We start from the raw sequence: 115,098 nt of genomic DNA, 5'->3' as shown, positions 1-115,098 counted from the left end.
GGAGGTCAAGCTCAAGCCCGGCGAGCAGATTCACCTGCGCACCAACATGAACAGCGGTTATGCCGTGTGTGGCAAGGGCTTCAACTTCACGCCCGAGGCCAATGCCGAATACGAGGTGACGTTCAAGTCCGAGAAGAACTTCTGCCTGACTCAGTTGCAACGCTTGCAACGGGTCGACGGCAAGGACGTGCGCACACCGATCCCGATCCTGAAAAAGGACTTTCCCGCCTGCGCCGGGCGCAATGCGCTGTTTCCCAAGACCTACCCGGACACGCCCCATCGCTTGGAGCTGATGAATCGAGTCATCGATAAAAGCCTGGTCGTCACGGTGAAGACGGATCCGGCCAAGGAAAAAGTCGAAAGTTATTCGCCAGAGAAGCTGGACACCCTGATCAGCGAACGCAAGGCCAAGCTCGGCTTCGACCTGCCGGCTGACTACTGGACGCTGTACCGGGAAAACCTGAAGACGTTTGGCGATGACATGGCGCAGAACAAGGCGCACTCGATGGAACGCTTCAAGGAGGAATACCAGGCGCGCCTGCGCCAACTGAAGGACGATCAGTTGGAACAATGGGCGTTGCCAAAAACCGCCAATGCCAAGCCGGAGAAAGCCGAGGTCGACCTGGACGTCGCGATGATGGTGGAGTATTTCCGGATCGGGAATGTGGTCACGGTCGAAGCGGTGGGTCACCACCTGGACAGGATGGCGCTGATGGATGAGCGTTACGGGGTGTGCGCGCGGTACGCGGAATGCTGGAAACGCAACTAGCCGGAACGCTTTGCCCGAGATATCTCCATGGCTGTACCGCCGTCATCGCGAGCAAGCTCGCTCCCACAGGGGTCTGTGGTGGAAGTTATTGCGCCGTCAGTTCCACCACACCCCGAACCCGTTGCTGCATATTGATCAAATGCAACCGCATCGAAGCCCGCGCCGCCTCGGCATCGCGGCGCGCCAGTGCTGCGTAGACCTGCTCCCGCTCACGCACCACCAACGCCCGGTTCTCACCCGTCGCCACCGGCCCGGCCTGTTGCACAACCGCGAGCAGTGTATGGCCGACATGGGCCATGGCATCGATGAAGAAACTGTTGCCGGTGCATTGGGCGATCTGCAGATGAAATTCGAAATCGGCCCGGGCGCTGTCGTCATCCGTTGGGGCAAGCGCATTCGCTACGTCGAGCGCTTCACGCATCGCCAGCAATTGCTCCGGCGTAGCCCGTTGCGCGGCGATGCCGGCGGCGTCCACTTCCAGGCTCAGGCGCAGCTCGATGACGGCCAATGCGTCGTAGGCGCCGCCCTTGACGTGCTTGCTGCCCTGGAAGTCCCCCGGGCGGGCGGTGTCGACGACGAAGGTGCCGATGCCGTGGCGCGTCTCGACCAAACCTTCGGCCTGCAGCCGGGACATGGCTTCACGGACCACGGTCCGACTGACGCCGCGTTCCTTGATGATGACCTGTTCGGTCGGCAGTTTGCTGCCCGCGGGCAACTCCCCGGCGAGTATCTGCTGCGTCAGGTCCACCACCAGTTGCTGAGTCATGCTCAGGCGTCGATCGGTTGTGACACGCTCCATTGCACCTATCCATCAAGCCAGACGATCGCGGCATTATAGCCGCGACCTTGCGCCAAAACTCACTATAATGCCCGCTGATCACACTAGAGCACGCCGATGACGGACCAAGCGTTATCTCCATTGAACAAGCCGCGCCGCCTCGCCGAGACACTGGTCGACCGTTTTGCCCAGCGCATGCGCGACGGCATTCTGAAATGCGGCGAAAAGCTCCCCACCGAAGTGCATATCATGGAAGCCGAAGGCGTCAGCCGTTCGGTGGTGCGCGAGGCATTGTCGCGCTTGCAGGCGGCGGGGTTGGTGGAGACGCGCCATGGCGTCGGCACCTTTGTGCTGGACATGCCGGCGCCGGAAGGTTTTACCCTCGGGCCGGCAACGATTGCCACGTTGTCCGACGTGCTCAATTTGTTGGAGTTTCGCCTGAGCCTGGAAGTACAGGCCGCCGGCATGGCCGCCGCACGCGCCACGCCCGAAGCCCTGGCCGAACTGGCCCAGGCGCTGGACGCGTTGTTGCAAGGGCCTGAGAAATCCGGCACCACGATCAATGCCGATTTCCAGTTCCACCTGAAGATCGCCAAGGCGGCCGGCAATTACTACCTGATCGACATCATGAAGCACCTGGGCACGAAGCTGATCCCGCGTACCCGGATGAACTCCGCCTACTCGGGGCAAAGTGATCGCAGCGCCTACCTGCAGGGGATCAATGCCGAACACCAGCAGATCTTCGATGCCATCGCCAGCCGCAATGTCGACGCGGCGCGGGCGGCCATGTACCTGCACTTGAGCAACAGCCGCATGCGCCTGTGTGAAACCCAGCAGCGCCAGGCCTTTTACAACGAATAACCCCCGCAGTTTTGTGGCTGCAGTGACCACAGCATTTGTATCCTCCACCGCCCCCTGTGGGAGCGAGCTTGCTCGCGAAGGCGGCGGAACATCCAATATCACCGGCACAGGCAGGCCGTTATCGCGAGCAAGCTCGCTCCCACAGTTTTATTCAGTGTTGACCACGTCTCCCACAACTCAGAAAAAGTTGTACTGGATCCCCACCCGCAAGCGCAGTTGCCGATCACTGTCCACCGAGTTGACTTTGATATCACCCACTTCAAAGAACGGTGCCCAGCGCTTATCCCATTTGTACTTGACCACGGCATTCTGCTCATAGTCATCGGTGCCGCCGTTATAGCGGATGTAATCGGCATCGAAATACGTCAGTTGATACTCATACGCCCACGGCCCTTGATCCGCATAGTTGATGTAGACGTCGTAGCGATGAATCGTCTGGTCGTCCTGGGCATTGTCCGGCACGTCGCGATCGACCTTGTCACGGTCCAGCTTGCTGACGTCGTAGCGATAGCGACCGGCGATGCTCAGCTCCTTGGTGATCTTGTAGCCCAGGCGCATACCCGTCTTGTAGGTGGTGGATTCCTCGTCGCTTTCCATGGCGAACGAAGGCGTCAGCGTCCAGCGATCATCGATCTTGTGCTGATAGTTGACGGTAAATTCATGGCCGCTGCCGACGGTGTTGTCGAAAGCGACGTCTTCCCGGTCACCAGCAGTCTTGTATTTGAGTTCACCTTCCAGGCCCACACCGTTATCCAGCCTGATGCCGAACTTGGCGCGGTCGGCGTGCATGCGGGTCTTTTCAGCGTATTGATGGCGGACGTTGATATAACCGGTATCCGCCTGAGCGACAACCGAAGTGAACAGCGAAGCGATCGACAAAACTACCAGGGTCTTTTTCATGTTTTTTATTCTTGTAAGTTGAAATCAATAGTTGGGTTGAACGCCAAATCGCAGGCGAGCGCGTGCGCGCATTGAAACGTGCGGTTCAACGTGTTCTGCGGTTTAAAACAGGTACAGCGGGTTAGTTACTTCAAACGGCGATAGGGACTCGTTGTATGTCGCGGCTGGCTTGTACCAGCAGGCGCGTATATTCATGGGCGGCGCCATCGTTCGCCAGCCGATGACTGTCGAGCGTCTCCACTACCCTGCCCTGCTGCATCACCGCCAGCCGATCGCACAAATGCGCAACGACGGCCAGGTCGTGGGTGACCATCAAATACGTCAGCCCTTCCTGGCGACGCAGTTCGGCCAACAGGTTGAGGATTTCCGCCTGCACCGAGACGTCCAGCGCCGAGGTCGGCTCGTCCAACAGCAACACCCGTGGGCGCAGGATCAGCGCCCGGGCAATCGCCACGCGTTGGCGCTGGCCGCCAGACAATTGATGCGGATAACGAAAGCGAAAGCTGTCGTTCAAGCCGACCTTGCGCAGGATTTCGCTGACCTTTTGCCCACGCCCGTCGATGCCATGGATGCGCAGCGGTTCCTGCAAAGCGGCGTCAATGGTGTAGCGCGGATGCAGCGAGGCGTACGGGTCCTGGAAGACCATTTGCACGGTGCGGTAGTGGTCCAGCGGCAGCTTGCGCGCCACCGCCCGGCCGGCGACTTGCAATTGTCCGGTCCAGTGCTGGTACTGTCCGGCCAGGCAACGCAGCACGGTGGTCTTACCCGAACCGGACTCCCCCACCAGGCCAAACGCCTCGCCCTCGCCAACGCTCAGATCGACGTCATGCAGTACTGCGTTCAAAGCCGCGCCGGTGCCAAAACTGAGGTTCAGGCCGGCGATTTCGATCATGCTCATGACAGGCTCCTCAAGGGTTCAACCAGTGTGGGTCGCGCTGCAACACCGGCAGCGTGGCGCGCGGATGGTCCAGGCTGGGCAACGCAGCCAACAGGCCTTGGGTGTAGGGATGGGTGGCGTTGTCCAGGTCGGCGGCGGCAATCGACTCGACCACGCGCCCGGCGTACATCACCAGCACGCGGTCGCAGAAATGCCGCACCAGGTTCAAGTCGTGGCTGATGAAGATCAGCCCCAGGTCACGCTCGCTGACCAACTCCTCCAGTACGTTGAGCACCTGCCGGCGCACCGACACGTCCAGCGCCGATGTGGGCTCGTCGGCGATGATCACCTGGGGATCGGTGATCACCATCATGGCGATCATGATCCGCTGGCCCATGCCGCCCGAGACCTCATGCGGATACAGGTCATAGACCCGCCGAGGATCACGGATGTGCACCTTGGCGAGCATCTCCAGGGCCCGCTCCCGGGCTTGGCGATGGGGCACCTTGTGGTGGGCGAGATAGGCTTCGGCGATTTGTTCGCCAACGCGCACCACCGGGTTCAGCGAGTATTTCGGGTCTTGCATGATCATCGACATGCGCGCCCCGCGAATCGCCTGGATCTGCTTTTCGCTGGCGGTCAGCAAGTCGACATCGGCAAAGCGCAGGGTCTTGGCGGTGACCCGCGCCGTCGGTGGATGCAGGCGCAAAAGGCTGCGGCCGACAGTGGATTTGCCCGAGCCGGATTCACCGACGATGGCGAGTTTTTCCCGGCCCAGGGTGAACGACACATCGCGCACCGCCAGGGAGGTTTTGCCCGCATTGCGAAACTCCACGCATAAATCCTGTACGGCCAGTTTTATCTCAGTCATGGGACTTTCCTCAGGATTGGCTGCGAGGGTCGAGGACGTCGCGCAAGCCGTCGCCCAACAGGTTGAAGGCCAGGCTGACCAGCATGATCGCCGCACCGGGCGCCGCCACCAGCCACCAGCTTTCGAGCATGTAGCGCCGCCCGGTGGAGATCATCGCGCCCCACTCCGGCAGCGGCGCCTGGGCGCCGAGGCCAAGAAAGCCCAGGGCGGCGGCAGTGAGGATGATGCTCGCCATGTTCATCGTCAGGCGGATGATCACCGACGACAGGCACATCGGGATGATGTGGCGCAGGATGATCCGGGTGCTCGACGCGCCTTGGAGTTGTACCGCGACGACGAAGTCAGCGTTGCGCAGCGGCAGCGTTTCGGCGCGAGCGAGCCGGGCAATCGGCGGCCAGGCCGTCAGCGCAATGGCGATCACCGCATGCTCCAGGCCCGGGCCGAGGGCGGCAATGAAAGCCAGCGCCAACACCAGGCTGGGGAATGAGATGAAAATATCGGTGATGCGCATGAACAGGCTGTCGACCCAACCGCCGAAGTAACCGGAAACCGTGCCGACCAGCAGGCCGATGGGACCGACGATCACCGTCACCAGCAAGACGATGTACAGCGTGATGCGCGAGCCATACACCAGCCGGGCGAACACATCGCGACCGTATTCATCGGTGCCGAACCAATGCGCGCTGCCCGGCGCTTGCAACGCGCCGCCAAGGTTCTGCAACAAGGGGTCGTGACCGGCGATCCAGGGCGCGAAGATTGCGACCAGGATCAGGGTCGAAACAACGACCAGGCCGGCGAACGTCATCGGGTTGCGCAGCAGGAAACGCAGCAGTCGAGTGGCGCTGGCCACCAGCGCAGCCGTACTCGAAGCGGGCAGCGCGGCGCTGCCGGCTGCGCTGGAAGCAAGGGGCAGGTTCATGAGCGAGTCCTCGGGTCGAAGATCTTGTAGAGCGCATCGCTGATCAGGTTCAGCGTCACGAAGATGAGGCCGATCAACAGCACGCACGCCATCACTGCGTTCATGTCGCCGAGCAACAAACTGCTCGTGAGGTACTGGCCGAAGCCCGGCCAGGCGAAGACGGTTTCGATCAGCACCGCACCTTCGAGCAACCCGCCGTAGGCCAGCGCAACGATGGTCAACAGCTGCACGCGGATGTTACCGAAGGCGTGGCCCCAGACAATCTTGCGCTGGGACAGACCCTTGACCCGAGCGGTGATGATGTACTCCTGGGACAACTGTTCGAGCATGAAGCTGCGGGTCATGCGGCTGATGTAGGCGACCGAGTTGAAACTGAGGATCACCGCCGGCAGCAGGATGTGCCGCAGTGCGCTGCGAAAGGCTTCCCAGTCGCCGGACCAGGCAGTGTCGATCAACAACAGCCCGGTATGTGTCGGAATCAACCCGTCATAGGCCAGGCCGATCCGCCCGACACCGCCGGCCCAACCCAACCAGGCGTAGAACACCAGGAAAGCCATCATGCCGATCCAGAAAATCGGCGTGGAGTAGCCGAACAGCGTGATCAGCCGAGCGACATGGTCACCGGCACGACCCTGATGGGTCGCTGCGTAGACACCCAGCGGCAGCCCCGCCAACACGCCGAACAGAATGGCCAGGGTCGCCAGTTCCAACGTCGCCGGAAACACCCGGGCGATGTCGGTGATGACCGGGTTGCCGGTCAGCAAGGCCATGCCGAAGTCACCGTGGATCAAGTCGCCGAGGTAGATCGCGAATTGGCTCCACAACGGCTTGTCCAGGCCCAGCTCCTGGTACACCTGGGCGTAGGCCGAGGCGTCGGCGTCCGGGCCGACGATGGCCAGCACCGGGTCCAGGGGCATCACCCGTCCGATAAAGAAAGTCAGCAGCAGCAACCCCAGCAGCGTCACCGCCACCGAGCCGCCGCGCCGGGTCGCCGAAGCGGCCCGGGTGGTCCAGATTGAAAAGGATGCAGTCGACATATTCATTCCTGCCTTGGCCGCATGGCCGTCGATTTCAGCGCTGCTTATAGACGTCGCGAAGGCGCGTGGTGGCGGCGGTGTGGCCGATGTAGTTGCGCACGTCGGCGTGGATCACCACCTCGTCGACCATCTGCGAGACCGGCATGATGGCCCCGGCCTGCTGGTCGTAGAGGGTCTGGACCTGGGCGTACATCTGCCGCTGGCGCTCGGGGTCGCGCTCGCGCTCGGCCTGCTCGATCAACTGGTTGAGCTGCGGATCGAAGAACGAGGTACGCCAGCCCTGGAAGTTGCTCAACTTGGCTTCGGTGCGGTTGTCCGGGTTGTACACCAGGGCGCGCAGGCTCGAATGCGGATGGCGCTCGGCCCCGCCGCCGCCACGCCCGACGAGGATGTCGAACTGACGGTCGCGCATCGCCCCGTAGATCTGGTTTCCGGTGCCGGTGATGATCGTCGCCTGGATGCCCGCCTGGGCCAGCGTCGCTTGCAGGCTGGTGGCGATGTTGATGAACGGCGGATCGGTCAGCGAACGGATGCTCACCTTGAAGCCTTCGGCATGTCCGGCCTCCGCCAGCAGGCGCTTGGCCTTGGCCACGTCCAGGCGATAACCCGGATCGTCCAGGCGCGCCGGCAAGCCCAGTTGCATCGGCCGTTGGTTGATCACGCCGTAGTGCGGCATCACCACGTCGTTGATGCCCTGGTAGTCGATCAGCAGGCGGATGGCCTGGCGCACGCGGATGTCCTGGAACAGCGGCTGCTGCATGCTCAACGCCACGTAGTACAGCGTGCCCCGGGCGATGCTCTGGATGTGCACTTCATCGACCGTGCCCAGGGCCTTGATGTCGGTGGCGGCCATGCCGCGGGCGACGTCCAGGTCACCGCGCTCGACCATCAGGCGCAAGGCCTGGGATTCGGTCATGTTGCGCATGATCACCCGGCGCAACTTCGGCGCGCCGCGCCAGTAGTCATCGTTGCGGCTCATCAGGATCACGTCGTTGGCGCGCCAGATATCCAGCTTGAACGCGCCGGATCCGGCCGTATGCGTGGCCAGCCATGCCGCGCCCTGATCGTCGCCGACCTGATGCTGCAAGGCTACCGAACGGTCAACGATGAAAGCACTGGGCGAGGTCGCCAACGTGTTGAGCACCAGCAGCGGATCGGTGCTGCGCGGCAGCTCCATGACAAAGGTGTGCGGCCCTTCGGCGCGCATCAGCTTGACGACGTTTTCGGCGGTGAAGCCGTAGGCTTTCCAAGTCGAGGCCAGGGCGCGATTGAGCGTGACCACGCGCTGCAACGACCAGGCGACGTCTTGCGCAGTGAGTGGCGCACCGGAGTGAAAGCGCACGTCGTCGCGCAATTGAAAGGTCAGGCGCATCCGGTCCGGGCTGATTTCCCAGCGTGTGGCCAGGGCGGGAATCAGCGTGTCCGGCTTCGCCGCGTCTTGCTCCAGGAGCATGTCGTAGACGTTGGCGTTGACCTCGGCAACCTCCAGGCCCGTCGCGGCAGCCGGGTCGAGGGACAGCAGGTTGATCATGCTCATGCCCACCACCAATTGGTCGATGGGCGTTTCGCCTTGGGCCAGGCTGACGGGCACCTGCACTGTGCACAGGGCCACGACGACACACAGCAGCCTGGTCAGGCGCTTGGGCCAGAGTTTCATGGTTCAGTCCTTTCTTATATTTATAAAGACTTTGTCGTCCGGGCCGTTCAGCCTCGGACGCAGTGCGCCATCAGTGCCGGGATAATGTATTGGCTTCGATATACGCGAAGTTGATGTCCTCGCCCAACCCCGGCCGATCCGACAGATGCACATAACCGTCGGCGTCCATCGGATCGACGATGCTGTTGAGGTGCGCCGGCACTTCCTCGTAGTCAAGGAACGGGTGCAGCAGGCCGCGCTCGTACCAACGGCAATTGCTGATTGCCCCGACCACGGCGAGGTTCGCCGCGCCGTTGCCGTGGACTTCGCAATCCATGCCGAACGACTCCGCCAGGTGCGCCACTTTCAGGCACGGCCCGATGCCGCCGACGCCAGCCACGCCAGCGCGCAGGATGTCACAGGATTTGTGCGTGACCCAACTGGCGCGGCTGTGGAATTTGCCGGCGATGCTTTCCGGGCCCAACACCGGTATGTCCAGGTTGGCCGCCAGCCAGGCGTAGGACTCGGCGGAATCTTCCATCATCGGCTCTTCGAACCAGGCGAAATTCAGCTTCTCCAAGGCCTTGCCGATGGTCAGCGCATCCATGCGGCTGTACCAATGGTAGCCATCGAGCATCAGGGCGATGTCCGGGCCAACCGCCTCGCGGACGGCGGCGCAGGCCTGGATGTCCATTTGTGGATTTGGCGCGAAGGCAATCGGCGGCATCCAGGTGTGCAGCTTGATTGCCTTGTAGCCGCGCTTGACCAGCTTCTCGGCAAACTGGCCGTACTCATCCGGCGTCGACAAACCGCCGGGCAAATCATCGCCGCACATCGTCGAGCCATAGGCCAGGACCTTGTCGCGGTAACCGCCGATGAGCTTGTGCACCGGCAACTTCAGCTTGCGCCCGGCCAGATCCCACAAGGCCTGCTCCACCAGTGCCAGGGCCCGATCGGTGAATTGCCCGGCGCTACCGCGCTGCCAGTGCGCCAGATCCTGCCAGATGCTCTCGCGGTCCATCGGATCGCGACCGATCAGCACCTTGCGCACGAAGGATTCGATGATGTGCGGGCGAATCAATTCAGGCGTACCGAAGGCATAACCCTCCGATCCGTCGTCGCAGCTGATTCGCAGCAGGGCCATCTTGATCATGACTTCGTCGCCGGGATGGGCGTGGCCGGCACTGTCCTGGGCGCGACGCGACGGGGTGGAAAAGATTTCGACGTTAACGCCTGTGATTCTCATGGGAGGGCCACCGTGTTGTTATTTTTTATTTGTATGTCGTCATACAACGTGGCGGATTATTCGAATGTTTCCGCCGGCGTGTCAACCCACAAAACCAAACAAACAGGAGATTTTTTCATCAAGCCATCTTTCCAAGAAAGATGACGACCTTAAAAGTCGTCATACCACGCGACTTTGTCATCGCAGTGAATCAGCTCGCTCCCTCTGCGGGAATTGTTGGGCTAAAGTGACTGGGTCATTGGCGCGACACCCCTCGCGGAGGCCGGTATGAAGGACTTCACCCTCGAACGCATCGACCACATTGTCCTGCGCGTAACCGACATTGAGCGCAGTCTCGCCTTCTACACCTCGGTGTTCGGCTGCGAGCTCAGGAAGCGTCGGGATGACCTGGGCCTGATCCACCTCGGAGCCGGTGCATCGATGATCGATCTGGTGGCTGTCGACGGCCCGCTTGGCCGCCAGGGTGGCGTGGCGGCCGGCAAGCAGGGCCATAACGTCGATCACTTCTGCCTGCGCATCGAACCGTTTGACGAGCAGGCCTTGATCGCTCATTTGCGCACAGCCGGCCTGGACGTCGAGAAAGCGCAGATGCGTTATGGCGCGGAAGGGAAAGGCTTATCGGTCTACTGCTTCGATCCGGATGGCAACCAGATCGAGTTGAAGGGGCCAACACTGGAGCCTTGAGCTCGCGCCGGCCTGCTGTTGCCGGGAAGACTGGTCGGAGAGGCCAAGACGGCCAGGCACCCAGCGTCTCCAAACGACTCTACAACATCCCGGCAGTCGGCGTTTTTTCTCCTAGACTTGCCATGTTTGCAGTTCGCCGGGGCCGGGATGAGCCCGAACGATAAACATAATTCCAAGAGAATCGCCATGCTCAAACCCTTATGGAACGCGCTCGCCTTCACGCTGGCTTTCACCACGTTGGGCACCGCTGTTGCGGACCCCATCGTCATCAAGTTCTCCCACGTGGTGGGCGAGCAGACGCCCAAGGGCCAAGGCGCCTTGATGTTCAAGAAGTTGGTGGAGGAACGCTTGCCGGGCAAGGTCAAGGTGGAGGTTTACCCCAATTCCACGCTTTATGGCGATGACAAGGAAATGGAAGCGTTACTGCTGGGGGACGTGCAGATCATTGCGCGTTCGCTGGCCAAGTTCGAGCAGTACACCCGCAAGGTGCAGCTGTTCGACTTGCCGTTCCTGTTCGACGACATTGCCGCGGTAGACCGTTTCCAACAGAGCCCCCAGGGCCAGCAATTACTCAAGTCCATGGAAAGCAAGAACATCACGGGCCTGGCCTATTGGCATAACGGCATGAAACAGTTGTCGGCGACCAGGCCACTTCGCCTGCCCGAAGATGCGCGCGGCCTGGTCTTTCGCGTGCAGACGTCTGCCGTACTGGAGGAGCAGTTCAAGGCAGTGGGCGCCAAAGGGCAACCGATGATTTTTTCGGTGGTGTATCAGGGCTTGCGTACGGGACTGGTCAACGGTACGGAAAACACCTATTCGAATTTCTACAACCAGAAACTGCATGAGGTGCAGAAATACGTTACCGAGTCCAACCACGGGATTCTTGATTACATGTTGATTACCACGTCGGACTTCTGGAACGGCCTGCCGCCGGATATCCGCACGGAACTGGAGAAGATCGTGGTCGAATCCACCGCCCATGCCAACAAGGAAGCGGAGCGATTCAATCAGTTGGACAAACAGCACGTACTGGACGCCAAGACCACCGAGATCATCACGCTCACCCCGCAAGAGCGAAGTGCCTGGCGCGACCAGATGAAACCGGTGTGGGCGAAGTTTGAAAAGGACATCGGCCCGGACCTGATCCAGGCTGCCGAAGCGTCCAACCCGGCGAAGTAATACGCGGCACTTGATGTCTCAATGCCCCGGCACGCTATTTTCTGCCTAGACTTGCAACTGTCCCACCGTGCGTTTTGTTTTGAATGAGCCCGCACGGGCAAAACTAAAAATAAAAGGAAACCCCAATGTTCAAACCTATGTGGAAAGCACTCGTCTGCACGCTGGCCCTCAGCGCGCTGGGCTCGGCCATGGCGGCCGATCCGGTGGTCATCAAGTTCTCGCACGTGGTGGCCGAACAAACCCCTAAGGGCCAGGGCGCGCTGCTGTTCAAGAAGTTGGTGGAAGAGCGTTTGCCGGGCAAAGTCAAAGTCGAGGTGTACCCCAACTCCTCGCTGTTCGGCGACGGCAAGGAAATGGAAGCCCTGCTCCTGGGCGACGTACAAATGATCGCGCCGTCCCTGGCCAAGTTCGAGCAGTACACCAAGACGGTACAGTTGTTCGACTTGCCGTTCCTGTTTGACGACATCTCCGCCGTGGACCGTTTCCAACTGAGCCCTGAAGGTCAGAAACTGCTCAAGTCCATGGAAAGCAAGAACATCACCGGCCTCGCCTATTGGCACAACGGCATGAAGCAATTGTCCGCCAACAAACCGCTGCGCGAACCCAAGGATGCCCGCGGCTTGAAGTTCCGCGTGCAGGCGTCCGCGGTGCTCGAAGAGCAGTTCAAGGCCGTCAACGCCAACCCGCGCAAGATGAGTTTCGCCGAGGTCTACCAAGGCCTCCAGACCGGTGTGGTCAACGGTGCGGAAAACCCCTACTCGAACATCTACAGCCAGAAAATGCATGAAGTGCAGAAGTACATCACCGAATCCAACCACGGTGTACTCGACTACATGCTGATCACCAACACCAAGTTCTGGAACGGCCTGCCGCCGGACATCCGCACTGAACTGGACAAGATCCTAGTGGAAGTCACCGCGCAAGTGAACAAAGAAGCGGCACAGCTCAACGAGCATGACAAACAGCGCATCCTCGATGCCAAGACCACCGAAATCATCACCCTCACGCCTGAACAGCGCGACGAATGGCGCGAGAAGATGAAACCGGTATGGAAGAAGTTCGAAGGTGACATCGGCGCCGACCTGATCAAGGCCGCCGAAGCCTCCAACAAGGCTCAGTAATGGGTCGGCCGGCGTTGCCGCCCTGGCAATGCCGGCCTGTCGTCCTCTTCGCAGGAGATGTCATCCATGAACGCCCTTCGGCGCACCTGGGAACACTTCGAGGAAGGCTTCATCGCTTTCCTCCTGGCCGCCATGACGCTCGTCACGTTCGTCTATGTGGTCCTCAACAACCTCTACGCGATTTTCTATAGCCTCGGCGATCATTGGCCCGCCGCCAGCGAATCGATGTTCGCCATTGGTGATAGCGTCATGGGCATGGCCCAGGCGATGACCTGGAGCAGCTCCCTGACCAAGGCCCTGTTTGGCTGGCTGATTTTCTTTGGTTTGTCCTATGGCGTGCGCACCGCCGGGCACATCGGCGTCGATGCGCTGGTGAAACTGGCGAGCAAACCGGTACAGCGTCTCATCGGCGTGATCGCCTGCCTGTGCTGCCTGGCGTATGCCGGACTGCTGGCAGTGGCGAGTTTCGAGTGGATCAACACCTTGATGATTGCCGAAATCGGCGCCGAAGACCTCGGTCATTTCGGCGTCATGCAATGGCATGTCGGGTTGATCGTGCCGGTGGGGTTCGCCCTGGTGTTCATCCGCTTCGTGGAAATTCTCGTACGCATCCTGATGAATCGTCAGACGGGCCTGGGCCTGGCGGATGAAGCAGCGGAAGCGATCAAACTCACCGAGATCGAGGAAGACAAGCCATGACCATTGCCTTCCTGTTCATCGCGCTGTTCGTGCTGATGTTCATCGGCGTACCCATCGCCATTTCCCTGGGCCTGGCCGGATCGCTGACGATCATTTTCTTCAGCCCCGATTCGGTACGTTCCCTGGCGATCAAGCTGTTCGAAACCAGCGAACACTACACGCTGCTGGCGATTCCGTTCTTCCTGCTGGCCGGTGCGTTCATGACCACGGGCGGTGTGGCGCGGCGGCTGATCGACTTTGCCAACGCCTGCGTCGGACACATTCGCGGCGGCCTGGCGATTGCGGCCGTGCTGGCTTGCATGTTGTTTGCGGCGCTGTCCGGCTCCAGCCCCGCGACGGTGGCGGCGGTGGGTTCCATCGCGATTGCCGGCATGGTGCGCTCGGGTTATCCACAAGCGTTTGGCGCCGGCATCGTCTGCAACGCCGGCACGTTGGGCATCCTGATTCCGCCGTCGATCGTGATGGTGGTGTACGCGGCCGCGACCGAAACCTCCGTGGGCAAGTTGTTCATGGCCGGTGTGGTTCCGGGGTTACTGCTGGGTTTCTTCTTGATGGTGGCGATCTACATCGTCGCGGTGAAGAAAAATCTCCCGGCTTTGCCCCGAGCCTCCTTGCGTGAATGGCTGAGCACGGCACGCCAGGCCATCTGGGGCTTGCTGCTGATGGTCATCATCCTCGGCGGGATCTATTCGGGAATGTTCACACCGACCGAAGCCGCGGCGGTGGCGGCGGTCTACTCGGCGTTCATCGCCCTGTTCGTCTACAAGGACCTGTCGTTCCGCGAGACGCCGAAGGTGCTGTTGGAGTCGGCCAAGCTGAGCATCATGCTGATGTTCATCATTGCCAACGCCATGCTTTTTGCCCACGTGTTGACTACTGAGCAGCTACCGCAGCAAATCACCGCATGGGTGATCGATGCCGGGCTGACGCCGGTGACCTTCCTGCTGGTGGTGAACATTGTGCTGCTGATTGCCGGTGCGTTCATGGAGCCGTCGGCGATCATCCTGATCCTGGCGCCAATCCTGTTCCCCATCGCGATGAAACTGGGCATCGATCCGATTCACCTGGGCATCATCATGGTGGTGAACCTGGAAATCGGCCTGATCACGCCGCCGGTGGGCTTGAACCTGTTCGTCACCTCGGCGGTGACCGGCATGTCGCTGACGGCCACCATCCGCGCGGCCATGCCGTGGCTGATGATCTTGCTGGCGTTCCTGGTGTTGATCACCTATGTGCCGTGGATTTCGCTGGTTCTGCCGAACTGGTTGGGAATGAGCTGACCCTGTGGCGAGGGCGCCTGCTCCTGCCGAGCCTTCGTAGGAGCTGGCGAAGGCTCGGGCCGCGTTCGGACGATCTTTTGATCTTCTGATCTTTCGCTTGAAACTCAAGTGACCTTGGAAAGATCGCAGCCTCGCTTCGCTCGGCAGCTCCTACGAGCTTTTGTAGGAGCTGGCGAAGCCTGCGATCTTACGATCTTTCGCTTGAAACTCAAGTGACCTTGGAAAGATCGCAGCCTCGCTTCGCTCGGCAGCTCCTACGAGCTTTTGTAGGAGCTGGCGAAGCCTGCGATCTTTTGATCTTTCGCTTGAAACTCAAGTGACCTTGGAAAAGATCGCAGCCGCCACAGCCCTTGGGCGCATTGCGTTATGATCCCTGCTTCCTTCTGAAGCAGAGCTTTTCCTACGAATGTTGCCGCCCCCTTCCGACACACCCACCGCCCTTCCCTGCGTCCTCGTCGGTCCGCTGCTGCGGCGATTGGAACCCCGGCGGCTGGTGATGTGGCTGGTGGGTTCACGACCCTTGACGTTGACTTTGCGCCTCGACGGAGCAGGCGATCTCGCACTCGACGCCACGCGCTGCACGGTGGTGCCCGTGGGGCGGCAGGCATTCGTGCATTTGATCGACGTGCATCTCGAGACCGCCCTGCCGCTGGATGTGACGATTGATTACGACCTGCTGGTAGACGGCACGCCCATCGTCGAATGGGCGCCGCACCTGCTGTACGGCGATGCGAAGTGCCCGAATTTCGTGCTGCATTCGCGCATCGGGCAACTGGTCCATGGCTCCTGCCGCAAACCCCACTACCCGGCCAACGACGGTTTGCTCTGTGTCGACCGGCTGTTGGCGCAATCTCCCGAGCAAAGGCCGGCGTTGTTGATGATGAGCGGCGACCAGGTGTATGCCGACGATGTCGCCGGGCCAATGTTGCGGGCGATCCATGCCTTGATCGAGCGCCTGGGGCTGTTCGAAGAATGCCTCGAAGGTGCGGTGGTTGAAGACAGCGCCAAGCTTTACCAACACCCCGCCAGTTATTACCACCGTGCAGACTTGCTGCCAGCGCTCGAAAGCAACGAAACCCTGCGTGAGCGATTTTTTGGCGGGGCACGCAAGCCAATCTTCACCAGCAGCAGCGCCGACAATCATCTGGTGACCTTCGCCGAAGTCATGGCGATGTATTTGCTGGTGTGGTCGCCCGTGCCGTGGACGTTGATCGACCCGCAACCACCCGAATTGACCGCCGAACGACGCCAGCGCTATGACGTGGAACAACAGCGTATCGAGGCCTTCAAGGTCGGGCTTGGCGGCGTGGCCCGGGTGTTCGCGCACCTGTCGTGCCTGATGATCTTCGACGACCACGACATCACCGACGATTGGAATTTATCCGCGCAGTGGGAGGAAACGGCCTACGGGCATCCGTTCTCCAAGCGCATCATTGGCAACGCATTGGTCGCGTATATGCTTTGCCAGGGCTGGGGCAATAACCCGGACGTGTTTGGCGAGGTGATCCAGCAAACCGTGGCGTTATGCGCCACCGCCGAGGACCGCTACCTCGACAGCGCGCCGCAGGACACGCTGATCGACACGCTGCTCGGTTTCCAGCAATGGCACTACGTGCTGCCGAGCACGCCGGCGCTGGTGGTGCTCGACACCCGTACGCGCCGCTGGCGCAGCGAAAACAACCTCAAGCAGCCGTCGGGCCTGCTGGACTGGGAAGCGCTGAGCGAGCTGCAACAGGAATTGCTGGACCATCCCTCGGCGATCATCGTGTCACCGGCGCCGATCTTCGGCGTGAAACTGATCGAGACCATGCAGCGGGTGTTCAGTTGGTGCGGTTATCCATTGCTGGTGGATGCGGAAAACTGGATGGCCCATCGCGGCGCGGCCCAGGTGATCCTGAATATTTTCCGACATTCACGTACGCCCGGCAGCTACGTGGTGCTCTCGGGTGACGTGCATTATTCCTTCGTCTATGAAGTATTGATCCCACATCGCAAGGGTGGCCCGCGCATCTGGCAGATCACCAGCAGCGGCATCAAGAATGAATTTCCACCGGCGCTGCTGGAGTGGTTCGATCGACTGAACCGCTGGCTCTATTCCCCCCGATCACCCTTGAACTGGTTCACCAAGCGCCGCAGCATGCGCATCGTTCCCCACGTCCCGGAACACGCCGAGGCCGGGGAACGCTTGTGGAATTCGGCGGGAATCGGCCAGGTGTTTTTCAATGAACAGGGGCAACCGGCGGACATCTACCAGCACAACGCCAACGGCCAGCCGCCGACACGCATGCTGGCGCCGAAGTCGCCCCCAGGCTGATCACTTGCTGGCCGAGGCCATCAGCACGCCGAAGGAAAAAAACGTCAGGCCGGACAACTTGCCGACAACGCGTGTGCCTTGGCGCGTGGATAGCCAGCCCCTGGCACGGCTCGCCATCAGCGCATAGCCACTGTGGATGCCGATGACGAGCAGGCCGTAGGACGCCACCAGCAGGAGAAACTGCGTGTAATAGTTGCCTGCCGGCTCAATGAACTGCGGGAACACCGCCAGGAAAAAGAACCCGGCCTTGGGGTTGAGCAACTGGATCGACAACGCCTCGACAAATCGCCGCCAAGGACGTGAAGGCGTGTCATTGAGGGTCGGAATGAAGGTCTTGGTGTTCCACATCTTCACGCCCAGATACAGCAGGTAAGCCGCGCCGATGTACTTCAGCACGGTGAAGGCCGTCGCCGACGTCGCCAGGATCAAGCCCACGCTGCTGGCCGAGATCCCCGCCACCAGGAAACCGCCCAGGGCGATGCCGAGGATACCGGGCAAGGCGCCGCTCCAGCCGTGACGCACCGAGTTGGACAGGGTCAGGACCACGCCCGGACCGGGGCTGAGGATGGTCAGGGTTGCGAGCAGCAGGAACAATCCATAGCTGGCCATAGTGGCTCCGTTGGCGATTTATGTTTGCAGGCGACAGACACTGTAGACGGATTCCGGATCCTGCATTGAATTTTCATCTGGCACAAAATTCATTGTGGGAGCGAGCCTGCTCGCGAAGACGGCAGCAAGTCCAACCGCTGTGTCACTGGACTACAGCTTTCGCGAGCAGCCTCGCTCCCACAGGGGATTGGGGTTGGGCTCAGAATGCAAGCTGCAGGCTCTGCTGGCCTTCGAGGCTGAGCAAAAACTGCTTGACGGCGAGGCCGCCCGCGAAACCGGTGAGGCTGCCGGACGTGCCGATGACGCGATGGCAGGGCGCGATGATGGAGATCGGGTTGCGTCCGTTGGCTGCCCCGACGGCGCGGGTCGCGGTCGGCTGGCCAATCTGGATGGCAATGTCGCGGTAGCTGCGGGTCTCGCCGAACGGGATCGTCAGCAAAGCCTGCCAGACCCGCACCTGGAAATCAGTGCCGGCGAAGTCCAGGTCCAATTCGAAACGGCGGCGCTGGCCGGCGAAATATTCCAGCAGTTGACGCTCGGTTTCCTTGAGCGTCGGGTGCCCGTCGTCTGGCTCCAGCGGCCCGAGGCGCACACGATTGAGCCGTTCGTTTTCCCACAAGATAGCCGCCAGCTTCGTGCCGCGGGCGACGAGGATCAGCTCGCCGACAGGGGATGGGATGGTTTTGTACAACGGCAACATCGAATGGATCCCTTGACTCACGCGTAATGGCTTTTGTGGCGAGGGCGCTTGCTCCCGCTGGCTGCCCTGTAGGAGCTGCGTAGGAGCTGCCGAGCGAAGCGAGGCTGCGATCTCTTCTCCAGCCACCTGAATCCCAAGATCAAGATCAAGAGATCGCAGGCTTCGCCAGCTCCTACAGGGCAACCCAGCGGGAGCAAGCTCCCTCGCCACAGTTTTGTCACAGCAACCTCATCCCAACAACCCCAACGCCTTCGCCCGCGCCACGGCCTGGGTGCGGCGTTCCACGCCGAGTTTACTGTTGATATGGCTGGCGTGGGTTTTCACCGTGTGCAACGAGATGAACAACTGCTCGCTGATTTCCTGGTTGGAACAGCCTTGGGCGATCAGTTGCAACACCGCACGCTCACGGCTGCTGAGGGTTTCGACCGGCGTCGTGGATTCGGTGGCTGGCGTCGCCGCCGACGGCAGAGACTCGAGCAGTTGTTGGCGCAAATCGCTGGGCGGTGCCTGCAACAATTGCTCGCGCAGCCACTCGGGATGTTCTTTCAACAACCACTCGAAAGGTTGCAGCACCCCGCCGATGGCGGCCTCGAAGGCTTGGGCCAGGGCGTTTCGTGCTTGCGGCTCACGCTCCACAGCGAGCAGCAACGCGACCTTCTGATTGAGCACCATGACGCTGAGCATTTGCCGCCCGGTTTGCTGCGCGTGCTCCAACAACGCATCGAGGCGCCCTTCGGCCTGCATCGGCTGCCCGCGGATGGATTCCAGCAACGCTTGTTGCAGTTCGACGTGCAGTGGCAGTTGCGGATGGAATTCCGGAGGCGCGGCAGCCCGTTCGCCGGTGTAGGTCTGTCCCAGTCGCGCCAACCAGGCTTCGGCCAGCTCGGTGCGGCCCTGGGCAAGCCAGAGTTCGCATTTGACCAGGGTGACCATCGCCAGGTAATACACCGGCGGAACGTCCCAGATATGCATCAGGCGCTCAGCCTCGGCCAGTTCGGCAAAGGCCCGGGCGAACTCGCCGTTATAGCCTTCGACGCGTGCAATCACGCAATGGCCGATCAACACACTGATGTCACGGCAGGCCCTGGCTTCGGTCAGGCCGGCTTGCAACCGGGCCAATCCAGCCTGGGATTGCATGCGCAGGGTCAGCAGAAATCCCTCGTACAGGACCAAGCGCGCCCGCACCGCGTACAACCGTTGTGGCGACAATCCATGTAGACGTTGCAGCCCTTGTCTCACCTCTTCGAGCGCTCGCAGGATCTCTCCCCGGGCTTGCAGCACCCGGGCCCGATCGTAATGGGCCAGGGCCTCGAAAAGCGGATTGCCGACCCGTTGCGCCAGCTCCAGGGAATCCCGGTTCAAGGCACGAGCCCGCCACAAGTCGCCATCGGCAATCGCCAGGTTCGACAGGGTGGACAAGCACATCAGGCGTTGGCCATAGCGTTTTTGCGGCAGGCTTTCCAGGGCTTCGGTGCAATAGCGCAACGTGGCCGCGCGGTCGCCACGGCCCCGGGCGACGATACCGCTCAAGGCGAGCCATTGCGCGAGCATGGACTTTTGCGCGGTGGCCGATGGGGCGGGCAGGAAGCGGCTCAAGTGTGCGGCCAGTTCCTCGGCAGCATCCAGTTGGCAGGCCAGGCCCAGCGCCCAACTGTAGAGCACGATCAACCTCGGGGTGCTGATGAGCAGGCTGTCGGGCAAGTCCATTTTCCAGCGCAGCAACATGCCGACGTTCTGCTCGGCCAGCAGTTGCTCTTCCGACAGGTTCTGCACCAGGTTCGCGGCCACGTCCAGGTGCCCGGCCCGCAACGCCTGCTCCACGGCTTCGTCGATCAAGCCCTGGGCGTTGAACCAGCGGCAGGCCCGAAGGTGCAGGGTCGCGGCCGGCACCATGGCCGGCGCACTGGGACGGCTGCGCAACAGGTCGGAAAACAGATGATGGAAACGGTACCAGTGGCCATGTTCGTCCAACGGCACCAGGAACACTTGGTGCGCGGCCAGGTATTGAAGGATTTCCTGACTGTCATGGGCATCGCGCACCGCATCGCACAGTTCGCTGCAAAAGCGCTCTTGCGGGGCGATGTCATAGAGAAACGCCTGCACCTCGGCGGGCAGGCAATCGATCACTTCCTCCAGCAGGTAATCGCGGATCAGCCCTTCGCCACCGTGCAGGGCCTGGGGCAGCCGCCCGTTATTGCCGGCCTCGGAAGCGGCGAGCAACCAGAAACGCAGCCCGGCCACCCAGCCTTCACTGCGCAGGATGAGGCTTTCCAGCGCCTCCCCGCGCAGTGAACTGCTGTGATGCTGGAGCAAGGTCAGTGCTTCGTCGTGGGTCAGGCGCAGGTCCTGCTCATTGAGTTCGAGCAATTGCCGCGACAGGCGCAAGCGCGCCAGGTGCCAATCCGGCCGCTGGCGACTGGTGACCAGCACCAGCAACCCGTCAGGCAGGTGATTGAGAAAGAACTGCAGGCAGCGATCCAGCACCGGGCTCTGGGCGAGATGGTAGTCGTCGAGCACCAATAACAAGGGATCGCGGGGGGATAGGTGCGCCGACAGCTCATCGAGCAGACCGTCGAGCCATTCTTCGAACGCGAAGGGCTGATGGCGCTGGCGCATTTTCAGCAGGCCCAACGCCCGACCGCCCAATTGCGGGAAAAATGCCTGGAGCCCTTCGAGCAGCCGTTCCAGGAAACGCCCCGGGTCGTTGTCCCTGGCGCTGAGCCCCAACCAGAGGCTGTGCCAGTGGGCCGGCAGGCCCTGGCAGAACTCCACGGCCAGCGAGCTTTTGCCGAACCCCGCCGGCGCACTCACCAACAGCAACCGGCCACCAAGCCCGGCACCCAGGCGCTCGCACAACCGCGGCCGCACGACATGGCCGTCGGGCAAGGGTGGGCGGTAGAAGCGCCCTTCCTGTACCGCAATGGCTGCGCGGGAAGAATCCGGAAGTGAAGACAAATCAGTCATGGCCGGCTCTTGTTGAAATGCGGGTGGCGGCGTTGCAGATGTCCGCAGACTAGCCGTAAACGGAGAGGTATTGAAGGGAGTGCTACAAATGGCTACAAAAAGGTACAAATGGTTGGTCGCTGTCGTGGCGAGGAAGCTTGCCGCCGGTCAGCCTTTGTAGGAGCTGGCGAAGCCTGCGATCTTTTGATCTTTTGCCTTGGGATTCAAGTGTCTTGGAAAAGATCGCAGCCTCGTTGCACTCGGCAGCTCCTACACAGCTCCTACACAGTTCCTAAAGCTCTTAAGGGGATTTGTGTTGGCAAAAAAAACGCCCCGAACCAGTCGGGGCGTTTTTTCGAGGATGCGGCCTCGGGTGGAGCGATTTAGCGAACGCCTTCCTGGCGCAGGGCCGCCGGGGTGAAGTCGCTGGTGGACGCGGTGAAGCCGAAGTCGTAGGCCGATTTCTCTTCGTTCTTCATGCCCAGGGCCAGGTAGCGACCGGACTGCAGGTCGTAGATGACTTCCATGGCGTACCACGGCACTTGCTTGTCGTAGTAGTTCTCGGCATGGGCTTCGGCCACGCGCCACAGCTGGCCACGACCGTCGTAGTGATCGATGACCGCGGCTTGCCAGGTGTCTTCGTCGATGTAGAAGTCACGCTTGGCGTAGATGTGGCGCTGGCCTTCCTTCAAGGTCGCGGTCACGTGCCAGACGCGACGCAGTTCATAGCGCGCCAGGTCCTGGTTGATGTGGCCGGCCTTGAGGATGTCGGCGTACTTGAGCTGCGGCGAATCGATCTTGTGGCTGTTGGAGGCGATGTACAGCTCTTTCTTGCCTTCCAGCTTCCAGTCGTAACGGTCCGGCGCGCCGTTGTACATGTCCAGGTTATCGGAGGTGCGCAGGCCGTCGGCGGCGGTACCCGGGCCGTCGTAGGCGACTTGCGGGGCCTGGCGCACGCGGCGTTGGCCGGCGTTGTAGATCCAGGCCTTGCGCGGCTCCTTCACCTGGTCGAGGGTTTCGTGCACCAGCAGCACGGTACCGGCCAGGCGCGCCGGTGCCGTCACTTGCTGCTTGAAGTAGAACAGCACGTTGCCCGGATTGGCCGGATCGAAGCCCTTGATCTTGTCGCGGAACACGAACTGATCCTGGAAGTACACGAGGTTGTACGAACCGTTGGGCTGCGGCGTGGCCTGGGTCACCAGACGGGTCACGCTGCCGCCGCGATAACGGGTGATGTGGTTCCAGATCACTTCCAGGCCGCTCTGGGGAATCGGGAACGGCACCGCCGTCTCGAAGTTCTCCAGGCCGTTGCCAGCGCCCACCAGCTTGGTGTTCACGGCGTTTTTCTTGATGGAGGCCAACACGTCATCCGGCACGGTGGCGCCGCGATGGGTCGGGTAGACCGGCATCTTGAAGGTTTCCGGGTAGCGCTTGAACATCGCGTACTGGCCCGGGGCGAGCTTGTCCTTGTACTGGTCGACGTTCTGCGCGGTGATGGTGAAGACCGGTTTTTCACTGGCGTACGGGTCGGAGAGGAAGCCCTTGCCGTCCACGCTGCCGGCGTTCTTGGCCATGGGTTTCCAGGCTGTAATCGAACCATCGGCGTTGCCGGCCATCTCGGCGCCCATCGGCGTCAGGCTCTTGCCCAGCTTATCGGCCTCGGCGGCAGGCACGGCGGCCATGACACTGGCCGCCAACAGGGATAGCCCCAGCGCACCGACTTGCAACAGATTCTTTGTTATTTTCATAGTGTGTCGTCCTGAAATACGGTGCTTAGAAGTTCACGCCGACGCTGAGCGCCAGGAAGTCGCGATCATCCACGGTACTGAAATCCCCGCCAAAGAAGTTGGTGTAGGCCAGGCTCGCGTTGTAGGTGTTCTGGTACTCGGCATCCAGCCCGAGGCTGACGGCCTTGCGACCTTCCTCGAAGTTGGCGCCAGGACCTGGCGAGTAGCCTTTCACGTCATGGGACCAGGCCACGTTGGGCTTGAGGTTCACACCGGCGAAGACGTCCGGGTAGTCCCAGATGGCGCGAGCGCGGTAGCCCCAGGAAGTGGCGGTGGTGAAGCCGTCGTTGTTGCAGTTGCTGTTGACGCCGCTGAGGGTCTGGCCGCCGCCTGCGGCGGTCGATGTGTTGAGTGTGTTGCAGAAGCCATTTGGCAGTTCACCCGGCCCGAATACCGGATCACGACCGTAGCGAACGTCGGATTTGCTTTCCAGACCGCCCACATGTGTCACACCGATCTCGCCCACCAGGGTCAGACGACTGGCGCCCATGACCTGATCGAGGAAGTGGGTGAATGTGGTCTGGAACTGGGTGATTTCCTTGCGACGGTAGCCGTGCAGATCCTGGCCTGGTACGCCTGTCAGCAGCGAAGCATTGTCGAATGGACGACCTCCCGGGCCGAAATTGATCGGGCGAACACCCGCGAACAAGATATCGGTGGTGCTTAGTTGAACCGGTGCATTCGGCCGATAACTCAGTTCGCCGCTCCATGCCGTACCGGTAGGCAAGGTGGTAGAGAAGCTCAGGCCGTAGAGACGAATATCTTCTGGATATTCGACGAAGTATTCCGAGTTGCCCGCTACGAGCACCGGCGCCGCTTGACCAAGGCCCGGTGCGATGTTGTAGATGGACTGCGGAGCACCAGTGGCACTGAAAATTGGTGCTCGACTGTGATAGTTGATGAAGTAAGCGCCGAATTCGGTGTCCAATGGCTCGAACATGTATTTCAGGGAAGCACCCCATTGGCCACTGTCTCGGGCATCGCGGTCCGCGCCACGACGCACGAGTACGCCTTCACCGTTTATGTCGACGCCCAATGCATCCAATCCGGCTAATTGGCCCGCTGTAAAGTTGGAGCTTGGACTCAAAACCCGCAAATTATCCGAGCACCCATCCGCAATCACATCCGGCTGCGAGAAGAACGTCCCGCAGTTATCCACAACCGTCTGGTCCCACTCGATCTGGTAGAACGCTTCAGCCGACAAGTTGTCGGTCAAACTCTGGGACACATAGAACATGTTGACCGGGATCAGACCTTCCTTGACCTCGGCGCCTGGGCGACGGAACGCGGACACGTCGACCGGGTTGATGGCGTTGATACCGCCCTGGATGAAGGTGCTTTCACCCCAGCTGACAACCTGCTTGCCCAGGCGGACCGAGCCCGGTTGATCGGCAATCGCGTAGTTGTGATAGACGAACGCATCGAGGATCTGGCCGCCAGAGGACTTGGCGCCTTCCTTGCGGTTGCTGTCGCTGATGTCTTTGAAAAGACGATTTTCGTCCTTGAGTTCAAAGTCGTACCAGTATTTGCCACGCACAAACACACCGGTGTCGCCGTACTTCAGTTCCAGGTCATGGATGCCCTTGAAGATCTTCGAGAAGGTTTCCCCTCGCTTGAAGTTCAGGTGGCCGTCATCGGAGGTCTGGGACAGGCCCTTGCCGCCGTTGTTCACACCGATCAGATCGCGGTTGGCCTTGGCCGTGGACCAGCTCGCGCCGACCGACAGGGACGAATCGAACTGGCCTTCGATTTCACCGATGTTGAAGCTGACGCCGAATGCAGGGCCGGCGAGCGAGGAGGCAAGACTGACGGCCAGCGGCAATTTTGCCCGGCGCCAGAAAGTGTTTGCTGAGGTCATCGACGCAACTCCATGTGTTTTATTGTTATGGCAGTGGGTATTTCCGGAAACCCTTCGCCGTGCTGGCACGTGCGTCCCATTCCGAAAATCCTTGAGCGGACTATAGCCAGCAGGTAGTACGGCTTGATCCCTCTAAAGTGTGATTTGTAGCCCGCGACCACTCTGGAACAGTCCTTCGCCAGGCCGACACCTGTCGGCACGGCAAGGATGGCTGAATTTTCGACTTTGACAAGACAAGCGCTTGCTTGGTGGGGCTGCCGTGCCCTTTTCGGGCACGGCAGGGACGCTCAGAGCGTCGAGAGGAAGGTGCTGTTGTTGCTTTGCCATTCGGTGATGTCGACGCGGATACGCTTCTTGTCGAGCTTGCCGACGCTGGTCTTGGGAATTTCCGTAACAAGGGCGATCTGGCTCGGGATTGCCCACTTGCTCAAGTGGCCCAATTCCACGAATGGCTTGAGGTGTTCCTTGAGCTCGCGAGCGCCGATCTGATGCCCTTCGCGAATCACCAGCAAGGCAAATGGCCGCTCGCCCCACTGCGGATCGGGAATACCGACCACTGCTACTTCGCGTACCGCCGCGTGCCGGCTGATGAGGTCTTCAAGGTCCAGGGACGAGATCCATTCGCCGCCAGTCTTGATCACATCCTTGATGCGGTCGCGAATGTCGATGAAGCCCATGCCGTCGAGCGTGGCGACATCGCCGGTGTGCAACCAGCCGCCGCTCCAGAGCTCGGCGCCCTTCTGCGGTTCGTTGAAATATCCTTCGGTGAGCCATGGCGCGCGCAACACCAACTCGCCCTGGGTCTCGCCGTCGGCCGGCAGGAAGCGGCCCTCGCCGTCGACAATCGCCGCCTCCACCAGCGGCCCCGGCACGCCAGCCTTGATCCGGTAGGTGATGCGTTCATCTTCGCTGCCGGCCATGAGTTCGTCGTTGAGGTGGGCGCAGGACACCAGTGGGCCGGTCTCGGACATGCCGTAGGCGGCGGTGAGCTGGATGCCCTTGGCCTTCGCCGCCTCGTACAGGCTGCGGTTGAGGGCGCTGCCGCCGATGACGATTTTCCAGCCGCCGAAATCGGTGTCCTGGGCGCCCTTGGCGTTGAGCACCATCTGCAGGATGGTCGGCACGCAGTGGGAAAAGGTGACCTTTTCCTTGCGCCACAGCGCCACCAGGAACTCCGGGTCGTAACGACCGGGGTAGACCTGCTTGAGCCCCAGCATGGTCGCCACGTACGGCAGGCCCCAGGCGTGGACATGGAACATTGGCGTGATGGGCATGTACACGTCGTTGGTGCCCAACAAGCGCACGCTGTCGATGGCGCCCATGATGGTCGACACGCCCAGGGTGTGCAGCACCAGTTGCCGATGGGTGAAGTACACGCCCTTGGGGTTGCCCGTGGTGCCGGTGGTATAGAACGTGGTGGCGACGGAATTCTCGTCGAAATCCTGGAAGTCGTAGACCGGGCTGGCGCCGGCCAGCAGTTGCTCGTATTCGCCAACCAGATTTGGCAGGTCGGCGGTTTTTTCCGGCAGGTCAGTCAACAGCAGGGTCTTGTCCACTGTGGTCAGGTGCCCGGCAATCGCCTGGTACAACCCGACGAACTCGCTGTTGACCAGCACGAAGCGGTCCTCGGCGTGGTTCATGGTGTAGAGGATCTGCTCTGGCGACAGGCGCACGTTGATGGTGTGGATCACCGCGCCGATCATCGGGATCGCGAACATGCATTCCAGGTAGCGATGGCTGTCCCAGTCCATCACCGCCACGGTATCGCCGGCCTTCACCCCCGCCTCGGTCAGCACATTGGCCAGCCGCGCGACGCGCTCGATCAGCGTCGGGTAGCTGTAGCGCAACTGGTCGCGGTAGATGATCTCGCGGGTTTTCTCGTAACGCGCGCCGGACATCAGCAGCCGCTTGATCAGCAGCGGGTATTGATAGGCGCCTTCGGCTGGAGGAATTACGCGAGTCTGCAACATAAGTGTCCCTTTTCTGACTGCACGGTCTTGGCTGGAAAGTAAGCACTCTAAAGCGCTTCTTCACGGACCAAATCAGCCGAAGGAATGATTTGATCCGCTCGCAAATACCAGCCTTGAGCCATCATCGGGACGGGTTCAGCCCGCTCAGTGGGCCTCGGTAAACGCCAGCTTCACCCCGATGGCAACCAGCACGGCGCCCATCGTCCGGTCGAACCAGTGGCCCATGCGGGCAAAAGCGGCACGCACCCGCGCCTGGCTGAACAGCATCGCCACCATGCAGAACCAGGCCGCCGTGGCGACCGCGAGGTATACGCCGTAGCCGGCCTGGATCGCCATCGGGGTGTGGGGGTTGATGACCACGGTGAACAGGGACAGGAAGAACAGCGTCGCCTTGGGGTTCAGGCCGTTGGTCACGAAGCCGGCGGTAAATGCGCCGCGAGCGGTGCGTTCGCCGACTTCCTTGTGCAGGTTTTCCTCGCTGGCCTTGGCCGGCTGCGCACGCAATGCCTTGAAGCCGATGTACAGCAGGTAGGCGGCGGCGGCCCACTTCAACGCGTTGAACAGCACGATCGATTGGGAGACGATCAGACCGATGCCCAGCAGCGAATACCCCACGTGCAGGAAGATCGCGGTGCCGACGCCCAACGCTGTCCACGTCCCGGCGCGACGACCGTGGGTCACGCTTTCACGCACCACCACGGCGAAATCCGGGCCGGGGCTGGCCACGGCCAGCAAATGGATCAGGGCAACGGTGAGGAATTCGGCGAGGTACATGGTGCGGCTCCTTGCGACAATCTCTGTTGAATGAATCCCGTGGCGAAGGCGCTTGCTCCCGCTCGGCTGCATCATAAGCCGCCGTGCAGAAGCTGTGTAGGCGCTGCGTAGGCGCAGGCGCTGCGTAGGAGCTGCGTAGGAGCTGCGTAGGAGCTGCGTAGGAGCTGCCGAGTGCAACGAGGCTGCGATCTTTCCAAAGACACTTTGATCTCAAGCGAAAGATCAAGATCAAGATCAAGATCAAGATCAAGATCAAGATCAAGATCAAGATCAAGATCAAGATCAAGATCAAGATCAAGATCAAGATCAAGATCAAGATCAAAAGATCGCAGGCTTCGCCAGCGCCTACAGAGGCCAGCGGGAGCAAGCTCCCTCGCCACGGCAAATGTTCTGATAGGCTCGCCACATTACGCCTTCAGTCCTTTCCATGACAGGTACAGCTGATGACCAATACCGCCCGCGCAGTTTTTCTCGATCACCCTTCCCTGGACCTCGGCGACCTCGACCTCGGCCCGTTGCGCGAATGCTTCAGCGAACTGCAACTGTTCGCCGGGACTCGCCAGGATGAGGTGGCAGCGCGGCTCAGGGGCGCCACGGTGGCGATCACCAACAAGGTCGTGATCGATGCAGCCGCGATGGCCGCCAACCCTGGGCTGAAACTGATCCTGATCAGCGCCACCGGCACCAACAACGTCGACCTGGTCGCGGCCCGCCGCCATGGCATTACCGTCAGCAACTGCCAAGGCTATGGCACGCCGTCGGTCGCCCAACACACGATCATGTTGTTGCTGAACCTGGCGACGCGCCTGGCCGATTATCAAAAAGCCGTGGGCGAAGGCCGCTGGCAACAGGCTTCGCAGTTCTGCCTGCTGGATTATCCGATTGTCGAGCTGCAAGGCAAGACCCTCGGGCTGCTCGGCCATGGCGAATTGGGCGGCGCCGTCGCGCGGCTGGCCGAAGCCTTTGGCATGCACGTGTTGCTGGGACAGATTCCCGGACGCCCCGCTCGCCCCGACCGCCTGCCATTGGACCAACTGTTGCCGCAAGTGGACGCCCTGACGCTGCACTGTCCGCTCAACGAGCACACCCGTCATTTCATCGGCACTCGCGAACTGGCTTTGCTCAAACCCGGTACGTTCGTGGTCAACACCGCACGCGGTGGCCTGATCGACGAGCAGGCCTTGGCCGACGCCCTGCGCAGCGGTCATCTCGGTGGCGCGGCCACCGACGTGTTGAGCGTGGAGCCGCCCACCGAGGGCAATCCGCTGTTGGCAGGCGATATCCCACGGTTGATCGTCACGCCCCACAACGCCTGGGGCAGCCGCGAGGCACGGCAGCGGATCGTCGGCCAACTGAGCGAAAACGCCCAGGGATTTTTCAGCGGTACAGCGCGACGAGTCGTCAGTTGATAAACTGCCGCACTTTTTTTCAAGGAGCAGACCATGGACCCGCGCAGTGAAGTACTGCTTCGTCAGCCTGAGTTATTCCAGGGTTCGGTCCTGCTGGCCGGCCTGCCCGCCGACGATCTGCTCGGCCGCCTGCCCGAGGGCCATGGCTGGTGCTGGCACGCCGGCGATCAAGCGGCCCTGGAGGCGCGTTTCCCGGCGCGCAGCCATTTTGGCGTGAACGTACCCGAGCGCGGGTTCGACACCGCCGTGGTGTTCCTGCCCAAGGCCAAGGACCTCACCGACTACATCCTCAACGCCGTGGCCGCGCGCCTGGCCGGTCGCGAGGTGTATCTGGTGGGGGAAAAACGCAGCGGCATCGAGGGTGCTTCCAAGCAGCTCAACCCATTCGGCAAGCCGCGCAAGCTCGACAGCGCGCGGCACTGCCAGCTCTGGCAAGTCACCGTCGCCAACGCGCCCGAGGCCAAGCCGTTGGAAAGCCTGGCGCAGACCTATGAGCTGCCGTTGGCCGAAGGTCCGCTGAAGGTCATCAGCTTGCCGGGGGTATTCAGTCACGGGCGCCTGGATCGCGGCAGTGCGCTGTTGCTGGAGCACTTGGACAAACTGCCCAGCGGCCACCTGCTGGACTTCGGCTGCGGTGCCGGCGTGCTGGGTGCCGCGGTGAAGCGTCGCTACCCGCACAACACCGTGACATTGCTGGATGTGGATGCCTTCGCTGCCGCCAGCAGTCGCTTGACCTTAGCCGCCAACGGCCTGGAAGCCGACGTGCTGACCGGTGACGGGATCGACGCCGCGCCCATGGGACTGAACGCGATCTTGAGTAATCCACCGTTCCATGTCGGCGTGCACACCGATTATCACGCGACGGAAAACCTGCTGCGAAAAGCCGCCAAACATCTGAAAAATGGCGGCGAACTGCGGCTGGTCGCCAACAGCTTCCTCAAATATCAGCCGCTGATCGAAGAGCACCTCGGCACATGCACCATCAAGGCCGAAGGCCAGGGTTTTCGCATCTACCGGGCCAAGCGCGGCTGAAGCATTCTTGAAAAACAGCGCTTGCCCAATCGGATTTGCCTAGGCAGAATCCGCACCGTCCTAGGGGAGTAGTCTCCCGCGAGCGCCCTGCTCGCCCGGCATACGTCAACATACTTGGTCAGCAGACCATGGCGTATGCGGCCCAAGCGTCCACGCAGATGGTCGCTGGGTTTGACAAGACCTATGACACGCACACCTTACCCGGGGCGGGGAGGCTGTACGTGTCATAGCCGTGTCGACCCGCCCCTCTTAGGAATTTCCTGATGCTGGACTCTCTACTCGTACCTACCGCCATCGTTGCGCTGGCCGAAATCGGCGACAAGACGCAACTGCTCGCGCTGATCCTTGCCGCTCGCTTCCGCAAACCCTGGCCGATCATCGCCGGCATCGTCGCCGCGACCCTGGCCAACCACGCGGCAGCGGGCGCGGTAGGTGCCTGGGTCAGTGGGTTCTTCTCCGACTCGGTGTTGCACTGGATATTGGCGGCAAGCTTCGCGGCCACGGCATTGTGGACCCTGGTCCCGGACAAGCTGGACGATGAAGAGGCCAACACGGCTCGCAGGTTCGGGCCGTTCCTGACCACGCTGATCGCGTTCTTCCTGGCGGAAATCGGCGACAAGACCCAGATCGCCACGGTGATGCTCGCCGCGCAATACCCGGAACTGTGGCTGGTGATCATTGGCACCACCGTGGGCATGTTGATTGCCAACGTGCCGGTGGTATTGGCTGGCAATTTCGCTGCCGAGAAACTGCCCCTGGCCCTCATTCGCCGCCTGGCCGCCTCGGCGTTTTTCATCCTGGCAATCGTGGCGGTGTACAAGGCTTTGTAGGAGCTGCGAGTTGCAAGCCTCAAGCTGCAAGCGAAGGCGGTCTGCTTCGCTTGTAGCTTGTAGCTTGTAGCTTGTAGCTTGTAGCTTGTAGCTTGTAGCTTATTTTTTGGCCTGCTGGTAAAGCGGCATCACCTTCGGAATCGCCGCTTGCAACGAGGCGATCCGGCTGCTCGACGATGGGTGGGTGCTCATGAATTCCGGCGGAGCGCCTTCCGATGCCTTGGCCATCTTGTTCCACAGGGTGATCGCGGCGTTCGGGTCGTAGCCGGCGCGGGCGGCCAATTCGAGGCCGATCAGGTCGGCTTCGTTCTCGTTGCCGCGGCTGTTGGGCAAGGTCATGCCGTAGTTGGCCACGGTGTCGGCCAGTGCCAGGCTGTCCTGGCCCAGGCCGAATATGGCGCCGGCGCCCTGCTTGGCCATTTCGATGCCATAGGCCTTGGACATCGCTTCGCGACCGTGTTCGCGCAAGGCGTGGGCGATTTCATGGCCCATGATCGCGGCGATTTCGGCGTCGGTCAGTTTCAGTTGGTCGATCAAACCGGAGTAGAACATGATCTTGCCGCCAGGCCCGCAGTTGGCATTGAGCTCGTCACTCTTGATCAGGTTGACTTCCCAGTTCCATTGCGCCGAATCCGGGCGGAACACAGGCGCCTGGGCAATCAGGCGGTCGGCAATCACCTGGAGACGCTTGGCATCGCTGCTGGTCTTGTCCAAAGCGCCCTGGGCTTTCGCCTCGCCCATGGTTTTCTGATAGGACTGGGCATACATCTGGTTGACCTCAGCGGTCGACAGCATGCTGAACATGTACTGCTTGCGCTCCACCCCCACGGCTCCGCCGCTGGTGGTGTTGACCGATTGGCAACCGGCAAGCAGCAGACCCGCACTCAGCGCACTTACCATCAAAATCTTGTTCATCTATGAAGCTCCCTGGAAACGTGCGCGTATCCTAGGCGTTGATTTGTATCGGCGCCAGATACACAGCGCGAGGATTACAGATTTTTCTGAAAGGCCCGACTCCCGGTGGGAGCGAGCCTGCTCGCGAAGGGGTTGGGACTGTCGCCACAAGATTCAAGCCGGCGTCAGGCACTCCGGCCCATTGAGTTTCGGGTCGTTGACCATGTTCGCCAACACCCGCTCGCGCAATTGTCCCGGCTCGCTCGCCAGCAGCCCTTGCAAGGCATGCAACGGTGTCTCGGGATCAAGCCAGAGTCGTTGGCCTTCTTCGTCCAGAATCAATGGCCGACGCTGGCCAGCCGCCGGCTGGGTGATGACTGCCGTGCTCAACCACACCTGTTCCTGCACCGGATACGCTTCCCAGATCGCCGCGAAAAACAGCGACGAACCCTCTCCCGGCGTCAGCCAGTACGGACGCTTACGCGAACCCCCGCGCCATTCGTAGAATCCGTTGGCCGGCAGCAGGCACCGGCGCAAACGCAGGGCCTCGCGGAACATCGGTTGCTCGGCGACGGTTTCGGCCCGGGCGTGGGCGGGAGTGCGGGAAAGATCGGTCAGCCACGGCGGCGTCAGCCCCCAGCGCGCCCGGGCCAATTCGCGCTGGCCGTCGGCGCCAACCCGCAGCATCAACACCGAATCGTTGGGCGAAATGTTCCATTGAGCCTTCTGGTCGGCGGGGAAGCCGGGCAAGGCCGCAAAGGCAGGGTTCCAGCGAAACAGGGCATAACGTCCACACATGGGGAAACACGGCTCTCATATCAAACGGCGGCCAGCCTAACAGACCAGCGTTCCGGGGTAACTGTCCGGTTCGTCGCCGGGCACCGGCAGCGCGGCATTGTAGGCGGCGATCAATTCCCGGGCGTATTGCGCCTGTTCATCGTCCACCGCCAGCCCCAACAGCCCGTGCATCGGCAACTCCCCCGCGCCACCCACCAGGTCACGGCCCACCAGATGTGCCGTGATGCCTTCGCTGGCGAGCATGCCTTGGAGCAATTCGCCTTCCATCAGGTTTTCCAACTCGTAGATGCGCTGCATGGCCACCCCATCATTCGTTTTCGCTGAAGACCTCGAGGTGCCACTCCTCACCGTGGACTTGCAGTACGAAGGTAATCGGTCGACAGCAAACCTGACAGTCTTCGAATATAGGTCTGGTCGCCACCGGAAAGATCCAATGAAGTCTCTACCTCTTCTCCACAATACGGACATTCATACTCAGCGGCTTCCAGCATCGCGGTCTCCCAAGTGACTTGTGCGTATAATCGCCGGTCTATTTGCAGGGCTATTCTCGTCTGGCTTATTTTCCAGGCCGTGCCCTGTCGTATTTTCGATCGAACCTTTACTTACCCTAGCCGTTTCCAACAAGAGAGCATGATGGGCGAATTCGATGCCATCCGACCTTACGACGACAGTGAAGTCCCAGCAGTGCTGGCACGGCTGCTCAGCGACAAGGCGTTTCTAGATATCCTCACCCACTTCCGCTTCCCGCGCCTGGCCGGCGCGTTCGGCTGGATGCTCAAACCCCTTATAGCGCAGAAGTTGCGTCGAGAGTTCGCCGGTGTGACATCGGTCGCCACCTTGCAGGACAAAGTGGAGTTCTATGTCGACCACACCATCGAGCGCGCCACCGATGGCGTGACGTATACCGGGGTGGAGCAATTCAAGTCCGGCAACGCTTACCTGTTCATCGCCAACCACCGCGACATCGTGATGGACCCGGCGTTCGTCAACTACGCCGTGTACCACGCCGGCCTGCCAACTCCGCGCATCGCCATTGGCGACAACCTGCTGCAGAAGCCGTTTGTCAGCGACCTGATGCGCCTGAACAAAAGTTTTATCGTGCACCGCTCGATCACCGGCCGCCGGGAAAAAATGGCGGCGTACCAGTTGCTGTCGGCGTACATCAATCACTCGATCCGCAACGATTGCGCCTCGATCTGGATCGCCCAGGCTGAAGGCCGGGCCAAGGACGGTGACGATCGCACCGAATCAGCGATCCTCAAGATGTTCCACATGAGCCGCAAGGACGAACCGTTCGGCGAAGTGATCCGGTCACTGAACCTGACGCCGGTGTCGATCAGCTACGAATACGATCCGTGCGACCAGGCCAAGGCCCGCGAGTTGTACATCCGCGCCACCACCGGGACCTACACCAAGGCACCGGGCGAGGATGACGTCAGCATCGCCAAGGGCATCACTGGCTATAAAGGCCGGGTCCATGTGAATTTTGCCGCGCCGATCACCGAGCTGTTCGAGGACACCAAGCAACTGGCGGCGGAGATGGACCGGCAGATCCTCGGCGGTTATCGCCTGTTCCCGGTGCATTACCTGGCCTATGCCCAATGGGCCGATGCCGACCCGCAGCTACAGGTCCCAACGGCCGCCGAAGTGTTCGGTGCCGAAGAACTGGCGAAGGCCCAAGAGGAATGGCAGCGTCGACTGGATGAGTGCCCGGTGGAACAGCGACCGTTCCTGGTGCTGCAATATGCAACGCCGGTGCGTAACCAATATCGGGTCAAGGCGGGGTTGGCGCTTTAAACCTGGCGAGTGTTTTTCGTGGCGAGGGCGCTGGCTCCTCGCCACGAAAGCCTTTGTGATCAGAGTTTCGTGCTGAACCACGACATCAGCAGCGCCACGCCCAGGCAGGCAAAACCGAAGCGGTAGAAAAACCGGTTCATGCGTTGCGTCGCCAGGTCCAGCAGCGCTTCGAATCGTTCATGGCTTTCGCCGCCACGCGCTTCGAGACAGGCCCGCGCTCGCTGTTCGCGGCGGCGCGTTGCGTGCAATACCCAGCCACCCGGGCAGGCAAACAGCAGCGCGAGCAGGTTGATCAGTTTGGCGGGGTGGGCAGCGAATAACGAAAACAGTTGCAACGACATCACGAACCTCAAGCGAAAAACGGACGCCTTGCGCCCAAGACCTACAAATCAGGGCGCGGATTCTACCGAAAGCCCGGCGCGCTGCGCGGCTTTTTCCGACCGGTAACGATTCCCTACGGAGTTGGATGCTTTTGTGGCGAGGGAGCTTGCTCCCGCTGGTCGCGAAGTGGCCCAAAAACCTGACGGTCGCTGCGCAACCGAGCGGGAGCAAGCTCCCTCGCCACAAGTCAGCGTGTTTGCGGATTAATTCCATCCGTCACGGTTTCGTCATATGGATAGGCCACCCTGTCGCCCTCCAAACCTGCACGGAACCCGTCATGCTGCACGCCGAAAACCAGGATCGCCTGTACCTCATCAGCCCGAGCGACGAACAACAGAACCTCGTCGACAGCCTGTCCTTTAACGTGCAGGACCGGCACTGGCTGGTGTATTGCGCCCTCGGCGGCCATCAACATGCTGACCTTCCGGAGACAGACCTGCTGACCGGGATCAGCGTCCTGGAGCTTTATTCCCAGGCCGCCTGAATTTCTCATCCATAAAAAACCCTGTGGGAGCGAGCTTGCTCGCGATGGCGGTGATCAGCCAACATCAAAGTGGCTGACATTCCGCTATCGCGAGCAAGCTCGCTCCCACAGGGATAGGGGGCTTGTTACTTACTCTGCCAACACCTGACCAATGGTCGGGTCCTTGAACAGTCGGGTCAGGGCATCGCTCAACACGTCGCTGACCAGTTTGGTATTGGTCTCCTGGTTGGGCGCCATGCCGAAGCGCTGGTCCAGGGACGCACCGTAACGACCGCTGTAGCGGCGGCTGGCGTTCTGCACGTCGGAGCGGAAGGTCGCGCCGATCGTCGCTTCGGTCACGTACATGCCTTCCTTGGGCGACTGGTATTTCAGTTCCGCCAGGGTCACGGTCAGTTGCGGCGCGTTCATTGCGTTCGCGGTCGGGGTGAAGCCCAGCAAGCGCACGGCCGCCTCGGCCTGGGCCTGCAACTTCGGCAGGATCTGCGCGCCCTGCACCGTGATCACGCTGGTTTCAGGGTACAACCCACCGCGAGTGCCGAGGGTCGGCGACGGACGACCGTCCACGACACGCACCACGACCGGCTGGCCACGACCCACCGGCGCCAATTGGGCGTTGAGCTTGGGTTCCGGGTTAAGTTGCTGCGGGCTGTGGGCACAGCCGACAAGGGTCAGGCTGGTCACGGCGATCAAACCGAACAACAGGCGTTGCAACATGCTCTTCTCTCCAGAATCGGGCACAAACAGGCCGGCAGTATAGCGGTGCGCCATCGCGGCGAACCAGCGTCGCAGCATGAATACCGAAATGTCTGACAAGGGCCACCGTGGGCGGTTCCTGTCACCCCGTTGTCACCCTCCTTAAACCCGCATGTCATGGTCGGCTGTCAGGCTGTCCACAAGTTCCCTCGACACGGTATCCGACCATGCGCTTTCTGATCGATCTGTTTACCCCTCGTCCCCATCATCGCTGCTTTGCCCTGCTGGACCGCGCCGGTCGCTGCCAGGCGTTCAAGCAATGCAGCTTGCAACCCATGGGCGAAGGCTGGGTGGAAATCGAAGAGATCCGCCTCAACTGGCTGCACCAGCCTCTGCCCGTCGAAGCGCGAGTGCAACCGCCCCGTGCACGCGCCCGTAGCCGGCAACTGTTGGCCGTCTGACCGGAAGGCTAATAAAAGTCATAAAACACGACCATTTCCACGCGTTTCTTCGTTACAATCTCCCCCCGATTATAAGGACGTCTCCTGATCGGGCCTCGCAACATCGCTGATGCGCTTGTATTGGCACTTCGCACTGCCCACAGAGAGCCGCCCACACAGATCGAGTGAAGCTGGCGCGCTTGCTGTTCCCGGGCAAAATCTCCGCTTTTCACGAATCTGCAGAGCTGTCATTACGCTCGGTCACTGAGCTGTCTGCCCGTTTTGCCTGTCATGTACTCCATGGGGGCAACCAAACCGGGCGCAGTGCCAGGCTGGGACAGCCCTTTTTGAGGTTCACGTCTTCAAAAGAGCGTGAAAAAACGGGTTTTCACAACTTCACAAGAGTGTGGCGAGCAAATGAAGAGTTTTGCGTCTGAACAAGCACCATTAGCGTCTGGAACAGCCCAACGACACAGGACCGGATATCGTTCAATAACCGGCGCCTGAAGCCTGTCCGCTACGGATTTGGTTGCACGAACGGATGTCTCGGCCATAAGTCGAATTGCCTGCCCGGCGCTTAAATGAGTTCATGTGACTCTTGAGGCCGTGCTGCATGCATCCGCAGTGTTGCGAAAAATTGCGAAGATTCGGACATGGCGATTCCTGGCCATGGATTCCTGGGGCGCAACTGACTTGCCCCGCTTCCTGGCCGCTATGCCGACAATTTGGTGCTGCAGATTTTTGGAGACGCGTTAAATGGCGCATAACGAAGCAGTCGATGTAGTTCTGGTAGGGGCCGGCATCATGAGTGCCACCCTGGCCGTGCTGCTCAAGGAGCTCGACCCCGCGATCTCGCTGGAAGTCGTCGAGCTGATGGATTCCGGTGCCGCGGAGAGTTCCAATCCCTGGAACAACGCCGGTACCGGCCACGCCGGGCTGTGTGAGCTGAACTACACACCCCAGGCCGCCGACGGCAGTGTCGACATCAAGAAAGCCGTGCACATCAACACCCAGTTCGAAGTGTCGAAGCAGTTCTGGACGTACCTGACCAGGAAGGGCACGTTTGGCTCGTCGAAATCCTTCATCGCCCCCGTGCCGCACTTGAGCTTCGTGCAGGGCGAGAAAGGCGTGGAGTTTTTGAAGAAGCGCTTCGAACTGATGCGCCAGCATCACGCCTTCGCCGACATGGAATACACCGAAGACAAGGGTCAGATGGCCGAATGGATGCCGCTGATGATGCCAGGCCGGCCGGCTGACGAAGTGGTCGCCGCCACCCGCGTCATGAACGGTACCGACGTCAATTTCGGCGCCCTGACCAATCAATTGCTCAAGCACCTGGGCAGCGCGCCAGACACCCAGATCAAATACTGCAAGCGTGTCACCGGCCTCAAGCGCAAGGGTGATGGCTGGACCGTGAGCATCAAGGACGTCAATTCCGGCAATACCCGGGAAGTCGACGCCAAGTTCGTCTTCCTTGGTGCCGGTGGCGCCGCGTTGCCGCTGCTGCAAGCTTCAGGCATCGAAGAGAGCAAGGGCTTCGGTGGCTTCCCGGTCAGCGGCCAGTGGCTGCGTTGCGACAACCCGGAAGTGGTCAAGCACCACCAGGCCAAGGTCTACAGCCAGGCCGCCGTGGGCTCGCCGCCAATGTCGGTGCCGCACCTGGACACCCGCGTGGTCGACGGCAAGAAGTCCCTGCTGTTCGGGCCATACGCCGGTTTCACCACCAAGTTCCTCAAGCACGGCTCGATCATGGACCTGCCGTTGTCGGTACGCGCCGGCAACATCGGCCCGATGCTGGCCGTGGCCCGGGACAACATGGACCTGACCAAGTACCTGATCAGCGAAGTGATGCAGTCCATGGAGCAGCGCCTGGAATCCTTGCGCCGCTTCTACCCCGAGGCGAAAGCCGAAGACTGGCGCCTGGAAGTGGCCGGCCAACGGGTGCAAATCATCAAGAAAGACCCGAAGAAAGGCGGCATCCTGCAATTCGGCACCGAACTGGTGGCGGCCAAGGACGGCAGCCTCGCCGCCTTGCTCGGCGCTTCGCCAGGTGCTTCGGTGACCGTGTCGATCATGCTGGAACTGATCGAGCGCTGCTTCCCGGAAAAAGCCAAGGGCGAATGGGCCACCAAGCTCGCGGAAATCTTCCCGGCCCGGGAAAAAGTGCTGGAAACCGACGCGGCGCTGTATCGCAAGATCAATGCGCAGAACAACATTGCGCTGGAATTGGTTGAAGAAAGCAGCGAGACCCAAAGCTACGCTTGATTCGATCGGCTAGAAAAACGCCCCGTTCTCCATGAGAGCGGGGCGTTTTTTTTAGGATCTTGTGGCGAGGGAGCTTGCTCCCGCTGGCCTGCGAAGCAGGTCTTCAGCCTGTCAGCCACGCGCCTTTTTAATCAACTCGATGTATTCCTCGGCATTGCGCTGATCCTGGACCAACGCAACGAAATCGTTGCCTTGCTCGTCCTTGCCATTGAGGTCGTAGCCCGCCTCGACGAAAAACACCAGGAAGCGCTCGAAGTCATCGACACGCAGCCCACGGTAGGCCTTGATCAGTTTGTGCAGCGACGGCGACGTGGCATCGATCGGTTCAAAATTGAGGAACAGCTTGATCTGTTCATCGCCAATCTCGTCACCAATCACTTGTTTCTTGTCTTTACGCATTGCCGGCTCCAGCTCGCACAGTTCACGGGGCGGGCAGTTTACCCCTGCCAGGCGTCGCGGCTCAACGCGGGCGTGCGGTGCCAGTGTGCAGGTCGGCCCAGATGTGACCGTTGGCGTAGCTGAGAAACTGCACGTAGACCGTGTCGTTGCGCAGCAGATCGATGACGACTCGGTACTGGGCCTGTGGATAAGACAGGGTCAGGGTCTTGCTTGCCTCGTCGAACACCGGTTTCTTCAGGCTTTTGCTTTCGCCATCGAAATTGAGGATGACCTGGCTGATGGTCGCGCCCTTGTTCAAGGGTTTGCCTTTGAGCCGCACCATCAAGGGCGAGGTGACCGGGATCGGTTGTTGATTGGACGGTCGCTGGTTGCCCAGCACCACCGAATACTCCGTGACTTGCAGCAACTGCTGCTGTTCGGGCTGTTCCTGGCGCGCCACCAGGTCATCGGGGGGCAGGAACTGGCTGTGCATCGGCGCGGCCATGGCTGTCATGGGCAGGCTGGCTATCAATAGCAGAGTGGCGCAGCGGTGGATCGATACACGCATGACAGGCTCCAGAGACTTGGCTGGGCACGCTAGCATCCGTGGAAAAAATAAGCGACCCGGGTCAATACATCCAGGTGTCTGGCACGGCATACTCGAAGGGCCATCAGCGTGACTTCACTTGTGGCGAGGGAGCTTGCTCCCGCTGGGACGGTCCGACGCTTCGGGCGCAGCCGCCCCAAATAGGCCAACGCAACCATCCAGACGGAACGCGTCTGCCGATTTTACGACGGCTTCGCCGCCGAGCGGGAGCAAGTTCCCTCGCCACAGGGAACGTCACTTGCAGTTCCAGGCGTTTCACTCCGTTCAATTTCGTGTGGAGTCTCCATGTCCTTCTCCGCCCCACCGCTGTTTGCCGCCTGGCGCCAAGCCTGGCGTGCCGGTTACACCCTTGAACGCCTGCGCGGCGATCTGGTGGCCGGGCTCACTGTGGGCATCATCGCCATCCCCCTGGCCATGGCGCTGGCCATCGCCGTTGGCGTCCCGCCCCAGCATGGCCTGTACACGGTGCTGGTGGCGGCGCCACTGATCGCCCTGACCGGCGGCTCGCGTTTCAATGTGAGCGGGCCGACGGCTGCCTTTGTCGTCATCCTGCTGCCCATCACCCAGCAATACGGATTGGGCGGCCTGCTGTTGTGCACGATGCTCGCCGGCCTGATCCTGATCGCCTTGGGATTGATGCGCGCCGGGCGGCTGATCCAATACATCCCCTATCCCGTGATCCTCGGTTTCACCGCCGGGATCGGCGTGGTGATCGCCACGCTGCAACTCAAGGACCTGTTGGGACTGACCACCGCAGGCCACGCCAAGCACTACATCGAACAGCTCGGCGAACTGGTCGTCGCGTTGCCCAGTGCCCATCTTGGCGATGGCATCATCGGCGCCGCGTGCCTGGCCGTGCTGGTTGCCTGGCCACGCTGGGTACCCAGGGTGCCGGGGCATCTGGTGGCCTTGCTGGTGGGCGCGCTGTTGGGGCTGGCGATGGAGCGCGGCGGATGGCCAATCGCGACGTTGGGCGAGCGCTTCAGCTATGTCGTCGATGGCATCGCCTATCCCGGCATCCCGCCTTTCCTGCCGAGCTTCGACTGGCCGTGGAACCTGCCGGACAGCCAAGGTCATGGGCTGGTGCTTTCCTATGACCTGTTCCGCCAATTGCTGGGGCCGGCGTTTGCCATCGCCATGCTCGGTGCCATCGAATCGTTGTTGTGCGCGGTAGTGGCGGACGGCATGACCGGCAGCAAGCATGACCCGAACGCCGAGCTGATGGGCCAGGGCCTGGGCAATCTGGTCGCGCCGCTGTTCGGCGGCATCACCGCCACCGCCGCCATCGCCCGTAGCGCCACCAACGTGCGCAGCGGCGCGACTTCACCGCTGGCGGCGATCATCCACAGCCTGGTGGTATTGGTGGCGATTGTGTTGCTGGCGCCGCTGTTCAGCTACTTGCCCATGGCCGCGCTGGCGGCGTTGCTGGTGATGGTGGCCTGGAACATGAGCGAGGCCGGGCATGTGCTGCACACGCTGCGTATCGCGCCGCGCAGCGATGTGCTGGTCCTGTTGACCTGCCTGAGCCTGACCGTGCTGTTCGACATGGTGATGGCCGTCGCCGTCGGCCTGTTGCTGGCGGCCGGACTGTTTATCAAGCGCATGAGCGAACTGACCGACAGCGCCGAGCTGCCGCGCCATGTCCATCAAGCGCTGCTGGACATGCCCGAGCATGTTCGCTGCTATGCCATTCGCGGGCCGCTGTTCTTTGGCGCAGCGGAAAAAGCCCTGGACGTGCTGCGCAAGTTCGACCCGGGTGTTCGGGTGGTGGTCGTGGAAATGAGCGCCGTACCGATGCTGGACATGACCGCCCTGGCCGCGTTTGAAAATATCCTGAGGGATTACCGCAAGCAGGGCATCGGCCTGATCCTGGTCGCGACCGCGCCGAGGGTACGCCTGAAACTGCGCCGCGCTGGCATACACCGTGAGCAGCGCCAATTGGCGTATGTGCAGACCTTGGAACAGGCGCGGGTCAAGAGCGAGAAATGGCTCGCTGCCGACAGCACGGCTCATTCAAGACTGGTTTGATCTGCACCAGAGATTGCTCCCGCTTGGCTCTGTAGATACCGTCTTAAGTCTCACCGGGCAAGCGCAAGTTTCGGGTCATATGGCAGTCCTGACTTGAGCACTCCGTAAACGAAGTGCAGCAGTTTGCGCATTGCCGCGCAGATGATTTGTTTGGGGGCCTTGCCGTTGGCCTCCAGGCGTTCTTTCATCGCCATGATCGCCTTATTGTGTTTCAGCGCCACCATGCCAGGCATGTAAAGGCCTGCACGAAGCCGTGCTGACCCGATTCTCGAAATTAGGGTATGACCTTTAAGCTTTCCTGATTCTTGCAGCTTGGGATTCAGCCCCGCAGCGGCGACCAATTGGCGAGGATCGCTGTATTTGCGCAAGTCGCCCAGTTCGGCTAGCAATCGCTCAAGCGTTTTTTGTCCGATACCGTCGATGGTTACGATCAGATCCCGCATCTGACGCATATCCGGGTCGTCATCGATGTGCTTTTTGATCGCCTTATGTGTTTCAACGATCTCTTTTTCGATATGGCGCAGAACGGAGTTGATCGAGTCTTTGACCTTTTCGTCAGACACGTCCAGACGATTAAGCTCCATTTGTTCCATTTCCTGAAGGTCATCCAGGCGGCGCACCATAGCTTTCAACTGGCGATACTTCAGTGGCTCAGGTGCCCATGGCTGAAGCTTCTGATCCTTTTCCCGGGCGAAGTCGGCGATGAGTTTGGCATCGCTTTTATCGGTCTTGATGCGGCGCAGCTCGCTGTCAGCGTACGCTTTGGTCGTAGCCGGGTTCACGACGCAGATTCGGAAGCCTTTGTTGTAAACGAACTCGGCGAGCTCCAAGTGGTAGACGCTGGTGGCTTCCATCACGATCAGGGCCGAACGCTCGACGTTTGTGTCTAGCCAAGCCTCAAACTCTTTAAAACCTTTTGGATTGTTGGCCAGCTTGGCCTTGGTTTTGTGCTTGCCGTTGGGCAGGTGTGTAGCGATATCAAAAGTGTTCTTTGCAACGTCGACGCCAACGAAACCAGACATGATCGTTTCTCCACTTGTTCCCTTTTGCGATCATCACGTCACTCGGTCCAACCTTGCGAATGCGGGCTCTAGCCGGAGGCGGGCCCAAGATACCGTGCGAACTGTACGAGTGAGTGTGGAGGGCTGGAGCACGATCTACATCACAGGCAAAAAGCCTAAGGAGCTGCGCGGCTTCCAAGTCCCTCCCTCGATGATCAGTCGAGAACTATCGCTCCTGACGGAGCGATAGTCGAGATACAAGGAGCTGCCGGAGGCTGCGATCTTTTGATTTTTCGCTTGAGGTTCGAGTGGCTGGGGGAGATCAAAAGATCGCAGCCTCGTTGCACTCGGCAGCTCCTACATAGCCCCTACACAGCACCTACAGGCTCAGCGGGAGCAGGGTGATCAGTCGAACTGAGCCCGCATCCAGGCGTGGTATTGCGCCACTGCTGGCTCGCCTTCGCGAGGTGCCCAATGGGCCAGTTCGCCCTCGCCCACTGGCCGGTAAGGGCCGGCCTTGCACTCGAACATCACGCTGTCGGCTTCGAGCACCACCAGGCCGTGGTAGACGCCAGCCGGCAGGTCGACACCGAGGCAATCGCCGCCGGCCTGCAGGATTCGCTTGTCGAGCACCGTACCGATTTCGTCGAAGATCAGCACACCGAGCCGGCCCTTGAGCACCAGCAGGGTCTCAGCCTTGTCGGCGCTCAGGTGGCGATGTGGCGGGATGTAGGTCGAGGGTTGCAAGCCCACCGCCATGCGATGGCAAGGCTCGTCCATCTGGTGGAAGTTGTGATGCTGCCGCCCGCGAGGACTGACCACGGCTTTCCCGGCCAGTTCATCGAACAGGGCTTGATCCAGGAACGCCGGCCCAGTCATCGATTACATTCCCTTGACCGCAAAGATGCCGTTGGCGTTGCGCCAGTAGCCTTTGTAGTCCATGCCATAACCGAAGATGTAGCGGTCGATGCACGGCAAACCGACGAAGTCGGCCTTCAGGTCCGGACGGGCCTTGCGGTCGTGGTCCTTGTCGATCAGTACGGCAGTGTGCACCGCACGGGCGCCCGCGTGTTTGCAGAAATCGATGATCGCGCCCAGGGTGTGACCTTCATCGAGGATGTCGTCGATGATCAGCACGTCGCGGTCGATGAACGAGACTTCCGGCTTGGCTTTCCAGAACAGGTCACCGCCGCTGGTTTCGTTGCGATAACGGGTGGCGTGCAGGTAGGACGCTTCCAGCGGGAAGTTCAGATAGGTCAGCAGTTTGCCGGAGAAAATCAGCCCGCCGTTCATCACGCAGAACACGACCGGATTGCTTTCGGCCAGCTGATCGTTGATTTGCGCACCGACACGGGCGATGGCCGCTTCGACTTCAGCTTCGGTGTACAGGCAGTCAGCCTCTCGCATGACTTGACGGATATGCTCGAGATCAGCGGACATGGCGCTCTCCAGGGGTGGCAGTTCGGAAAAGCGGGCAAAGGTACGCATCCCGCCCGGCCAGATCAAGCATTTGTGGACTAACGTTCTGTATTGTCTATAGGACAACACCCTCGGATAGATTAATCTAGGCCGGTTTTTTTGCCCGCCGCCGGAGCCTTCCCCATGCCCATCCTCGAGATCCGCCATCCGCTGATCAGACATAAACTCGGCCTGATGCGCCGCGCCGACATCAGCACGAAGAACTTTCGCGAACTCGCCCAGGAAGTCGGTGCCCTGCTCACCTACGAAGCCACCAAGGACCTGCCGCTGGAGTCCTATGAAATCGACGGTTGGGCCGGTACGGTCCAGGTCGAGAAAATCGCCGGCAAGAAAATCACCGTGGTGCCGATCCTGCGCGCCGGCATCGGCATGCTCGAAGGCGTACTGAGCCTGATCCCGGGGGCCAAGGTCAGCGCCGTGGGCGTGGCTCGCAACGAGCAGACCCTGCAGGCGCATACCTACCTGGAAAAACTGGTGCCGGAAATCGACGAGCGCCTGGCGATGATCATCGACCCGATGCTCGCCACCGGCAGCTCGATGGTCGCCACGATTGATTTGCTGAAGAAAGCCGGTTGCCGGGACATTCGCGCCATGGTGCTGGTCGCCGCCCCGGAAGGCATCAAGGCCGTGGAAGATGCCCACCCGGACGTGACCATCTACACCGCGTCCATCGACCAGAAACTCAACGAACATGGCTACATCATCCCCGGCCTGGGCGATGCCGGCGACAAGATCTTCGGCACCAAGCAGAAGGACGCCTGAGCATGCAGGACGAGTTCAACGATCCGCTCTGGCGCCAGGTGCTGTCCGGCGCCCAGATGCTGTTCGTCGCCTTCGGCGCGCTGGTATTGATGCCGCTGATCACCGGGCTGGACCCGAACGTGGCGCTGTTCACCGCCGGCCTGGGAACGATCCTGTTCCAGGTCGTCACCGGGCGCCAGGTGCCGGTGTTTCTCGCCTCGAGCTTTGCCTTCATCACGCCGATCATCCTTGCCAAGGGCCAGTTCGGCCTGGCGGCGACCATGGGCGGCGTGATGGCGGCCGGTTTCGTCTACACGTTCCTGGGCCTGGCAGTGAAGATCAAGGGCACCGGGTTCATTGATCGCCTGTTGCCGCCGGTGGTGATCGGCCCGGTGATCATTTCCATTGGCCTGGCGATGGCACCCATTGCCGCCAACATGGCGATGGGCAAGGCCGGCGATGGCACCGAGCTGATCCACTATCAGACCGCGATGATGATTTCGATGCCGGCCCTGCTCACCACCCTGATCGTCGCGGTGTTCGGCAAAGGCATTTTCCGCCTGGTGCCGATCATTTCCGGCGTGTTGGTGGGCTTTGCCATGGCGTTTTTCTTCGGTGTCGTGGACACCGCAAAAATCGCCGCCGCGCCATGGTTCGCCCTGCCGGCCTTCACCGCGCCGGCGTTCAACTGGCAGGCGATCCTGTTCATCGTGCCGGTCGCCCTGGCGCCGGCCATCGAACACATCGGCGGCGTGATTGCCGTGGGCAGCGTGACCGGTCGCGACTACCTGAAAAAACCCGGCCTGCATCGCACGCTGCTCGGCGACGGCATTGCCACCACCGCCGCAGGCCTGTTCGGCGGACCGCCCAATACCACCTACGCCGAAGTCACTGGCGCGGTGATGCTGACCAAGAACTACAACCCGAAGATCATGACCTGGGCGGCAATCTTTGCCATCAGCCTGGCGTTCATCGGCAAATTCGGCGCGCTGCTGCAAAGCATCCCGGTACCGGTGATGGGCGGGATCCTGTGCCTGCTGTTCGGCTCGATCGCGGCGGTCGGCATGAACACGCTGATCCGCCACAAGATCGACTTGGGCGAAGCACGCAACCTGGTGATCGTTTCGGTGACATTGGTGTTCGGCATCGGCGGCGTGCTGGTGGGCACCGGCACCGGCCCGGACGACTTTGGCCTCAAGGGCATCGCGCTGTGCGCCGTGGTGGCGATCGCGTTGAACCTGTTGCTGCCGGGTAACGACGGTTGGAAGGAGAAGAAGGCGGATGAGCCGTTGATCTGATTCAGGCTTGAAGGCTTTTTTGCCCCTTAAATAGCCATCGCGAGCAAGCTCGCTCCCACAGTGGATCTCGAGTGGTCACAAAATTTGTGTACACCGCAGCCCCATGTGGGAGCGAGCTTGCTCGCGATGAGGCCCTTGAACCTTACAAAGCAATCGGCGCGCGTTCGCAGAGTGTGCTCAACGCCTGCGCCCACTGCGGATCTCGAGTGGTCACAAAATTTGTGTACGCCGCAGGCCCATGTGGGAGCGAGCTTGCTCGCGATGAGGCCCTTGAACCTCACAAAGCAATCGGCGCCCGTTCGCAGAGTGTGCTCAACGCCTGCGCCCACTGCGGATCGTCATTGAGACACGGCACCAGCACCAACTCCTCCCCTCCCGCTTCGCGAAACTGTTCACGGCCACGGTCGCCGATTTCCTCCAGCGTCTCGATGCAATCGGCGACGAACGCCGGGCACATCACCAGCACCTTTTTCACGCCGCTCTTGGCCAGTTCCTCCAGGCGCGCTTCGGTATACGGTTCGATCCACTTGGCGCGGCCCAGTCGCGACTGGAACGACACCGACCATTTTCCATCCGCCAGGCCCATGCGATGGGCGAACAGTTCGGCGGTGCGGATGCACTGGGCGCGGTAACACGTCGCCATGACTTCCGGCGGTGCGTTCTTGCAGCAGTCGGCATCCTTGAAACAGTGGAAACCCGTGGGGTCGAGCTTGGTCAGGTGCCGTTCGGGCAGGCCATGGAAACTCAGCAGCAAGTGATCATGGTCCTGCATCAAGTACGGCTTGGCGCTGGCGACCAGCGCATCGAGGTATTCCGGCTGGTCGTAGAACGGCTGGAGAATCGAGAACTGCACATCGAGCTTCTTTTCGCGCACGACCCGCTTGGCCTCTTCAACCACTGTGGTCACGGTGCTTTCCGCGAACTGCGGATACAACGGCGCCAGCGTGATGTTCTTGTGGCCCTGGCTTGCCAGCCGTACCAGGGTGGATTCGAGGGAGGGCTCGCCATAACGCATCGCCAGTTCCACCGGGCCTTGAGTCCATTGACGGGTCATGGCTTGCTGCAAGCGCCGGCTGAGCACCACCAGCGGCGAACCCTCCTCCCACCAGATCGACGCATAAGCATGGGCCGACTGCTCGGGGCGCTTGATCAGGATCAGCGACACCAGCAACCGACGCACCGGCCAAGGCAAGTCGATAACGTACGGATCCATCAGGAATTGATTGAGGTAGCGGCGCACATCGGCCACCGAGGTGGAGGCAGGCGAACCCAGATTCACCAGAAGCAACGCGTGATCGGTCATGCAACATCCTATTTCAAAGGCGACCCGACAAATCTTCCAGGGCCGCAGGCAAATCAGTGAACCGGAATGAAAAACCCGCCGCCTGTAATCGGGCCGGCGTGGCGCGCTGGCCGCCCAGCAACAGTAATGACAACTCTCCCAACGTGACTTTCAGCGCCAGCTCTGGCATCGGCACCACTGCCGGCCGATGCAACACGTGCCCCAGGGCCTTGGCAAAATCGCGGTTGCGCACCGGGTTCGGCGCGCAGGCATTATAAGGACCGCTGGCATCATCGCGGTGCAGAAGAAAATCAATCAGGGCGATTTGATCCTCGATATGAATCCACGGCATCCACTGCCGACCATCGCCGATACGCCCGCCCAGCGCCAGCTTGAAGGGCAACAACAGCCGCGACAAAAAGCCGCCCTCTGCAGACAGGACCAAGCCGGTGCGCACCAGCACCACACGCAGGCCCATGGCCTCGGCCCGCTGCGCGGTTTCTTCCCAGGCAATGCACAGCTGGCTGGCGAAGTCCTCGCTGACCGGTCCCGATTCCTCGGTCAACTCTCGCTCGCCGCCATCGCCATACCAACCCACCGCGGAACCGGAAATCAGTACCTGCGGCTTCTGCTCGCAACGCTCCAGCCATGCGAGTAAAACCTCGGTCAGCGTGACGCGGCTGCTCCATAGCAACATCTTGCGCTTATGACTCCAGGGACGGTCGGCAATGGGCGCCCCCGCCAGGTTGACCACCGCGTCCACAGGCTCGCCGATCTCGTCGAGTTTGGCGACGCCTCGTACCTGCGCGCCGCAAATTCCAGCCACTTGTTCAGGTCGACGACTCCAGACCGTCAAGCGATGTCCTTGCTCCAACCAGTGCCGGCAGAGCTGCCGTCCGATCAAACCAGTACCGCCGGTCAGCAATATGTGCATGAGGTGTACCTCTCATCGCGTTTTACCCGGCCCATTAGTCTATTTTTATAGGTAGAGATTGTTCATATCGGACAGGGTGTGTTTCTAACAATAGGACAACCTGTCGAAACGCGAACGGTAAAACTTATACCAAAAATCAAAATTGTACAGGATTAAACGACGGCGTAGTCTGTACAGCAAAGTTAAACGAGGCCCTCATGACTGTACCTATCGCAATCATCGGCACCGGCATCGCCGGCTTATCAGCCGCCCAGGCCCTGACGGAGGCCGGGCACGTCATCCAACTCTTCGACAAAAGCCACGGCAGCGGCGGTCGCATGTCGAGCAAGCGCAGTGACGCTGGCGCGCTGGACATGGGCGCACAATATTTCACCGCCCGCGACCGGCGCTTCGTCACGGAAGTCCAGCGCTGGCAAGCCAACGGCTGGGCGGCGGAGTGGAACCCGCAGCTCTATCACTATCAGGACGGGCAAATGAGCCCCTCCCCCGACGAACAGACCCGCTGGGTCGGCACCCCACGCATGAGCGCCATTACCCGCGCCCTGCTCGGCGAACTGCAGGTGCAATTCGCCTGCCGCATCACCGAAGTATTTCGCGGCCAGGAGCATTGGCACCTGCAGGACGCGGAAGGGTTCACCCATGGCCCCTTCGGCCAGGTGATCATCGCCACGCCGGCGCCCCAGGCCACCGCATTGCTGGCGGCCGTGCCGAAGCTGGCCGGGGTGGCCGCCGGGGTGAAAATGGACCCTACCTGGGCCGTGGCGCTGGCCTTCGAACATCCCCTGGATACACCTATGGAAGGCTGCTTCGTACAAGACAGCCCCCTCGATTGGCTGGCTCGCAACCGCAGCAAACCGGGGCGCGACAGCAAGCTCGACACGTGGGTGCTGCACGCCACGAGTGACTGGAGCCGCCAGCACATCGACATGCCCAAGGAAGCGGTTATCGAACACTTGCACGGCGCCTTCGCCGAACTGTTGCACAGCGCGATGCCAGCGCCGAGCTTCAGCGTGGCCCATCGCTGGCTGTATGCGCGCCCTGCCAGCAGCCATGAATGGGGCGCACTGGCGGACGCGGACCTGGGCTTGTATGTGTGTGGCGACTGGTGCCTGTCCGGCCGGGTCGAAGGCGCCTGGCTCAGCGGCCAGGAGGCGGCTCGCCGCTTGCACGCCAGCCTTCAGTGAATCGCGTCATCCCGCACCGCTCGCTGCTGTCGCAACAGACAGCAGCCTATCCCGCGCCAACATGTCATGACCTCCGCTCGTGCAATTCGCGGTTGACTTGTGCCCGTTCGGACCTATGATGAAAATATTGTACAGAAAACAAAATCTGTACAAGATTAAGCCATCAGAGGTCGCCCATGCCCCGCGAAGCCCACGCCAAACCCAGAATTGCCATCAGCGCCTGCCTGATGGGCGCTGAAGTTCGTTTTAACGGCGGGCATAAACAGTCGCCACTGTGCAGCCGCACGCTCACCGAATACTTCGATTTCGTCCCGGTATGCCCCGAGGTCGCCATCGGCCTGGGCATTCCTCGCGAGCCGATTCGCCTGGTGGGCGACCCGGAGCGTCCTGACGCGGTCGGCACGGTGAATCGCAACCTCGACGTGACGGGACCGCTGGCCGAATACGGACGGCAGATGGCCGGGGAGTTGGAGGGCATCTGTGGCTATATCTTCATGCAGAAATCCCCTTCCTGCGGGCTGGAACGGGTCAAGGTCTACGATCACAACGGCGTGCCCCAGGACGGCGGTGGACGTGGCATCTATGCCCAGGCTTTTTGCGAGCGTCATCCGGACCTGCCGGTGGAGGAAGATGGCCGCCTGAATGACCCGGTGCTGCGGGAGAATTTCCTGACGCGCGTGTTCGCCTATGCCGCCTGGCAACCCCTGCGCCAGCGAGGCCTGACCCGACGCGACCTCATCGATTTTCACTCGCGCTACAAATACTTGCTGATGGCCCACAACCCGGTGCAGTACAAGGCGCTGGGCAACATGCTGGGCAACATGGGCAAGGGCGACCCCGACGAATTGGGCACACGTTACTTCAGCGCCTTGATGGCCGCGTTGAAAAAATGCGCCACCCGCCGTACCCACACCAACGTACTCCAGCACTTGAGCGGCTATCTCAAGCGCGCCATCGATGCCGATGACAAGCAGGAAGTGCAACACCTCATCGCGCAATATCGCCTCGGCATCGTGCCGCTGGTGGTGCCGCTGACACTGCTCAAGCACCACCTGCGCCAGCACCCCGACCCTTATCTGGCGCAGCAGGTGTACCTGCAACCTCACCCGGAAAATCTCAGCTTGCGAAACGCCATTTGATGAACACAAAACCTGATTCAAGCGCCAGCGAAGACCTCGGCGTCGATTTTGCCGAGGCACTGGCGCAGGGCTGGCTTCCCATACGCGAAGTGGCCCGGCAAACCGGCGTCAATGCCGTCACGCTGCGGGCCTGGGAGCGACGCTACGGCTTGATCGTGCCGCACCGCACCGCCAAGGGTCATCGCCTGTTCAATGCCGAACATGTGCAGCGGATCCAGAGCATCCTCACCTGGATCAATCGCGGCGTGGCGGTGAGCAAGATCAAGCCGTTGCTCGAAACGCCGCAACCACCCGAAGAGTCCGTGCAGGACGATTGGCAGCGCCAGCGCCACGCCTTGCTGCTGGCCGTGACGCAACTGGCCGAGCGTCAGGTCGACGACCTGATCAACCAGGCGATGGCGCTGTATCCGCCGCGGACGGTCTGCGAACAGTTGTTGCTGCCCTTGCTGGCCGAGTTGCAGACGCGCTGGCAAGGCCAGTTCGGCGCGCAACTGGAGCAGGTGTTTTTCCACACCTGGCTGCGCAGCAAATTCGGCAGCCGGATTTATCACAACAACCGCCAGTTGCGAGGCGCGCCGTTGCTGCTGGTCAATCAGTCGCAATCCCCTCAGGAACCCCACCTGTGGCTCACCGCCTGGCTCGCCAGCAGCGCCGACTGTCCCGTGGAAGTACTTGACGGGCCGCTGCCTGCCGGAGAGTTGGCCCTGGCGGTCGAACGCCTCAAGGTTCGCGCCGTGCTGGTGTATTCCAACCACGCCCTGGACCTGTCCCAACTGCCCAGGCTGCTGAACGCAATCGACTGTCCGATCATCATCGCCGGCCCAGCCGCGTCGATCCATCAAGCCAGGTTATCCACAGGCGTCTCGACGCTGGACGTGTCCTGGGCCGAAGACCCATTGGCCGCTCACCGCGAACTGAGCCGCAGGGAACTCCTGTAGATGAAAGACTGCATGCAACTGATCTGGCTGCGCAGCGACTTGCGCCTGCACGACAACACCGCCCTGGCGGCAGCCGCAGCCGCGGGACCCTGCGTGGCGGTGTACCTGATGAGCCCCGGGCAATGGCGCGCCCATGACGATGCACCGTGCAAGATCGATTTCTGGCTGCGCAACCTCGCCTCGTTGAGTACGGCGCTGAACGCATTGAACATCCCGCTGCTGATTCGCCACGCCTCGCATTGGGACCAGGCGCCCCAGGTACTGGCAACGCTGTGTCGCCAATTGAATGTCAGCGCCGTGCATGTCAATGAAGAGTACGGCGTGAACGAAACCCGGCGTGATGGCGAGGTTGCTCGAACCCTGAAGGATCAAGGCGTGGCGTTCCACGGTCACCTTGATCAACTGCTGTTCCAGCCCGGCAGCGTCCTGACCAAGGCCGGCAACTATTTCCAGGTATTCAGCCAGTTTCGCAAGGTGTGCTACCAGCGCTTGAACCTTTCGCTACCCCGCCTGGTTCCCGCGCCGACCGGACAAGCCCGCACGGCCATCGCCAGCGATCCGGTGCCCGCACATGCCGAAGGTCTCGTACCTCCCAGCGAGGCGCTCCGTGCCCACTGGCCCGCCGGCGAGAACGAGGCCCAACGGCGGCTGGACGCCTTTGTCGATCAACACATCGATGATTACCAGCGTGAGCGCGACTTCCCCGCTCACCCAGGCACCAGCCAGCTCTCGGCCTATCTGGTGGCCGGCGTTGTTTCACCACGCCAGTGCCTGCACGCTGCGCTGCAAGCCAACCAGGGCGAATTCGAGAGCGGAAGTGTCGGTACCGTGACCTGGATCAATGAATTGCTTTGGCGCGAGTTCTATAAACACATCCTTGTGGGTTATCCACGCGTGTCGCGCCATCGCGCGTTCCGCCCGGAAACCGAAGCGCTGGCCTGGCGCAAGGCTCCCGACGAATTGGAAGCCTGGCAGCAGGGCCGCACCGGCCTGCCCATTATCGACGCGGCCATGCGTCAATTATTGGAGACTGGCTGGATGCACAATCGCCTGCGGATGGTGGTCGCCATGTTCCTGACCAAGAATTTGCTGATCGACTGGCGCGAAGGCGAACGCTTTTTCATGCGCCACCTGATCGACGGCGACTTGGCCGCCAATAATGGCGGCTGGCAGTGGAGCGCCTCCACCGGCACGGATTCGGCGCCCTGGTTCCGAATCTTCAATCCCTTGAGCCAATCGGAAAAATTCGACCGCGAGGGACTGTTTATCAAGCGGTGGATACCTGAACTGAACGATCTCGACGGGCTACGGGTCCATAGCCCAAATGCACCAGGCAATCTGTTTGACGCAGTGCAATACCCTCCGCCAATGGTTGATCTGGCCCAGTCCCGAGTACGTGCGCTGACAGCCTTCAAGAATCTGCCAGCACGCCAGGACATGGGATGACACGATGGCCGATCATCGAACATGAAAGTATTGGACGGTCGGATGCAATCCGTTGTGAAGGCTATATAGTCTGACTAATCGCAGGAGCCATTAAAGGCAATGTGCAGGATGCACGGACCAAGCCTGGTTAATTTCAATCAAGGCTGTTCGCAAAATGGGGAGAACGATGGCGCGAAAATATTGGCTGACCGGTGCCAGTAACGGTTTGGGGGCTGCGTTGGCCGAAGCGATCCTTCAGGCCGGTGCGCAGTTGGCCGTCAGTTCTCGCGTCGCGCCCTCTTGCGAGGCCCTTTCGCAGCGATATCCCGGCCAGGTGCTGATGGTGCCGGGCAACTTGACCGACAGCCAGACCGTTCGAGCGATTGGCCAGCGGCTTGCCCAGGAATGGGGCGCACTGGATACAGTGATCATCAATGCCGGCACGGCTGAATACGTTGCAGGCCAACCCACGGATAATGCGCTGATCGAACACATCATTCGCAGTAATCTGCTCTCGGCGAGTTTCTGCATCGAGGCGGCGCGCCCCTTGTTACGCCGGGGAACCGAGCCACATCTGGTGGGCATCACCAGCCCGGTCACCTATTTGCGACCCTCGCAAGCCGAGGCCGACGGCAACGCGATGCGCCACGTATTCGAATCGGTGCGTACCGATCTGGCGTCCAACGGGATCGACCTTACGCTGGTCATCCCGGGTTTTGACAATCCGGCGACGGACCTCAATGAAGACTTTTCAGTAGGGGTCCGTTGGACTGCTGAAACGGCAGCGAGCCACATACTGGCGCAGCTGGCGGAACGTCCCCATGGAATGGCCTTGCCTGCCGCCGCCATGACGAAGCTCTGGCCGTTACCGTCATGCGAACCTGCTCAAGGCGACATCGTCGCCTGCCAGGGCACAGGACAATCTCCGATCAAGGGACAACCCTGAACGGCCCGGGTGCCTTACACTGCGGCCCATGAAAACCATCCCCCTCGTTGAACTCCCCGCGCCGGCCGTCACGTGCTCGACCTGCGCGGCGTGCTGCTGCCAGCTCGAAGTCATGCTCATCACCGACACCGGTGTTCCAGAGCGGTTTATCGACACCGACGATTGGGGCGGGGAAGTGATGCTGCGGCTTGATGACGGTTGGTGCGCGGCACTGGATCGCGACAGCATGATGTGCACGATCTACGAGAGGCGTCCGCTGATTTGCAGGGAGTTCGAAATGGGGGCGCCGGAATGCCTGGAAGAACGTCAGGGCATCGCGACGGCGTATCGGTAACGAAACATTCTGAGAACTGATTTTTGTGGGAGCGAGCTTGCTCGCGATAGCTGTAGATCAGGCAACATCGTATCGTCTGACCAACCGCTTCGCGAGCAAGCTCGCCCCCACAGTTCCCAAGCTGTCTCTTACAACGGCATCGTGTAGTGCAGCGCGTAGCTTTCCACACCGTCGTTGGTCGACTTGATGCCAGCGTTGGAGTAATGAGTGGCGCGGATGCCCACTTCATGCCCACCCTTGAAGCGCAGGCCGAAACCGATGCGATCCTCGAACTGGAACGCCGTGCCCAGCTTGTTGGTTTCCACTTCGGTGTTTTCAAACAACGCAACGCCCACGCCTGCCTCGATATAAGGCTTCACGTTCTGGCCGGCGAATTCGTACACAAAGACTGGCGAGAACGACAAGCTATGGTTGCTGGAAGTCTCATCACCCTCCCAGTACGTGTAGGCGCCGTTCCAGTATCCGGTCAGGCGGCCAACGTCGCTCTGCAACCAGCTCTTGTCCCAATCGAATTGCATGCCCAGGCGATAGGTCATGGTCGAGTCGCCAGTCTGGCCAACCCCGAACTCGACGCCCGCCGCCTGCGCGGTGTAACTGTGCCCCAGCAATGCAGCCGCAAACGCGGCAAAGCAGAATAAGCGCTTCATTAGAAACATCCTTTCCGACAGCCTAGTTAGTTTTTTCCTACAACGGACAGAGCTATAGAAATCGGCGCCAAAACAGAAGTTCAGCTCGATTTACACAATTTTCACGTTTTTTTTACAGTTCGAAGTTTCGCACAATGTCAGACGAATCCCATAGAGTCGGTAGGATTTTTCTTAAATGTAGCGGATCCGCACTGGTCCAGAATTGCGCTTCTCTGGCCGGCCCATGGGCCAGTAGATTCCGTTCGGCCAACAGGCGTTGAAGTTGCCGGGCCACGGCGGCGCCCGTGTCGATCAGGCTGATATGTTCGGGAACCATGTGCTTGAGCAACGGCTTGAGGAATGGATAGTGCGTGCAGCCGAGGATCAATGTGTCGCAACCGGCCGCCAGCAAGGGAGTGACGTAACCTTGCAGCAATTGAAGCAAGGCCGGGCTGTTCAGGTCGCCGGCCTCGATCAACTCCACCAGCCCTGGACAGGGCTGCGTGATGACCCGCACATCCGTGGCAAAACGATCGAGCAACGCAGCAAACTTGGCGCTCTGCAAGGTGCCCGTGGTTGCCAGCACACCCACGATGCCGCTTCGCGTGGCAGCGGCGGCAGGCTTGACCGCTGGCTCCATGCCGACAATGGGCCACTCGGGGTAATCGCGACGCAGATCGGCCACGCCGGCCACCGTCGCGGTGTTGCAAGCGACCACCAGCGCCTTCGCGCCTTCGCGCTGGAGAAAGCCGGCAATGATCGCGCATCGCTCGCGAATGAATTCCGGGCTCTTTTCGCCGTAAGGAATATGCCCGCAGTCAGCGACATATAGCAGAGACTCATTGGGCAGCAACCGACGGATCTCACCCAGCACCGACAACCCGCCGACCCCAGAATCGAACACACCGACCGGCGCTTCACTCATGTCGGCTTGCCACAGACGCTGCAACCCGGATCACGCTTGACCCGCAATTCGCGAAAACGCGTGCCCAAGGCATCGATCAACAGCAAGCGCCCCACCAGCGGCTCGCCGAAACCGGCCAGCAGCTTCAACGCTTCGAGCGCCTGGAGACTGCCCACCAACCCCACGAGCGGGCCAAGCACGCCGGCTTCGCTGCAGGTCAATTCAGCTTCGCTGCCGTGACCGTAGAGACAGTGGTAACACGGACTCTCGGCGCGACGTGGATCGAACACCGACAGTTGCCCTTCCAGACGAATCGCCGCGCCGCTGACCAATGGCTTGCCCGCCGCCACACAGGCAGCGTTCACCGCTTCGCGCGTGGAAAAATTGTCGGAGCAATCCAGCACCACGTCCACCGCCGCCACGGCATCTGCCAGGCTGTCTTCGTCCATCGCGGCCGAGTGAGGCACCAGCCGGACCTCGGGATTGATCGCGGTCAGGCGCCGCACCGCCGATTCGACTTTGCTCAGGCCCACGCTGTCGGTGTCGTGGATGATCTGCCGCTGGAGGTTGGTCAGGTCGACCGTGTCGAAGTCCGCCAGGTGCATCTCGCCCACGCCAGCGGCGGCGAGGTACAACGCCACCGGAGCACCGAGGCCGCCCAGGCCGATGATCAATACACGGCCCTGCTTGAGGCGCAACTGCCCGTCGATGTCAACGTGTTGCAGCAGAATCTGTCGGCTGTAGCGCAGCAATTCCTGATCGTTCAGCACGGCAGGCGTCCCAGGCTGATGCGTTCATGGTTGCCCAGGTCCTTGCGACTGTGAACTTCGGCAAATCCTCGGCCACTCAACAGGTCGCGCACCGCTTCAGCCTGGTCGTAACCGTGTTCGAGCATCAACCAGCCGCCCGCCTCGAGATGATGGGGTGCCTGGTCGACAATGGTGCGCAGGTCATCAAGCCCGTCCGGCCCGGCGACCAGGGCACTGGCCGGTTCGAAACGCACATCGCCCTCGGCCAGATGCGGATCGCTGGTGGCGATATAGGGCGGGTTGCTGATGATCAATTGGAAACGCTCGCCCTCCAGGGCGCTGAACCAGTGGCTGCTCAGCACCGTCACGTTGCGCAGGTCCAGGCGCTGGCGATTGCGCTCGGCCAGGGCCACCGCTTCGAGCACCCGATCGACCGCCGTGACTGTCCAGGCCGGGCGCTCGCTGGCCAACGCCAGGGCAATCGCGCCGCTGCCGGTGCCCAGGTCCAGGACCCGGGCCGGTGCGGCCGGCAGCAAGGCCAACGCGGTCTCCACCAACAGCTCGGTGTCGGGACGCGGGATCAACGTATGGGGCGCCACCTCCAGGTCGAGCTTCCAGAAACCCTGCTGCCCGAGGATGTAGGCCACCGGCTCGCCGGAGCGACGTCGGCGCAGGTATTCGGAAAACAACAGCGCCGCCTCGCTGGGTACGATCCGCTCGGGCCAGGTGTGCAGGAAGCTGCGGGACTTGCCCAGCGCAGCGGCCAGCAACAACTCGGCGTCCAGCCGTGGCGTAGGCGAATCCGGCAGCTCGGCGGCGCGTAACAGACTGGCGATGATGGTCATTTATTCACCTGTGCTTATTCGCCAATCGCGGCCAACTGGTCGGCCTGGTATTCGGCCAGCAAGGGCTCGATCACCGCGTCGACACCACCTGCAAGGATTTCATCCAGGGAATACAGGGTCAGGTTGACGCGATGGTCGGTGACCCGGCCCTGGGCAAAGTTGTAGGTACGGATTCGCTCGGAACGATCACCCGAGCCCACCAGCAATTTGCGCTCGCTGGCGATGGCGTTGGCGGCGGCGCTGGTCTGCTGGTCGTTGAGCTTGGCCGACAACCAGGCCATCGCCCGCGCGCGGTTCTTGTGCTGGGAGCGTTCCTCCTGGCACTCGACCACGATGCCCGAGGGCAAGTGCGTGATGCGGATCGCCGAATCGGTCTTGTTGACGTGCTGGCCGCCCGCGCCGGAGGAACGGTAGGTGTCGACCCGCAGGTCCGCCGGGTTGATCTCGATGGCTTCCTGTTCGTCCGGCTCGGGCAAGACCGCCACGGTGCAGGCGGATGTGTGGATGCGGCCCTGGGATTCGGTGGCTGGCACACGCTGTACGCGGTGGGCGCCGGATTCGAACTTCAACTTGCCATAGACGTTGTCACCCTCGACCCGGGCGATGACCTCTTTATAGCCGCCGTGTTCGCCTTCGTTCTCCGAGAGGATTTCCACACGCCAGCCACGACGCTCGGCGTAGCGCGAATACATGCGGAACAGGTCGCCGGAAAAGATCGCCGCCTCGTCACCGCCAGTACCGGCACGAATCTCGAGGAACACGTTGCGCCCGTCGTTCGGATCCTTGGGCAACAGCATGCGCTGCAGGTTGCTTTCCAACTCGACCAATTGCTCCTTGGCCTCGCGCACCTCTTCCACCGCCATTTCGCGCATGTCCGGGTCGCTGTCCTTGAGCAGCGCCTGGGCACCCTCGAGGTCGCCTTGCACCTTGAGCAACTGTTTATAGGTCGCGACAATCGGCTCGACTTCCGCGTACTCCTTGGAGTAGGTCCGGAACTTGTTCTGGTCGGAAATGACCTCGCCGTCGCCCAGCAAGGCGGTCAGTTCCTCGAAACGGTCCTGGAGAATGTCCAGCTTATTGAGCAGTGACGCTTTCATTGCGATTTTTTATCCGAAAAGCTATCCGGTGAAGCCTCACCGAGGGCGAAAAGTTCCTGGGCCATGGCCAACGCATCGAGGCGGCCTTCGGCGGTCAGTTTCTTGAGCTGGACGCTGGGCGCGTGGAGCAATTTGTTGGTCAGGCCACGGGCCAGTTGCACCAGCACCTCTTCGGCACTGCCACCGTTGGCCAGCAGGCGCTGGGCCTTTTGCAATTCTTCGTCACGCAGCCGTTCACTTTGCTGACGATACGCCTTGAGCACGTCCACCGCCGCCAGCTCGCGCAGGCGCACCATGAAATCCTCGGCGCCGACGGTAATCATCTCTTCCGCCGCCTGGGCCGCGCCTTGCCGGCTCTTCAGGTTTTCGGCAACCACTTCGTGCAGGTCATCGACACTGTAGAGATAAACGTCGTCGAGTTCGCCGACTTCCGGCTCGATGTCTCGGGGAACGGCGATGTCGACCATGAAGATCGGCTTGTGCTTGCGCAGCTTCAGGGCGCTTTCCACCGCACCCTTGCCAAGGATCGGCAACTGGCTGGCGGTGGAACTGATGACGATGTCGCTGTGTACCAGCTCGGCGGGAATGTCGGACAGCAGCACCGCGTGGGCGCCGAACTGTTCGGCCAGGGTACTGGCGCGCTCCAGCGTGCGGTTGGCGACCACGATGCGTTTCACGCCCAGGTCATGCAGGTGGCGGGCAACCAGGGTGATGGTCTCGCCGGCACCGATCAGCAACGCCTGGCTGCGCTGCAGATCACTGAATATCTGCTTCGCCAGGCTAACCGCCGCAAACGCCACGGACACCGGGTTCTCGCCGATGGCGGTGTCGGTGCGCACTTGCTTGGCGGCATTGAACGTGGCCTGGAACAGCCGCCCCAGCAGTGGGCCGACGGTGCCGGCCTCGCGCGCCACGGCGTACGCCGATTTCATCTGGCCGAGGATCTGCGGCTCGCCCAACACCAGCGAATCAAGCCCCGAGGCCACGCGCATCATGTGACGAACGGCCGCATCATCTTCGTGCACATAGGCACTGGCGCGCAGCTCTTCAAGGCTCAAATCATGGTATTCGGCCAGCCAGCGCAGCACTGAATCGGCAGAAACGTGATCCTGTTCTATATAGAGCTCGCTGCGATTGCAGGTGGAGAGGATCGCAGCTTCGCGGCTGTCGGTGAGTCGGCAGAGCTGCTGCAGGGCCTCAACCAGCTGCTCAGGCGTAAAGGCCACGCGCTCGCGGACGTCTACTGAAGCAGTCTTGTGGTTAATACCAAGTGCAAGGAAGGCCATTCAAGGTCGCTGATGGTGACGTGAAGCCGGCAATTGTCCTACTTCGCCAGATCCAGAACAACCACCCCCGACTATTGTCACAATTACCTGTGCCTATAAAGCATCCGCCGAGACTCGGTTATGTTTGACCGATGGCTTGTGTCATGATGATCCGACCGCAGGTTAGTCGTCCTCTTCCTATATGAATAGATCCTTTGCGTTGCTCCTCGCTTTTGCCTTCCTCGGCGGCTGCCAGTCCATGGCCCCCGTTTCGACGGACGGTACGCCACCGGTCGAAGACAGTTCCCCGACCCCCGAAAAGCCCAAGGTCTACGGCTCGTTCAGCGAGGAGACCATCTTCAGCCTGCTGAGCGCCGAGCTGGCGGGCCAGCGCAATCGCTTCGATATTGCGTTGGACAACTATGTGACACAGGCCATCAATACCCAGGACCCGGGGATTTCCGAGCGCGCGTTTCGCATCGCCGAATACCTGGGCGCTGACCAGCCTGCATTGGATACTGCGCTGATCTGGGCGAAGAACGCCCCGGACGATCTCGAAGCGCAACGCGCCGCCGCCATACAGCTGGCGCGTGCCGGACGTTATGACGACGCCATGACGTATATGGAGAAGGTCCTGCAGGGCAAAGGCGACACCCATTTTGACTTCCTGGCGCTGTCCGCCGCCGATACCGACCAGGAAACCCGCGCCGGCCTGATGAAGAGCTTCGATCGCCTGCTGCAGCGCCATCCGAACAATGGACAACTGATTTTCGGCAAGGCCCTGCTGCTGCAACAGGACGGCGACTCCCAGGGTGCCCTCACCCTGCTGGAAGACAACCCGCCAGAGGCCGGTGAAGTGGCGCCCATCCTGCTGCGTGCGCGACTGTTGCAAAGCATGAACCGCGGTGACGAAGCCCTGCCGCTGATGGAAAAAAGCATCAAGAAATACCCGGACGACAAACGCCTGCGCCTCACCTACGCGCGCATGCTGGTCGAGAACAACCGCATGGACGACGCCAAGGTCGAATTTTCCAGCCTCGTGCAGCAATACCCGGAGGATGATGACCTGCGTTATTCCCTGGCGCTGGTCTGCCTAGAGGCCAAGGCCTGGGAAGAGGCCAAGGGCTACCTGGAAGACCTGATCGCGCGGGAAAGCCATGTCGATTCGGCCCACCTCAACCTGGGCCGCATCGCCGAGGAGCGCAACGACCCCGAGAGCGCTCTGATCGAATACGCCCAGGTCGGCCCGGGCAATGATTATCTGCCGGCGCAACTACGCCAGGCCGACATACTGATCGGCAACGGCAGGACGGCCGAGGCCCAGAGTCGCCTGGCCATCCAGCGCGACACCCAGCCGGACTATGGCATCCAGCTCTTCCTGATCGAGGCCGAGACTTTGTCGGCCAACAACCAGGGCGACAAGGCCTGGGGCGTGTTGCAACAAGCCTTGAAGCAATACCCGGACGATCTGAACCTGCTGTATACCCGCGCCATGCTGGCGGAAAAACGCAATGACCTGGCCCAGATGGAAAAAGACCTGCGCCTGATCATCCAGCGCGACCCGGACAACGCCATGGCCCTCAACGCCCTTGGCTACACCCTGTCGGATCGCACCACCCGCTACGATGAAGCCAAGGTGCTGATCGAACAGGCCCACCAGATCAACCCGGAAGACCCGGCGGTACTCGACAGTCTCGGCTGGGTGAACTTCCGCCTGGGCAATCTCGACGAAGCCGAACGCCTGTTGCGCCAGGCCCTGGAGCGCTTTCCCGACCAGGAAGTCGCCGCTCACCTGGGTGAAGTGTTGTGGGCCAACGGCAAACAACGCGAAGCCCGGCAGATCTGGGACAAGTTCCTCAAGGAACAGCCCGACAGCCCCATCCTGCGCAGCACCATCAAACGCCTGACCGGATCAGAGACTCTTTAAGATTATGTTTTTGCGCCATTTCATCGTTTTCAGTTTTATCGCCCTGCTCGCCGGTTGCGCGGGATTCGGCGCCCGTGAATCCGTCCAGGGCCAGGGCAACCAGGCCCAGTGGCGCGAGCACAAGCAACAATTGAGTGGCCTCGATGGCTGGCAGATCGACGGCAAGATCGGTATTCGCGCGCCAAAGGATTCGGGCAGCGGCACCTTGTTCTGGCTGCAGCGCCAGGATTACTACGACATTCGCCTCTCCGGGCCGCTGGGCCGTGGCGCCGCACGCTTGACCGGCCGGCCGGGCCAGGTTTCGCTGGAAGTCGCCAACCAGGGACGCTACGAGGCGCCGACCCCTGAAGCGCTGCTGGAAGAACAACTGGGCTGGAAACTGCCGGTGTCGCACCTGACCTGGTGGGTTCGCGGCCTGCCGGCACCGGACAGCAAAAGCCGCTTGACCCTCGACGCGGACAGTCGCCTGTCCAACCTGGAGCAGGACGACTGGCAAATCGAATACCTCAGCTATGCCGAGCAGAACGGCTACTGGTTGCCCGAGCGCATCAAGCTGCACGGCAGCAACCTCGACGTCACGCTGGTCATCAAGCAATGGCAGCCGCGCAAGCTGGGGCAATGACATGAGCGCGACACGCCTGACGCTGCCCTCCCCGGCCAAGCTCAACCTGATGCTGCACATCCTCGGCCGGCGACCGGACGGCTATCACGAGCTGCAGACAATCTTTCAGTTCCTGGACTACGGCGACGAGATCACTTTCGCCGTGCGCGACGATGGCGTGATCCGCTTGCACACCGAATTCGATGGCGTTCCCCATGACAGCAATCTGATCGTCAAGGCCGCGAAAAAACTCCAGGAACAATCCGGTTGTTCGCTGGGCATCGATATCTGGATCGAAAAAATCCTGCCCATGGGCGGCGGCATCGGTGGCGGCAGTTCGAATGCGGCGACGACTTTGCTGGGCCTGAATCATCTGTGGCAACTGGGCTGGGACATGGATCGGCTGGCGGCCCTGGGCCTGACGCTAGGCGCCGACGTGCCGGTTTTCGTGCGGGGCCACGCGGCTTTTGCCGAGGGCGTGGGGGAAAAACTCACGCCGGTAGAACCCGAAGAACCCTGGTACTTGGTGCTGGTGCCGCAAGTATCTGTAAGTACAGCAGAAATTTTTTCAGATCCACTGTTGACACGTAACTCTCCTCCCATTAAAGTGCGCCCCGTTCCCAAGGGAAACAGTCGAAATGACTGCTTACCGGTGGTAGCAAGGCGTTATCCAGATGTTCGTAACGCATTGAATTTGCTAGGTAATTTTACCGAAGCAAAACTCACCGGAACTGGAAGTTGTGTGTTTGGGGGCTTCCCAAGCAAAGCTGAAGCTGATAAAGTCTCGGCCCTTCTGACAGAGACCCTTACAGGGTTTGTAGCGAAAGGAAGCAACGTTTCGATGTTGCATCGCAAGCTGCAAAGTCTGCTCTAAAAGGAATCGAGTGCTGGGCACTCGCAGCAACAGATACAGGGGCGTCGCCAAGCGGTAAGGCAGCAGGTTTTGATCCTGCCATGCGTTGGTTCGAATCCAGCCGCCCCTGCCATTTTCCTATACTCATCCAGGTATACCCTCAGCCTTCAGGTACTGCGCGTGTCCAAGATGATGGTCTTTACGGGGAACGCCAACCCCGATCTGGCTCGGCGTGTCGTACGTCAGCTGCATATCCCTCTCGGTGACATTTCTGTCGGTAAGTTCTCCGACGGCGAAATCACTGCCGAGATCAATGAAAACGTTCGCGGTAAAGACGTCTTCATTATTCAGCCGACTTGCGCTCCGACCAACGATAACCTGATGGAACTCGTCGTGATGGCTGATGCCTTCCGCCGTTCCTCGGCTACTCGTATCACTGCTGTTATTCCTTACTTTGGTTATGCCCGCCAGGATCGCCGTCCGCGTTCCGCACGTGTGGCTATCAGCGCGAAAGTCGTGGCCGATATGCTGACCGTAGTCGGCATCGATCGTGTACTCACGGTTGATCTGCATGCTGACCAGATCCAGGGCTTCTTCGATATTCCCGTGGATAACATCTACGGCTCCCCCGTCCTGGTGGATGACATTGAAGATCAGCGCTTCGAAAACCTCATGATCGTGTCCCCGGATATCGGCGGCGTCGTGCGTGCACGGGCCGTTGCCAAATCCCTGGGCGTTGATCTGGGTATCATCGACAAACGCCGTGAGAAAGCCAATCACTCCGAAGTGATGCATATCATTGGTGATGTCGAAGGGCGTACCTGCATTCTGGTCGATGACATGGTCGATACCGCCGGCACCCTGTGCCACGCGGCCAAGGCCCTGAAAGAGCATGGCGCTGCCAAGGTCTTTGCCTACTGCACGCACCCTGTGCTGTCCGGTCGGGCGATCGAAAACATTGAAAATTCCGTGCTGGACGAGCTGGTGGTGACCAACACCATCCCGCTGTCCGCTGCAGCACAAGCCTGTGCGCGTATCCGCCAACTGGATATCGCACCGGTAGTTGCCGAGGCGGTTCGCCGCATCAGCAATGAAGAATCGATCAGTGCGATGTTCCGCTAAGGGCCCTGCCCTTTCCTGAATGTCTCGTTGACGAAAAGCGCCCCGCCCCGGCATCACCTGTCGGGGCGGGGCTTTTTTGCCCATACCGTGCCTGGCGCTGGTCGCAAACGCCACTCGGTCATGGCTATTTTGGAGATACAACATGAACGATTTTACTCTGAATGCTGAAGTGCGTTCCGACCTGGGGAAAGGTGCGAGCCGCCGCCTGCGTCGTCTCGCAAGCCTGGTTCCAGCTGTAGTCTACGGTGGCGACAAAGCCCCTGAGTCCATCAGCATGCTGGCCAAAGAAGTTGCCAAACTGCTCGAAAACGAAGCGGCCTACAGCCACATCATCGAGCTGAACGTTGGCGGCACCAAGCAAAACGTCGTGATCAAGGCCCTGCAACGTCACCCGGCCAAAGGCCACGTGATGCACGCTGACTTCGTCCGCGTTGTTGCCGGTCAGAAGCTGACTGCTGTTGTTCCAGTGCACTTCATCAACGAAGCTGCTCCGGTCAAGAAAGGCGGCGAGATCTCGCACGTGACTTCGGAAATCGAAGTTTCCTGCCTGCCGAAAGACCTGCCTGAATTCATCGAAGTCGACCTGGCTGACGCCGAAGTCGGCACGATCATTCACCTGTCCGACCTCAAGGCTCCTAAAGGCGTTGAGTTTGTTGCCCTGGCTCACGGTGATGACAAGGCTGTTGCCAACGTCCACGCTCCACGTGTTGCTCCAGAAGCTACTGAAGAAGGCGCTGCAGAGTAATTTCACTCTGTCGCCGGAGTGACCGGAAACATCGCGGACTGGAACGTAGCGAGACAACGGGCAAGAACGCGAAGTTTACTTAACGGTAGATCCGCAATTTTCGTTCGTTGTCGCCACACTGTCTGACGCGACATGTTATCCACCACTCCAGGAAGGGCCCCTATCGTGACTGCCATCAAACTGATCGTTGGCCTGGGAAATCCAGGCGCCGAATACGAACAGACCCGGCATAACGCAGGGGCCCTTTTTGTTGAGCGCATCGCACACGCCCAAGGCGTCAGCCTGGCCGCCGATCGCAAATATTTCGGCCTGACCGGGCGCTTTTCGCACCAGGGTCAGGATGTTCGCCTGTTGATTCCCACCACCTACATGAACCGCAGCGGCCAGGCCGTGGCGGCATTGGCCGGTTTCTTCCGCATCAAGCCGGAAGAAATCCTGGTGGCCCACGACGAACTCGACCTGCCTCCGGGCGTTGCCAAGCTCAAGCAAGGCGGCGGCCATGGCGGTCACAACGGGTTGCGCGACATCATCGCGCAACTGGGTAATCAGAATACCTTTCACCGCCTGCGGCTCGGCATCGGCCACCCGGGCGTTGCCAGTATGGTTTCAAACTTTGTCCTGGGTCGCGCGCCTCGCGCCGAACAGGAAAAACTCGATGCCAGCATCGACTTCGCCCTCGGCGTGCTGCCGGATATCCTCGCCGGTGAATGGAACCGCGCGATGAAAAACCTGCACAGCCAGAAGGCCTGACACTTATCCGAGGGGAAACACCATGGGATTCAATTGCGGCATCGTCGGCCTGCCTAACGTCGGCAAGTCCACCCTGTTCAACGCCCTGACCAAATCCGGGATCGCGGCCGAGAACTTCCCCTTCTGCACCATCGAGCCGAATAGCGGCATCGTGCCGATGCCCGATCCACGCCTGGAAGCCTTGGCGGCGATCGTCAATCCCAAGCGTATCCTGCCGACCACCATGGAATTCGTCGACATCGCTGGCCTGGTGGCCGGTGCGTCGAAAGGCGAAGGCCTGGGCAACAAGTTCCTGGCCAACATCCGTGAAACCGATGCCATCGCCCACGTGGTGCGCTGCTTCGAAGACGAGAACGTGATTCACGTCTCCAACAGCGTCGACCCGAAACGCGACATCGAAATCATCGACCTGGAACTGATTTTCGCCGACCTCGACAGCTGCGAGAAACAACTGCAGAAAGTCGCCCGCAACGCCAAGGGTGGCGACAAGGACGCCGTCGTCCAGAAAGGCCTGTTGGAACAGCTGATTGCCCACTTCACCGAAGGCAAGCCTGCGCGCAGCCTGATGAAGAACATGAGCACCGACGAGAAACAGGTGATCAAGGGCTTCCACCTGCTGACCACCAAGCCGGTCATGTACATCGCCAACGTCGCTGAAGACGGTTTCGAGAACAACCCGCACCTGGACGTGGTCAAGGCCATTGCCGAAGAAGAAGGCGCCATGGTCGTTCCGGTCTGCAACAAGATCGAAGCGGAAATCGCCGAGCTGGACGACGGTGAAGAGAAAGACATGTTCCTCGAAGCCCTGGGCCTGGAAGAGCCTGGCCTGAACCGCGTGATTCGCGCCGGCTACGAAATGCTCCACCTGCAGACCTACTTCACCGCCGGTGTCGAAGAAGTCCGCGCCTGGACCGTTCGCGTGGGCGCTACCGCCCCGCAAGCCGCCGGCGTCATCCACACCGACTTCGAGAAAGGCTTCATCCGCGCCGAAGTCATCGCCTACTCGGATTTCATCCAGTACAAGGGCGAAGCGGGCGCCAAGGAAGCCGGTAAATGGCGCCTGGAAGGCAAGGAATACATCGTCAAGGATGGCGACGTGATGCACTTCCGCTTCAACGTCTGAAGTGAAAAAAACCGCGTGGCAGCGTCTGTCTGCCACGCGGTTTTTTTGTGCCCGTCAACTCAGCAAATGCCATTGATCGACGTCTGGCGCCACCCCGATCAAGCCTAATTCGGCGTCGGGCGCCGCGGCGGGAGCAAAGACCATGTTGTCTTCGCCAAGGCTTTCCCGCCAGTCCCCAGCCAGTGCGATCTGGAACGAATGGCCTTGGGCGTCCGCTTCCGCATCCTTCAGGTAAGTGCGGTCCAGTGCCTCGTTGTAAACCAACTTCAGCGTAGTGTCCGTACCCTCTCCGAAACCGGTGTAGCCCAACGCCGACACATCGATCTTGTCGTCAACCGTGAAGCCTTCGATAAGGTCGGCAAAGCTCTGGCTGTCGGTCCGGTAGCTGTCCTCGGTGGAGAGATAGCGGAATACGTCGGCGTTTTCACGGTTGTCCGTCCACAACGAAATATCGGCCCTGTCTCCGCCGTTGAGACGGTCGGCGCCCGCGCCACCGATGATGACATCCGCTCCGGCGCCGCCGTTGATACGGTCATTGCCGTCGAGGCCACAGATGATCTCCGACAAGGCAGAACCGTTGATCGTATCGTTGGCAGACGTCCCTTCGAGGGTGGGCGCGGTAAACACCAGGTTGCCGCTATTCAACTGCCCCACCAGATTGCCGTCCAGGGCCAGCTCAAAACGTTGGCCGGCGGCATCGGCGTCGAAGCTCTTGAGGTAGGTGCGGGTGCCGTCCGCGCTGGCCTGGATGGCCAAGGTGCCGTCATGCCCGTCGCCAATCCCGGTGAAGCCCAAGCCGATCAGGTCAATGCGGTCCTCAGAGACATCAAAGTCCTGGATACGATCGCTGCTGTTCAACGTAGCGGTGCGGAAACTGTCGCCCAATTCGGCAAAACGGAAGATGTCCGCGCCTGCGCCACCTTGCAACACATCACGTCCGCCGTCGCCCTGGAGCACATCGTCGCCCGCCAGGCCATGGATGATTTCGGCGGCATCGGTGCCGCGCAGGATTTCCTCGCCAGCGTACCCCTCCACATGGAGCTTGCCATCCTGGCTGCCAAAGCTGGTATCAAGGCTGCCGTCGGCGTTCAGGCGGATGACATTGAAATCTCCGCTGTTCGTGCCGGCAGCCAAAATCCTTCCATCGGCTTGTACCGTCAAAGCCACCGGCGTGTCGGCTTCGAAGGTCACCGAGCCATTGTTGCCAAAACTGCTGTCGAAGGATCCATCAGCGTTGAGCCGCGCCACGGTAGCCAAGCTATCGCCCTCGCCATGGCCCATCACGATGATCTTGCCGTCAGCCTGCACGGTGACCACCGAGTCTTCGCCAAACCCCATGGCGGCGCTCAAATGCAGGACGCCATCCTCACCGAAACGGGTATCCAACTGACCGTCGGCGTTGTAACGCTGCAAGGCGAACGTCGGGTCACCTGCACCGGCTGCATTGTAGGCAGCCCCGACCACAACGCTTCCATCCGCCAGCACGGCGGTGGAGATCCCGCCGTTGAAGAACGGGTCTTCGGAAATATCGACGGTCAGCACGCCATGGTTGCCGAAGCCGTCGAACAAGCTGCCGTCATTGCCAACCTTGGTCACGGTAGCTTGGTCAAACCCGCGGGCACTGACCTGAAAGGTGCCGTCCGTATTGGCCGTCAGGTCGATATCCTTGAAGTCATGGCCGATGTCGACCGTCATGACGCCGTTCTGACCAAAGCCAGCATCGCGCGTCCCGTCACTGTTGTAGCGCTCCACCTGTATGCCGGTGTTGAGCGCCACCGCGACGAGCACCTTGCCATCGGACTGCACCGCCGTCAGCTCATAGCGGGACGCAGGAGCTGTGGCGGCCGGTATGGTATCGACGCCACCTTCATGAAAGCCGGTGTCCAGGCTTCCATCCGCATTCAGGCGGATAACGGAATGGTTCTGTTCGTAGCCGTAGCTTTCCTCACCTGGCGCCCCGGGGTATCCCCATGCCAGGTATTCGGTATAGCCGCCAATCAATATCTTGCCGTCCGACTGGACAGTGATGCTCTGGGCATCATCGAACTGGCCGGTGAGGTCGACCTGGACGGTGCCCGGGCCGGTTCTCACGGTATGGGAATCCACTTTCGTACTATCGAAGGTTGTCATGGTTTAGTCCTTTAAATAAATGCCGGATTCGTCACTCTGGAAGAGCCACAACGCTTTGCACGCTTCCCGATCATTGGCTTGACCGGTGGCTTGCAGCCGTCAGCAGGCTGGATGGCCCTTTTGCTCGGAGGCATCACCGAGCGGCAAGTTCACTTCTGGCTGGGGGATGACGACAGATGGCCAATAACCCTCCCCTTCCCACTTATTTCCCTAGGCAATCGGCCATATGTAGGCAACTTCCTAAGGAATAGGAAGCCGCCTCTATAGGACGCTTCTGATTTTTCAGAACGGGCGGTTTGCCTATGGTATCTGCCCTTCGCCGTGAGCCAATCTGGTCCCCTCGACAACAAAAAACCACGCGCCATGAGCGTGGTTTTCCAGGGGCATCCATGACTAACCCACTCCCGACCTTCTTCGACCACAGCCGCCACACCCTGCGAATCTCCGGCCTCGACACTCACCTCGACGTCCTCGCCTTCACCGGCGAGGAACACCTGAGTCGTCCCTACCTCTACCGCATCGAATTCACCTGCACCGAGCGCGACCTGGCGGCCACCGACGTGCTCAACCGGTGGGGTTATTTCAACCTGTACGCCGTGCCGCCACCGCCGACGCCCAAGGGCTTCACGCCGCCGGTGATCAAGCCGCTGCGCGCCTTTCATGGCGTGATCTCAGGCTTCAAGCGCCTGTCCGGCTCCAACGATGAAGCCCGCTATGAAATCACCTTGCAACCGCGCTTCGCGCGGCTTGGGCGCGGCAAGCAGTTTCGGATCTACCAGCAGCAGTCGGTGCCCGAGATCGTCGAGCACATCCTGCGCACGCGCCACGATTTTCGTGGCGAGGAGTTCTATTTCAACCTGGTGCGCCAGTACCCCCGGCGCGAACAGGTCATGCAATACGACGAGAGCGACCTGGCCTTCGTCGAGCGCCTGCTGGCCGAGGTCGGCATCTGGTACCGCGTCACCAGCGACGATCGCCTGAACATCGACGTGGTGGAATTTCACGACGACCAGCGGCACTACCAGCGCGGCGTCACGTTGCCGTGCCGCCCGCCGTCCGGCTTGTCCGCCGATGGCCAGGACGCCGTCTGGAACCTGCAGACCGCCCACCGGATGGTCGAGCAAACCATCAATTTTCGCGCCTACCATCACCGCGAGGCCCATGCCTTCCTGGACGGCGACGTCGACCACACCCGAGGCGCCAAGGGCACCTACGGCGAGGCCTATCACTACGGCGAACCCTACACGGTGCTGGGCGAGCGCTACGCCCTGGACGAAGACCTGCAAAGCGAAAGCGGTTTCTTCTACGCCCGCCTGCGCCATGAACTCTACCTCAACGACCAGACCCGCCTCAGCGGCACCACCAGCAGCGCCATCCTGGCCCCGGCGCAGCGCCTCGACATCACCGGCGGCCCGCCGAAGGCCTTCGAGCCCGGCGCGGTGATCGTCAGCCTGCGCACCGAAGCGGCCCGCGACCGCAGCTTCGTCGCTCACTTCCAAGCCATTCCCTACTCGGAAACCGTGTGCTTTCGCCCAGCGCTGCTGCCCAAGCCGCACATGAGCGGCACCATTCCCGCCCGCGTCAGCCACCCGGTGGTCAACCCGCCATACGCCGACCTCGACTTCGAAGGCCGCTACAAAGTGCGCTTCCTGTTCGACCGCGACACCTGGCAACCCGGCCGCGAAAGCGCCTGGCTGCGCCTGGCCCGGCCCTACGGCGGCGACACCCACGGCCTGCACTTCCCGCTGCAGGCCGGCACCGAAGTGGCGATCGCCTTCGAACACGGCGACCCCGACCGCCCCTACATCGCCCACGCCCTGCACGATGACCGCCACCCCGACCCGGTCACCGCCCGCAACGAACGCCGCAACGTCCTGCGCACCCCGACCAACAACAAACTGCGCCTGGACGACACCCGCGGGCAGGAACACATCAAGCTCAGCACCGAACACAGCGGCAAGAGCCAGTTGAACCTGGGGCATCTGGTGGATGCCGAGCGGCAGAAGCGCGGGGAAGGGTTTGAGTTGCGCACCGATGGCTGGGGCGCGATTCGGGGTGGCAAGGGGGTGTTTATCAGTGCGGATGAGCAGGTCAAGGCGCAGGGTGATGTCCTCAGCATGGACCCGGCCACCGCCCAGATCGAAGGCGCCAAACGCCAGATGGCCGAGTGGCAACACATCGCCCAGGCCCATCACAGCCGCACGCCTGACCTGGATGGTTTGCAGCAACTCCAGGCCAACGCAAAGGACCTCAAGGCCGCCGCCCTCCTGCTCAGCGCTCCCCAGGGCATTGGTGCCGTCACCCCGGCCAGCCTGCTGCTCAAAAGCGGCGACGCGCTCTACCTGCAAAGCCACGACGACATCAACCTCGCCGCCGCCAAGCGCCTGTCGGCCCACGCCAACCAGGCCATTTCGCTGCTCGCCCAACAGGAAGGCCTGCGCCTCGTCTCGGGCAAAGGCCCGCTTGAAATCGAATCCCACGGCGACGTGCTGGCCATGAAAGCCCAGCAGGACATTACCGTTCAGTCGGTACAAGGGCACGTGCAAGTGACGGCCAAGAACGGCATCACCCTGGCCTGTGGCGGTGGGTTCATCCGGATCAACCCGAGCGGCGCGATCGACATCCACAGCCCCGGCAAGCTGAACCTCAAGGGGCAGCATGTCTGGGAACTGCCGGCCGGGCAGAGTTTTGCGTTGCCGGAGTTGCCGCAGTCGGTGTGTGAGGACTGCCTCAAGGCGGCTCGCGAAAACGCTGTTGGAATTCTTCCGCGCGAAAATTAAGAAAAGGAGTACATGCCCATGGCAACACCAAGCGAATGGCAAAAACAGATTGAACACATCTGTATGACTTCGGACATACCGCGAGTGGACCTTCTGCTGGATCAGTCTGACTGGGGCCATTGCGCCATCCCGGCCCTGAAGCAAATAAGGCCAGAGATTCCATGGCACTCGTTGTTTACCGGTACGCCGGAGGAAAACCTGCTGGAGCAGGCGCCGCTATTGATTCGGTTGGATCTGGCGCATTGGCAACATCGCGCCTGGCTGGAACAACTCATGACTCACTGTGCAACCGATGCACGGTTGCTGGTCGCGATCTCGCCATTGCCCTTCGATGCGCTCAGCCACGCCCTGCAAGCCCTGTCCCAAATGAAGTGGGGCGGGCAATCCGGCTTGTTGCGGTACTACGACCCGCGAATCTTCCCCCTGCTGATCTCCTCCATCTTGAGCGATGAGCAGCGCATCCATTACCTGCTCCCCGTCAGCTATTGGACTTGGCTGGACCGGGATGACCAGCCGCAATGGCGACGGGGCGCCGGTCAGGCGCGGGGCAACATCGACATGCCGCCCTTCGTCGAACTGAGCGATGAGCAATGCGACCTGATCGGCTGCATTTCCGATGCGCAGCAGATGTTGAATGGCGGCGAATTTGACCATCTTGAAGACAGTAAGGAAGAGCGTTTCGCCTTGTTATATCGAATGGCCGTGCAGGCGGGCAAAGAGAATTACTTCGGGGAACTCGATGATTACGTGAAGGGAACTGCGCCTGTTAATTCTTAAGAGCGGCTCGGCGTTGAAACCGAAAAATAGTGCCGCGTAACAGATCGCATGGAAGGAGCCGTGCGGACGAGACGGTTCTGCGTTTGAAATGTAAATGAAAAGGACTTTGCCATGAGGCAGTTGATGTTCTGTAAGTCGATGGCGCGAGGCTCTTATGCCTTGCTGGGGGTGATGCTGTATGGGTGCTCTTCTGCGGAAAATGAAATGGCGGGAGGGAACATAGAAGCCGTTAATCATACGTTGAATGCAATTAATTGGTTGTCGGTCAACGGATATCGGGCTGACGGAGGGGGAGGAAGTTCCTGTTGCGTCATCATGCCGACGAAGTGGCGTCCCGGACTGAACGCTGATATCGAGTGGGAAGTGGATCCTAATCGTTTTGCAAAAATAAAACGAAAAACCACTGGGTTTGGTTTCGATGAGGAAGCATGGGCCGCGCATAAGGCAAAATTCCAGCGTCATAGCGCCACGGTGGAAATTCCGGAGTGGTCAGGAACGGACTCCTGCGGTTTGAAAGTCCATTTCCTTGTTTGTAATCAAATCAAGGTCACTACTTCTTGCTGGGGATACGGTTCACCTCATAACCCCATTAAAGAACCCTTAGAAATGAAGGAGCCCGCCATATGCCCGAAATAGAAAACAACTCGAAGGCGGACAAGGACCTAGGGTTGTCGATGCTAAGGAAATGGATACAACAGGGGCTTTATGCATTGCTGGGATTGATGTTGTATGGCTGCTCTTCTGCGGAAAATGAAATGGCGGGAGGGAACTTGGCAGCGGTCAATCATACTTTGAATGCGATTAATTGGTTTTCGGTCAATGGTTATAGAGCGCACGGCGGTGGCGGGAGCTCGTGTTGCATCATTTTGCCGATCAAATGGCGTCCCGGTCTGATGGCTCATATCGAATGGGAAGTCGACCCTAATCGTTTTGCAAAAATAAAGCGAAAGACCACTGGGTTTGGTTTCGATGAGGAGGCCTGGGCTACGCACAAGGCTAAATTTCAACGTCATAGCGCCACGGTGGAAATTCCGGAGTGGTCAGGAACGGACTCCTGCGGTTTGAAAGTCCATTTCCTTGTTTGCAATCAAATCAAGGTCACTACCTCTTGTTGGGGATACGGTTCACCTCACAATCCAATTAAAGATCCAAAACAAATGAAGGAGCCTGCTGTATGTCCGTAGAAAAAAATAACAATTCAAAAGCCAAGGCTTGGGCACCACCGATTTTTCCAGTCGGTGGCCGGTTACCCACAGACATTCGAAAGGTGACCGCAAATTACAACAGACAGATTAAGGAGAAGAACTTATTTCGCCAAACGACCAACGCCCGGGGACAAAAACGGCACTCCGCGTGCTGCCACAGCTTGCATATCAGCCTATTTTTTGATGGGACCAACAATAACGAAGATAACGATACCAAGAAGGAACATCCAAGTAATATTGCCAAGCTGTTCCACGCGTCACTCAGAGGTACGCCAGCAAAAGAGCGTGGCTACTTTTCCTACTACATGCCCGGTGTCGGGACCCCCTTCCCGGAAATTGGCGAACTGGATTACAGCGAGAACGGTTTGCAATTTGCCACGGGTGGCGAAGACCGAATCAATTGGGCCCTGGTGCAAGTCGCAAGTGCATTGTCTTTTGCACTGGATAACAAGAAGGAAATCGACCGAGTCGTCGCCAAGGCCAAGGTCGAGTCCATGAGCACGTCCAAAGGCCCCATGATGAGCATCTTCGGCGCCGGTCGACGACGCCAAGTCATGAAAGATTTGCTGGAACCGTTGAGAGCCCATGTCCCCAGAGCCAGGCCTGAAGTGCTGGGCGTCAAGCTCTTCGTCTATGGATTTTCCCGCGGCGCGGCGGAAGCGCGCACTTTCGTGAGCTGGCTGAGCCAGCTGTTCGACACGCCGGACGGGGCCGAAAACCCGGAACAGACACTGTTGGGGCTGCCGGTGAGTATCGAGTTTCTCGGCTTGCTAGATACCGTGGCATCGGTGGGTATTGCCCATGTCACGCCGTTTTTTGCCGGGCACATGGACTGGGCCGATGACACCCAGCTATTGCCGGACGCAAAAACGTTTCCCGACTTCGTCAAATGCTGTCGGCACTTTGTCGCGGCGTTCGAACAACGTGCCTGTTTCCCGCTGGATTCGGTCCGTAACGAGGATGGCACTTACCCGCCCAATACCTATGAAGTGGTGTACCCCGGCGTGCACTCCGACGTGGGCGGTGGGTACCCGAAGAATGATCAGGGCAAGGCCCGTGGTGGTACGAATGAGCTGGTGTCGCAGATCGTCCTGCACGATCTGTATGCCGCAGCCTTCGCTGCGGGGGCGCCATTACAAGTACCGGAAGGAGTTCTACCTACGAGTCTTCAGCCGCAAAAGCATTGGCGAATCATGGGCCCCTTAAGTGAAAGAGAATTCGAGGTAAGCGACATAGTCATCGAACGCTTCAACGCCTGGCACCACCAAACCCTGCACACCGTCCCACCCGAGAATCAGGACAGCACCCCCTCCGATGGCTACCACCCTCTGCTCCTCACCACCACCGTCGAAGACACCCTGGCTGATCAATTAGGCTGGATCACCGGCTGGCGCATTGGCCGTTTTGCCAACGACCTCGAAAAGGTCGATGGCCGCTATCAATACAACGACAGCTACAAGCATCAACCGTTCTTCACCGAGGCCAACGAAGCCACCGCCTACGATACGGCCGAACAGCGTCGCGAATATGAAGACCAGAAACAGGCCGCGCTGAAAAACCGCCAGAAAGCGCCCGCCGCAGCGATGAACCATCCCGGCCCACCGATCTACGAGCCGCAGATCGATCAGACCCAGCTCAGCCAGGCCGCCACTGAATTCAAGCATGACTATCTGGACATCGGTCGCGAGCAGACCAGTTGGAAGGGCTCTGTCCTGGACGTGGTTCTGCGCGACACGATGTACCTGCTCAACGAGAACGACGAGGTGCGGGACCACGCAAGCATCAAGGCGGCGGGCGAGTTGCGCAAGGAGCAGCTGTTCCTGGACAGGTTCGGTTTGCCCAGCCGGAAGCCGGGCCTGGCGTTGCTGGTGGCGTTGTTCGATGACCACATCCACGATTCGCGGGCCTGGTTCATGCACGACAAGTTGGCGTCCCGAGAGCTGTGGGCCGGTTACTTTTTCTATCGCATGACCTATTTCGGCAACGAGAACAGCCGTGCCCTGTCGCCGGTGGTGGTCGCCGGGCGGATGCTGGGCGTGGCGGTGCTGGCGGGCGCCACGGTGTATGGCATCAAGCGCAGCGGCACGCTTGGCGCCGTGGGCGGGCTGGCGGCCGGCATGGGCGCGGCGACCATTGGTTATCAGGTGATCGACAAGGTCAGCGGTGCGGTGGTGCCGTTCCTGCCGGGCGCGGAAAAGATCCTGCAGCCGACGCGCCATATCGGCGAAGTGGTGATCGAGCAGAAGAAACAGATCGCCCTGGACGACCATCTGCAACGTCTCGAACGGACCGACGAAATACTGCGGTTGGCCGGCGTGCTGGTGGAGTTTGATGGGGAGGTCGCCTCATGATGCCCTTGATACGCCTGGGCGACCCCCTGCGTCCCTTCGGCGGCGAAGTGCTCGAAGGCCGTTTCCTGGCCTTCGGCCAACCGCTGTCCTGCGCGGGGGACGCGTCGCTGCAGGTGCGGCGTGCGCATATTCCTGGAGGGACGCAGAGGGATAGGCCGACATTCGTCGGCGAGGACTTGCCCACGCCAGACCCCGCAGCTCTGCCCGCCGTGCACAACGATCCGTTATGAACGGCTAGGCCGAGCACCAAGACTCAGTGCTCTAATCAGACGCACTGAGTCCTCTCCAAACGTTACCTGCGCCCAGCCGCAACTAGAACAGATAGCCCATGTAGATCGCCGCGCCGCCACCGGCCTGCAGACCGGCGTTCACGCCGGCCATGACCACTGCGCCCTTGGCCGAACGTGCCAGTTGCCGGTTGACCGTGGTCGACGCGATGAGCGAGGTCGCCGGATTGGAGCTCAAGGCCACCGACAGTGCCAACAGCTTGGGATCGAGTCCGAACAGCAGCGCTGTGGCCGAACCACCGACCACCAGGCCCACGCCCACTTCGGTGTACATGCAAGGGCCGGTGATGTCGTCGCTGGTCAGGTCGCGATCGACCAGGGCATCGCTGACAAACACCTTGCCGGTGCTGGGGAACGCCTCTGCCGCACCCGCCCCACTTACGCCCTTGCCTTTGATCTGGATATTGATCTTGCCGAAACGTGGCAGCCGCGCGCCAAACCCGACACCCACGCCGACACCGCCATAGCGGTAGCTGACGTCCTCGCCCTGGGGCGAACGCAGGATGATCGAGCCGCCACTGCCCGCCACCATGACCACGGTCAGACCGCCACCGCTGGCGGTCTGGTATTGCCAACGACTTTCATTGACCGGAATAGGAATGTTGTAGCTCATGCGTTCAAAGTCCTTTAAGTGAATGAGCCGTACCGCGACCGCGCTGGCCGGTGACTTTCAATAGTCCTACCAGAGTGAATACCAAACCGATGCCGCCCAATAATGCCGAGGTCCCCCACAAGGCACCCCGATCATCGACGATGGCGCTGCCAGCCGGCTGCTCGGGCGAATAGTGCACCCGCACCGGCTGGTCTTTCTGATAACCGAAGATAAAGCCGCCCTGAGGGTAGGAAATCTTTTCGCCGCTTGCGGTGGTGAAGGCGATCTCGGGATGCGAACCACCGGCATTCAAGTGGCTGACAATGCCATCAGCCATTTCGGCGCGAGCAAGAAACTCGCGCCGATCGAGCGCCAGATTGAAGGCGGCGCCCAACAAACCAATGCCAATCAGCGCGAAAAGCAATCCCAGCAGTGTCTGTCCGATGCGTGACGGCGTGTCGTTAGCCATGGCAGGTCTCGGTATTCGTCCGTGAAGAAGGGCCCGCAGGATAGCAAAAAGCCCCCCCGCTGACCTTTTTTTACCTTGAAATTTTTATCTTGAAACTTTCACCTTGAACCGCCCAAGCACACGCTGCATCAACGAGGCTCGCTCGGAGAGATCCTTGGCGGCGATGGCACATTCGTGGGAGTTCGACTGGTTCTTCTGGGTCACCTCGTCGATCTGTTCGAGCCCGATGCTCGCCTGTTGCAAGCCTGAAGCCTGCTCGCTGGAGGCCTGGTAGATCAGCGAAACCAGGCTGGAGACTTCGCTGGTCCCGCTGACGATATTCTTCAGCGATTCGGCGGTACGGCCGGCGATGATCATGCCGCGCTGGGTCTTGCTCGAGGAATCGGCGATCAGCGCAGCTGTCTGCTGGGCCGCCTCGGCGCTGCGGGCGGCCAGGCTGCGCACTTCGTCCGCCACCACCGCGAAACCACGGCCGAGTTCACCTGCCCGCGCAGCCTCGATCGCCGCATTGAGCGCGAGGAGGTTGGTTTGCGCGGCAATGTTATCGATGGTGGTGATGATGGCCGTGATGTCCTTGCCCGAGTTATCGATTTCGGCCATGGCGGCGATCAGCTCACTCATCAGCTTATCGCTCTCCCCCGCATCGGCGCGTGAAGCCTGGGATTGCTCATCGGCTTTCTTGGCATTGGCGGCGTTGTCCCGGGTCTGGGCGGCCATTTGCGTCATCACCGCACTGATCTCGGTGATGGACGAGGCGGAATTCGAGGCGCCCTCGGACAGTGACTGGCTCAGGTCGGTCACCTGCGTCGAGCTGCCGGTGATCTGGGTGGCGCTGGCCTGAACTTCGGAAATCAGCTGGTTCAGGTTGCTGACCATTTTCTCCAGCGACTTGCCCAAGGTGTCCTGGGGCGAAGACAGCCGGACCTGCAGATCCAGGTCACCTTCGGAAATGCGCTCCGCCACCCTCACCTGCCGTTGCAGACTCTCGGACATATCGTTCAGGGCGGCCGACAACTGCCCGACTTCATCTTCGGACTGCTGCACCAGTCGGCGCGAAAAATCCCCGAGGCTGATGGTCGCGGCCAAGGCAGCCGCCTCGCGAATCGGCCCGACGATCTTGGCGGCGGCATACCACAGGGCGGCCAGGGCCAACAATGAAATGACCAACCCTACCGACACCTGCCAGATACTGTTGTCGAGGCTGCGCGCCTGCAGCTCCTGCTCCAAGGCGATGGCCTGGCTCATGACCACGGCCTTGGGCAGACGAATCAACACCGCCCAGGGTTTGCCGGTACGGCCGAGCACAATCGGCATCAGCACTTCGATATTCTGGGTTTGCGCATTCAGCAGGCCATCCCCTCGACCGCCCTGGATATCGCCCAGCACCTTTTCCCAGGAATCGGGCAAGAGGGCCTTGATAGGCTGGCCGATCAAGTCGGTACGCTGGCTGTCCGCGACCACCAGCCCCTGGTTGCTCAGGATCGACACCGTGCCTTTGCCGCCATAGAGGTCGGCAGACATCTGCTCGCTGAGTTTCTGGATGAAGGCGATGTCGAAGTCAGCGCCAACCACCCCGTAGAATTTCCCTTCGGAGACGATGGGCACCGACAAGGTGGTCAGCCAGACATTTTTCCCCTGCACCACGTAGGGAATGGGGTCCAACACGCTTTCCTTCAGGGTGTCGCGCGGGCCGCTGTACCACCCGCCCTTGAGCACACCATTGGCATGGCGGTCGGCCGAGTCATACTCGACCAACGGTTGCACCGCGACATGACCATCGGCGCTGCGCGTCCAGTAAGGCGTAAAACGTCCGGTCACGGGGTTGTTGCCGTCTTGTGCGTTGCGGAACCCGGGGTCCTGCCCGTCCAGCGCATTTGGCTCCCAGCAGGAATAGGTGCCGTTGAAGTCAGGGTTGTCCTTGAGCACATTGAGCAGCACGCTGTTGATCTGTTCACGGCCCAATGCCAGGGGGCTTTGCGAAGCCTTGCTGGCGGCAAAAGTATTGGCCATTGTGCGTGCTGCATCCAATGCATTCTGCAGCTTGGCCTGGATGGCGTTGGCACGGGATTCGGCCAGGTTCTGGATTTCCCGGATGGTTGATTTTTCAACCAGCGCACTGACCTCGCTCGCGACATATTGCTCATTCGACCGGGCAGTAAAGAGCCCGTAGACAACCAGGCTGACAGACGAAACAAACAGGCATGCGCCCGCCGTGACACAAATGCGTGCCTGCAACGACGTGAACTTCATATCATTCCCCACCCGATTCTATTTTTCGCGCCGCCATGAAGAACGCCGGCAGCCACCGCGTGCACGACTCGGCGAATACGACTGACGCTGCTTACGTCATGCACCGAAGTGGATGGCCGGGCATGGCGATACAGCTGGTTATTGGTTGAAACGTGGGGAGATGGCGCGCAGATTCACTCTATGCGTCCGAGGGACGATAAAGGACATTCAACGTCAGGAGCCGAAGACCTCCGGAAACGAAGGCCTTCGCGGAAAGAATGTGAATCCGCTATCCAGTCACCGTAAAGCGACCCCTGGATATTTGCCGCAGAGTCCATTCCAACCATTTGCCACGCAGGCAAATTAGCACGAGCGGTATTTGTACAAGAGCCAACTTAAGGCTCATGTAGATCGAGACTTTAGTACCGGTTATTCATGACTCGAGCCGCCAAGAGCTCGGTGTTTCCCAAGAACACCGAGCCGTCTGGCTGGAGGCTGCTCAGGCCTTTTTTGTCCTGGGCAAAAAGATCGCCAACACCCCAAACAACGGCAGGAACGAGCACAACCAGTACACGTATTCAATGCCGCGAATGTCCGCCAGATGCCCCAGCAGCGCCGCGCCAATCCCGCCGAAGCCGAACATCAGGCCAAAGAACACCCCGGCGATCATCCCGACGTTGCCTGGCACCAGTTCCTGGGCATACACCACGATCGCGGAGAACGCCGAGGCCAGGATGAAGCCGATTACTATGCTGAGAATGCTGGTCCACAGCAGGTCGACGTGAGGCAGGATCAGGGTGAATGGCGCCACGCCGAGGATCGAGAACCAGATCACCGCCTTGCGCCCGATCCTGTCGCCGATCGGGCCGCCGAAAAACGTTCCCGCCGCCACCGCGCCCAGGAACAGAAACAGGTGCAACTGCGAGGAGGCCACCGACAGGTCGAACTTCTCGATCAGGTAGAACGTGAAGTAACTGGTGAAACTGGCCATGTAGAAGTACTTGGAAAACACCAACAGCCCCAGCACCACGAGCGCACTGAGGACGCGCCCCTTGGATAACCCGTGGGTCGCCGCCTGGCCCTGCTTGAGCTTGAACAGGTTCAGGTGATCGGCGTACCAGCGGCTGATGCGGTACAGCACGAACAAGGCAAACAGTGCGAACAGGCCGAACCAGGCCACGTTGCCTTGCCCATAGGGAATGATGATCGCCGCGGCCAACAGCGGGCCGAAGGCAGAGCCGGCGTTACCGCCCACCTGGAAAGTAGACTGGGCCAAGCCGTAGCGGCCACCCGATGCCAGTCGGGCCACCCGCGAGGCTTCGGGATGGAAGGTCGACGAGCCGATGCCGATCAACGCGGCGGCCAGCAGGATCAAGGCAAAACTGCCGACCATCGACATCATCACGATGCCGACCAACGTACAGATCGTTCCCGCTGGCAGAAGCCAGGGCTTGGGATGCCGATCGGTGTGATAACCCACCCAGGGTTGCAGCAGCGAAGCGGTGAGCTGAAAAGTCAGCGTGATCAGGCCAACCTGGGTAAACGTCAGGCCGTAGCTGTCCTTGAGCATCGGGTAGATCGACGGCAAGACCGCCTGGATCAGGTCGTTGATCAGATGCGCCAGCGCCACCGCACCAATGATGCGCATGACCAATGGGCTGCTTTGGGGCGTCGCGGCTGCCGACGTCATGTCGGCCTGGGTATTGCTGATAGCCATGGGAGTTTCCATACGGCGGGTGGGTGCACAAGGCAGGCGCATCAATGTGCCATTTTTCACTATGGCAAGGCTATCCCCTTAGCTTGCTATCGACCTATAAAAAACAAGGTGATAGCGCAACGCCATGGTCTGAATCTTGCCTTGCTAATGCTCTAAGACGTGATCCTCTTACAAAGGGGATCGAGAATGGGAAGTTTCGCTACAGAGCAGGCCTACAGAGCCGGCCTGGACAAGCTTTCGAGGCCTTTTAAAAGAACACCTGTTTCAGCACCTGTGTAAAAACGCACAAATTCGGTGCAAGGGTGTTCAGGGGAGTAATGGGCATGCAGGCTTTTCTATCACCGGGGATCCGGTTGCTGGGGCATTTTGGTTTCGCCCGTAAATTTCAGCTGTTGTTCCTGTTATTCATCCTGCCGCTCATGGGCAGCTTGTGGCTCATCGGCCAGGATTACCGCGACAAGCTCAGCCTGATTTCCGGAGAGCGCGCCGGGGTGCGTCAGTTGCTGGCGCTGGATAACCTGGACAACCTGCTGACCGCCCAGCGCAATCGCGCGGCCCGTTGGCGCGCCACCGAAACCAATCGACAACCCACTCCCGCGACGCTGGCCGCCATGGCGGCGTTCGACGCCGTGCAGCCGGCGCTCAACCAGGCCGCCACCGACCTGGGCGCCACCTTGCAAACCGAAGGCGCCGAAGCCGATACCCTCGCCCGGTACCAGGCCTTGCAAACCAGCCTCAACGGCCTGGATTCCAAAAGCCTGGGCAGCGTGGGTTGGTGGCCGGACGGCTACGACCGTTTCACCGCCGCCCTGGGCGCGTTGCAAGCCCTGCGCGAACAGATCGTCATGGACAATCGCCTGACGCTCGCGTCCTGGCTGGAAACCTACCTGCTGACACAAATCTCGACCCAGCAGACACCTGACCTGATCGAACGCGTCGGGCGCCTGGCCAGTGTTGGCCAAGCCTCGGTGGTGTCAGGCCAATTCACGCTGCAGAGCCGCCTGCAACTGCGTGACCTGCGCAGCCGCATTGGCGACGCACGGGACCAACTGGTCAAGACCGGTGCACTTCTGGAAACCCGCCTGCCGAGCGAATTGCAAAGCTGGGCTGGTCAATTCCAAGGCAGCCTCAAGAATCTCGACAGCGGTTTGAAAGTCTTGGATGACGGCGTGTTCGGCGGCTCCATCAACCTCAAGCCGGAAGGCTTCGAGAAACAGATGGACGCCCTCCTCGTCGATCTGGCGACCTTGCGCCAACAATCATTGGTGGCGCTGGATACCCGCCTGGACCAATACCATGGCTCGGCCATCCGTCAGTTCACTCTGGTGGCCATTGTGCTCGGCTGCCTGCTGCTGGCCGCGCTGTATCTCTTCGTTTGCCTGCAAGCCTCTATCCGCCGCAGCGCCAGCGGCATCACCCTGCTGGCCGAAGCCCTGCGCGATGGCAACCTGAGCCTGCAAGTACCGGTGCAGGGCCGGGACGAATTGGCGGCGATCAGCACCGCCCTCAATGTCGCCGTGGTCCAGTTGCGCAACAGCCTGTTGGGCGTGGATCACGAGACGCTGCAACTGAGCGACGCGGTGCGCACCCTCAACACGCACTCCAGCGGAGCGCTGGGCGAAGTCGAGGCGCAGCAGCTGCAGATCAGCCAGATTGCCGCCGCCGCGACCCAACTGGCCGCGACCTCCCAAGGCGTCGCGAAAAGTTGTGAACAGGCGTCAGACAGCGCCCAGCAGACCCGCCGCATCGCCGCCGACAGCAGCCGCGACAGCCAACGCACCACGGCGAGCATCCAGCAGCTCAACCAGCGGCTCAACGAGACCGCCGCCGCGCTGGGCCGAGTCAGCGAACAGGGCCAGCAGATCCAACTGGTCGTCGACACCATTCGCGGCGTGGCCGAGCAGACCAACCTGCTGGCGCTCAACGCCGCCATCGAGGCCGCCCGCGCCGGTGAACAGGGCCGGGGCTTCGCCGTGGTGGCCGACGAAGTGCGCAGCCTGTCGCAACGCACCCAGTCCTCCACGCAGCAGATCGCCGGCACCGTCGACAGCCTGCGCGCGACGGTCAACGAAGCCGTCAGCCTGATGGAAGCGGCCTGTGGCCAGGCCCAGACCGACGCCCAAGCGGTCACCGGCCTTGGCGAACGCCTCGGCGAAATTGCCAGCGCCGTGCAAAGCGTGACCGATACCCTGGCGCAGATCGCCACCGCTGTGGACGAACAGGCCAGCACCGCGGATGAGGTCAGCGGCAATATCCAGCAGGTCGATCAAGCGGCCATGCGCTTGCTGGAGGGCGCCCGCGCAGTGAACCTGGCGGCGGACACCTTGAGCCAGGGCAGCCAGGCCTTGAGCGCGAACACAGGGAGATTTCAACTCAGCTGACGAGCATTTGCAGCGAGGACGGATAAGCGGTTGAAAGTGCAAAGAAATATTTTAGGTTTGCGCTTGACACATCTCCGTTACCAGCGAATAATGCGCGCCACTTGGCTACATAGCTCAGTTGGTTAGAGCATAGCATTCATAATGCTGGGGTCCGGGGTTCAAGTCCCTGTGTAGCCACCAAGTACTAAAAACGGCTTATCGAAAGATAAGCCGTTTTTTTATGCCTTGAGAAAAATAGTGGATCAATGCGATGCCCTCCCATTACAGGAGGCCGGAGAATAACGACCGATCACCGAAAGCAAGGAATGGTAGGGGCAATTATCGCCCCTCGGTCGACTCTGCCTCTGCAATGCCCTGGGCTCGCTGACGGAATTGACTGGGCGCCATGCCTAGTCGCTGTCCGAACGCAGTGGTGAAATTGCAGGCATTGCGGAAACCGACCAGTTCGGCGATGTCCTGGACGCTCATGGAACTCTCGGCCAGCAATTCCTGACCGCGACGCAATCTCGCATCACGAATATAAGAGAACACGGTCAGTCCCAGATGCTCGCGGAATATGCGAGAGAGCCGTTTCTCATGGGTGCCAACCTTTTGTGCAATCTCAGCCAGGGGAGGCATGTCGTCCAGTTGATCCGCAATCAAACGCATCGCCGCGCGTAGAACGATCTCATCACCTTCCAATACTGGCTCTGCCATGCTGCCTTGGCTGGCCGGCCGTTCGCGCCAAGTCAGTTGCAGATGGATGCGGATGCGCGCAAGCACCTCCTCGGGTTCGCAGGATTTCGATATGTAGTCAACCCCGCCTAAAGTCAGCCCTTCCAGACGCTCGACAGGGCGATTTAACGCAGACAAAAAGAGGATGGGTATCTGCCGAGTCGGCGGTGCCTCACGCAGTAGCCGACACAGGCTGAAGCCGTCCATCTGTGGCATGCATACATCCAGAACGATCAAGTCCGGACGCAGTGCCAACGCCCGCTGATAGCCTTGGCCGGCATCGCTGACCACGGAAAGGCGCCAGGGCTGCGCCTTTAGCAGGGTAAGCGTCGCGCGGATATCCACCGGGGCGTCGTCGATAAGGAGAATGTGCGGTAACGGGTCGGGCGACATAACCGCGCGCCCAACCATTGCCGTCTGCTTTTCGTATTGCTCGTCGTCCATTCGCTACATTCTCTTCGTCTGTCATCAAGCGGGAAAGTAAAGACGCCGCAAGCCTTTGGCCCGGATGGCTAAGCCTACTTGGAACCTGGGAAATATCAGGTGCCGCAAGATTCCCGTGCGTCTTGCAGAAATCGCCCTTTATGGAGTTCCCCAGAACATAAAAAAGCCGATTTGATTGATGTTTGTCCGTGCGAACAAATCCATCTAACAAACCAGCGTCCCTGCAGGCGATGTTAATACTTTCTTAAGCTCAAGAGCTTCCTTCCCGGTAACCGTGAAAACTTTTTTTGTTTTTATCCGCTGCAGCAAAAGCGCCATCCGCTATCACAAAGGCCCGGACAAATTTTGGCGGTAATAATACGGCGTTCCTGACTTACATTATCCGATTCCAACTCCTCTTAATTTGATTGCTGTAAAAAGTGAAATGACTAAACAAGCAACGATCATTAGCTTCGTCATGAGTGGAGGGGTTGGCTCACGCCTATGGCCTTTGTCGCGTGAGGACTTCCCGAAGCAGTTTCACAACCTGTCCGGCCAGGGCTCCATGCTTCTGCGGACCGTCAAACGCATGAACGCACGAGAAGGAGACGCCCCTGTCCCGGTCTACCTACTCGCCTCAGAACGTCACGCGAATCGCATCAGCCGAGACCTTAGCGGTGTCGACCTGTCAGGCGGACGGCCGATTTTCGAGCCGGTGGGACGCAATACGGCTGCCGCCATTGTGCTGGCGGCAGAGGTCACGCTGCGCGAGCACGGTGATGATCTGGTTCTCGTCGTGCCGTCCGATCACGAAATCACCACGGATCGCGACTTCTGGAACACGGTGCAAACAGGTGTGGATGCAGCCATGGCCGGTCGTATCGTTGTATTCGGCGTTCAGCCGGACAGGCCTGAAACCGGTTATGGCTATATAGAGGTCGGTCCGCAGAACCGGAACATCCATGACGTTATACGGTTCGTGGAAAAGCCCAATGAGGCGACAGCGATCCAATACCTCGAATCAAAGAATTTCCTTTGGAACTCCGGCATCTTTCTGTTCCGCGCCAGCACGATGCGTGATGCGTTCCGGGCGCATGCGCCGAATATCTGGGACGGCGCCGTGGCAGCGCTCGACAACGCCGCAAGCAATGTCTTGGGTACCTACCTGCCGCGCAACCTCTACGCGGATGTGGAGTCCATTTCTGTCGACTACGCCATTATGGAAAAATCGAAGGACATCGCACTCGTTCCAGCACGCTTTCGCTGGAACGATCTAGGGTCATGGCAATCGCTTCTCGAAGTCAGCTCAACCGACGGCAGCGGTAACGTAATTGTTGGCGATGTCATCGCCATCGATTGTGAGAACAGTTATCTACGCAGCAATGGTCGCCTGCTTTCCGCCATCGGCCTTCGCGATCTCGCAGTTGTGTCGACCGCTGATGCAACATTCGTTGCGCCTGTCGCCGAAAGCCAGAATGTTCGCAAGATCGTCGAACAGCTGGAGAAAACCGGCCGCCTTGAAGCCAAATTCACGCCGGCGCAGGACCGCCTGCCACAGATTGGCGCCTATGAGAGACGAGTCCGCCACTGGTTGTTCGAGGAGACACTGCCACTCTGGTCGACCACTGGTGTTGATCGTCACTACGGCGGCTTTCACGAGGCACTGACGTTCGATGCCACTCCCATCACCAGACCCAAGCGGATGCGCACCACAGCACGGCAGATCTATGCCTTTGCAGTGGCGCATGAAATGGGTTGGGATGGCCCGGCCTTTGAGCTGATAGATCACGGCATACAATTCATCACGGCCAATGGCCGGACGGATCGTGGCGGCTGGATCAAGACCTTCAATCCTGATGGTACGGTGCTCGACGGTACAGAAGATGCCTATGATCAATCTTTCGTGCTCTTGGCACTGGCGCATGCGCATCGGGCCGGTCATCCGCAGGCACTTGGTCTCGCCACCCAAACCTTTGCTTTCCTTGAGAAAAATCTTGCCGACTCCAAGCTTCGCGGCTTCCTGGAAGTGCCAGGGGATACTGGCTTGCGCCGATCCAACCCGCATATGCATTTACTTGAATCGTTCCTTGCATGGTACGACGTGACGGGGGACCGAAATTATCTTCAGCAAGCCGCGCGGGTAGTCGACCTGTTCCGGCAGCACTTTTTCGACACTGAGACATGGACTCTCGGCGAATACTTTACGGAGGACTGGGAGCGCGCACCGGGCGAAAAAGGTGAATGGACGGAGCCGGGACACCATTTTGAATGGGCCTATCTCTTGTCCAATTTCGCTGCGGCGTCCGGCCAGAAAGATGTGATTCGCCACGCACGCAAACTCTATGCCTCAGCCATCGCGAATGGGCTGAACCGCACCACAGGACTTGCCTATGGCGCTGTTTCCCGCCATGGCCTACCGCTTGATACCCATTCGCGCAGCTGGCCCCAAAGCGAGGCTGTAAAGGCGGCTATTGCCCTCGATGGCAATGGCGGACCAGACCTCAAACCGGAAGTCGAGGCACGGGTGGGGCGTCTATTCCGCTGGCATATCGAACAAGCCCCGAAAGGCCTGTGGATTGATGTGATCGATAAAAAGGGCAGGTCAAGGGCCGAAGATGTACCCGCCTCGATTTTCTATCACCTCGTCAGCGCTCTTACGCAATATCTCGACTATGTGGCAAGGACTCAACTGCGACCGCTGAGACAGGCGCCGCCCTCCAACGAGCTCCTCATCAAGGCGGACCATGGGCCATCGCAAGCCGTACGCCCCCTGTCGGCTCCCCACGACCCACCCACCGCACTCGTGGTGCACCCCTGAGCCTGTGCAAGGGAAACCTGGCACTGAGGATATACCGTTCGAAAGAGTCGCTCGCCGTCCAAGGCCAGCTCTGGAGTGTTATGCGGATCCTGCATTTTTATAAGACGTATTGGCCGGAAACTTTTGGCGGTGTCGAACGTTCGATCCATGCTATTGCCAACGGGGCTGCGAACTACGGAATAAAATCCGACGTGCTGTCTCTCAGCAGCAATCCCGAACGCAGCAGCATTGAGTTCAGTGGGCATATGACCCATAAGGCAAAGCTCGATTTTGAATTCGCCTCCACTGGCTTTTCGCGGGAAGTAATCGCGCATTTCCGTGAGTTGGCCGCAAAGGCCGACATCATTCATTATCACTTTCCTTGGCCGATGATGGATTACGTTCACTTGGTCTCCTCTACAGGAAAACCGACAGTAGTCACTTATCATTCAGACATCGTAAAACAGAAATTTTTGCTGCGACTTTATACGCCACTGATGCATCGTTTTTTGTCAAGCGTTGACCGTATTGTCGCCACGTCGCCCCGCTATCTCGAAACAAGCAAGGTCCTGCAACGCTACAAATCAAAGACAACGACGATCCCCCTTGGATTGGATGAGGCCGACTATCCGCCAGCGACGTTGGAAGAGAAAGCAAAGTGGCGTTCACGGTTTCCCGGGTCGTTTTTTCTGTTTGTTGGCGTGCTGCGCTACTACAAGGGACTTCATGTCCTCTTGGAAGCCGCGACAAAGTTTGACTCTGACGTGGTCATCGTAGGAAACGGTCCGATGGAAAGGGACCTGAAGAGACAGGCAGCGACACTTGGACTGAAGAACATACACTTCGTCGGCGCACTGTCTGATCGAGAAAAGGTCGCGCTGCTTGAAGAATGCACGGCATTCGTCTTCCCATCCAATATGCGTTCGGAAGCCTTTGGCCTCTCGTTAATCGAGGCAGCCATGTTCGGCAAGCCGATGATCACCTGCGAAATAGGCACAGGCACCAGTTTCGTGAATCTGAATGAAAAAACCGGCTTGGTGGTCAAGGCGAATGACGTTCAAGCCCTCGCCGATGCCATCAATAGAGTCGCTCATGAGACGAGTGAATCAGAATGCTTTGGGAATGCCGCTCGCCGCCGCTTCGAAGAAAATTTCTCGGGAAATATCATGAGCCGCGCGTACGTAGAGGTATATCAAGACATGGTGTCCGGAGGAAAGCCAAAAGAGTTATCTATACCGGCGTCCCTCCCTCTCTCGCTTCCCGAAAGAGCTTGAATGCTTTGGTTGCCTCATCCCATATGAGGCTGAAAGAAACCATTGATTTGACTGCGCAAGCGCGTTGTCTATCGATTTATCCAACGTGACAGCAATATAGTTGTTTGGAATTTTATGGACTATTTAAAAAACGACCCCGCTGTGAAGCGGCCCGAGCTCCTCATCATTTCCAGTTATCATCGGGCGTGTGGTATTGCGCAGTACGTTGAGTTCTTGGAGATCCCTTTGCGGCAACAAGATGACTTCGATATAAAAATTGCGCCTTTGCCTGTCGACCTTCTCAGGTCCCAATCATCCTATGCAAAACGGGCGGCACGAGCTGAATTCAATGCCATTTTGCAAAATGTCGAGCGCGCGGATATTACCAATATCCAATTCGAACCTGGACTTTTAGGTTTCACACCCAGCCAAATATGGCGCAACCTAAACGCCATAATAAGCAAAAGCAAAAAAGTGATCATCACCTACCATACAGTCCCGCCTCTGGACAGCCCGAGGCTTCACTTCAGTCGGCGTGGCGCAATCGACTATTTGCGGGCATGGCGAGGCAATTACGTATTTAACAGGTTACTTTCAAAAATCCGCAAGACCCCTGAAAAATTTCAGCACATCGTTCAAACCGCACGCGAAGCAAAGAACTTCGCATTGCTCGGAGTTCGCCAAAGTACCATTACGCACCAGCCACTGGCCTTCATCAGCAGGGGCGTTCGGGAGCAAATGGATCACCATGACGCCAAGTTGAAAGTTTCAGAGCAGATGAACATCCACAGCAGCGCCACGTTGATAGGTTGCTTCGGATTTTTGTCACCCTATAAAGGCATCGAAATCGCAATCAAGGCATTGAGCGCGCTATCCGATAAGCACCACTTACTCGTGGTAGGCGGTTTGCATCCCGAGGGAATCGACAAGGGAAGCGTGAAAGCGCCCTATATTCAGAAATTACTCAAATTGATCGAAAAACAGGGATTGAGCAAGCGAGTTCATTTTTGCGGTGCGCTTGATAACGAAGAATTCAACCGAGTCATGTTAGCGTGCAACGCGGTAGTACTGCCCTACGCGGAGGTTGGCCAGACGTCATCAGGACCAGCCGCTCTGGCACTTGACATGGGCCGCCCCTTATATTGTTCCCGCACAAAGTGCTTCGGCGAGCTGAATCGGTACCAGCCCGATGCAGTTTCTTTTTTTGAAATCGGAAATTATATGGAGTTAGCAGAAAAGCTGCTGCTGGCCGACGGTGAAACGCCTAGTCGTATCAGCGCTCGGAAAAAATATCTCGAAAAATACAGCGTCGAGCACCGTTCAGCAAGTTACATAGCTGCTGCCAAGCAGCTGATAATGGAGAACTGAACACGATGCTAAAGCGCAACCAATGGCGATGGATTGAACGTGATTTTTTCGCAGATGTGCGTGTCCTCGTATCGCAGCGAAAACTGGCGTGGCAGCTATATTTGGCGGACATTGCGGAAAACAAACGCAATTCAGGAATGGGGCTCATCGCCCCTTTCATATCGGTATTAATCCACGTCCTCCTGTTGGGCTCAGTGATGGCGCTTGTTTTTAACGAGCCCTTGGTAGAGTTCATACCATTCTTCGCCATATCATTTTCCATCTGGCAAGGCATTTCCATTTTCGTCTCGGATATATCCTACTCAAACGACAAGGCCATGCGTTACATATCGTTCCCCAGTGTTTCGGGCTTCATAAGCAATCTTGCTTCAACTTACGAGTTTACCGTTGCCTTGCTGCTCAAGATTTGCGGATCGTTTGTCATTATTGTCTTTGTGAACCCGGCAATCGTACTCATGGCTAACTATTTAGCTTTCATTCTGGGTCTATTTTTATTGACGCTGGTGTTGTTCACTTGGTCCCTCCCCTTGGCGTACCTCTTCGACAGAGTGAGAATTTTGCGGGGACTTTTGCCACAAATACTATTTGCGACCTATCTATTGACTCCGATTCTATGGTCACCCGATCGCCTTATGTCTCATCGATGGCTTGTGGAATTCAATCCCATTTTTCATCTCATAGAAATCGCGCGGGCTCCTATTATCGATGGCGTTTTCCCCCTAACCTCAATTTTCATCAGCCTCGGTTTGATAGTGATGGGAATTATCATGTCGTATCTCCTTTTTCCGATAAACCGCTGCCTTGTTGTCTACAGATGGATGTCCTAGCATGAAAGCTACAGATACGGTAGTTCGAATTTGTGACGCCACTGTCGAAATTCCTTTGAGGGGAGTCAAACAAGAGGTCGTTGGAAGGGACCCCCGAATTATCCGACGGAAGAACGGGGCCGTCGTATTAAGGGCGTTGGAAAACATATCATTAGAAGTCCGCCGGGGCGAACGCATTGGCATTGTTGGCGGAAACGGTAACGGAAAGACCACGCTTCTCAAACTCATCGGGGGAATGCTACCCGTGGTGTCAGGTTCGGTGGAGGTTCATGGATCTGTACGTACCTTACTCACAATTAGCGCAGGCACAGTCCCCGCCCTGACGGGGAGACAAAATGCCAAGATACGCTATGCCCTTCTTGGGATTAAAAGCATCACGGAGTCGGAATATGTTTCTGACGTTGAGGCTTTTTCAGACATTGGAGCGTTTTTCGACATGCCCTTGGGTACCTACTCCCCAGGTATGTACAGTCGTATTCAATTTGCCATGAGCACGGTAGAGCCGGCGGATATTCTTCTGTTAGACGAATGGATTGGGGTTGCTGATCAAAACTTCCAAAACAAGGCAAACGATCGCCTTGAAAATTATATTCAGAAGAACGAAGGCTTTTTGTTTGCTTCACATAATGAAGAGTTGGTGAAGCGCATGACAAATCGTACCATCCGCCTTGTCAACGGCAGGCTTGAGACGGATCAGGATTTGGAATGACACGTGGCACGCTGCCCGAACCGAAGAAACATTTGAATGCATGTATCTTATGAACTATCCGACGCGAAACGAGGGGAACGATTTGGCCGGCAATAGGATAAAGATGTTAATTAAAGGGATGCGTAACATAGCGAGGATCGCACTGCAGGGGTGGGACGCCATCAACAAGCTAGACCTGTCCCTTCGGAAGATCGATCGAAAACTGAACGAAATTGGTTCGAGCCTTCCCAACGGTCACAGCGTTGCTTATCTGGGTCGTGATCTCTGCCTGGTTAGAACCCGATGGGGAGGATACGTCGTCGTGCCATCCTACAATGTTGACGTGGCGGTAGGAATCATTCGTGACGGTCTGCATGAACCTTGGACAACTCGGCTTGTGCAAGAAACGCTCAAGCTCGGCGACACCTATGTCAACGTGGGGTCAAACTTTGGTTACTACACTAGCCTGGGCGGTTTAATTGTCGGCAACAAGGGCAAGGTGCTCTCATTTGAGGCAAATCCCGCAGTTTTTGCCATTTTGCTAAAAACGATAATGTATGCTGGCATTCCCGATCGAACGACGGTATTCAATCGAGCCGTTTTTCGAGAAACAGGAGAGCATATCCACTTTACCTTTGATTATCAGTTTGCTGGCGGAGGTCATCTTGAACTCAACGCGATAGAACAACCGTCTATGGGAGACCCCTTTTGGTCAAAAGACTCTGTACCGTCTATTCTCGACCGTAACGGCCAATGGTTGCCCGGCAAAGGGATCATGAATAAATTTAATGCCAAGACATTGGCGTTGGACGACGTTATCGGCGAAGGCCCTGTTGACTTACTTCATTGTGATGTCGAAGCAGCTGAGCCCTATGTGATAACGGGCGCAAAAACCATGATAAGAAACTCTCCTCGATTGAAGATCATTTTCGAGTGGTCAAGCTACAGCTTCGACCACGGTACGGACGAATATCGTGAAGCAGTAGATGATATGTGGGCCCTGTTGATTTCTGAAGGTTTTTCTATTCGCAGGCTAATGCCATTTATTCACGCAGATGGAGCCATCGAGCTCTCCGAGCGGCTGACTTACGCAGAGTTCATTGCAGGGGAACATGGCGATTATTTTGCTGAACGATCTTCGCAGCAATGACGGAATGGCCCCCGACGCGCAGCGCAATGCTGTTCACCCAAGACAACAGATAAATCTGTGGCGGGGGATCTAATCCCTCGTCACGATAAGGCGGGCACTGCCTTAGACATGCAGCACTGCACCGACACCCAGTTTCTTTGTTCAGATCCCCCACTGATTTGCACCCCACGCCTCGTATCGCTACAGTCGGCCTCAATATCCCTGGCCCACGGATGGAGCGACACGTGCTTACAGACCTCAAACCGAATCTCAATCGCCTGTCAGCCGTTTCGCTGTTGGCTGTCGCCCTGACGCTCGCCGCCTGTAAGACTCCGCTCTCCTCCACGCCTCCCTTGCCCAGCGCACCGGAGATCGCTTCCGGTTATCGCACCGATCTGCAGACTCGCCATGCGGACAAACACATGGCCGCCGCGGCGAACCCGCTGGCTGCCGAGGCTGGCCGGGAAATATTGCGGCGCGGTGGCTCGGCCATCGACGCAGCGATTGCGATGCAGGCGGTCTTGACGCTGGTGGAGCCGCAGTCTTCCGGCATCGGCGGCGGTGCGTTCATTGTGCTGTGGGACGGCAAGGCAGTGCGCACCTATGACGGCCGCGAAACCGCCCCGGCCGGCGCCAGCGAAACGCTGTTCCTTCAGGCCGACGGCAAACCCATGCCGTTTACCGCCGCGCAGATCGGCGGACGCTCGGTGGGCACGCCGGGCGTGTTGCGGGCGCTGGAGCTGGCCCATCGCAAGCATGGCCGCCTCCCGTGGGCGACATTATTCGAGCCGGCAATTGCGCTGGCGAACCAGGGCTTCAGGATTTCGCCCCGGCTGCACTCGATGATCGCGGCCGATGCTTCGTTGCCAGGCTCGCCCGACATGGCCGCGTATTTCCTGAACGCCGATGGCAGCCCCAAGGCCGCTGGCACATTGCTGAAGAATCCGGCACTGGCTCGTGTCTTCAAACGCATTGCCAGTGAAGGGCCGAATGCCCTGTATGAAGGGCCTGTCGCCGAAGAGATGGTCGCCAAGGTCCAGGGGCACGCCAATCCCGGTAGCCTTTCACTGAAGGATCTCAAGGGTTATGCCGCCCGGGAACGTGCGCCGTTGTGCACCGACTACAAACGCTGGCAAGTCTGCGGCATGGCACCGCCATCGTCGGGTGGAATCGCCGTGGCACAGATTCTCGGGACGTTGGAAAACCTGGAACACCGTGACGCCCGCATGGCCCTCGCACCATTGAAGCCGCACACGTCCGACAAACCCGCCGGCATCGAGCCCGCGCCCGAAGCGGTGCACCTGATCGCTGAGGCTGAACGCCTGGCCTACGCCGACCGCGCCCTGTACGTCGCCGACTCGGACTTTGTTCCGGTGCCGGTCAAAGGACTGGTCGACCCGGGCTACCTGGCCAGCCGCGCCAACCTGATCGGTCCGCGCAGCATGGGCGTTGCCAAGCCCGGGACGCCGCCGGGCATCCAGGTCGCCTACGCGCCGGACCGTTCGCCGCTGCGCATTTCCACCTCGCAAGTGGTGGCGGTGGATGACCAGGGCGGTGCCGTATCGATGACGACCACCGTGGAGTCGGCGTTCGGCTCGCACGTCATGGTCCAGGGTTTCATGCTCAACAACCAGATGACCGACTTCTCCTTCATCCCCGAAGAAAACGGGCAGAAAGTCGCCAACCGCGTCGAACCCGGCAAACGCCCACGCTCGTCCATGGCGCCGACGCTGGTGTTCGATCGCCAGAGCGGCGAATTGCTGGCGGCGGTCGGCTCCCCGGGCGGCTCGCAAATCATCGAGTACGTGGCCAAGTCGGTGATCGGCCTGCTGGACTGGAACCTGGATCCGCAAGCCGCCATCAACCTGCCCAATTTCGGCAGCCGCAACGGCCTGACCGAACTGGAACAAGGGCAATTCAGCCCGGCGCTGATCCAGGCGCTGAAAGACAAAGGCCACGCGGTGAGTGAGATCGACATGACCAGCGGCACCCAGGCGATCGTCCGGGTGCGTGGTGGGCAGGGGAAAGCGTCGCTCGCTGGCGGCGCGGATCCGCGGCGCGAAGGCGAGGCGCTGGGGGATTGAGCGCTCGCCTGTCAGGCTGTAATGCTGTTCACTTAGGTCGTGTAATTACTTGTGGCGAGGGAGCTTGCTCCCGCTCGGCTCTGTAGGAGTTGGAGAAGGCTCGGGCCGCGTTCGGACGATCTTTTGATCTTTCGTTCCAGGCTCGAGGTATCCATCAAAAGATCGCAGCCTCGCTTCGCTCGGCAGCTCCTACAGCTCCTACAGCTCCTACACAGCTCCTACAGCCCCAGTCGCGAGTTCGCTCGGCAGTTTTCTCAAGTCGATAGCTGATTGGCAAACTGACTGACCGCATCCACCACCTTCTTCGCCCCATCCTGAATCTCGACGATGACGCTCCCCGCCTCGGCCGCCAGGGCCAGGCCCTGCTCCGCCTGGTGCTGGCCGTCGGTCATCAGCGCCACGGCGTTGCGGGCCATGTCCTGGTTCTGGCGGACCACGCCGACGATTTCATCGGTGGCCTGGCTGGTACGCGAAGCCAGTTGCCGCACTTCATCGGCCACCACGGCGAAGCCCCGGCCCTGTTCACCGGCCCGAGCGGCCTCGATCGCGGCGTTGAGCGCCAGCAAGTTGGTCTGCTCGGCGATGCCGCTGATGGTCTTGACGATGGTGCCGATCACCAGGGATTGCTCGTTCAGCGCCTCGATGCCTTGGCCGGCAGTCTGCATGTGCCGGGCCAGGTCGCGCATCACATCCACCGCCTGGGTCACGACGGTGGTGCCGCGCTGGGCGCTGTTGTCGGTCTGCAGTGAGGTGCTGTAGGCAATGTTGGCGGCCTCGGCGACGGCTTTTTCCTGGTTGACCTGGTCAGTGATGTTGGTGGCGAACTTCACGACTTTGTAGAGTCGATCATTGGCATCGACCACCGGGTTGTAGGACGCTTCGAGCCACACCTCGCGACCGTTGCTGTCGATACGCTTGAAGCGCCCGGCAACGAACTCACCGCTGTTCAGGCGCTTCCAGAAGTGTTGGTAGGCCGGGCTGTTGTATTCCTCGGGCTCGCAAAACGTACGGTGGTGCTTGCCCTTGATCTGCGCCAGGCTGTAACCCATCGCATTCAGGAAACGGTCGTTGGCGGTCAGGACGTGCCCGCCCAGGTCAAATTCGATCACCGCCGTCGAACGCACCAAGGCCCCAATCAGGTTTTCATGCTCGCGGGAATTCTCGATGGTGCGGGTCAGGTCGTTGGAGTACATCGAGAAATAACGAACTCGCCCATCAGCATTGCGCACCGGCTGAAGGATCGAGCGCAACCAGGCCTCTTTGCCATCGCCTCGCGTCAGGCGCACGGCACCGGAGAAGTGCTCGCCGCGGGTCAGCGCGGTCTTGAAGCGAATCTGGAATTCATTGGACTTCAGGTAGGCCGGCACCAGGTCTTCGATGGATCGACCCATCAGGTCTTGGCTCTTGTAATGCATGTCGTCGAGAAAGTTCTGATTGACCGACTGCACCCGTCCTTCCGCATCCAGGGTCAGGCCGAGCATTTCACGGTCCAGGCTCTCTTTCACTTGCATGAGACTGGAAAGTTCTTGGCGAAGAGCAAGCAGCTCCTGCTTCAGGCGATTGTTAAACATGGCAAGCTCCGGCAGGCAGGAGAATTTCTGCTATTCCATTGCCATCGGCCCGGCGAATTTTTTCTAAAGAGTGCCGCCGGTCGGTCTGGAAAATAATCAGGTCCTGCTCGAACGCGGCCCTGTCTCCCACGGTCATTGGATTGTTCTATTGTTTGCGCCTGACCGCCGATGCTTCGTCGCTCCAGATACCCATAACCATAAAAACCGAGGTGATTGCCGTGACCACCGACATTGAAGACAGCCGTTCCGCCCGCTTCGCGCTGCGCTGTTCCAGTTTTGCCGAGCGCTGGTTCCCTGACTCCTGGGTCTTCGCCGCGCTGGCGGTGCTGGTGGTCGCGCTGGCGACGCAGCTCATCGGCGCCACGCCTACCGCAGCAGCCATGGCCTTTGGCGATGGGTTCTGGAGCCTGATCCCGTTCACCATGCAGATGGCGTTCGTGGTGATCGGCGGTTACGTGGTCGCCAGCTCGCCACCGGCCGTCAAATTGATCGATCGCCTGGCGCGCGTTCCCAAGAATGGCCGCAGTGCCGTGGCCTGGGTCGCGCTGATTTCCATGATCGCGTCGCTGCTCAACTGGGGCTTGTCGCTGGTGTTCGGCGGTTTGCTGGTTCGCGCCCTCGCCCGTCGCGCCGACTTGAAGATGGATTATCGTGCCGCCGGCGCTGCCGCCTATCTGGGCCTTGGGGCAGTATGGGCGTTGGGGTTATCTTCCTCGGCCGCCCAACTGCAGGCCAACCCGGCCAGCCTGCCGCCGTCGATCCTGTCGATTACCGGCGTCATTCCGTTTACCCAGACAATTTTCCTCTGGCAATCCGGCGTCATGCTGCTGGCCTTGATCGTGATCTCGGTGATCATCGCCTATGCCACCGCTCCCGGCCCCAACAGTGCCCGTGATGCCGCCGCTTGCGGGATCGACCCCAGTTTCAGCATGCCGGCGCTGCAACCGCGGACTCGTCCCGGGGAATGGCTGGAGCACAGCCCGCTGCTGACCATCGCCCTGGTGCTGCTGGCCGCCGGCTGGTTGTTCCATGAGTTCTCGACCAAGCCGGCGATCAGTGCCATTTCCGGGCTCAACACCTACAACTTCTTGTTCATCATGCTCGGGGCCTTGCTTCACTGGCGGCCGCGCAGCTTTCTCGACGCGGTCGCCCGGGCAGTGCCGACCACCACGGGCGTGTTGATCCAGTTTCCGCTGTACGGCTCGATCGCCGCGCTGCTGACCACGGTCAAGGGCAGCGATGCCCAGACGCTGGCCCACCATATCTCGACCTTTTTCGTACAGATCGCCTCCCATGACACCTACGCCTTGTTGATGGGCATCTATTCGGCGGTGCTGGGCTTTTTCATTCCTTCCGGCGGCGGCAAGTGGATCATCGAGGCGCCCTATGTGATGCAGGTGGCCAACGACCTCAACTACCACCTGGGCTGGGCGGTGCAGATCTATAACGCCGCCGAAGCCTTGCCGAACCTGATCAACCCGTTCTACATGCTTCCGCTGCTGGGCGTGCTCGGGTTGAAAGCCCGGGACTTGATCGGCTTTTCCTTCGTACAGTTGCTGGTGCATACGCCGTTGGTGCTGGCGCTGCTGTGGGCGCTGGGGACAACGCTGAGCTATCTGCCGCCAGTGATGCCATAAAGCCATAAAAAAGGGCCGATTTTTCCATCGGCCCACTTCTTCTTCGGCTCTGTCTGTTTCAGTATGGATACACCCTGTTTCGAGGGGCCCACGCTGAAAAGGATCTGAGCATGTTCAAACTCGCCGCACTTCCTCTTGCCGCCCTGGCCTTGAGCGCCACCGCCCAAGCCGCTGACATCGACGTCAACCTTGGCAGCACCGAACGCGTCACCCGTCTGTTCGCTTACCCCAACAACTGCAACGTCATTTGCTTCCGCGACTGGACACTGGAGCAGACCGTCGAGCATTACCTGACGCAAAGCGTCCAGCGTGACGGCTACGACGCGGCCAAGGTCAGCGTCAAAAGCGACAACGGCACCGTCTATGCGAATATCAGCGGCGTGCCGAAGAGCTACGGCCAACCGCTGAAGAACCTGCTCGATGCCGGGGACTTGGCGTACAACGGCGCGACCAAACTCAACAACGACCATAAATGGGCCTACAACTGGTACCTGTTCCTGCCCCTGGGCATGGCCCTGGACAACCGCAAGAGTGTCGAACTGCTGCACTTCCCGCCGGATTATTCCCTGACCCAGGCCCAGGATTACCTGGAATCGGCCACCACGGATCGCTGGGCCACGCTGCTGACCGCCAACGGCATTGCCGCCCCCAACACGCCGGCTTACCAAACCATCATCGACATCGCGCCCATCGCAGCGCCGTCCAATGCCGGCAGTACGCTGGCAGGGCTCTACAGTTACTTCAACGATTACCAGACCACCATGGTCAAGCAAGTCACTCAAGGTGCCAAGGGCACGTCGTTGCCAATGGTGGCCTTCGGCGCGCCCGTCCGGGACTGGATCAAGACCCAATACGGCCAGACCGTCGCCGTGCTCGGGCTGGCAACCATCGAGCCCGCTCCGGGCGCCAAGGTCCCGGTCCTGGGCTCCAATCATCCCAGCTATATCTGGTATGCCGCTGATCCGGCAAGCTACGACGGCGACGAAGCCAAGGCAGATGCGGCGGGCTTGAAAGTGATGGGCCAGGACCTGAGCGCCGCCTGCTGGCAGGCCGGCATGGGCAGCAAGCCTGGCACCGACCCGAGCACACTGCTGAACCAGTGCACGCAGACCTGGCAGGTGACGCAAAAGGAAAAGACCTGCGAGTTGTTCTACACCTCGGTGCGTAAGCTGAGCGAAGCGGACGCGGAGAAAAAATGTGAGACGCCGCCGGTCAAGTCGGAACTGCAGCAGCTGAAAGTGCCGATGCCATTGCCTGCCGAAGCCGTATAACGCCCTGGCAAGCCTTCCCGTGCGAGCCGTCGCTCACACGGGAAGGCGCTTACGGCACCTGTCAGAGTCGACAGTAGAAACACTCTGGGGTTTGGAGGAATCTATCAGGGTTCTCAACGACCGCCGGCAGGACGCCTGCGCTGAAAAGTCGAGTGCCTGGCACCGACAAGGACCGTCATGACCCAGTTCAAAGCTGACCGCACTGGCCCAGGGAATCGGGACTGCATTTACCTGCAAACCCAGCTCAGCAGCCACCAGGGCTACCCCTCAGTGTACGATTTCGAAGTGCACCAGACGAAAGATGGGCGCGGCAACGGGATCGTCGCACGCAAGCAGTTCGCGCCCATGACGCGAATGTGCCGGGTTTCGGGACTGTTGGTCAGTCGCCGACGCCTGCATACGTTGCAGGTCCTGCCGAATGTCCACATGTATGACCCACACTTCGCCGGGCTGCTGCTGCATTCATGCAATCCGAATGTCTTCCTGGACATGAGTGAACTTTGGCTATGGTCACTGACCGACATCCGCGAAGGCGATTGCCTGACGATGGACTACGCCAGTACCGAACAGAAGCTGTATCGGCAATTCGCCTGCCGGTGTGGTTCATCCAACTGCCACGGCTGGATCACCGGCTATGACGAATCGCCGAACGAGCAGGGAATGGAATTCCTGCGGCACTGGCGGCGTCGTTGTCATCGCGACTGACGGCTGCCCTCAGGGTGCGTCGACCGGGCGAAGCCGATACTGCGGCGGCAGTTGTTCGAAACCGCTGATCGTCGTATCCAGGCTTTTCCAGCGTCCATCCTTGATCCCGTAGATGCAGCCGTGGATCGACAGGCTTTGTCCCCGATGCCAGGCGTTCTGCACGATGCTGGTGTGGCCCACGTTCGCCACCTGCTGGATCACGTTGAGCTCGCACAAGCGGTCCACGCGCTCTTCTTCGGTGGGCAGCTTGGCCAACGCATCGCGATGTTCGTAGTACAGGTCGCGAATCGAGCGCAGCCAGCCATCGATCAGGCCCAACTGGCGGTCCTGCATCGAGGCACGAACACCGCCGCAGCCGTAGTGGCCCGTCACCAGGATGTGCTTGACCTTGAGCACATCCACCGCGTACTGGATCACCGACAGGCAGTTCAGGTCCGTGTGCAGTACCACGTTGGCAACGTTACGGTGCACGAACAGATCACCCGGCAACATGCCGACGATTTCGTTGGCCGGCACCCGTGCATCGGAACAGCCGATCCACAGGTACTCGGGGGTTTGCTGACGAGCCAGCTTGGCGAAGAAGTCAGGATCCTCCTGCTTGATCGCATCGGCCCAGCGCGCGTTGTTATCAATCAGATCTTGTAATTCATTCATGCTGTCCAGCCTCGATAGAGAGTGCGCAACTGTGACAGACGACCGTCGGTCGAGGTCACGTCGGCGACGCATTGGAATTCCTGGCCGCGCAGCCGGTCGACTCTTAGTAAGGCCCACAGTATGAGGAATTGCCATGAATGATTCACGACGTCCCTTCGATGCGACGCAACCGGAACCTATCGATGACAATGAAGACCGCATGGGCTCGATGCGTGAGCTGGAATTCGACGATGACGAATACGATGCCCGGATCGGTGATGAATTGCCTGAAGATGAGCGCGAGCATCTGCTACCGGAGGAGCGTGTCCGTGAGGCCGGTATGACAGGTGCCTCGATGGATGACCGCCAGCCGACCGACGATGACATGAGCCCGGAAACCCTGATCCATGAAGACGGTGCTCGAGACGCTCAAGAAGCGGGAGAAGACGAGCAGGCCGATTGGGACCTGAGTGTCGTTGGCGAGAATGACATAGGGGGCGGCGACGGGCTGGACGAAGCGGAAATGGCCGATATCGATCCGCTCGATGGCAAGCGTTGACCTGACCCTGTGGGAACTGGCTTGCTCGCGAAAGCGGTGGGTCAGCTTGCATCAATACCGAATGTACCGCCGTCTTCCCGAGCAAGCTCGCTCCCACAGATTTTGGATTTGGTCTCGGATTTGATTACACCGCCAAGCCCCTGTGGGAGCGAGCTTGCTCGCGAAAGCGGTGGGCCAGCTTGCATCAATGCCGAATGTACCGCCGTCTTCGCGAGCAAGCTCGCTCCCACAGACTTTGGATTTGGTCTCGGATTTGATTACACCGCCAAGCCCCTGTGGGAGCGAGCCTGCTCGCGAAAGCGGTGGGCCAGCTTGCATTGATGCCGAATCTACCACCGTCTTCGCGAGCAAGCTCGCTCCCACAGATTTTGGATTTGGTCTCGGATTTGATTACACCGCCAAGCCCCTGTGGGAGCGAGCCTGCTCGCGAAAGCGGTGGGCCAGCTTGCATTGATGCCGAATCTACCACCGTCTTCGCGAGCAAGCTCGCTCCCACAGATTTTGGATTTGGTCTCGGATTTGATTACACCGCCAAGCCCCTGTGGGAGCGAGCCTGCTCGCGAAAGCGGTGGGCCAGCTTGCATTGATGCCGAATCTACCACCGTCTTCGCGAGCAAGCTCGCTCCCACAGATTTTGGATTTGGTCTCGGATTTGATTACACCGCCAAGCCCCTGTGGGAGCGAGCTTGCTCGCGATAGCGGTGGGCCAGCTTGCATCAATGCCGAATGTACCGCCGTCTTCGCGAGCAAGCTCGCTCCCACAGATTTTGGATTTGGTCTCGGATTTGATTACACCGCCAAGCCCCTGTGGGAGCGAGCTTGCTCGCGATAGCGGTGGGCCAGCTTGCATCAATGCCGAATGTACCGCCGTCTTCGCGAGCAAGCTCGCTCCCACAGACTTTGGATTTGGTCTCGGATTTGATTACACCGCCAAGCCCCTGTGGGAGCGAGCTTGCTCGCGAAAGCGGTGGGCCAGCTTGCATCAATGCCGAATGTACCGCCGTCTTCGCGAGCAAGCTCGCTCCCACAGATTTTGGATTTGGTCTCGGATTTGATTACACCGCCAAGCCCCTGTGGGAGCCTGCTCGCGATAGCGGTGGGTCAGCTTGCATCAATGCCGAATGTACCGCCGTCTTCGCGAGCAAGCTCGCTCCCACAGATTTTGGATTTGGTCTCGGATTTGATTACACCGCCAAGCCCCTGTGGGAGCGAGCTTGCTCGCGAAAGCGGTGGATCCGTTTGCCGCTGTCTTCGCGAGCAGGCTCGCTCCCAAGGGTCGTGGCCATTCAGTCCACTAACGTGCACGCCATGACCACCGCATCCTCTCGCCCGCCCACAGCCGGGTAATAATCCCGGCGCCGGCCCACTTCATTGAAGCCATAGCGCTCATAGAGCCGGAACGCCGTGCGGTTGCTGTCGCGCACTTCCAGGAAGCACTCACGCGCCTCAGCCTTGTAGGCTATCGACATGAGGTGTTCCAACAGCCGCAGGCCAAGGCCTCGCCCTTGATTTTCCGGTTTGACCGTGATGTTGAGCAGGTGTGCCTCATCCAGAATGATCTGCACCACGCCGTGGCCGACCTGCTGCTCGCCTTCGAACATCAGCCAGATCTGGTATTTGCCCAGCCCATCAAGAAATATTCCCCGGGTCCAGGGGTGGCTGTAGGCCGCGTATTCAATCTTCAGCACAGCGTCGAGGTCCGCCTCGGTCATCGGGCGGAACGATACAGCGTCACTCATTCGATTCTTTCCAGCGCGCCATCAGCCGGCGCATCGCTTGCCAGACGTCAGCCTTGTGCTGTGGCGTTTCCATTAACAGTTCCAGCCCGGGCAACGCCCAGGCCGAGCCCAGGCCTTCGACCTGCAGTTCGCGGTTGAACGCCTCGGCATCCGCCTCGCCGGCAAACTTCACCGCCGGCAAGCCGATCAGCCACAGGCACACGCAGGGCTCGTCTTCGAGCCGCGCCGAAACGAATCCCTGGACGAAATCCCGCGCCGCCTCAGGCCCCTGATCCATCGTGCCCCGTGACAACAGCGGCCAGCGCACCGGTTCACCGATGATCTGCGGGCTGTCCGGCAGGCCGGCTGCGCGAAGCATGTCCTTGAGCAGCAGGTAAGCAGGATCGCGGCTTTGGAACGGATCACCTGTGGGTAACTCCACCAGCAACAGGCAGCGCCCGGCGCGCAGCAACTGCAGGGCGAAGCGCGGCGGCGGTACGTGGGCAACCTTGACCGGGGCCGGCGTTTCGTCGGCCTCTTCTACCGGTTTGGCATTCGTACGGGTCGAGGCCAGGCTCGGACGCGGGACTTCGATTTTCGGCCGCTCGGCGACAGGCGCAGCCGGTTCGGCAACGGTCTTGGCCGCCGGCGCCACTGGTGCCGGCGCGATCTCTACCGGCTCAGGCGCTTCCAACAGCTCAGGCCGCGACGGGGCGGCAAAGGGCAATTCGGTACGCGGCAGCCAGTTGACCACCTGCATGGCGGTCAGATAGGCGCGGCGGCGGGACTCGATAAGCAAGGGTCGGCCACTTGTGGATAACTGAAAGTGGCAGCGATTCTACCGCCCTTCGGCGCGGATCGCTTCCCTGTCGCTTGATTAGTTGTTCAATACACGACGACAGTCCGTCCAAGGGGTGAATCGCAACCGGTCCGATGCAGTACAATCGCCGCTTTTAATTGCCAACCCGACGGCCATTGCGATGATCGAACCCAAGCGCGTCTTGCGCGCCCTCGCTGAACACTGGGCATTGCTGGAACCTTTGTGCGAGCACTTCGACCAGGGCACCCTGAGCCTCAACGAATTGCGTTCACAGCTGGCCGCCCAACAATTGGACAGCACGCCCCAGGACATCACCCACCTGCTGGACGTGTGGATCCGCCTGGACATCCTCGTACCGGTGGCAAAAAGCCCGAACCGCTTCGAGCTCAACGCCCAGATCCACGACTTTCTCGCCTACCTGCGCCGCGAGCACCGCCTGGGCCTGTGCCTGGAGATCGAAGCCTACCTGCGCCACCTCGAGCGCCTGGCCGGCTATATCCAGGACGCCTTTGATGTGCGCGACGGCAACGACCTGGCCCGCCAGTTGCGCCTGCTGGACATGCGCGTACGCGACGTCCTCAAGAAACTCGCCAACGACGAACAGGCGTTGGTCGCCGTCGCCGAACGGGCCAAGACCAGCGACCGGCAGATCCCGCTGCGCCAGCGCTACGCGGAAGTGCTGGCAACGTGGGATGAGTACGTCGAGCCGATGATCCAATTGGTGAACGCTGACGGTGCGTTCGAGCAAGGTGTGCGCAAGGTCGAGAACGTGCTGTTGCGCATGCTCACCGAACAGCAGCGCCTCGGTCACCTGGTGGACGACGACATGCTGCTGCGCACCCACGCGCGCATCCTGGAGATGCAGACCAGCGCCCAGCTGACCTTGCGCCACGCCCGGGAATTGCTCCTGCCACTGCGCGAGGAGGCTCGCCGCCACAACGCCGTAACCCGTGGTGCCGCCCTGGCCCTGGCCGCCATTCGTCGCAAGGGCATCGATGCCGTGCCACAAGCCGCCATGCCACTGTTCACCCGGCCGCAAAGTACGTTTTTGGGCAGCGCCAGCCAGGTCGAAGCCTATGTCTATGCCCTGGCCCGTTTCGAACCGAAACCGGCGCGCTTCCCCAAATCCCACAAGACTCACAAGGGCGGCGATGCGCCGCGTGCGCCGCGCACCGTGCGCGAAATGGTCGAGCGCTGCGAAGACGCCCTGCCAATGCCGGACCTGATGACGTGGCTGCTGGAGCAGGAACCGGACGGCGCCACCGACGAATTGCTGTACTGGTTCTCGCGCCTGTCGCGGGAAAAACGCTTCAAGCGCGAGCGTCTGGAACGTCGCGACTACCACACTCACGAGCATCAGGTCAGCCTGCGCTCCTTCGCCCTGCTCTCGGCCGGCGACACCGCCGCCGAGGATTCTGCGAGCATCCCCCATGCATCTTGATCTATCCGAACTGTCCCAGCTGGCGCCGATCTTCCGCGAGCTGTTCAAGGGCTACCACGTCAGCCGCCGCGACCCGGAACTGTACGCCCAACTGTCGAACTTCCAGGACCAGTACCGCACGCTGTTCAAGGCCTTGGGCTTCGAACTGGTGTGCGACACCCGTGGTTTCTATTACTTCGTGCCGGACCTCGCCGCCGCCGCGGTGAACAAGACCGCCCAGCGCCTGGCCCTGTTCACCTTCATCCTCGTCGAGCACCTGGCCGACCAAGGCCGCGACCCGATCGCCGTGCTCGACGGTGGCAGCCTGGGCCGCGATGAGCTGCCGTCGTTGCTGGAAAAATACCGCGACCTGTTCATCCAGGCCGAAGTACAGACCCAGGAAGAACTGGAAGAGAAAATCATGCGGCGCATGACCCAACTGGGTTTTGCCAGCGAAGAGAACGGCGTGTACCGCTTCCTGCCGCCGATGCATCGCTTCCTCGACGTCTGCCTGTCGGTCCAGCAGGACCGCGACCTGGCCGCCAGCCTGCATAGCGTGTTGCCGCTACCGGCGCCGGTCCTCATCGACGAAGACAGCGATGAGAAACTGCTACAGACCGATGACCCGCTGGACCTCAGCGAGTTCGACGGCGAAGAAGAAAGCGAAGAAGACGCACTGGCCCGGGCCATTGCCGAAGAACAGGAGACCGACGCATGAGCAAGGAACGCTACGGCATCCGCCGCTTTGCCCTTTTGAACACCGCCGGCTACAGCCTCGGCTTGTTCCCCCTGGAAGAACCGCTGTCGGTGTACGGCGCGAACAACCTGGGTAAATCCGCCTCGATCAACGCCTTGCAGTTCCCGATCCTGGCGCGCATGTCGGACATGAGTTTCGGCAAGTACAGCCTGGAACAATCCCGGCGCTTCTACTTTGCCTCGGACACCAGCTACATCCTCGTGGAAGTCGCCCTGCCCCATGGCCCGCATGTGATTGGCGTGGTCGGTCGCGGCCCTGGTGGCGGTTTCGGTCATCAGTTCTTTGCCTATGCCGGCAAACTGGACCTGGCCCATTACCAGAAGAACGACACCTGCCTGCGGCAGAAAGAGCTGTTCACCAACCTGGAACGCGAAGGCCTGAAAGCCTACGAACTCAAGCCGGATGAGCTGCGTCGCCTGCTGGTCGGTGGTCACACCTCGATCCCACTGGACCTGACGCTGATCCCGCTGCGCTCCACCAGCGAGCAAAGCCTCAAGACGTTCCGCGCACTGTTCATCAACCTGCTGCACATGCGTGAAATCACCGCGGCCAAACTCAAGCAACTGTTCCTCGATGCGTTCGAGCACAGCCTGCGCTCGGGCAGCGTGGACTACATCGCCGCGTGCGAAGAAGCCTTCCGCGACGTACGACGCATGGAGCAGGACTACAACTCCCTGGTAGCGGCCGGTCCGCTGGTGGAAGCCCTGGCCAATGGCGTGAAGCAGCGCGATATCCTGCGGGGCAAATTGCATCGCCTCTCGCCGTTGCTCGACTCTTTGCTGGGCACCTGGTCGGACTATGCCAGCGCGCGCAAGGAAGAGCTGACCATCCAGGCCGAGCATTACCGCAACGAGCAGGATTCGCTGCAGAACGACCAACGCGGCGGCACTCAGGAGCTGATGCGCCTGGAGCGGGAAATCAGCGGCATCCAGCGCTGGATCGGCGAGTTGTCGGTGCTCAAGAACCGCTTTGCCCTGGTGGATGACGTCAAGGTCCTGGAGCAGCAACTGCTCGCCGCCAAAGACGCCCACGACGAACTGGCCGGCGCCCTGGCCCAGTCCCGGCAGTTCAGCGCCGAAGACTTGGAAGAGCGTCTGCGGGACCTGGAAAAACGCCTGAAGTCGGTCAAGCAGCAACTCGATCATGCCGACAACAACAGCTACGCCCGTCTGCGAGAAGAATTCTCCCAGCAGGACGTGGAACGCCTGATGCGCCTGTTCAACAGCGCCCTGTTCAGCCTGCCGTTGGGCGAACACGGCATCGCGCTGGACGAGAACGGCGAGTGGGTCAAATCCATGGAGCTGATCCTCGACGGTTTCAAGGGCGAGCGTTTCGAAGTGCCGGGCCTGTCCATCGACCTGTCCCACATCGAGCCTCCCGCCCTGCAAGCCCTGGCCGACCGCGCTGCGCTGCGTGACCAGAAAGAGCGTTTGGAAAAAGAGCTCAAGCAGCTCAAGACCCAGCAAGCCGTGGCCGCCGACCGCGCCGCGAGCAAAACCCAGACCGAGGCGCTGTACCAGCAGGTCCTCGATGCGCAGAAAGCCCTGGAGGATTTCCGTCGCACCCAGACCTTGAGCGCCGAAGAAGGGGAAAAGCTCGAGCAACTGGCGCAGATGGAAGCCGCCCAGGACGAGCTCAAGCGCTCCAGCGATGCCTTCACCGAGCGCGTCCAGCAGTTGTCCGCCAAGCTGCAACTGGTCGGCCGGCAGATCGCCGACATGGAAGCCAAGCAACGCACCCTCGACGATGCCCTGCGCCGTCGTCAGTTGCTGCCAGCGGACCTGCCGTTCGGCACGCCGTTCATGGACCCGGTCGACGACTCCATGGACAATCTGCTACCGCTGCTCAACGACTATCAGGACAGCTGGCAAGGCCTGTTGCGCGTCGACGGCCAGATCGAAGCGCTGTACGCCCAGGTGCGCCTCAAGGGCGTGGCCAAGTTCGACAGCGAAGACGACATGGAGCGGCGCCTGCAACTGCTGATCAACGCCTATGCCCACCGCACCGACGAAGCCCTGACCTTGGGCAAGGCACGCCGTGCGGCGGTGACCGACATCGCCCGGACCCTGCGCAACATCCGCAGCGACTACGACAGCCTCGAGCATCAACTGGCGCTGTTCAACCGCGAGATCAACAAGCGCCAGGTATCCAACCTGCAGAGCTTCCGCATCGTCCTGGCGCCGAACAAGGAAGCGCTCAAGCACATCGACCAGATCATCCACAGCGCCGGCCAGTACGAGGAAGGCGAGACCTTGTCGGTGTTCGACCTCAGCCAGAGCGCCGAGCAGGACAACAAGAACGAAGAAGCCAAGGAATACCTGGCGCGGCTGGTGGCGGCGAACCACAACCAGCTCGGCCTCAAGGACCTGTTCGAACTGGCGTTCGAGATCACCAAGGTCAACGGCCAGCCGGTGATCCACACCGACATCGACGGCGCGGCGTCCAACGGTACCACCATGACCATCAAGGCGCTGACCAACATGTACTTGTTGCTGCACCTGATGGACCGCGAACAAGCCGGTCGCGTGCGCCTGCCGTATTACCTGGACGAAGCGGCGGACATCGACGAGAAGAACCAGGCGGCACTATTGGAGACCAGCCTGCAGTTGGGCTTCGTGCCGATTCTGGCGAGCGTGAAGCCGCAGGTCTGCGCCAGTGTCGCCATCGACCTGGAAGGCGGCAGCGGCCCGAACGGCATCTACATCGATGAGGCGGACTGGAAATACATCCGTCGTCACGATGCGGTGAAAGCTACGGTGAATGTACAGGCCGATGAGCCGGAGCTGAATGCGGTTTGAAGTGATTAGCTGGATATGAAAAAGGCCGCGATCCAATGGATCGCGGCCTTTTTTGTTATCGCCACAGGTATCACATCCAATCAGCTTACTTGCCGAGACTGATCTTCGGCGCCCAGGTCAGCCATTCATCTTCGAACTTGTCGAACAGCGGGAACGTCTGCTCCGGCCTCGCCGGGTTACCCATCCGCTCGCCATCCGGCGTCGCAAAAGCAATACCGCCCTGGATCAGTGTCTCCAACGACTCGGTCCGCACCGTCGCGCCCTTGAACAGGCCGAAATCCAGGCCGAAGCCGCTGCTGTTCCAGAAGCGCGTACCGCTACGCACCAGTGGCGCGTACTTGGGTTCTATCAGGATGTGGATAAGCACCCGATCCGCCGTCTGGCCCAACTCGTAGCCCGTCACTTTGCCTACCGTAATCTCGCGGTAAGTCACCGGCACGCCAATCTTCAACGAACCCCGTCGAGCAGCACTCAACACCAGGCTCAAGCCGGCCTCAGGGATGGCACTTTCGGGTGGTTCGGCCAAGGCTACGAAGTTTTTCTGCGGTCCGAGGTTTTTCACGGCAGGCTGCACTTCGATGTACTGGCCGGTCACCAGGGTTTCCAGGTTCGAGGTTTTCATCAAACCCAACTCCGGCTTGACCACCCAGAACTGAGTCCCGGTGCGGGCGATACGCTCAGGCACTTCGGTGATGCGTGCGGTGACCAGCACCGACTGCATGTCGGCGCTCAGGTCCACGCCTTCAATCTTGCCCACATCCAATCCCTTGAACCGGATCGGTGTACCGCTGCGCAACCCGTCGGCGCGATCGACCTTGATCGTCACGACGGTGCCCCTTTGCTGCGCGGCTTCGCGGTCCGCATGCAAGCGGAACCGCGGGATGCGCCTTTTCAACGGCACGTTCGGCTCCGGTGTTTCGAAAGCGATGCCACCGGCCATCAAGCTTTGCAGCGATTCGCTCTTGACCTGGATCCCGCCCGTCAAACCACCCGTGAGCGTGACGCCGCTGGCATTCCAGAATCGCGTCGAGCCGTTGACCAATCCTTCATATTCTTTCTCGATATGCACGCCGATGATCAGTTGTTTCTTCTTCCGGGAAAACTGATAGCTCTGCACCGATCCGACCTTGACCTGCTTGTAGAGAATCGGACTCCCGACCTCCAGCGAACCGAGGTTCTCGGTCAACAGGACCAGATGCAGCCCGGGTGATCGCAGATCCAGCGGCGGCGCCTTCGCCCTGGCCTCAAACTCGCGCTGAGGGGCGCCGCCCTTGTCGCCGGGTCGCACCGCGATGTAGTTACCTTTCACCAGCGCTTCCAGGCCTGTGATACCCGCCAGGGAAATCGACGGCTTGACCACCCAGAACTGAGCACCGGCCACCAGGTAATCTTCGGCCAATGGATCGAGCGTCAGCTCTGCGCTGGCACTGGCCAGGTCAGGATCGACTTTCAACGTCTTCAGGCTACCGACCTGGATGCCCTTGTACATCACTGGTGTCCGGCCAGCCTGCAACCCTTCGAAGTCACTGAGCTTGACCTTGACGCGGATCCCGGCAGCGGCCGCATCGAAATCCTCGTACAGGCGAAACGGCAGGCTTGGATCAGTGGGAGGGCTGTCCTTGCGGTTCTCCGGCGTGGCGAACGCGATACCCCCGGCGACAATGCTGGCCAAGGATTCACTGCGTACCTTGACCCCCGAGAGGTTGGCATCGATGCTGATGCCGCTGGCATTCCAGAACCGCGTGTGTTTGCGGACCAGGCTGGCATAGGTCGGCTCGATAAAGACCTTGATCTCTACAGTGCGTTGATCCTCGGACAGTGAGTAACTTTTCACCTGGCCGACTTGGATCTGCTTGTAAAAAACCGGACTGCCACGGTCCAGCGAGCCCAGCCGATCAGCTTTGATCGTCAAGTGCAAACCCGGTTTGGCGTCCGACAACGGTGGCTCTTCGGCCAAAGCCTTGAACTTGCGGGTCGATTCACCTTCCCCAGGACTGATCGCAACATAGTTGCCTGAAACCAGCGTCTCCAGTCCGGTAATCCCCGCAAGCGTCACGCTTGGCTTGACCAGCCAGAAACGGGTGCCGGTCTTGAGGTACTGCTCGACATCCTTGTTCATCTCGATGGTTGCGATGACGCCTTTCGAGTTGCCTTCATCGTCGAGTGTGAGGTTTTTCACTTTGCCGACCGTCATGCCTTTGTAGACGATTTCGGTCTTGTTGACCTGAATACCTTCACCGCTTTCAAAACGCACATTGATTTCGATACCGGTATCGTTGTAAGCCCGCCAGCCGAGCCAGCCGCCGATGATCAAGGCGATCAGTGGCAATACCCAGATGGCCGACCAGTTCGAAGCCGGTCGGGTTTTAGCGGTAGGCAAATCATTCATGGTCGTCATCCGACTCCGTGTTATCCCAAATCAGTCGGGGATCAAAAGTTACTGCGGCAATCATTGTCAGAATCACTACGCTGGCAAAAGCAATGGCACCGAGACCGGCTTCGACACTGGCCAACCTCCCGAAATTCACCACTGCCACCAGGATGGCAATCACGAAAATATCCAACATCGACCAGCGGCCGATGAACTCGATAAAACGGTACATGAGGATGCGCTGGCGCGCGGACATGGGTTGGTGACGTTGCACGGAAAAAAGCAACAAGGCGATACCCACAAGCTTGAAGGTGGGCACAACAATGCTCGCAACAAACACCACCGCAGCAATCGGGATCATGCCGTGCTGAACCAGTTCGATGACCCCGGACATGATGGTGCTAGGCGCACCTTGGCCCAATGAGTTGATCGTCATGATCGGCAGGACATTGGCTGGAATGTAGATGATCGCTGCCGTGATCAATAGCGCCCAGGTCCGCATCAGACTGTTTGGTCGACGAGGGTGGATTCGGGCACCGCAACGGGCGCAAGTCTGTTTACCGGCATCCGCTTCCTGTCGATTCAATTCATGACACTCAGTGCAAATCAGGATGCCTGCATCAATTGCTCGCATGGGTATCCCCTCCTGACAATGCCTGCCAGATCTGATGCGGTGACATCACCACCTCCAGCCAGACCTGAACCAGCAACAAGCTGACAAAACACACCAGGCCCAGCCCCACGGTAATCGCCGCCATATCCGCCAGCTTGACGATGGCAACCAGCACCCCCATGAGATACACCTCGAGCATCCCCCAATCTCTGAGATGGTGATAAATGCGATACAGCAACAAGCCGTAGCTTCGTCCGATGTTCCAGCGAATGGTCAGCAGAACAACCAATTGACAGAGCAACTTGAGCAGTGGAATAGCCATGCTGCAGAGGAAAACCACCACCGCTACGCCCTGCATCCCTGTATCGAACAGACCGACCACGCCGCTCCAAACGGTGTCCTGGGAGGATTGTCCGAGTAAATTGAGCTGCATGATGGGTAGGAAATTTGCCGGTACGAACAGCAGCAGCGCAGCGATAACCAGAGCGAGACTGCGTTCCACTACATTGTGCCGGTGAGCGTAGAGCTCATATCCACAGCGAGGGCATTCGGCTCTTTCACCATGGGCCAGCTTAGGCTTGCGCATCAACAGATCGCATTCATGACACGCGACCAGATCGTTCAGGGGCAGATCTGACAACCTATCAACGTCTGACGAATCGGGCATAAAGCGCTCTGGCTCAACTAAGGTGCGGCTATTCTAGTGCTCCAGCTCGAAAATAACTGTGCAAATTTATTACGAGCTTTCGCAGGCTTTTATAACGAGCAAAACAAAACCCCTACCTGCGTCAGCAGATAGGGGTTTCGGAATTTAATCTTGACGATGACCTACTCTCACATGGGGAAACCCCACACTACCATCGGCGATGCATCGTTTCACTTCTGAGTTCGGGATGGGATCAGGTGGTTCCAATGCTCTATGGTCGTCAAGAAATTCGGTAGCCAGCGCGTGCCTTGCGGTCACGTTCCAGCGAATGGGTATGCGATAGTTTGTGGGTTTTGACTCGAACTTTCGGTTCATCTCGTCTTCACACACCGCAATCTGGTCTCTTTCGAGTCTACAGATTGCTTGGGTGTTATATGGTCAAGCCTCACGGGCAATTAGTACAGGTTAGCTCAACGCCTCACAGCGCTTACACACCCTGCCTATCAACGTCGTAGTCTTCGACGGCCCTTCAGGGGACTCAAGGTCCCAGTGAGATCTCATCTTGAGGCAAGTTTCCCGCTTAGATGCTTTCAGCGGTTATCTTTTCCGAACATAGCTACCCGGCAATGCCACTGGCGTGACAACCGGAACACCAGAGGTTCGTCCACTCCGGTCCTCTCGTACTAGGAGCAGCCCCTCTCAAATCTCAAACGTCCACGGCAGATAGGGACCGAACTGTCTCACGACGTTCTAAACCCAGCTCGCGTACCACTTTAAATGGCGAACAGCCATACCCTTGGGACCGGCTTCAGCCCCAGGATGTGATGAGCCGACATCGAGGTGCCAAACACCGCCGTCGATATGAACTCTTGGGCGGTATCAGCCTGTTATCCCCGGAGTACCTTTTATCCGTTGAGCGATGGCCCTTCCATACAGAACCACCGGATCACTAAGACCTACTTTCGTACCTGCTCGACGTGTCTGTCTCGCAGTCAAGCGCGCTTTTGCCTTTATACTCTACGACCGATTTCCGACCGGTCTGAGCGCACCTTCGTACTCCTCCGTTACTCTTTAGGAGGAGACCGCCCCAGTCAAACTACCCACCATACACTGTCCTCGATCCGGATAACGGACCTGAGTTAGAACCTCAAAGTTGCCAGGGTGGTATTTCAAGGATGGCTCCACGCAGACTGGCGTCCACGCTTCAAAGCCTCCCACCTATCCTACACAAGCAAATTCAAAGTCCAGTGCAAAGCTATAGTAAAGGTTCACGGGGTCTTTCCGTCTAGCCGCGGATACACTGCATCTTCACAGCGATTTCAATTTCACTGAGTCTCGGGTGGAGACAGCGCCGCCATCGTTACGCCATTCGTGCAGGTCGGAACTTACCCGACAAGGAATTTCGCTACCTTAGGACCGTTATAGTTACGGCCGCCGTTTACCGGGGCTTCGATCAAGAGCTTCGCGTTAGCTAACCCCATCAATTAACCTTCCGGCACCGGGCAGGCGTCACACCCTATACGTCCACTTTCGTGTTTGCAGAGTGCTGTGTTTTTAATAAACAGTCGCAGCGGCCTGGTATCTTCGACCGGCGTGGGCTTACGCAGCAAGTGCTTCACCCTCACCGGCGCACCTTCTCCCGAAGTTACGGTGCCATTTTGCCTAGTTCCTTCACCCGAGTTCTCTCAAGCGCCTTGGTATTCTCTACCCAACCACCTGTGTCGGTTTGGGGTACGGTTCCTGGTTACCTGAAGCTTAGAAGCTTTTCTTGGAAGCATGGCATCAACCACTTCGTCACCCAAAGGGTAACTCGTCATCAGCTCTCGGCCTTGAGATCCCGGATTTACCTAAGATCCCAGCCTACCACCTTAAACTTGGACAACCAACGCCAAGCTGGCCTAGCCTTCTCCGTCCCTCCATCGCAATAACCAGAAGTACAGGAATATTAACCTGTTTTCCATCGACTACGCTTTTCAGCCTCGCCTTAGGGACCGACTAACCCTGCGTCGATTAACGTTGCGCAGGAAACCTTGGTCTTTCGGCGTGGGTGTTTTTCACACCCATTGTCGTTACTCATGTCAGCATTCGCACTTCTGATACCTCCAGCAAGCTTCTCAACTCACCTTCACAGGCTTACAGAACGCTCCTCTACCGCATCACTTACGTGATACCCGTAGCTTCGGTGTATGGTTTGAGCCCCGTTACATCTTCCGCGCAGGCCG

General features: G+C 60.0%; 97 protein-coding genes, 2 tRNA genes, 2 rRNA genes, 3 pseudogenes and 1 riboswitch (2 of these 105 running past the window's edge). Of the genes and pseudogenes, 54 read left to right on the top strand and 50 right to left on the bottom strand.

From position 1 onward, the window contains the following. Nucleotides 1-769: the 3' portion of a hypothetical protein gene (locus M8Q45_RS02110; RefSeq protein WP_249873399.1), read on the top strand. It extends 281 nt beyond the left edge of the window; only the last 769 of its 1,050 coding nucleotides appear in the window; its start codon lies off the left edge, out of view; its stop codon occupies nucleotides 767-769. Between the two features lie 85 nt (nucleotides 770-854). Here the strand turns inward: M8Q45_RS02110 and M8Q45_RS02105 are convergent, their stop codons facing one another. After that, complete coding sequence (locus M8Q45_RS02105) at nucleotides 855-1,568, bottom strand: FadR/GntR family transcriptional regulator (RefSeq protein ID WP_249873398.1); 714 nt, start codon at nucleotides 1,566-1,568, stop codon at nucleotides 855-857. A gap of 96 nt (nucleotides 1,569-1,664) precedes the next feature. Between M8Q45_RS02105 and M8Q45_RS02100 the strand changes: the two genes are divergently transcribed. Further along, the gene (locus M8Q45_RS02100; RefSeq protein ID WP_249873397.1) at nucleotides 1,665-2,408 is read left to right on the top strand and encodes a FadR/GntR family transcriptional regulator; all 744 of its coding nucleotides are present in this window, start codon (nucleotides 1,665-1,667) and stop codon (nucleotides 2,406-2,408) included. A gap of 177 nt (nucleotides 2,409-2,585) precedes the next feature. Here the strand turns inward: M8Q45_RS02100 and M8Q45_RS02095 are convergent, their stop codons facing one another. The 7 genes from M8Q45_RS02095 to M8Q45_RS02065 all read right to left on the bottom strand — a co-directional run bounded on the left by M8Q45_RS02095 (nucleotide 2,586) and on the right by M8Q45_RS02065 (nucleotide 9,894). Next, nucleotides 2,586-3,308, bottom strand: coding sequence for an oligogalacturonate-specific porin KdgM family protein (locus M8Q45_RS02095; RefSeq protein WP_249873396.1), 723 nt, complete (start codon nucleotides 3,306-3,308; stop codon nucleotides 2,586-2,588). 130 nt (nucleotides 3,309-3,438) lie between these two features. Further along, nucleotides 3,439-4,206 (bottom strand): ABC transporter ATP-binding protein, encoded by a 768-nt coding sequence (locus M8Q45_RS02090; RefSeq protein ID WP_249873395.1) that lies wholly within the window; start codon nucleotides 4,204-4,206, stop codon nucleotides 3,439-3,441. A 10-nt stretch (nucleotides 4,207-4,216) separates the two neighbouring features. Then, nucleotides 4,217-5,056 (bottom strand): ABC transporter ATP-binding protein, encoded by an 840-nt coding sequence (locus M8Q45_RS02085; protein ID WP_249873394.1) that lies wholly within the window; start codon nucleotides 5,054-5,056, stop codon nucleotides 4,217-4,219. A gap of 10 nt (nucleotides 5,057-5,066) precedes the next feature. Further along, nucleotides 5,067-5,975: an ABC transporter permease gene (locus tag M8Q45_RS02080; protein ID WP_249873393.1), complete on the bottom strand. Its 909-nt coding sequence runs from the start codon at nucleotides 5,973-5,975 to the stop codon at nucleotides 5,067-5,069. Beyond that, nucleotides 5,972-7,012, bottom strand: a complete 1,041-nt coding sequence (locus tag M8Q45_RS02075) for an ABC transporter permease (protein WP_249873392.1) — start codon at nucleotides 7,010-7,012, stop codon at nucleotides 5,972-5,974. Before M8Q45_RS02075 ends, M8Q45_RS02080 begins: the two co-directional genes overlap by 4 nt. Before the next feature lie 34 nt (nucleotides 7,013-7,046). Further along, nucleotides 7,047-8,669 (bottom strand): ABC transporter substrate-binding protein, encoded by a 1,623-nt coding sequence (locus M8Q45_RS02070; protein ID WP_249873391.1) that lies wholly within the window; start codon nucleotides 8,667-8,669, stop codon nucleotides 7,047-7,049. Nucleotides 8,670-8,739: 70 nt separating this feature from the next. Then, nucleotides 8,740-9,894 carry a mandelate racemase family protein gene (locus M8Q45_RS02065; RefSeq protein WP_249873390.1) on the bottom strand — a complete coding sequence of 385 codons (1,155 nt, stop codon included), beginning with the start codon at nucleotides 9,892-9,894 and terminating at the stop codon, nucleotides 8,740-8,742. Between the two features lie 267 nt (nucleotides 9,895-10,161). Between M8Q45_RS02065 and M8Q45_RS02060 the strand changes: the two genes are divergently transcribed. The 6 genes from M8Q45_RS02060 (at nucleotide 10,162) to M8Q45_RS02035 (ending at nucleotide 17,171) form a co-directional block, all read left to right on the top strand. Continuing rightward, a complete protein-coding gene (locus M8Q45_RS02060) occupies nucleotides 10,162-10,578 on the top strand; it encodes a VOC family protein (RefSeq protein ID WP_249873389.1) in 417 nt (138 codons plus the stop codon). A 186-nt stretch (nucleotides 10,579-10,764) separates the two neighbouring features. Next, a complete protein-coding gene (locus M8Q45_RS02055; protein WP_249873388.1) occupies nucleotides 10,765-11,757 on the top strand; it encodes a TRAP transporter substrate-binding protein in 993 nt (330 codons plus the stop codon). A 125-nt stretch (nucleotides 11,758-11,882) separates the two neighbouring features. Beyond that, nucleotides 11,883-12,878: a C4-dicarboxylate TRAP substrate-binding protein DctP gene (dctP, locus tag M8Q45_RS02050; RefSeq protein ID WP_198796267.1), complete on the top strand. Its 996-nt coding sequence runs from the start codon at nucleotides 11,883-11,885 to the stop codon at nucleotides 12,876-12,878. A gap of 66 nt (nucleotides 12,879-12,944) precedes the next feature. After that, nucleotides 12,945-13,577 (top strand): TRAP transporter small permease, encoded by a 633-nt coding sequence (locus tag M8Q45_RS02045; RefSeq protein ID WP_249873387.1) that lies wholly within the window; start codon nucleotides 12,945-12,947, stop codon nucleotides 13,575-13,577. Continuing rightward, nucleotides 13,574-14,857: a C4-dicarboxylate TRAP transporter large permease protein DctM gene (gene dctM, locus M8Q45_RS02040; RefSeq protein WP_198796265.1), complete on the top strand. Its 1,284-nt coding sequence runs from the start codon at nucleotides 13,574-13,576 to the stop codon at nucleotides 14,855-14,857. Before M8Q45_RS02045 ends, dctM begins: the two co-directional genes overlap by 4 nt. Nucleotides 14,858-15,263: 406 nt before the next feature. Beyond that, nucleotides 15,264-17,171, top strand: a complete 1,908-nt coding sequence (locus M8Q45_RS02035) for an alkaline phosphatase D family protein (RefSeq protein WP_249873386.1) — start codon at nucleotides 15,264-15,266, stop codon at nucleotides 17,169-17,171. Here M8Q45_RS02035 and M8Q45_RS02030 read toward each other — a convergent pair whose 3' ends face one another. The 7 genes from M8Q45_RS02030 to M8Q45_RS02000 all read right to left on the bottom strand — a co-directional run bounded on the left by M8Q45_RS02030 (nucleotide 17,172) and on the right by M8Q45_RS02000 (nucleotide 27,812). Next, nucleotides 17,172-17,780, bottom strand: coding sequence for a LysE family translocator (locus M8Q45_RS02030; RefSeq protein ID WP_030138618.1), 609 nt, complete (start codon nucleotides 17,778-17,780; stop codon nucleotides 17,172-17,174). It abuts the gene before it with no gap. Nucleotides 17,781-17,979: 199 nt separating this feature from the next. Next, nucleotides 17,980-18,480 carry a methylated-DNA--[protein]-cysteine S-methyltransferase gene (locus M8Q45_RS02025; RefSeq protein ID WP_249873385.1) on the bottom strand — a complete coding sequence of 167 codons (501 nt, stop codon included), beginning with the start codon at nucleotides 18,478-18,480 and terminating at the stop codon, nucleotides 17,980-17,982. 228 nt (nucleotides 18,481-18,708) lie between these two features. Then, nucleotides 18,709-21,444 carry a winged helix-turn-helix domain-containing protein gene (locus tag M8Q45_RS02020; RefSeq protein WP_249873384.1) on the bottom strand — a complete coding sequence of 912 codons (2,736 nt, stop codon included), beginning with the start codon at nucleotides 21,442-21,444 and terminating at the stop codon, nucleotides 18,709-18,711. A 362-nt stretch (nucleotides 21,445-21,806) separates the two neighbouring features. After that, nucleotides 21,807-23,171 carry a DUF1329 domain-containing protein gene (locus M8Q45_RS02015; RefSeq protein ID WP_030138615.1) on the bottom strand — a complete coding sequence of 455 codons (1,365 nt, stop codon included), beginning with the start codon at nucleotides 23,169-23,171 and terminating at the stop codon, nucleotides 21,807-21,809. 25 nt (nucleotides 23,172-23,196) lie between these two features. Continuing rightward, the gene (locus M8Q45_RS02010) at nucleotides 23,197-25,068 is read right to left on the bottom strand and encodes a DUF1302 domain-containing protein (RefSeq protein WP_249873383.1); all 1,872 of its coding nucleotides are present in this window, start codon (nucleotides 25,066-25,068) and stop codon (nucleotides 23,197-23,199) included. 287 nt (nucleotides 25,069-25,355) lie between these two features. Beyond that, entirely contained in the window at nucleotides 25,356-27,038 is a 1,683-nt protein-coding gene (locus M8Q45_RS02005) for a fatty acid--CoA ligase (protein ID WP_249873382.1), read from the bottom strand. 144 nt (nucleotides 27,039-27,182) lie between these two features. After that, nucleotides 27,183-27,812 (bottom strand): LysE family transporter, encoded by a 630-nt coding sequence (locus tag M8Q45_RS02000; protein ID WP_198796258.1) that lies wholly within the window; start codon nucleotides 27,810-27,812, stop codon nucleotides 27,183-27,185. Nucleotides 27,813-28,255: 443 nt separating this feature from the next. Here M8Q45_RS02000 and M8Q45_RS01995 point away from each other — a divergent pair, with 443 nt between their 5' ends. The 3 genes from M8Q45_RS01995 to M8Q45_RS01985 all read left to right on the top strand — a co-directional run bounded on the left by M8Q45_RS01995 (nucleotide 28,256) and on the right by M8Q45_RS01985 (nucleotide 31,083). Continuing rightward, nucleotides 28,256-29,221: a 2-hydroxyacid dehydrogenase gene (locus M8Q45_RS01995; RefSeq protein WP_249873381.1), complete on the top strand. Its 966-nt coding sequence runs from the start codon at nucleotides 28,256-28,258 to the stop codon at nucleotides 29,219-29,221. A 33-nt stretch (nucleotides 29,222-29,254) separates the two neighbouring features. Continuing rightward, a complete protein-coding gene (locus M8Q45_RS01990; protein WP_249873380.1) occupies nucleotides 29,255-30,253 on the top strand; it encodes a methyltransferase in 999 nt (332 codons plus the stop codon). A 51-nt stretch (nucleotides 30,254-30,304) separates the two neighbouring features. After that, a riboswitch (yybP-ykoY riboswitch) is annotated at nucleotides 30,305-30,426 on the top strand. A 90-nt stretch (nucleotides 30,427-30,516) separates the two neighbouring features. Beyond that, entirely contained in the window at nucleotides 30,517-31,083 is a 567-nt protein-coding gene (locus M8Q45_RS01985; protein ID WP_249873379.1) for a TMEM165/GDT1 family protein, read from the top strand. Nucleotides 31,084-31,182: 99 nt separating this feature from the next. Here M8Q45_RS01985 and M8Q45_RS01980 read toward each other — a convergent pair whose 3' ends face one another. The 4 genes and pseudogenes from M8Q45_RS01980 to M8Q45_RS01965 form a co-directional block, all read right to left on the bottom strand. Further along, a complete protein-coding gene (locus M8Q45_RS01980) occupies nucleotides 31,183-31,998 on the bottom strand; it encodes a M48 family metallopeptidase (RefSeq protein WP_030138608.1) in 816 nt (271 codons plus the stop codon). Between the two features lie 153 nt (nucleotides 31,999-32,151). Continuing rightward, complete coding sequence (locus M8Q45_RS01975; RefSeq protein ID WP_181287878.1) at nucleotides 32,152-32,775, bottom strand: SOS response-associated peptidase; 624 nt, start codon at nucleotides 32,773-32,775, stop codon at nucleotides 32,152-32,154. 36 nt (nucleotides 32,776-32,811) lie between these two features. Then, on the bottom strand, nucleotides 32,812-33,072 hold the full coding sequence (locus M8Q45_RS01970) for a putative signal transducing protein (protein ID WP_030138606.1): 261 nt from the start codon (nucleotides 33,070-33,072) through the stop codon (nucleotides 32,812-32,814). 10 nt (nucleotides 33,073-33,082) lie between these two features. After that, a pseudogene (locus M8Q45_RS01965) lies at nucleotides 33,083-33,266 on the bottom strand (CPXCG motif-containing cysteine-rich protein). Nucleotides 33,267-33,405: 139 nt separating this feature from the next. Between M8Q45_RS01965 and M8Q45_RS01960 the strand changes: the two are divergent. Continuing rightward, the gene (locus tag M8Q45_RS01960; protein WP_033864426.1) at nucleotides 33,406-34,572 is read left to right on the top strand and encodes a 1-acyl-sn-glycerol-3-phosphate acyltransferase; all 1,167 of its coding nucleotides are present in this window, start codon (nucleotides 33,406-33,408) and stop codon (nucleotides 34,570-34,572) included. Nucleotides 34,573-34,631: 59 nt separating this feature from the next. Here M8Q45_RS01960 and M8Q45_RS01955 read toward each other — a convergent pair whose 3' ends face one another. Continuing rightward, entirely contained in the window at nucleotides 34,632-34,913 is a 282-nt protein-coding gene (locus M8Q45_RS01955) for a hypothetical protein (RefSeq protein ID WP_249873378.1), read from the bottom strand. A 317-nt stretch (nucleotides 34,914-35,230) separates the two neighbouring features. Between M8Q45_RS01955 and M8Q45_RS01950 the strand changes: the two genes are divergently transcribed. Further along, nucleotides 35,231-35,437 carry a hypothetical protein gene (locus tag M8Q45_RS01950; RefSeq protein WP_047735959.1) on the top strand — a complete coding sequence of 69 codons (207 nt, stop codon included), beginning with the start codon at nucleotides 35,231-35,233 and terminating at the stop codon, nucleotides 35,435-35,437. 129 nt (nucleotides 35,438-35,566) lie between these two features. Here the strand turns inward: M8Q45_RS01950 and M8Q45_RS01945 are convergent, their stop codons facing one another. Beyond that, nucleotides 35,567-36,151, bottom strand: coding sequence for a YajG family lipoprotein (locus M8Q45_RS01945; protein WP_181287874.1), 585 nt, complete (start codon nucleotides 36,149-36,151; stop codon nucleotides 35,567-35,569). Between the two features lie 206 nt (nucleotides 36,152-36,357). On the opposite strand from M8Q45_RS01945, the gene M8Q45_RS01940 reads away from it, so the two are divergent. Continuing rightward, nucleotides 36,358-36,591 carry a hypothetical protein gene (locus M8Q45_RS01940; RefSeq protein ID WP_030138600.1) on the top strand — a complete coding sequence of 78 codons (234 nt, stop codon included), beginning with the start codon at nucleotides 36,358-36,360 and terminating at the stop codon, nucleotides 36,589-36,591. A gap of 735 nt (nucleotides 36,592-37,326) precedes the next feature. Then, nucleotides 37,327-38,835: a malate dehydrogenase (quinone) gene (gene mqo / locus M8Q45_RS01935; RefSeq protein WP_249873377.1), complete on the top strand. Its 1,509-nt coding sequence runs from the start codon at nucleotides 37,327-37,329 to the stop codon at nucleotides 38,833-38,835. A gap of 111 nt (nucleotides 38,836-38,946) precedes the next feature. Here the strand turns inward: mqo and M8Q45_RS01930 are convergent, their stop codons facing one another. Both M8Q45_RS01930 and M8Q45_RS01925 read right to left on the bottom strand, forming a co-directional pair. Beyond that, entirely contained in the window at nucleotides 38,947-39,234 is a 288-nt protein-coding gene (locus tag M8Q45_RS01930) for a PA4642 family protein (protein ID WP_249873376.1), read from the bottom strand. A 61-nt stretch (nucleotides 39,235-39,295) separates the two neighbouring features. After that, complete coding sequence (locus M8Q45_RS01925) at nucleotides 39,296-39,781, bottom strand: hypothetical protein (RefSeq protein ID WP_217860312.1); 486 nt, start codon at nucleotides 39,779-39,781, stop codon at nucleotides 39,296-39,298. Between the two features lie 324 nt (nucleotides 39,782-40,105). On the opposite strand from M8Q45_RS01925, the gene dauA reads away from it, so the two are divergent. Continuing rightward, nucleotides 40,106-41,848 carry a C4-dicarboxylic acid transporter DauA gene (dauA, locus tag M8Q45_RS01920; RefSeq protein WP_249873375.1) on the top strand — a complete coding sequence of 581 codons (1,743 nt, stop codon included), beginning with the start codon at nucleotides 40,106-40,108 and terminating at the stop codon, nucleotides 41,846-41,848. A gap of 50 nt (nucleotides 41,849-41,898) precedes the next feature. Here dauA and M8Q45_RS01915 read toward each other — a convergent pair whose 3' ends face one another. The 3 genes from M8Q45_RS01915 to M8Q45_RS01905 form a co-directional block, all read right to left on the bottom strand. Beyond that, nucleotides 41,899-42,870 (bottom strand): IS110 family RNA-guided transposase, encoded by a 972-nt coding sequence (locus M8Q45_RS01915; RefSeq protein WP_249873132.1) that lies wholly within the window; start codon nucleotides 42,868-42,870, stop codon nucleotides 41,899-41,901. A gap of 384 nt (nucleotides 42,871-43,254) precedes the next feature. After that, the gene (locus M8Q45_RS01910; RefSeq protein ID WP_249873374.1) at nucleotides 43,255-43,728 is read right to left on the bottom strand and encodes a WbuC family cupin fold metalloprotein; all 474 of its coding nucleotides are present in this window, start codon (nucleotides 43,726-43,728) and stop codon (nucleotides 43,255-43,257) included. 3 nt (nucleotides 43,729-43,731) lie between these two features. Next, entirely contained in the window at nucleotides 43,732-44,289 is a 558-nt protein-coding gene (locus M8Q45_RS01905) for a hypoxanthine-guanine phosphoribosyltransferase (protein WP_030138595.1), read from the bottom strand. Between the two features lie 162 nt (nucleotides 44,290-44,451). On the opposite strand from M8Q45_RS01905, the gene upp reads away from it, so the two are divergent. Continuing rightward, the gene (gene upp / locus M8Q45_RS01900) at nucleotides 44,452-45,090 is read left to right on the top strand and encodes a uracil phosphoribosyltransferase (RefSeq protein ID WP_030138594.1); all 639 of its coding nucleotides are present in this window, start codon (nucleotides 44,452-44,454) and stop codon (nucleotides 45,088-45,090) included. Nucleotides 45,091-45,092: 2 nt separating this feature from the next. After that, nucleotides 45,093-46,367 carry a uracil-xanthine permease family protein gene (locus M8Q45_RS01895; protein ID WP_249873373.1) on the top strand — a complete coding sequence of 425 codons (1,275 nt, stop codon included), beginning with the start codon at nucleotides 45,093-45,095 and terminating at the stop codon, nucleotides 46,365-46,367. Between the two features lie 277 nt (nucleotides 46,368-46,644). Here the strand turns inward: M8Q45_RS01895 and hemH are convergent, their stop codons facing one another. Both hemH and M8Q45_RS01885 read right to left on the bottom strand, forming a co-directional pair. Then, on the bottom strand, nucleotides 46,645-47,670 hold the full coding sequence (gene hemH, locus M8Q45_RS01890) for a ferrochelatase (protein WP_030138592.1): 1,026 nt from the start codon (nucleotides 47,668-47,670) through the stop codon (nucleotides 46,645-46,647). A gap of 13 nt (nucleotides 47,671-47,683) precedes the next feature. Continuing rightward, entirely contained in the window at nucleotides 47,684-48,583 is a 900-nt protein-coding gene (locus tag M8Q45_RS01885; protein WP_249873372.1) for a TIGR01777 family oxidoreductase, read from the bottom strand. A gap of 197 nt (nucleotides 48,584-48,780) precedes the next feature. Between M8Q45_RS01885 and M8Q45_RS01880 the strand changes: the two genes are divergently transcribed. The 6 genes from M8Q45_RS01880 to M8Q45_RS01855 all read left to right on the top strand — a co-directional run bounded on the left by M8Q45_RS01880 (nucleotide 48,781) and on the right by M8Q45_RS01855 (nucleotide 54,549). Then, entirely contained in the window at nucleotides 48,781-49,767 is a 987-nt protein-coding gene (locus M8Q45_RS01880; RefSeq protein ID WP_249873371.1) for an NAD(P)/FAD-dependent oxidoreductase, read from the top strand. 176 nt (nucleotides 49,768-49,943) lie between these two features. After that, on the top strand, nucleotides 49,944-50,906 hold the full coding sequence (locus tag M8Q45_RS01875; RefSeq protein WP_249873370.1) for a YbgA family protein: 963 nt from the start codon (nucleotides 49,944-49,946) through the stop codon (nucleotides 50,904-50,906). Continuing rightward, a complete protein-coding gene (locus tag M8Q45_RS01870; protein WP_249873369.1) occupies nucleotides 50,906-51,844 on the top strand; it encodes a MerR family transcriptional regulator in 939 nt (312 codons plus the stop codon). The genes M8Q45_RS01875 and M8Q45_RS01870 overlap by 1 nt, the downstream gene beginning before the upstream one ends. A 12-nt stretch (nucleotides 51,845-51,856) precedes the next feature. Beyond that, entirely contained in the window at nucleotides 51,857-53,290 is a 1,434-nt protein-coding gene (gene phrB, locus M8Q45_RS01865; protein WP_249877253.1) for a deoxyribodipyrimidine photo-lyase, read from the top strand. A gap of 166 nt (nucleotides 53,291-53,456) precedes the next feature. Then, a complete protein-coding gene (locus tag M8Q45_RS01860) occupies nucleotides 53,457-54,215 on the top strand; it encodes an SDR family NAD(P)-dependent oxidoreductase (protein ID WP_249873368.1) in 759 nt (252 codons plus the stop codon). Nucleotides 54,216-54,243: 28 nt separating this feature from the next. Continuing rightward, nucleotides 54,244-54,549, top strand: a complete 306-nt coding sequence (locus tag M8Q45_RS01855) for a YkgJ family cysteine cluster protein (protein WP_249873367.1) — start codon at nucleotides 54,244-54,246, stop codon at nucleotides 54,547-54,549. Nucleotides 54,550-54,677: 128 nt separating this feature from the next. Here M8Q45_RS01855 and M8Q45_RS01850 read toward each other — a convergent pair whose 3' ends face one another. The 6 genes from M8Q45_RS01850 to hemA all read right to left on the bottom strand — a co-directional run bounded on the left by M8Q45_RS01850 (nucleotide 54,678) and on the right by hemA (nucleotide 60,056). Further along, on the bottom strand, nucleotides 54,678-55,196 hold the full coding sequence (locus M8Q45_RS01850) for an acyloxyacyl hydrolase (RefSeq protein ID WP_249873366.1): 519 nt from the start codon (nucleotides 55,194-55,196) through the stop codon (nucleotides 54,678-54,680). Between the two features lie 112 nt (nucleotides 55,197-55,308). Then, nucleotides 55,309-56,100 carry a glutamate racemase gene (murI, locus tag M8Q45_RS01845; protein WP_249873365.1) on the bottom strand — a complete coding sequence of 264 codons (792 nt, stop codon included), beginning with the start codon at nucleotides 56,098-56,100 and terminating at the stop codon, nucleotides 55,309-55,311. Then, nucleotides 56,097-56,849 carry a molybdopterin-synthase adenylyltransferase MoeB gene (locus M8Q45_RS01840; protein ID WP_249873364.1) on the bottom strand — a complete coding sequence of 251 codons (753 nt, stop codon included), beginning with the start codon at nucleotides 56,847-56,849 and terminating at the stop codon, nucleotides 56,097-56,099. Before M8Q45_RS01840 ends, murI begins: the two co-directional genes overlap by 4 nt. Next, entirely contained in the window at nucleotides 56,843-57,673 is an 831-nt protein-coding gene (gene prmC, locus M8Q45_RS01835) for a peptide chain release factor N(5)-glutamine methyltransferase (protein WP_249873363.1), read from the bottom strand. Before prmC ends, M8Q45_RS01840 begins: the two co-directional genes overlap by 7 nt. Before the next feature lie 14 nt (nucleotides 57,674-57,687). Beyond that, the gene (gene prfA / locus M8Q45_RS01830) at nucleotides 57,688-58,770 is read right to left on the bottom strand and encodes a peptide chain release factor 1 (protein WP_058546035.1); all 1,083 of its coding nucleotides are present in this window, start codon (nucleotides 58,768-58,770) and stop codon (nucleotides 57,688-57,690) included. Beyond that, nucleotides 58,767-60,056 (bottom strand): glutamyl-tRNA reductase, encoded by a 1,290-nt coding sequence (gene hemA / locus M8Q45_RS01825; protein WP_039592198.1) that lies wholly within the window; start codon nucleotides 60,054-60,056, stop codon nucleotides 58,767-58,769. Before hemA ends, prfA begins: the two co-directional genes overlap by 4 nt. A gap of 181 nt (nucleotides 60,057-60,237) precedes the next feature. Here hemA and M8Q45_RS01820 point away from each other — a divergent pair, with 181 nt between their 5' ends. The 8 genes from M8Q45_RS01820 to ychF all read left to right on the top strand — a co-directional run bounded on the left by M8Q45_RS01820 (nucleotide 60,238) and on the right by ychF (nucleotide 67,156). Next, entirely contained in the window at nucleotides 60,238-61,962 is a 1,725-nt protein-coding gene (locus tag M8Q45_RS01820; protein ID WP_181287854.1) for a tetratricopeptide repeat protein, read from the top strand. Nucleotides 61,963-61,966: 4 nt separating this feature from the next. Beyond that, on the top strand, nucleotides 61,967-62,584 hold the full coding sequence (gene lolB, locus M8Q45_RS01815) for a lipoprotein insertase outer membrane protein LolB (protein WP_249873362.1): 618 nt from the start codon (nucleotides 61,967-61,969) through the stop codon (nucleotides 62,582-62,584). Nucleotide 62,585: 1 nt separating this feature from the next. Then, a complete protein-coding gene (ispE, locus tag M8Q45_RS01810; protein WP_249873361.1) occupies nucleotides 62,586-63,437 on the top strand; it encodes a 4-(cytidine 5'-diphospho)-2-C-methyl-D-erythritol kinase in 852 nt (283 codons plus the stop codon). Between the two features lie 37 nt (nucleotides 63,438-63,474). Beyond that, nucleotides 63,475-63,549, top strand: a tRNA-Gln gene (locus tag M8Q45_RS01805). 47 nt (nucleotides 63,550-63,596) lie between these two features. After that, nucleotides 63,597-64,538, top strand: coding sequence for a ribose-phosphate pyrophosphokinase (locus tag M8Q45_RS01800; RefSeq protein ID WP_003171603.1), 942 nt, complete (start codon nucleotides 63,597-63,599; stop codon nucleotides 64,536-64,538). Nucleotides 64,539-64,680: 142 nt separating this feature from the next. Then, nucleotides 64,681-65,283, top strand: a complete 603-nt coding sequence (locus M8Q45_RS01795; protein WP_207966248.1) for a 50S ribosomal protein L25/general stress protein Ctc — start codon at nucleotides 64,681-64,683, stop codon at nucleotides 65,281-65,283. A 165-nt stretch (nucleotides 65,284-65,448) separates the two neighbouring features. Further along, nucleotides 65,449-66,033, top strand: a complete 585-nt coding sequence (gene pth / locus M8Q45_RS01790; protein WP_003185374.1) for an aminoacyl-tRNA hydrolase — start codon at nucleotides 65,449-65,451, stop codon at nucleotides 66,031-66,033. Nucleotides 66,034-66,055: 22 nt separating this feature from the next. Beyond that, complete coding sequence (ychF, locus tag M8Q45_RS01785; protein WP_217860324.1) at nucleotides 66,056-67,156, top strand: redox-regulated ATPase YchF; 1,101 nt, start codon at nucleotides 66,056-66,058, stop codon at nucleotides 67,154-67,156. A gap of 54 nt (nucleotides 67,157-67,210) precedes the next feature. Here the strand turns inward: ychF and M8Q45_RS01780 are convergent, their stop codons facing one another. Beyond that, nucleotides 67,211-69,286 (bottom strand): calcium-binding protein, encoded by a 2,076-nt coding sequence (locus M8Q45_RS01780; protein WP_249873360.1) that lies wholly within the window; start codon nucleotides 69,284-69,286, stop codon nucleotides 67,211-67,213. Nucleotides 69,287-69,675: 389 nt separating this feature from the next. Here M8Q45_RS01780 and M8Q45_RS01775 point away from each other — a divergent pair, with 389 nt between their 5' ends. The 6 genes from M8Q45_RS01775 to M8Q45_RS01750 all read left to right on the top strand — a co-directional run bounded on the left by M8Q45_RS01775 (nucleotide 69,676) and on the right by M8Q45_RS01750 (nucleotide 76,629). Further along, a complete protein-coding gene (locus M8Q45_RS01775; protein ID WP_249873359.1) occupies nucleotides 69,676-72,066 on the top strand; it encodes a type VI secretion system Vgr family protein in 2,391 nt (796 codons plus the stop codon). Nucleotides 72,067-72,078: 12 nt separating this feature from the next. Then, nucleotides 72,079-72,843: a toxin Tle1 chaperone Tla1 gene (gene tla1 / locus M8Q45_RS01770; RefSeq protein ID WP_349654616.1), complete on the top strand. Its 765-nt coding sequence runs from the start codon at nucleotides 72,079-72,081 to the stop codon at nucleotides 72,841-72,843. 111 nt (nucleotides 72,844-72,954) lie between these two features. Further along, nucleotides 72,955-73,479, top strand: a complete 525-nt coding sequence (tli1a, locus tag M8Q45_RS01765; protein WP_502940189.1) for a Tli1a family immunity protein — start codon at nucleotides 72,955-72,957, stop codon at nucleotides 73,477-73,479. A gap of 38 nt (nucleotides 73,480-73,517) precedes the next feature. After that, nucleotides 73,518-74,027, top strand: coding sequence for a Tli1a family immunity protein (gene tli1a, locus M8Q45_RS01760; protein WP_249877251.1), 510 nt, complete (start codon nucleotides 73,518-73,520; stop codon nucleotides 74,025-74,027). After that, the gene (locus M8Q45_RS01755) at nucleotides 74,018-76,399 is read left to right on the top strand and encodes a T6SS phospholipase effector Tle1-like catalytic domain-containing protein (RefSeq protein WP_249873357.1); all 2,382 of its coding nucleotides are present in this window, start codon (nucleotides 74,018-74,020) and stop codon (nucleotides 76,397-76,399) included. The genes tli1a (M8Q45_RS01760) and M8Q45_RS01755 overlap by 10 nt, the downstream gene beginning before the upstream one ends. Then, nucleotides 76,396-76,629 (top strand): hypothetical protein, encoded by a 234-nt coding sequence (locus tag M8Q45_RS01750; RefSeq protein ID WP_249873356.1) that lies wholly within the window; start codon nucleotides 76,396-76,398, stop codon nucleotides 76,627-76,629. Before M8Q45_RS01755 ends, M8Q45_RS01750 begins: the two co-directional genes overlap by 4 nt. 82 nt (nucleotides 76,630-76,711) lie before the next feature. Here the strand turns inward: M8Q45_RS01750 and M8Q45_RS01745 are convergent, their stop codons facing one another. The 4 genes from M8Q45_RS01745 to M8Q45_RS01730 form a co-directional block, all read right to left on the bottom strand. Beyond that, nucleotides 76,712-77,299 (bottom strand): hypothetical protein, encoded by a 588-nt coding sequence (locus M8Q45_RS01745; protein WP_181289747.1) that lies wholly within the window; start codon nucleotides 77,297-77,299, stop codon nucleotides 76,712-76,714. A gap of 4 nt (nucleotides 77,300-77,303) precedes the next feature. Further along, nucleotides 77,304-77,747, bottom strand: coding sequence for a DUF3592 domain-containing protein (locus tag M8Q45_RS01740; RefSeq protein WP_249873355.1), 444 nt, complete (start codon nucleotides 77,745-77,747; stop codon nucleotides 77,304-77,306). An 84-nt stretch (nucleotides 77,748-77,831) separates the two neighbouring features. Next, complete coding sequence (locus M8Q45_RS01735) at nucleotides 77,832-79,997, bottom strand: methyl-accepting chemotaxis protein (protein WP_198796237.1); 2,166 nt, start codon at nucleotides 79,995-79,997, stop codon at nucleotides 77,832-77,834. 478 nt (nucleotides 79,998-80,475) lie between these two features. Beyond that, nucleotides 80,476-81,693, bottom strand: a complete 1,218-nt coding sequence (locus M8Q45_RS01730; RefSeq protein WP_249873354.1) for an MFS transporter — start codon at nucleotides 81,691-81,693, stop codon at nucleotides 80,476-80,478. Between the two features lie 323 nt (nucleotides 81,694-82,016). Between M8Q45_RS01730 and M8Q45_RS01725 the strand changes: the two genes are divergently transcribed. Together M8Q45_RS01725 and M8Q45_RS01720 are read left to right on the top strand one after the other, a co-directional pair. Continuing rightward, nucleotides 82,017-84,074 (top strand): methyl-accepting chemotaxis protein, encoded by a 2,058-nt coding sequence (locus tag M8Q45_RS01725; protein WP_249873353.1) that lies wholly within the window; start codon nucleotides 82,017-82,019, stop codon nucleotides 84,072-84,074. A 103-nt stretch (nucleotides 84,075-84,177) separates the two neighbouring features. Continuing rightward, a tRNA-Met gene (locus M8Q45_RS01720) sits at nucleotides 84,178-84,254 on the top strand. A 138-nt stretch (nucleotides 84,255-84,392) separates the two neighbouring features. Here M8Q45_RS01720 and M8Q45_RS01715 read toward each other — a convergent pair. Beyond that, the gene (locus tag M8Q45_RS01715) at nucleotides 84,393-85,181 is read right to left on the bottom strand and encodes a response regulator transcription factor (RefSeq protein ID WP_502940523.1); all 789 of its coding nucleotides are present in this window, start codon (nucleotides 85,179-85,181) and stop codon (nucleotides 84,393-84,395) included. Nucleotides 85,182-85,656: 475 nt separating this feature from the next. Between M8Q45_RS01715 and M8Q45_RS01710 the strand changes: the two genes are divergently transcribed. The 7 genes from M8Q45_RS01710 (at nucleotide 85,657) to ggt (ending at nucleotide 95,357) form a co-directional block, all read left to right on the top strand. Further along, nucleotides 85,657-88,029 carry an AGE family epimerase/isomerase gene (locus tag M8Q45_RS01710; protein WP_249873352.1) on the top strand — a complete coding sequence of 791 codons (2,373 nt, stop codon included), beginning with the start codon at nucleotides 85,657-85,659 and terminating at the stop codon, nucleotides 88,027-88,029. 80 nt (nucleotides 88,030-88,109) lie between these two features. Then, nucleotides 88,110-89,282, top strand: coding sequence for a glycosyltransferase family 4 protein (locus M8Q45_RS01705; protein WP_249873351.1), 1,173 nt, complete (start codon nucleotides 88,110-88,112; stop codon nucleotides 89,280-89,282). 114 nt (nucleotides 89,283-89,396) lie between these two features. Next, nucleotides 89,397-90,629: a glycosyltransferase gene (locus tag M8Q45_RS01700; protein ID WP_249873350.1), complete on the top strand. Its 1,233-nt coding sequence runs from the start codon at nucleotides 89,397-89,399 to the stop codon at nucleotides 90,627-90,629. A gap of 5 nt (nucleotides 90,630-90,634) precedes the next feature. Beyond that, entirely contained in the window at nucleotides 90,635-91,456 is an 822-nt protein-coding gene (locus tag M8Q45_RS01695; RefSeq protein WP_249873349.1) for an ABC transporter permease, read from the top strand. A 1-nt stretch (nucleotide 91,457) separates the two neighbouring features. Continuing rightward, nucleotides 91,458-92,165: an ABC transporter ATP-binding protein gene (locus M8Q45_RS01690; RefSeq protein WP_249873348.1), complete on the top strand. Its 708-nt coding sequence runs from the start codon at nucleotides 91,458-91,460 to the stop codon at nucleotides 92,163-92,165. A 49-nt stretch (nucleotides 92,166-92,214) separates the two neighbouring features. Further along, nucleotides 92,215-93,294, top strand: a complete 1,080-nt coding sequence (locus M8Q45_RS01685; RefSeq protein WP_249873347.1) for an FkbM family methyltransferase — start codon at nucleotides 92,215-92,217, stop codon at nucleotides 93,292-93,294. Nucleotides 93,295-93,518: 224 nt separating this feature from the next. Further along, complete coding sequence (gene ggt / locus M8Q45_RS01680) at nucleotides 93,519-95,357, top strand: gamma-glutamyltransferase (protein WP_249873346.1); 1,839 nt, start codon at nucleotides 93,519-93,521, stop codon at nucleotides 95,355-95,357. 254 nt (nucleotides 95,358-95,611) lie between these two features. Here ggt and M8Q45_RS28510 read toward each other — a convergent pair. Both M8Q45_RS28510 and M8Q45_RS28505 read right to left on the bottom strand, forming a co-directional pair. Continuing rightward, nucleotides 95,612-96,043 (bottom strand): annotated as a pseudogene (locus M8Q45_RS28510) (methyl-accepting chemotaxis protein); the annotation flags it as partial. 108 nt (nucleotides 96,044-96,151) lie between these two features. Beyond that, nucleotides 96,152-96,838 (bottom strand): annotated as a pseudogene (locus M8Q45_RS28505) (PAS domain-containing protein); the annotation flags it as partial. A 308-nt stretch (nucleotides 96,839-97,146) separates the two neighbouring features. Between M8Q45_RS28505 and M8Q45_RS01665 the strand changes: the two are divergent. The 3 genes from M8Q45_RS01665 (at nucleotide 97,147) to M8Q45_RS01655 (ending at nucleotide 100,541) form a co-directional block, all read left to right on the top strand. Then, nucleotides 97,147-98,565, top strand: a complete 1,419-nt coding sequence (locus tag M8Q45_RS01665; RefSeq protein WP_249873345.1) for a short-chain fatty acid transporter — start codon at nucleotides 97,147-97,149, stop codon at nucleotides 98,563-98,565. 110 nt (nucleotides 98,566-98,675) lie between these two features. Further along, nucleotides 98,676-99,836: a hypothetical protein gene (locus M8Q45_RS01660; protein WP_249873344.1), complete on the top strand. Its 1,161-nt coding sequence runs from the start codon at nucleotides 98,676-98,678 to the stop codon at nucleotides 99,834-99,836. A gap of 177 nt (nucleotides 99,837-100,013) precedes the next feature. Next, nucleotides 100,014-100,541, top strand: coding sequence for an SET domain-containing protein (locus M8Q45_RS01655; protein ID WP_249873343.1), 528 nt, complete (start codon nucleotides 100,014-100,016; stop codon nucleotides 100,539-100,541). A 9-nt stretch (nucleotides 100,542-100,550) separates the two neighbouring features. Here M8Q45_RS01655 and can read toward each other — a convergent pair whose 3' ends face one another. Continuing rightward, nucleotides 100,551-101,195, bottom strand: coding sequence for a carbonate dehydratase (gene can / locus M8Q45_RS01650; protein WP_181289760.1), 645 nt, complete (start codon nucleotides 101,193-101,195; stop codon nucleotides 100,551-100,553). A 133-nt stretch (nucleotides 101,196-101,328) separates the two neighbouring features. Between can and M8Q45_RS01645 the strand changes: the two genes are divergently transcribed. Next, the gene (locus M8Q45_RS01645) at nucleotides 101,329-101,733 is read left to right on the top strand and encodes a serine kinase/phosphatase (protein WP_249873342.1); all 405 of its coding nucleotides are present in this window, start codon (nucleotides 101,329-101,331) and stop codon (nucleotides 101,731-101,733) included. Between the two features lie 1,286 nt (nucleotides 101,734-103,019). On the opposite strand, the gene rimI is transcribed toward M8Q45_RS01645, so the two are convergent. Then, nucleotides 103,020-103,472 (bottom strand): ribosomal protein S18-alanine N-acetyltransferase, encoded by a 453-nt coding sequence (gene rimI / locus M8Q45_RS01640; RefSeq protein ID WP_039594544.1) that lies wholly within the window; start codon nucleotides 103,470-103,472, stop codon nucleotides 103,020-103,022. Beyond that, complete coding sequence (locus tag M8Q45_RS01635) at nucleotides 103,465-104,250, bottom strand: energy transducer TonB (protein WP_249873341.1); 786 nt, start codon at nucleotides 104,248-104,250, stop codon at nucleotides 103,465-103,467. Before M8Q45_RS01635 ends, rimI begins: the two co-directional genes overlap by 8 nt. Before the next feature lie 181 nt (nucleotides 104,251-104,431). On the opposite strand from M8Q45_RS01635, the gene mksB reads away from it, so the two are divergent. The 3 genes from mksB to mksF are packed head-to-tail and all read left to right on the top strand — an operon-like array spanning nucleotide 104,432 to nucleotide 109,246. Next, entirely contained in the window at nucleotides 104,432-105,712 is a 1,281-nt protein-coding gene (gene mksB, locus M8Q45_RS01630; protein WP_249873340.1) for an Mks condensin complex protein MksB, read from the top strand. After that, nucleotides 105,702-106,409, top strand: coding sequence for an Mks condensin complex protein MksE (gene mksE / locus M8Q45_RS01625; protein WP_181289764.1), 708 nt, complete (start codon nucleotides 105,702-105,704; stop codon nucleotides 106,407-106,409). Before mksB ends, mksE begins: the two co-directional genes overlap by 11 nt. Continuing rightward, entirely contained in the window at nucleotides 106,406-109,246 is a 2,841-nt protein-coding gene (mksF, locus tag M8Q45_RS01620) for an Mks condensin complex protein MksF (protein WP_249873339.1), read from the top strand. The genes mksE and mksF overlap by 4 nt, the downstream gene beginning before the upstream one ends. Nucleotides 109,247-109,331: 85 nt before the next feature. Here mksF and M8Q45_RS01615 read toward each other — a convergent pair whose 3' ends face one another. The 5 genes from M8Q45_RS01615 to M8Q45_RS01595 all read right to left on the bottom strand — a co-directional run. After that, the gene (locus tag M8Q45_RS01615; RefSeq protein ID WP_249873338.1) at nucleotides 109,332-111,635 is read right to left on the bottom strand and encodes a PqiB family protein; all 2,304 of its coding nucleotides are present in this window, start codon (nucleotides 111,633-111,635) and stop codon (nucleotides 109,332-109,334) included. Continuing rightward, a complete protein-coding gene (locus M8Q45_RS01610; protein ID WP_249873337.1) occupies nucleotides 111,628-112,251 on the bottom strand; it encodes a paraquat-inducible protein A in 624 nt (207 codons plus the stop codon). Before M8Q45_RS01610 ends, M8Q45_RS01615 begins: the two co-directional genes overlap by 8 nt. Beyond that, nucleotides 112,238-112,897, bottom strand: a complete 660-nt coding sequence (locus tag M8Q45_RS01605; protein WP_249873336.1) for a paraquat-inducible protein A — start codon at nucleotides 112,895-112,897, stop codon at nucleotides 112,238-112,240. The genes M8Q45_RS01610 and M8Q45_RS01605 overlap by 14 nt, the downstream gene beginning before the upstream one ends. Before the next feature lie 148 nt (nucleotides 112,898-113,045). After that, nucleotides 113,046-113,161: ribosomal RNA gene (rrf, locus tag M8Q45_RS01600) — 5S ribosomal RNA — on the bottom strand. Between the two features lie 149 nt (nucleotides 113,162-113,310). Next, nucleotides 113,311-115,098 (bottom strand): 23S ribosomal RNA (locus tag M8Q45_RS01595) (it continues 1,104 nt past the right edge of the window).

This window comes from Pseudomonas sp. T1.Ur (assembly GCF_023516725.1).
In the GTDB taxonomy this organism is placed as follows: Bacteria; Pseudomonadota; Gammaproteobacteria; order Pseudomonadales; family Pseudomonadaceae; genus Aquipseudomonas; species Aquipseudomonas alvandae.
Note: the sequence above shows the minus strand (reverse complement) of the source record. Positions and strands in the feature narration are given on the sequence as shown.

Coding starts and splice junctions, on each gene's coding strand:
- M8Q45_RS02105 (WP_249873398.1), bottom strand. CDS start 1,568: ATGGAGCGTGTCACAACCGATCGACGCCTGAGCATGACTCAGCAACTG.
- M8Q45_RS02100 (WP_249873397.1), top strand. CDS start 1,665: ATGACGGACCAAGCGTTATCTCCATTGAACAAGCCGCGCCGCCTCGCC.
- M8Q45_RS02095 (WP_249873396.1), bottom strand. CDS start 3,308: ATGAAAAAGACCCTGGTAGTTTTGTCGATCGCTTCGCTGTTCACTTCG.
- M8Q45_RS02090 (WP_249873395.1), bottom strand. CDS start 4,206: ATGAGCATGATCGAAATCGCCGGCCTGAACCTCAGTTTTGGCACCGGC.
- M8Q45_RS02085 (WP_249873394.1), bottom strand. CDS start 5,056: ATGACTGAGATAAAACTGGCCGTACAGGATTTATGCGTGGAGTTTCGC.
- M8Q45_RS02080 (WP_249873393.1), bottom strand. CDS start 5,975: ATGAACCTGCCCCTTGCTTCCAGCGCAGCCGGCAGCGCCGCGCTGCCC.
- M8Q45_RS02075 (WP_249873392.1), bottom strand. CDS start 7,012: ATGTCGACTGCATCCTTTTCAATCTGGACCACCCGGGCCGCTTCGGCG.
- M8Q45_RS02070 (WP_249873391.1), bottom strand. CDS start 8,669: ATGAAACTCTGGCCCAAGCGCCTGACCAGGCTGCTGTGTGTCGTCGTG.
- M8Q45_RS02065 (WP_249873390.1), bottom strand. CDS start 9,894: ATGAGAATCACAGGCGTTAACGTCGAAATCTTTTCCACCCCGTCGCGT.
- M8Q45_RS02060 (WP_249873389.1), top strand. CDS start 10,162: ATGAAGGACTTCACCCTCGAACGCATCGACCACATTGTCCTGCGCGTA.
- M8Q45_RS02055 (WP_249873388.1), top strand. CDS start 10,765: ATGCTCAAACCCTTATGGAACGCGCTCGCCTTCACGCTGGCTTTCACC.
- dctP (WP_198796267.1), top strand. CDS start 11,883: ATGTTCAAACCTATGTGGAAAGCACTCGTCTGCACGCTGGCCCTCAGC.
- M8Q45_RS02045 (WP_249873387.1), top strand. CDS start 12,945: ATGAACGCCCTTCGGCGCACCTGGGAACACTTCGAGGAAGGCTTCATC.
- dctM (WP_198796265.1), top strand. CDS start 13,574: ATGACCATTGCCTTCCTGTTCATCGCGCTGTTCGTGCTGATGTTCATC.
- M8Q45_RS02035 (WP_249873386.1), top strand. CDS start 15,264: ATGTTGCCGCCCCCTTCCGACACACCCACCGCCCTTCCCTGCGTCCTC.
- M8Q45_RS02030 (WP_030138618.1), bottom strand. CDS start 17,780: ATGGCCAGCTATGGATTGTTCCTGCTGCTCGCAACCCTGACCATCCTC.
- M8Q45_RS02025 (WP_249873385.1), bottom strand. CDS start 18,480: ATGTTGCCGTTGTACAAAACCATCCCATCCCCTGTCGGCGAGCTGATC.
- M8Q45_RS02020 (WP_249873384.1), bottom strand. CDS start 21,444: ATGACTGATTTGTCTTCACTTCCGGATTCTTCCCGCGCAGCCATTGCG.
- M8Q45_RS02015 (WP_030138615.1), bottom strand. CDS start 23,171: ATGAAAATAACAAAGAATCTGTTGCAAGTCGGTGCGCTGGGGCTATCC.
- M8Q45_RS02010 (WP_249873383.1), bottom strand. CDS start 25,068: ATGACCTCAGCAAACACTTTCTGGCGCCGGGCAAAATTGCCGCTGGCC.
- M8Q45_RS02005 (WP_249873382.1), bottom strand. CDS start 27,038: ATGTTGCAGACTCGCGTAATTCCTCCAGCCGAAGGCGCCTATCAATAC.
- M8Q45_RS02000 (WP_198796258.1), bottom strand. CDS start 27,812: ATGTACCTCGCCGAATTCCTCACCGTTGCCCTGATCCATTTGCTGGCC.
- M8Q45_RS01995 (WP_249873381.1), top strand. CDS start 28,256: ATGACCAATACCGCCCGCGCAGTTTTTCTCGATCACCCTTCCCTGGAC.
- M8Q45_RS01990 (WP_249873380.1), top strand. CDS start 29,255: ATGGACCCGCGCAGTGAAGTACTGCTTCGTCAGCCTGAGTTATTCCAG.
- M8Q45_RS01985 (WP_249873379.1), top strand. CDS start 30,517: ATGCTGGACTCTCTACTCGTACCTACCGCCATCGTTGCGCTGGCCGAA.
- M8Q45_RS01980 (WP_030138608.1), bottom strand. CDS start 31,998: ATGAACAAGATTTTGATGGTAAGTGCGCTGAGTGCGGGTCTGCTGCTT.
- M8Q45_RS01975 (WP_181287878.1), bottom strand. CDS start 32,775: ATGTGTGGACGTTATGCCCTGTTTCGCTGGAACCCTGCCTTTGCGGCC.
- M8Q45_RS01970 (WP_030138606.1), bottom strand. CDS start 33,072: ATGCAGCGCATCTACGAGTTGGAAAACCTGATGGAAGGCGAATTGCTC.
- M8Q45_RS01960 (WP_033864426.1), top strand. CDS start 33,406: ATGATGGGCGAATTCGATGCCATCCGACCTTACGACGACAGTGAAGTC.
- M8Q45_RS01955 (WP_249873378.1), bottom strand. CDS start 34,913: ATGTCGTTGCAACTGTTTTCGTTATTCGCTGCCCACCCCGCCAAACTG.
- M8Q45_RS01950 (WP_047735959.1), top strand. CDS start 35,231: ATGCTGCACGCCGAAAACCAGGATCGCCTGTACCTCATCAGCCCGAGC.
- M8Q45_RS01945 (WP_181287874.1), bottom strand. CDS start 36,151: ATGTTGCAACGCCTGTTGTTCGGTTTGATCGCCGTGACCAGCCTGACC.
- M8Q45_RS01940 (WP_030138600.1), top strand. CDS start 36,358: ATGCGCTTTCTGATCGATCTGTTTACCCCTCGTCCCCATCATCGCTGC.
- mqo (WP_249873377.1), top strand. CDS start 37,327: ATGGCGCATAACGAAGCAGTCGATGTAGTTCTGGTAGGGGCCGGCATC.
- M8Q45_RS01930 (WP_249873376.1), bottom strand. CDS start 39,234: ATGCGTAAAGACAAGAAACAAGTGATTGGTGACGAGATTGGCGATGAA.
- M8Q45_RS01925 (WP_217860312.1), bottom strand. CDS start 39,781: ATGCGTGTATCGATCCACCGCTGCGCCACTCTGCTATTGATAGCCAGC.
- dauA (WP_249873375.1), top strand. CDS start 40,106: ATGTCCTTCTCCGCCCCACCGCTGTTTGCCGCCTGGCGCCAAGCCTGG.
- M8Q45_RS01915 (WP_249873132.1), bottom strand. CDS start 42,870: ATGTCTGGTTTCGTTGGCGTCGACGTTGCAAAGAACACTTTTGATATC.
- M8Q45_RS01910 (WP_249873374.1), bottom strand. CDS start 43,728: ATGACTGGGCCGGCGTTCCTGGATCAAGCCCTGTTCGATGAACTGGCC.
- M8Q45_RS01905 (WP_030138595.1), bottom strand. CDS start 44,289: ATGTCCGCTGATCTCGAGCATATCCGTCAAGTCATGCGAGAGGCTGAC.
- upp (WP_030138594.1), top strand. CDS start 44,452: ATGCCCATCCTCGAGATCCGCCATCCGCTGATCAGACATAAACTCGGC.
- M8Q45_RS01895 (WP_249873373.1), top strand. CDS start 45,093: ATGCAGGACGAGTTCAACGATCCGCTCTGGCGCCAGGTGCTGTCCGGC.
- hemH (WP_030138592.1), bottom strand. CDS start 47,670: ATGACCGATCACGCGTTGCTTCTGGTGAATCTGGGTTCGCCTGCCTCC.
- M8Q45_RS01885 (WP_249873372.1), bottom strand. CDS start 48,583: ATGCACATATTGCTGACCGGCGGTACTGGTTTGATCGGACGGCAGCTC.
- M8Q45_RS01880 (WP_249873371.1), top strand. CDS start 48,781: ATGACTGTACCTATCGCAATCATCGGCACCGGCATCGCCGGCTTATCA.
- M8Q45_RS01875 (WP_249873370.1), top strand. CDS start 49,944: ATGCCCCGCGAAGCCCACGCCAAACCCAGAATTGCCATCAGCGCCTGC.
- M8Q45_RS01870 (WP_249873369.1), top strand. CDS start 50,906: ATGAACACAAAACCTGATTCAAGCGCCAGCGAAGACCTCGGCGTCGAT.
- phrB (WP_249877253.1), top strand. CDS start 51,857: ATGCAACTGATCTGGCTGCGCAGCGACTTGCGCCTGCACGACAACACC.
- M8Q45_RS01860 (WP_249873368.1), top strand. CDS start 53,457: ATGGCGCGAAAATATTGGCTGACCGGTGCCAGTAACGGTTTGGGGGCT.
- M8Q45_RS01855 (WP_249873367.1), top strand. CDS start 54,244: ATGAAAACCATCCCCCTCGTTGAACTCCCCGCGCCGGCCGTCACGTGC.
- M8Q45_RS01850 (WP_249873366.1), bottom strand. CDS start 55,196: ATGAAGCGCTTATTCTGCTTTGCCGCGTTTGCGGCTGCATTGCTGGGG.
- murI (WP_249873365.1), bottom strand. CDS start 56,100: ATGAGTGAAGCGCCGGTCGGTGTGTTCGATTCTGGGGTCGGCGGGTTG.
- prmC (WP_249873363.1), bottom strand. CDS start 57,673: ATGACCATCATCGCCAGTCTGTTACGCGCCGCCGAGCTGCCGGATTCG.
- prfA (WP_058546035.1), bottom strand. CDS start 58,770: ATGAAAGCGTCACTGCTCAATAAGCTGGACATTCTCCAGGACCGTTTC.
- hemA (WP_039592198.1), bottom strand. CDS start 60,056: ATGGCCTTCCTTGCACTTGGTATTAACCACAAGACTGCTTCAGTAGAC.
- M8Q45_RS01820 (WP_181287854.1), top strand. CDS start 60,238: ATGAATAGATCCTTTGCGTTGCTCCTCGCTTTTGCCTTCCTCGGCGGC.
- lolB (WP_249873362.1), top strand. CDS start 61,967: ATGTTTTTGCGCCATTTCATCGTTTTCAGTTTTATCGCCCTGCTCGCC.
- ispE (WP_249873361.1), top strand. CDS start 62,586: ATGAGCGCGACACGCCTGACGCTGCCCTCCCCGGCCAAGCTCAACCTG.
- M8Q45_RS01795 (WP_207966248.1), top strand. CDS start 64,681: ATGAACGATTTTACTCTGAATGCTGAAGTGCGTTCCGACCTGGGGAAA.
- ychF (WP_217860324.1), top strand. CDS start 66,056: ATGGGATTCAATTGCGGCATCGTCGGCCTGCCTAACGTCGGCAAGTCC.
- M8Q45_RS01780 (WP_249873360.1), bottom strand. CDS start 69,286: ATGACAACCTTCGATAGTACGAAAGTGGATTCCCATACCGTGAGAACC.
- M8Q45_RS01775 (WP_249873359.1), top strand. CDS start 69,676: ATGACTAACCCACTCCCGACCTTCTTCGACCACAGCCGCCACACCCTG.
- tla1 (WP_349654616.1), top strand. CDS start 72,079: ATGCCCATGGCAACACCAAGCGAATGGCAAAAACAGATTGAACACATC.
- tli1a (WP_502940189.1), top strand. CDS start 72,955: ATGAGGCAGTTGATGTTCTGTAAGTCGATGGCGCGAGGCTCTTATGCC.
- tli1a (WP_249877251.1), top strand. CDS start 73,518: ATGCTAAGGAAATGGATACAACAGGGGCTTTATGCATTGCTGGGATTG.
- M8Q45_RS01755 (WP_249873357.1), top strand. CDS start 74,018: ATGTCCGTAGAAAAAAATAACAATTCAAAAGCCAAGGCTTGGGCACCA.
- M8Q45_RS01750 (WP_249873356.1), top strand. CDS start 76,396: ATGATGCCCTTGATACGCCTGGGCGACCCCCTGCGTCCCTTCGGCGGC.
- M8Q45_RS01745 (WP_181289747.1), bottom strand. CDS start 77,299: ATGAGCTACAACATTCCTATTCCGGTCAATGAAAGTCGTTGGCAATAC.
- M8Q45_RS01740 (WP_249873355.1), bottom strand. CDS start 77,747: ATGGCTAACGACACGCCGTCACGCATCGGACAGACACTGCTGGGATTG.
- M8Q45_RS01735 (WP_198796237.1), bottom strand. CDS start 79,997: ATGAAGTTCACGTCGTTGCAGGCACGCATTTGTGTCACGGCGGGCGCA.
- M8Q45_RS01730 (WP_249873354.1), bottom strand. CDS start 81,693: ATGGCTATCAGCAATACCCAGGCCGACATGACGTCGGCAGCCGCGACG.
- M8Q45_RS01725 (WP_249873353.1), top strand. CDS start 82,017: ATGCAGGCTTTTCTATCACCGGGGATCCGGTTGCTGGGGCATTTTGGT.
- M8Q45_RS01715 (WP_502940523.1), bottom strand. CDS start 85,181: ATGTCGCCCGACCCGTTACCGCACATTCTCCTTATCGACGACGCCCCG.
- M8Q45_RS01710 (WP_249873352.1), top strand. CDS start 85,657: ATGACTAAACAAGCAACGATCATTAGCTTCGTCATGAGTGGAGGGGTT.
- M8Q45_RS01705 (WP_249873351.1), top strand. CDS start 88,110: ATGCGGATCCTGCATTTTTATAAGACGTATTGGCCGGAAACTTTTGGC.
- M8Q45_RS01700 (WP_249873350.1), top strand. CDS start 89,397: ATGGACTATTTAAAAAACGACCCCGCTGTGAAGCGGCCCGAGCTCCTC.
- M8Q45_RS01695 (WP_249873349.1), top strand. CDS start 90,635: ATGCTAAAGCGCAACCAATGGCGATGGATTGAACGTGATTTTTTCGCA.
- M8Q45_RS01690 (WP_249873348.1), top strand. CDS start 91,458: ATGAAAGCTACAGATACGGTAGTTCGAATTTGTGACGCCACTGTCGAA.
- M8Q45_RS01685 (WP_249873347.1), top strand. CDS start 92,215: ATGAACTATCCGACGCGAAACGAGGGGAACGATTTGGCCGGCAATAGG.
- M8Q45_RS01660 (WP_249873344.1), top strand. CDS start 98,676: ATGTTCAAACTCGCCGCACTTCCTCTTGCCGCCCTGGCCTTGAGCGCC.
- M8Q45_RS01655 (WP_249873343.1), top strand. CDS start 100,014: ATGACCCAGTTCAAAGCTGACCGCACTGGCCCAGGGAATCGGGACTGC.
- can (WP_181289760.1), bottom strand. CDS start 101,195: ATGAATGAATTACAAGATCTGATTGATAACAACGCGCGCTGGGCCGAT.
- M8Q45_RS01645 (WP_249873342.1), top strand. CDS start 101,329: ATGAATGATTCACGACGTCCCTTCGATGCGACGCAACCGGAACCTATC.
- rimI (WP_039594544.1), bottom strand. CDS start 103,472: ATGAGTGACGCTGTATCGTTCCGCCCGATGACCGAGGCGGACCTCGAC.
- mksB (WP_249873340.1), top strand. CDS start 104,432: ATGATCGAACCCAAGCGCGTCTTGCGCGCCCTCGCTGAACACTGGGCA.
- mksE (WP_181289764.1), top strand. CDS start 105,702: ATGCATCTTGATCTATCCGAACTGTCCCAGCTGGCGCCGATCTTCCGC.
- mksF (WP_249873339.1), top strand. CDS start 106,406: ATGAGCAAGGAACGCTACGGCATCCGCCGCTTTGCCCTTTTGAACACC.
- M8Q45_RS01615 (WP_249873338.1), bottom strand. CDS start 111,635: ATGAATGATTTGCCTACCGCTAAAACCCGACCGGCTTCGAACTGGTCG.
- M8Q45_RS01610 (WP_249873337.1), bottom strand. CDS start 112,251: ATGCGAGCAATTGATGCAGGCATCCTGATTTGCACTGAGTGTCATGAA.
- M8Q45_RS01605 (WP_249873336.1), bottom strand. CDS start 112,897: ATGCCCGATTCGTCAGACGTTGATAGGTTGTCAGATCTGCCCCTGAAC.